Source organism: Bacteroidota bacterium (assembly GCA_016718825.1).
Taxonomy (GTDB): domain Bacteria; phylum Bacteroidota; class Bacteroidia; order J057; family JADKCL01; genus JADKCL01.
In genome coordinates, this window is the sequence record JADKCL010000009.1 from 1 (window position 1) to 115,343 (window position 115,343).

85 protein-coding genes are annotated in these 115,343 nt (G+C 50.3%); 54 read left to right on the plus strand and 31 right to left on the minus strand.

Annotated features, from left to right (window positions below; translation table 11 throughout):
• A partial coding sequence (locus tag IPN95_12090) for a PEGA domain-containing protein (GenBank protein MBK9450122.1) occupies positions 1-829 on the minus strand: 829 nt, incomplete at its 3' end.
• Positions 830-855: 26 nt separating this feature from the next.
• Positions 856-1,527: a hypothetical protein gene (locus IPN95_12095; protein ID MBK9450123.1), complete on the minus strand. Its 672-nt coding sequence runs from the start codon at positions 1,525-1,527 to the stop codon at positions 856-858.
• 127 nt (positions 1,528-1,654) lie between these two features.
• Between IPN95_12095 and IPN95_12100 the strand changes: the two genes are divergently transcribed.
• Positions 1,655-2,332, plus strand: a complete 678-nt coding sequence (locus IPN95_12100) for a DUF5011 domain-containing protein (GenBank protein ID MBK9450124.1) — start codon at positions 1,655-1,657, stop codon at positions 2,330-2,332.
• A gap of 32 nt (positions 2,333-2,364) precedes the next feature.
• On the opposite strand, the gene IPN95_12105 is transcribed toward IPN95_12100, so the two are convergent.
• Positions 2,365-3,078: a hypothetical protein gene (locus tag IPN95_12105; protein ID MBK9450125.1), complete on the minus strand. Its 714-nt coding sequence runs from the start codon at positions 3,076-3,078 to the stop codon at positions 2,365-2,367.
• 90 nt (positions 3,079-3,168) lie between these two features.
• Between IPN95_12105 and IPN95_12110 the strand changes: the two genes are divergently transcribed.
• Positions 3,169-3,819, plus strand: coding sequence for a DUF5011 domain-containing protein (locus IPN95_12110; GenBank protein ID MBK9450126.1), 651 nt, complete (start codon positions 3,169-3,171; stop codon positions 3,817-3,819).
• Positions 3,820-3,828: 9 nt separating this feature from the next.
• On the opposite strand, the gene IPN95_12115 is transcribed toward IPN95_12110, so the two are convergent.
• A complete protein-coding gene (locus IPN95_12115; protein ID MBK9450127.1) occupies positions 3,829-4,200 on the minus strand; it encodes a VOC family protein in 372 nt (123 codons plus the stop codon).
• Between the two features lie 304 nt (positions 4,201-4,504).
• The gene (locus IPN95_12120) at positions 4,505-4,741 is read right to left on the minus strand and encodes a hypothetical protein (GenBank protein ID MBK9450128.1); all 237 of its coding nucleotides are present in this window, start codon (positions 4,739-4,741) and stop codon (positions 4,505-4,507) included.
• A gap of 389 nt (positions 4,742-5,130) precedes the next feature.
• Between IPN95_12120 and IPN95_12125 the strand changes: the two genes are divergently transcribed.
• A complete protein-coding gene (locus IPN95_12125; GenBank protein ID MBK9450129.1) occupies positions 5,131-6,348 on the plus strand; it encodes an IS701 family transposase in 1,218 nt (405 codons plus the stop codon).
• Positions 6,349-6,415: 67 nt separating this feature from the next.
• Here the strand turns inward: IPN95_12125 and IPN95_12130 are convergent, their stop codons facing one another.
• Positions 6,416-7,099, minus strand: coding sequence for a hypothetical protein (locus IPN95_12130; GenBank protein MBK9450130.1), 684 nt, complete (start codon positions 7,097-7,099; stop codon positions 6,416-6,418).
• A 395-nt stretch (positions 7,100-7,494) separates the two neighbouring features.
• Between IPN95_12130 and IPN95_12135 the strand changes: the two genes are divergently transcribed.
• Positions 7,495-8,313: a hypothetical protein gene (locus tag IPN95_12135; protein ID MBK9450131.1), complete on the plus strand. Its 819-nt coding sequence runs from the start codon at positions 7,495-7,497 to the stop codon at positions 8,311-8,313.
• A gap of 209 nt (positions 8,314-8,522) precedes the next feature.
• Here the strand turns inward: IPN95_12135 and IPN95_12140 are convergent, their stop codons facing one another.
• From IPN95_12140 to IPN95_12155, 4 genes are all read right to left on the minus strand, one after another.
• Complete coding sequence (locus tag IPN95_12140) at positions 8,523-8,831, minus strand: hypothetical protein (GenBank protein MBK9450132.1); 309 nt, start codon at positions 8,829-8,831, stop codon at positions 8,523-8,525.
• On the minus strand, positions 8,828-10,036 hold the full coding sequence (locus tag IPN95_12145) for a CHAT domain-containing protein (GenBank protein MBK9450133.1): 1,209 nt from the start codon (positions 10,034-10,036) through the stop codon (positions 8,828-8,830). The genes IPN95_12140 and IPN95_12145 overlap by 4 nt, the downstream gene beginning before the upstream one ends.
• Positions 10,014-11,654 (minus strand): tetratricopeptide repeat protein, encoded by a 1,641-nt coding sequence (locus IPN95_12150; GenBank protein ID MBK9450134.1) that lies wholly within the window; start codon positions 11,652-11,654, stop codon positions 10,014-10,016. Before IPN95_12150 ends, IPN95_12145 begins: the two co-directional genes overlap by 23 nt.
• Positions 11,655-11,720: 66 nt before the next feature.
• A complete protein-coding gene (locus IPN95_12155) occupies positions 11,721-12,170 on the minus strand; it encodes a hypothetical protein (GenBank protein MBK9450135.1) in 450 nt (149 codons plus the stop codon).
• Between the two features lie 29 nt (positions 12,171-12,199).
• Between IPN95_12155 and IPN95_12160 the strand changes: the two genes are divergently transcribed.
• Positions 12,200-12,937, plus strand: a complete 738-nt coding sequence (locus tag IPN95_12160; GenBank protein ID MBK9450136.1) for a sigma-70 family RNA polymerase sigma factor — start codon at positions 12,200-12,202, stop codon at positions 12,935-12,937.
• The gene (locus IPN95_12165; protein MBK9450137.1) at positions 12,930-13,694 is read left to right on the plus strand and encodes a hypothetical protein; all 765 of its coding nucleotides are present in this window, start codon (positions 12,930-12,932) and stop codon (positions 13,692-13,694) included. The genes IPN95_12160 and IPN95_12165 overlap by 8 nt, the downstream gene beginning before the upstream one ends.
• Before the next feature lie 255 nt (positions 13,695-13,949).
• On the opposite strand, the gene IPN95_12170 is transcribed toward IPN95_12165, so the two are convergent.
• From IPN95_12170 to IPN95_12180, 3 genes are all read right to left on the minus strand, one after another.
• The gene (locus tag IPN95_12170) at positions 13,950-14,591 is read right to left on the minus strand and encodes a hypothetical protein (GenBank protein MBK9450138.1); all 642 of its coding nucleotides are present in this window, start codon (positions 14,589-14,591) and stop codon (positions 13,950-13,952) included.
• On the minus strand, positions 14,552-15,028 hold the full coding sequence (locus tag IPN95_12175; GenBank protein ID MBK9450139.1) for a hypothetical protein: 477 nt from the start codon (positions 15,026-15,028) through the stop codon (positions 14,552-14,554). Before IPN95_12175 ends, IPN95_12170 begins: the two co-directional genes overlap by 40 nt.
• A 190-nt stretch (positions 15,029-15,218) precedes the next feature.
• A complete protein-coding gene (locus IPN95_12180; protein ID MBK9450140.1) occupies positions 15,219-18,356 on the minus strand; it encodes a gliding motility-associated C-terminal domain-containing protein in 3,138 nt (1,045 codons plus the stop codon).
• A gap of 54 nt (positions 18,357-18,410) precedes the next feature.
• On the opposite strand from IPN95_12180, the gene IPN95_12185 reads away from it, so the two are divergent.
• The gene (locus IPN95_12185; protein ID MBK9450141.1) at positions 18,411-18,764 is read left to right on the plus strand and encodes a hypothetical protein; all 354 of its coding nucleotides are present in this window, start codon (positions 18,411-18,413) and stop codon (positions 18,762-18,764) included.
• Here IPN95_12185 and IPN95_12190 read toward each other — a convergent pair.
• Positions 18,758-20,062: an adenosylhomocysteinase gene (locus IPN95_12190; protein ID MBK9450142.1), complete on the minus strand. Its 1,305-nt coding sequence runs from the start codon at positions 20,060-20,062 to the stop codon at positions 18,758-18,760. The genes IPN95_12185 and IPN95_12190 overlap by 7 nt on opposite strands.
• Before the next feature lie 197 nt (positions 20,063-20,259).
• Positions 20,260-21,096, minus strand: a complete 837-nt coding sequence (gene panB / locus IPN95_12195) for a 3-methyl-2-oxobutanoate hydroxymethyltransferase (GenBank protein ID MBK9450143.1) — start codon at positions 21,094-21,096, stop codon at positions 20,260-20,262.
• A 265-nt stretch (positions 21,097-21,361) separates the two neighbouring features.
• On the opposite strand from panB, the gene IPN95_12200 reads away from it, so the two are divergent.
• From IPN95_12200 to IPN95_12230, 7 genes are all read left to right on the plus strand, one after another.
• Positions 21,362-22,420 carry a DUF4249 family protein gene (locus tag IPN95_12200; GenBank protein MBK9450144.1) on the plus strand — a complete coding sequence of 353 codons (1,059 nt, stop codon included), beginning with the start codon at positions 21,362-21,364 and terminating at the stop codon, positions 22,418-22,420.
• Positions 22,421-22,526: 106 nt separating this feature from the next.
• Positions 22,527-23,570, plus strand: a complete 1,044-nt coding sequence (locus IPN95_12205) for a DUF4249 family protein (protein MBK9450145.1) — start codon at positions 22,527-22,529, stop codon at positions 23,568-23,570.
• A gap of 133 nt (positions 23,571-23,703) precedes the next feature.
• The gene (locus IPN95_12210; GenBank protein MBK9450146.1) at positions 23,704-24,150 is read left to right on the plus strand and encodes an Hsp20/alpha crystallin family protein; all 447 of its coding nucleotides are present in this window, start codon (positions 23,704-23,706) and stop codon (positions 24,148-24,150) included.
• Between the two features lie 73 nt (positions 24,151-24,223).
• Positions 24,224-26,116 (plus strand): molecular chaperone DnaK, encoded by a 1,893-nt coding sequence (gene dnaK / locus IPN95_12215; protein ID MBK9450147.1) that lies wholly within the window; start codon positions 24,224-24,226, stop codon positions 26,114-26,116.
• A gap of 393 nt (positions 26,117-26,509) precedes the next feature.
• Positions 26,510-33,004: a gliding motility-associated C-terminal domain-containing protein gene (locus IPN95_12220; GenBank protein ID MBK9450148.1), complete on the plus strand. Its 6,495-nt coding sequence runs from the start codon at positions 26,510-26,512 to the stop codon at positions 33,002-33,004.
• Positions 33,005-33,097: 93 nt separating this feature from the next.
• Positions 33,098-33,319, plus strand: a complete 222-nt coding sequence (locus IPN95_12225) for a hypothetical protein (protein MBK9450149.1) — start codon at positions 33,098-33,100, stop codon at positions 33,317-33,319.
• On the plus strand, positions 33,267-34,022 hold the full coding sequence (locus IPN95_12230; GenBank protein ID MBK9450150.1) for an SDR family NAD(P)-dependent oxidoreductase: 756 nt from the start codon (positions 33,267-33,269) through the stop codon (positions 34,020-34,022). The genes IPN95_12225 and IPN95_12230 overlap by 53 nt, the downstream gene beginning before the upstream one ends.
• 4 nt (positions 34,023-34,026) lie before the next feature.
• Here the strand turns inward: IPN95_12230 and IPN95_12235 are convergent, their stop codons facing one another.
• The 5 genes from IPN95_12235 to IPN95_12255 all read right to left on the minus strand — a co-directional run bounded on the left by IPN95_12235 (position 34,027) and on the right by IPN95_12255 (position 43,457).
• Positions 34,027-35,475, minus strand: coding sequence for a choice-of-anchor L domain-containing protein (locus tag IPN95_12235; protein MBK9450151.1), 1,449 nt, complete (start codon positions 35,473-35,475; stop codon positions 34,027-34,029).
• Positions 35,472-37,106 carry an endonuclease gene (locus tag IPN95_12240; protein MBK9450152.1) on the minus strand — a complete coding sequence of 545 codons (1,635 nt, stop codon included), beginning with the start codon at positions 37,104-37,106 and terminating at the stop codon, positions 35,472-35,474. Before IPN95_12240 ends, IPN95_12235 begins: the two co-directional genes overlap by 4 nt.
• A 64-nt stretch (positions 37,107-37,170) precedes the next feature.
• Complete coding sequence (locus IPN95_12245; protein ID MBK9450153.1) at positions 37,171-41,490, minus strand: S8 family serine peptidase; 4,320 nt, start codon at positions 41,488-41,490, stop codon at positions 37,171-37,173.
• A 47-nt stretch (positions 41,491-41,537) separates the two neighbouring features.
• Positions 41,538-42,845 carry a tRNA (N(6)-L-threonylcarbamoyladenosine(37)-C(2))-methylthiotransferase MtaB gene (gene mtaB, locus IPN95_12250; protein MBK9450154.1) on the minus strand — a complete coding sequence of 436 codons (1,308 nt, stop codon included), beginning with the start codon at positions 42,843-42,845 and terminating at the stop codon, positions 41,538-41,540.
• Between the two features lie 81 nt (positions 42,846-42,926).
• The gene (locus IPN95_12255) at positions 42,927-43,457 is read right to left on the minus strand and encodes a hypothetical protein (protein ID MBK9450155.1); all 531 of its coding nucleotides are present in this window, start codon (positions 43,455-43,457) and stop codon (positions 42,927-42,929) included.
• Between the two features lie 107 nt (positions 43,458-43,564).
• Between IPN95_12255 and IPN95_12260 the strand changes: the two genes are divergently transcribed.
• Positions 43,565-45,496, plus strand: coding sequence for a DUF2723 domain-containing protein (locus IPN95_12260; GenBank protein ID MBK9450156.1), 1,932 nt, complete (start codon positions 43,565-43,567; stop codon positions 45,494-45,496).
• Positions 45,497-45,567: 71 nt separating this feature from the next.
• Here the strand turns inward: IPN95_12260 and IPN95_12265 are convergent, their stop codons facing one another.
• The gene (locus IPN95_12265; protein MBK9450157.1) at positions 45,568-46,233 is read right to left on the minus strand and encodes a hypothetical protein; all 666 of its coding nucleotides are present in this window, start codon (positions 46,231-46,233) and stop codon (positions 45,568-45,570) included.
• Positions 46,234-46,419: 186 nt separating this feature from the next.
• Between IPN95_12265 and IPN95_12270 the strand changes: the two genes are divergently transcribed.
• From IPN95_12270 to IPN95_12280, 3 genes are all read left to right on the plus strand, one after another.
• Positions 46,420-46,737 (plus strand): hypothetical protein, encoded by a 318-nt coding sequence (locus IPN95_12270; GenBank protein ID MBK9450158.1) that lies wholly within the window; start codon positions 46,420-46,422, stop codon positions 46,735-46,737.
• A 614-nt stretch (positions 46,738-47,351) separates the two neighbouring features.
• Positions 47,352-47,717 (plus strand): T9SS type A sorting domain-containing protein, encoded by a 366-nt coding sequence (locus IPN95_12275; protein MBK9450159.1) that lies wholly within the window; start codon positions 47,352-47,354, stop codon positions 47,715-47,717.
• A 281-nt stretch (positions 47,718-47,998) separates the two neighbouring features.
• On the plus strand, positions 47,999-49,009 hold the full coding sequence (locus IPN95_12280) for a T9SS type A sorting domain-containing protein (protein ID MBK9450160.1): 1,011 nt from the start codon (positions 47,999-48,001) through the stop codon (positions 49,007-49,009).
• Positions 49,010-49,093: 84 nt separating this feature from the next.
• On the opposite strand, the gene IPN95_12285 is transcribed toward IPN95_12280, so the two are convergent.
• Entirely contained in the window at positions 49,094-49,309 is a 216-nt protein-coding gene (locus tag IPN95_12285) for a hypothetical protein (protein MBK9450161.1), read from the minus strand.
• A 348-nt stretch (positions 49,310-49,657) separates the two neighbouring features.
• On the opposite strand from IPN95_12285, the gene IPN95_12290 reads away from it, so the two are divergent.
• Positions 49,658-51,532 carry a T9SS type A sorting domain-containing protein gene (locus IPN95_12290; GenBank protein ID MBK9450162.1) on the plus strand — a complete coding sequence of 625 codons (1,875 nt, stop codon included), beginning with the start codon at positions 49,658-49,660 and terminating at the stop codon, positions 51,530-51,532.
• A gap of 256 nt (positions 51,533-51,788) precedes the next feature.
• Here IPN95_12290 and IPN95_12295 read toward each other — a convergent pair whose 3' ends face one another.
• Both IPN95_12295 and IPN95_12300 read right to left on the minus strand, forming a co-directional pair.
• On the minus strand, positions 51,789-52,646 hold the full coding sequence (locus IPN95_12295) for an AAA family ATPase (GenBank protein MBK9450163.1): 858 nt from the start codon (positions 52,644-52,646) through the stop codon (positions 51,789-51,791).
• Positions 52,647-52,738: 92 nt separating this feature from the next.
• Complete coding sequence (locus tag IPN95_12300; GenBank protein MBK9450164.1) at positions 52,739-53,767, minus strand: 2'-5' RNA ligase; 1,029 nt, start codon at positions 53,765-53,767, stop codon at positions 52,739-52,741.
• Between the two features lie 325 nt (positions 53,768-54,092).
• Between IPN95_12300 and IPN95_12305 the strand changes: the two genes are divergently transcribed.
• Complete coding sequence (locus IPN95_12305; protein ID MBK9450165.1) at positions 54,093-55,433, plus strand: hypothetical protein; 1,341 nt, start codon at positions 54,093-54,095, stop codon at positions 55,431-55,433.
• Positions 55,434-55,501: 68 nt separating this feature from the next.
• Entirely contained in the window at positions 55,502-56,800 is a 1,299-nt protein-coding gene (locus tag IPN95_12310) for an OmpA family protein (GenBank protein ID MBK9450166.1), read from the plus strand.
• 66 nt (positions 56,801-56,866) lie between these two features.
• On the opposite strand, the gene IPN95_12315 is transcribed toward IPN95_12310, so the two are convergent.
• Positions 56,867-57,604: a hypothetical protein gene (locus IPN95_12315; protein MBK9450167.1), complete on the minus strand. Its 738-nt coding sequence runs from the start codon at positions 57,602-57,604 to the stop codon at positions 56,867-56,869.
• A gap of 264 nt (positions 57,605-57,868) precedes the next feature.
• On the opposite strand from IPN95_12315, the gene IPN95_12320 reads away from it, so the two are divergent.
• The 3 genes from IPN95_12320 to IPN95_12330 all read left to right on the plus strand — a co-directional run bounded on the left by IPN95_12320 (position 57,869) and on the right by IPN95_12330 (position 62,988).
• Entirely contained in the window at positions 57,869-59,314 is a 1,446-nt protein-coding gene (locus IPN95_12320) for a Do family serine endopeptidase (protein MBK9450168.1), read from the plus strand.
• A gap of 171 nt (positions 59,315-59,485) precedes the next feature.
• Positions 59,486-61,555, plus strand: a complete 2,070-nt coding sequence (locus tag IPN95_12325) for a M13 family metallopeptidase (protein MBK9450169.1) — start codon at positions 59,486-59,488, stop codon at positions 61,553-61,555.
• Positions 61,556-61,947: 392 nt separating this feature from the next.
• Positions 61,948-62,988, plus strand: a complete 1,041-nt coding sequence (locus IPN95_12330) for a hypothetical protein (GenBank protein ID MBK9450170.1) — start codon at positions 61,948-61,950, stop codon at positions 62,986-62,988.
• A gap of 163 nt (positions 62,989-63,151) precedes the next feature.
• Here the strand turns inward: IPN95_12330 and IPN95_12335 are convergent, their stop codons facing one another.
• Positions 63,152-63,397, minus strand: coding sequence for a hypothetical protein (locus IPN95_12335; GenBank protein ID MBK9450171.1), 246 nt, complete (start codon positions 63,395-63,397; stop codon positions 63,152-63,154).
• Positions 63,398-63,453: 56 nt separating this feature from the next.
• Here IPN95_12335 and IPN95_12340 point away from each other — a divergent pair, with 56 nt between their 5' ends.
• The 3 genes from IPN95_12340 (at position 63,454) to IPN95_12350 (ending at position 67,338) form a co-directional block, all read left to right on the plus strand.
• Positions 63,454-65,499 (plus strand): S9 family peptidase, encoded by a 2,046-nt coding sequence (locus IPN95_12340; GenBank protein ID MBK9450172.1) that lies wholly within the window; start codon positions 63,454-63,456, stop codon positions 65,497-65,499.
• 87 nt (positions 65,500-65,586) lie between these two features.
• Positions 65,587-66,150 carry a hypothetical protein gene (locus IPN95_12345; protein MBK9450173.1) on the plus strand — a complete coding sequence of 188 codons (564 nt, stop codon included), beginning with the start codon at positions 65,587-65,589 and terminating at the stop codon, positions 66,148-66,150.
• Positions 66,151-66,237: 87 nt separating this feature from the next.
• On the plus strand, positions 66,238-67,338 hold the full coding sequence (locus tag IPN95_12350) for a T9SS type A sorting domain-containing protein (GenBank protein MBK9450174.1): 1,101 nt from the start codon (positions 66,238-66,240) through the stop codon (positions 67,336-67,338).
• A gap of 102 nt (positions 67,339-67,440) precedes the next feature.
• Here the strand turns inward: IPN95_12350 and IPN95_12355 are convergent, their stop codons facing one another.
• A complete protein-coding gene (locus tag IPN95_12355; GenBank protein MBK9450175.1) occupies positions 67,441-68,694 on the minus strand; it encodes an aminotransferase class V-fold PLP-dependent enzyme in 1,254 nt (417 codons plus the stop codon).
• Between the two features lie 652 nt (positions 68,695-69,346).
• Positions 69,347-71,872, minus strand: coding sequence for a hypothetical protein (locus IPN95_12360; protein MBK9450176.1), 2,526 nt, complete (start codon positions 71,870-71,872; stop codon positions 69,347-69,349).
• Positions 71,873-72,081: 209 nt separating this feature from the next.
• Here IPN95_12360 and IPN95_12365 point away from each other — a divergent pair, with 209 nt between their 5' ends.
• The 3 genes from IPN95_12365 (at position 72,082) to IPN95_12375 (ending at position 76,782) form a co-directional block, all read left to right on the plus strand.
• Complete coding sequence (locus IPN95_12365) at positions 72,082-73,290, plus strand: acetyl-CoA C-acetyltransferase (protein MBK9450177.1); 1,209 nt, start codon at positions 72,082-72,084, stop codon at positions 73,288-73,290.
• Between the two features lie 204 nt (positions 73,291-73,494).
• Entirely contained in the window at positions 73,495-75,615 is a 2,121-nt protein-coding gene (locus IPN95_12370) for an enoyl-CoA hydratase/isomerase family protein (GenBank protein MBK9450178.1), read from the plus strand.
• Between the two features lie 15 nt (positions 75,616-75,630).
• Positions 75,631-76,782: an acyl-CoA dehydrogenase family protein gene (locus IPN95_12375; protein ID MBK9450179.1), complete on the plus strand. Its 1,152-nt coding sequence runs from the start codon at positions 75,631-75,633 to the stop codon at positions 76,780-76,782.
• Between the two features lie 224 nt (positions 76,783-77,006).
• Here the strand turns inward: IPN95_12375 and IPN95_12380 are convergent, their stop codons facing one another.
• Complete coding sequence (locus IPN95_12380) at positions 77,007-78,218, minus strand: CoA transferase (GenBank protein MBK9450180.1); 1,212 nt, start codon at positions 78,216-78,218, stop codon at positions 77,007-77,009.
• A gap of 260 nt (positions 78,219-78,478) precedes the next feature.
• Here IPN95_12380 and IPN95_12385 point away from each other — a divergent pair, with 260 nt between their 5' ends.
• The 24 genes from IPN95_12385 (at position 78,479) to IPN95_12500 (ending at position 112,379) form a co-directional block, all read left to right on the plus strand.
• Positions 78,479-79,279, plus strand: a complete 801-nt coding sequence (locus IPN95_12385; GenBank protein ID MBK9450181.1) for a hypothetical protein — start codon at positions 78,479-78,481, stop codon at positions 79,277-79,279.
• Positions 79,276-80,817 (plus strand): hypothetical protein, encoded by a 1,542-nt coding sequence (locus IPN95_12390; GenBank protein MBK9450182.1) that lies wholly within the window; start codon positions 79,276-79,278, stop codon positions 80,815-80,817. The genes IPN95_12385 and IPN95_12390 overlap by 4 nt, the downstream gene beginning before the upstream one ends.
• A complete protein-coding gene (locus IPN95_12395) occupies positions 80,814-82,340 on the plus strand; it encodes a hypothetical protein (protein MBK9450183.1) in 1,527 nt (508 codons plus the stop codon). Before IPN95_12390 ends, IPN95_12395 begins: the two co-directional genes overlap by 4 nt.
• A 31-nt stretch (positions 82,341-82,371) precedes the next feature.
• Entirely contained in the window at positions 82,372-82,620 is a 249-nt protein-coding gene (locus IPN95_12400; GenBank protein MBK9450184.1) for a hypothetical protein, read from the plus strand.
• 77 nt (positions 82,621-82,697) lie between these two features.
• Complete coding sequence (locus tag IPN95_12405; protein MBK9450185.1) at positions 82,698-83,276, plus strand: DUF4255 domain-containing protein; 579 nt, start codon at positions 82,698-82,700, stop codon at positions 83,274-83,276.
• Between the two features lie 81 nt (positions 83,277-83,357).
• Complete coding sequence (locus IPN95_12410; GenBank protein MBK9450186.1) at positions 83,358-84,599, plus strand: hypothetical protein; 1,242 nt, start codon at positions 83,358-83,360, stop codon at positions 84,597-84,599.
• Positions 84,600-84,849: 250 nt separating this feature from the next.
• Positions 84,850-86,343: a phage tail sheath family protein gene (locus IPN95_12415; GenBank protein MBK9450187.1), complete on the plus strand. Its 1,494-nt coding sequence runs from the start codon at positions 84,850-84,852 to the stop codon at positions 86,341-86,343.
• Positions 86,344-86,460: 117 nt separating this feature from the next.
• Positions 86,461-86,919, plus strand: a complete 459-nt coding sequence (locus tag IPN95_12420; GenBank protein ID MBK9450188.1) for a phage tail protein — start codon at positions 86,461-86,463, stop codon at positions 86,917-86,919.
• A 128-nt stretch (positions 86,920-87,047) separates the two neighbouring features.
• Complete coding sequence (locus tag IPN95_12425; protein MBK9450189.1) at positions 87,048-87,581, plus strand: phage tail protein; 534 nt, start codon at positions 87,048-87,050, stop codon at positions 87,579-87,581.
• Positions 87,582-87,588: 7 nt separating this feature from the next.
• On the plus strand, positions 87,589-87,762 hold the full coding sequence (locus tag IPN95_12430) for a hypothetical protein (GenBank protein ID MBK9450190.1): 174 nt from the start codon (positions 87,589-87,591) through the stop codon (positions 87,760-87,762).
• Between the two features lie 27 nt (positions 87,763-87,789).
• A complete protein-coding gene (locus IPN95_12435; protein MBK9450191.1) occupies positions 87,790-88,437 on the plus strand; it encodes a hypothetical protein in 648 nt (215 codons plus the stop codon).
• A gap of 12 nt (positions 88,438-88,449) precedes the next feature.
• Entirely contained in the window at positions 88,450-90,237 is a 1,788-nt protein-coding gene (gene vgrG, locus IPN95_12440; protein MBK9450192.1) for a type VI secretion system tip protein VgrG, read from the plus strand.
• Positions 90,238-90,264: 27 nt separating this feature from the next.
• The gene (locus IPN95_12445; GenBank protein ID MBK9450193.1) at positions 90,265-90,681 is read left to right on the plus strand and encodes a GPW/gp25 family protein; all 417 of its coding nucleotides are present in this window, start codon (positions 90,265-90,267) and stop codon (positions 90,679-90,681) included.
• Between the two features lie 43 nt (positions 90,682-90,724).
• Entirely contained in the window at positions 90,725-94,576 is a 3,852-nt protein-coding gene (locus IPN95_12450) for a hypothetical protein (protein MBK9450194.1), read from the plus strand.
• A gap of 8 nt (positions 94,577-94,584) precedes the next feature.
• A complete protein-coding gene (locus IPN95_12455; GenBank protein MBK9450195.1) occupies positions 94,585-95,457 on the plus strand; it encodes a hypothetical protein in 873 nt (290 codons plus the stop codon).
• Positions 95,458-95,495: 38 nt separating this feature from the next.
• Positions 95,496-98,465: a hypothetical protein gene (locus tag IPN95_12460; protein ID MBK9450196.1), complete on the plus strand. Its 2,970-nt coding sequence runs from the start codon at positions 95,496-95,498 to the stop codon at positions 98,463-98,465.
• Positions 98,452-102,339: a hypothetical protein gene (locus IPN95_12465; GenBank protein ID MBK9450197.1), complete on the plus strand. Its 3,888-nt coding sequence runs from the start codon at positions 98,452-98,454 to the stop codon at positions 102,337-102,339. The genes IPN95_12460 and IPN95_12465 overlap by 14 nt, the downstream gene beginning before the upstream one ends.
• A 196-nt stretch (positions 102,340-102,535) precedes the next feature.
• Positions 102,536-103,909 (plus strand): ATP-binding protein, encoded by a 1,374-nt coding sequence (locus IPN95_12470; protein ID MBK9450198.1) that lies wholly within the window; start codon positions 102,536-102,538, stop codon positions 103,907-103,909.
• A gap of 6 nt (positions 103,910-103,915) precedes the next feature.
• Positions 103,916-105,331: a peptidoglycan DD-metalloendopeptidase family protein gene (locus tag IPN95_12475; GenBank protein ID MBK9450199.1), complete on the plus strand. Its 1,416-nt coding sequence runs from the start codon at positions 103,916-103,918 to the stop codon at positions 105,329-105,331.
• The gene (locus tag IPN95_12480) at positions 105,328-106,569 is read left to right on the plus strand and encodes a ThiF family adenylyltransferase (GenBank protein MBK9450200.1); all 1,242 of its coding nucleotides are present in this window, start codon (positions 105,328-105,330) and stop codon (positions 106,567-106,569) included. Before IPN95_12475 ends, IPN95_12480 begins: the two co-directional genes overlap by 4 nt.
• A 128-nt stretch (positions 106,570-106,697) precedes the next feature.
• Positions 106,698-106,997 carry a hypothetical protein gene (locus IPN95_12485; protein ID MBK9450201.1) on the plus strand — a complete coding sequence of 100 codons (300 nt, stop codon included), beginning with the start codon at positions 106,698-106,700 and terminating at the stop codon, positions 106,995-106,997.
• Positions 106,998-107,093: 96 nt separating this feature from the next.
• Positions 107,094-107,744, plus strand: coding sequence for a hypothetical protein (locus tag IPN95_12490; protein ID MBK9450202.1), 651 nt, complete (start codon positions 107,094-107,096; stop codon positions 107,742-107,744).
• Positions 107,737-109,884 carry a hypothetical protein gene (locus IPN95_12495; protein MBK9450203.1) on the plus strand — a complete coding sequence of 716 codons (2,148 nt, stop codon included), beginning with the start codon at positions 107,737-107,739 and terminating at the stop codon, positions 109,882-109,884. Before IPN95_12490 ends, IPN95_12495 begins: the two co-directional genes overlap by 8 nt.
• 8 nt (positions 109,885-109,892) lie before the next feature.
• Entirely contained in the window at positions 109,893-112,379 is a 2,487-nt protein-coding gene (locus IPN95_12500; protein MBK9450204.1) for a VWA domain-containing protein, read from the plus strand.
• A gap of 551 nt (positions 112,380-112,930) precedes the next feature.
• Here IPN95_12500 and IPN95_12505 read toward each other — a convergent pair.
• Together IPN95_12505 and IPN95_12510 are read right to left on the minus strand one after the other, a co-directional pair.
• The gene (locus IPN95_12505) at positions 112,931-113,461 is read right to left on the minus strand and encodes a hypothetical protein (protein ID MBK9450205.1); all 531 of its coding nucleotides are present in this window, start codon (positions 113,459-113,461) and stop codon (positions 112,931-112,933) included.
• Positions 113,462-113,686: 225 nt separating this feature from the next.
• Positions 113,687-115,129, minus strand: a complete 1,443-nt coding sequence (locus IPN95_12510; GenBank protein ID MBK9450206.1) for a gliding motility-associated C-terminal domain-containing protein — start codon at positions 115,127-115,129, stop codon at positions 113,687-113,689.
• Positions 115,130-115,343 lie beyond the last annotated feature (214 nt).

The window sequence follows — 115,343 nt, forward strand, 5'->3', positions numbered from 1 at the left end:
CGTTTTTGATCAATTCGAAGAGCTTTCCTTGGGCAATGAAACTGTACAAGGCATCGCCGTAGGCATCCACGAGCACACCTTCGTCTTCGGAGGCATTGTATTTTTTCTTTTCAACGCCGTTGCTTGTGCCTTTCAGAACCACTTGATTGGTACTGCGGTCAAATACCTGCCATTCCAGTGTGATTTTTACATCCGACAAGACTTCCTGCGAATAATAGGATGTGGACTGCGACATGTCGATCCAAAGCTTGGTCACCTTGGCGCCCAGCAAGAACCGGGGAACCTTCTTGGTATGGTTTTCATTGGAAAACAACTGATGTGACTCCTTCATGGGCGTGTTAAAGCCACTTGTGCCCAACACATCGTAGGTTTTGACATCGATGGGATCGGAGCCCAAACGAGAAAATCCATCCCAGGTCAAAGGTTTGGAAATGCCGCCACGCTTGACGACACCCACTTCCTTGCCCGAAGGAAATTCGGCCAAGAGCTTGTCAAATTCGATCAGCGGGCTTTCGGGATCCAGGTCAAAATGCGGAAACACCTTGGTCAATGTGACCTTTTTGAATGACTTGATCACCCTCGGTTTTTCTTTGACAGCAAAAACCTGATCGCCGTAATTTTCCTTTTTCACACGGAAGACAAAACCGCTATCGGGAGCCTCTGCCCATTCAAATTTGACCTTGCAAGGGGTTGTACCGCGCAAAACGCCATTCACATACACCTTCGCGGAGTCTGGCGTGCTTTCAACTTCATAGACAAACTGCGCCTTTCCGACGAATGGAAGCAGGCAGATCATCAAGGCGAGCACGGTCAATATTCTGGATTTCATTCCGTTAATTTTTTGTGGTTACAATTTTACACCCATTCCCAAAACAATACCACCCATGACATCGGTTCCCTGATAAGGCTCAAATGTCTCCAAATCATCGTAGTCGATGTGAAAGGATCCAAACTGAGGAATTCTGGATTTGGCAACCTGAACGCCGATTCGACCTTGGAAGGTCCCAAAGAGGATTCACCCATGTTCCAGATAAATCCAGTCTCAAAACTTAGGCGAAAGTAGGGCGTCAACAAGGAATAGTCCATGTAGACCGGATCTATCGGGTAACCATACCGTTCGTAATTTGGCAGGCGGTCGGCAAAAAAGCGCTCTCTGATCCATCCAAACTGCAAATTGGAGCCAATAAAAAACGAATTCCCAATAAAGAGGCGGTATCTACCTGCAATAGATGGCAGTGGTCTGCGCGTCCAAATCAGATTGGCATCGTAGCTCCGATCATACTGCGGAAACTGAACATTCCCACCCGGATTGGCCACCAATAGTTTGGAAAACACCAAATCCACGCCAAAGCCATGGTGCGCACTCACTTGTTTGACCCATCCCAGAGCTGTTGCTACTTGCGGGCCGGCATCGGATCCCCCCATAATCTGACCGTCTAGCCCGAAGTATTGAAATTGACCAAAAAGCGTTGCCGAACAACCAAATGCGAGCCAAAGAACCAATGACAGAAAGATGGGTCGTTTCAAAGGATTGAAGGATTTTGTGTCAAGTTACCGATTTGAGATTCAATGCGCAACCCGTGAGTAGGATTTTCAAGCAGACAAAAATTTAGCTAGCTTTGTACTTAGACGTCCCAAATGCGTCCTTTGGATCATGCCAAAAATCCTACAATATTCATTTCCGACGATCGGATTGTTACTGTGCCTGCTGCTCTGCTTGGCGTCGTGCAAACCCGATACTGAGTCCCCGGTGATCCGACTCAAGGGTAGCGATACGATCATGGGCCTCGTCGGCATGCCGATTGAGGAACCGGGTTACATCGCATTTGACAAGGAGGATTTGGATCTTGTGGATGAGGTTGTCATCTCAGGAAATGTGAACATGAGCCGTGCCGGTACCTACCAACGTATTTACACCGTGACCGATGCCGCCGGAAATTCGGCGCAAGCGAACCGAACTGTGATACTGGACATCAGCATGCAATCCCTCGTCGGAACCTTCAGGTCCGACAACGCGTTTGGTGCATGTTCGGGTTATGGATCTTCGCAGATCACGATCCTTGACGAGGCCAACAAGATCCTGAAGATCTCGCCAGCAGTCGGCTATTTTGCGCAGACCAACAACTACATTCGAATGCATTACAATGGTTCAACGGCCCCGCAATTGACTTCCGTTGCGATTAATCTTCCCTGTTCCTACTACGCCTATGCTGGCACTGGCACAGGAAGGATCTTTAACAACGGCGATTCGATCCACGTTTTTATTCGGGTTACTTCTTCCCTTTATGGTACCTCGACTTACTTCACAGCGGATTATGTGCGGGTGGAGTAGGGAATCAGACAAGCGATCAAAGTTGGTGTTCCTTACAGTTTGATCCCCAATCCCAAGACGACTCCGCCCATGACATTCGTGCCGGTAATGGGGCGGAATTCTTCCCGTTCGTCATAGTCGAGGCTAAAAGAACCAAATGCGGGCACCCTCGCCATCGTTTTCTGTGCTCCGATGCGAGCATTGACAGTTCCGTAGAGCTTCCCGCCAATGTCAAAGACAAATCCAGTTTCAAAACTCAACCGGAAGTAAGGTGAGAAAAGGTTGAAGTCCATAAAAACGGGTTCGATGGGTGCCATCCCACCCGAATAGTTTCCCATACGATCCGCAAAAAAGCGTTCGTGGATCATTCCAAACTGAAGATTCGTCCCAATGAAAAATTCGTTGCCGATAAACAATCGGTACCGTGCCGCAACTGCAGGCAAGGTTTTGCGCGTCCAAATCAAGCCGCAGTCATAAGCAGGGTTATTCTCCGAGAAATCAACATACTTGCCTGGATTGGCGAATAGCAAGCGCGGAAGCACCAAATCCGCTCCAAATCCATGGTGTGTGCTAAACTGATGCAGCCAACCGATCCCGGTTGCGAACTGCGTGGTGCCATTGCGTCCACCAATGATTTGAAAGTCGGTCCCGAAATAGTGGAACTGGCCGTAAGCCGCTGATCCACAACCAAGCGTGAACCAAAATAAGAGCGTCAACAAAAAGGATCGTTTCAACACGGCAGCTGGATTTGGGAGCAAGTTATTCATTTGATTTTCGATCCGCAACACGATCCGGAATCCGAGTCTGTGTTTTTTTTATTCTATATTTGAATGCGCGATGAATCTAAACGCAAGTCAATGACATCAAAACTTCCCTTTCTCCGCTTTTATTGTTGGTCTTGCCTTGTCCTACTCGGCTTGGCGTCTTGCACGACTGATACCGAGGCGCCCGTCTTGCGGCTGTATGGATTGGATTCCGTGATGATTCCCCGCGGCACGTCTTTCAATGACCCGGGGGTGGTGGCATTTGACAGCAAGGACCTTGACCTCAGAGACGAAGTTGTGGTTTCTGGTGATTTCAACGAGGCAGTCGTCGGCACCTATGAAAGAATCTACACGGTGACCGATGAGGCAGGCAACTCCTCGCAGATCAAACGCAAAATTTCCGTTTACCACGGTATCCAAACTGCCGATGGCCGATGGTCCTCCCAAAATACCTGTTTTGATTGTGGAGGGTTAGGAAGTGGCACAGCAACGATGGTGGGTGATGTTAACTACGGATACATAAGAATATCCCCAGCCTTGGGAAGCGGGAACAGTAGTTATTTCCATCTGAGAATTTCGCCAACCGGCAATTTGACCTTATTTTCTGCCGATGGTTGCATCTACAATTATATCCTCGGGTCTGGCAGGATCTCAGAAGACGCAGACTCAATTTCACTCTCCTTGACGCGTAGTGGCACCAATGGCCAATATGGCTGCTCTGCACTCTATGTTCGGTTACCCTGATGGTAAGACCTACCTGTGCTGATCAATCAAAATCACATTCCCATCGGGGTCTGTGAGCATCACGCTGCCCGGACCTTTGGTCGTCGGATCGGCCTCAAGGTCTAATTTTTGGCCTTTGTCTTTGAGGTGCTTTTGAATGTCGCGAACATCAGTGAAGGAAGCCGTGTTTTTTGCGTTTTCGTCCCATCCGGGGTTGAAGGTCAGGATATTCCCCTCAAACATTCCCTGAAACAAACCGATCAGGGCATTCCCGTTTTTCATGATCAGGTAGTTCTGTTCCATTCCGCCTCCGAATGACGTGAAACCCAGATTTTCATAAAACAACTTCGAAGCCGCCAAATCCTTGACATTCAAACTCATCGAAAAGGCGCCCAAAGGCAAAGTCTGCGGCGTTTCCGTTGCCTTGGTTTGCACGGATTGATTGTCGTTAGCCTTGCGGGCGCACGATACGAAGGTCAGAGCCAACAAGGCGACGATTCCAAGGGTTTTGAGGGTGTTTTTGAGCTGGATCATATAAAGGACAAATCAATTGGGTGACGAAAGAAAACGAGTCAACGCTCGCAAAGCAATCAAGTGCGGCAAATCATAGCTCCCAACATCTTGATTGCAGGCCGAAATTACCAACTGGGACGGGATTGGACAAATTTGGTGTCAGCGGGGGAATAAGAGAATTCTGGAGACTTACTCAACGGGCAACGGCATCGAGATTCGGGTACGGCTTTTCCAAGGTGGCTTTGCGCCAGACGCTTTTGTCTGCACTTTGTAAGGCGGCTTGCAGGTCGAAGTCTGGCCCAAGCTCCTCGGCGAGGGATTCGAGCGTCTGCCTCTTACCATCGGGCAACAGAATCGGGGAATCGGTTTCTCTGGCTAGGAAGTAGGCGACGCGACGGGCAATGAAAACATCGGTGGAGGAAATTTCCATCCATTCCGGATTCAAATCCGACTGCGCTATATCAAATTTGACACACTTTGTTGGATACTCTCTTAGTTCTACTTTGTTAAGTTCCATAATGACCAATTTGTGTGCACTAAAGTATCTGAGAGTGAGCAGATTGTGAGTATCTATGTGCATAAGTGAACGCCTGATTTGCTTGCGAATGGTAGCCAATTTCACGAACTTGTTCCTCAGGATAGTACCCCGAAGCGAGAGTGTTGTAAAATTTTTAAAACACTCTCAGTCAAGGGGTTAAAAATGTCAAAAACGACTATGAGTACAGGGAGAAAACACTTTCGGCCCTCAAGGCCGGTTTGGATGGGCACCTGGAACCGTTCCGCGAGAGCCTTTGTACTCGTACGCATGACACGTCCGACTTGGCCGCCGATTATATCGAGGGCCTGATCAAGGCCGAACGCGGCAAGCGAAACATGGAGAGGATGGCCGAGGAATTACCCAACCCAAATTATCAGGCGACCCAGCAATTCGTCACCGACTCGCCATGGGATTCCTTTGCGGTGTTCAAGCTGATCGGCCAGCAGGCATCGCAAATCCTGAACAGAGATGGCTGGGAAGACACGATGCTGCTGATCGATGAGACGGGCTTCCTGAAGAAGGGTGACGCATCGGTGGGTGTTTCCCGCCAATATTCGGGTACTGCGGGCAAGGTGGACAACTGTCAGGTCGCTGTCTTTGCATCGCTTGTCAATGCCCTCGGCGAAGCCTGCCTGATCGACACGCGGCTTTATCTGCCCAAGGTTTGGGCAGACGACGAGAAGCGGTGCATCCAGGCAGGAATCCCCGGGTGGCACCGGATGTGCATGACCAAGCCGCAGTTGGCGCTGGAGATGATTTGCGAGGCCAAGGCAGCGGGCGTAGAGTTCGGGTGCATCGGCGGGGACGGCCTCTACGGGGACAATTCGGAGCTTTGCATGGCAATTGCAGAGATCGGGGAGACCTTCCTGTTCGACGTGCACTCCGACCAGCTCATTTGGCTTGCGCGCCCTGAGTCCCGCCAGGCAGGGGCCATGCGGGTTGACGCGTATGCGGCTTCGCTCGCCCAGGAGCAATGGATCGAGGTGTTCGTGCGTGACACCGCCAAGGGGCCGCTCAGGGCGTGGGCGCATGCCACGACCGCTTGGATATGGCCTCCAGACGCCGTGGAGCCATTCCAATGGACACTCATATTGCGCAATACGCCGGGCGAGGACGCCATCAAATATGCCCTCACAAATGCTCCGGAGGGCACGCTCACACTCCAGCGAATGGTCTTCATGCAAGCCCAGCGCTATTGGATCGAGCGGTGTTTCCAAGACGCCAAAAGCGAGATGGGGTTGGCCGATTACCAGGTCCGCAAGTGGCAGGCATGGTACCACCACATGGCCTTGGTCATGATGGGCATGCTCTTCTTGCTCAAGGAGCGCATCTTTTTCCAGCGCGAACACCCACTGCTGAGCATGCGCGACCTCAGGCTGCTGATGCAAGCATTGCTCGATGATAATCATGGATTATTCGAACGTCGGTACGAGCAGATGGAGCAAAGGCACAAACAAAGACAAAAGGATATCGACCGACGGCGAAGGCTGAGAACCTAATGTCACAAAGTAGAATTAGTGATCTGAAAACAATTCTCCTTCGGAGGAGCAGCACGAGAATCGTTCATTAGAATTCGTGATCAACTCGATCATCAACATCAACATTCCTCTTATCACCCGTTAGAAAATGATTTATGAAAGTTAATTTTTGCACTGCTTCTACGGTTGCTACTTTTTTCGAGGAGTCAAAGGTTAAAAGTTTCCAAAGGATACCATTACCGAAATCTATGTAAACAGGACAAGTTGCCTCAGACCAATTGTGAAGTAGTTTGCCTCTTCCGAACCATCTGACCATATAGGTCAGTGGGGCTTCACATATTGGGGGCAAAGTAAGGCCTAGCTCAAATATTGATGAATCTGAAAATCCTCTTGAGCCGTTAACCACCCAAATCATTTTCTTGTAGAAAATTTCGCGTGATTTTCTTTCTAAAGCATCAATTGGCGAATTCTGAAATTCAAGAACAAGATCATATTCCGTTTTAACGTCGGCAATATGAATTTCACCTGTCTCAGGGTCTTTGTGAATTTGTTCTTGCCAGTCTCGTGGAAAGTGGTCCTTCCACATACGATGCCATTCGGTTTCAGACTCTGACCAAGGATCGCATGGTGGGTTGCCCTTATGTGCCCAATGCCAAATTTTCATTCGACCACATTTCGCAACCATTTCAGACCGGCAAATTGGCGAGGGGCAAATCCCTTTCAATTTAGGTTCAGCCTCTCTTCTAATTCCATTCACAATCGCGAATCTCATACTGGTAGGTTTCTTAACAGGGTGGGAGGATTAACAGACTTAAGCCGATTACCGGCCTTTAATCTGCCGTTGTCGGCAATTTACTTGTTTTTTTAGATTCATCCATTTCGTTCGGAAATAGTTTTGGGTTTTTACCGTACCTAGAATGGGGGATTTGATAGGATTTGTTGTATGGTTTTCATTCGTATTGTCACAATAGGTTTTTTGTATCGAAGTGATAAAGGTTGTCCTCCACTTTTGCCAGACATTTTTGGACAAGTTTTGACTGGTTTCTTCTACATACTTTCCGGAAACTCCTTGTTAATCTCTCGACCTTCGACTACAGGAGTCAGGGGTAATTTTCCTTTGAAAATCTCTATCCAAATTACTATATTGCCTAATTCGAAAATACCTCAATGGAGAAAAAAATATTCAAAGGAAGGGCCTTGTTTTCGGAGACGAAACGAATGCGGACGGTAACTGAAAGTGCTGACTCGGTGGAGGAACTGCGAGAAATTTTGCTTTCAAAAGGGTTTGTTGAACCTTTTGAGGTTGAGGAATTGGAACCGGAGGCACCTACGGAGAAGCAATTGAGCTACGCAAAGGATCTTGGAATCCAAATACCAAATGGGGCGACAAAGCATGATCTTTCGACTTTGATTGATCGCTCCCTTTCCAATGACAGCGAGCCAAACCCAGACCTTTTGGTCTATGCCAAGGTAATGGGGATTGATTATCCAAAGTATGTTGGAAAGAAAGCACTTTACAAACTAATTTTCGAAAACCTTGGCCTCCGTGATAAAATGGCATTTTTTGTATTTTCAGTTTATCGGTATTTGTCCGAGGATCGAGGTGCTAATTTGGGAATACATCCACATAAGGGTAAGATTTATGACTTTGTTGATAGTTTACTTCTGGAGGATAGAATCGTGAAATCGATTACAAAGTACGAAGGTGAGGACCTAAGATTTTTTGGAACTATTCGGTTCCCAGATGGTAATGAAGCCACAGGAGGGAGTACAAAAACGATCGGTTATCAGATTGTGTCCGAGTTTGTAAGTGTTACATTCAACACACCTAAAAGCAGAACTTGGCAACCAAAAAACGAATTTACGATAGGCTCCGATAGTCGCAAGCAAGCCACTAGCAAACGGCCCCCATCTGGATGTGCAATCATTTTAATGGTTGTCTTTGCAGCATGTCTAATCGATTGGGTTTCGAACAATTTGTTTTGAACGCTTTATTTACACTGGAGAAGTTAACAAGTTAAGCGTGATTTGCTCCTCACCACAATCTCAGGCGGTACGGCTTTTTGATTCGTACTTAAAATTGAATTATATTCTTTCTACGTGAATCAAAAATTCCATCTCGCCAATCTCCGAAATCAAACATTATTAGAGACCAAACTTCCCGCTCGAACTTTTTCCACGAAATCAAGTTCCGCTTACCCCAGCGGCATTTCCACCTCCAAATTTCCTTTCCCGCGTGCAAACGTGACATTCATCAAAACCAAACAATCCTTGGTCGTATTCGTCGGGGCGACGTCCTCGCCTTCCAGCAACAACACTTCACGCAGTGCAAGTTGCAATTCAGAAACCTTGTTGGCTTCCAATTCGAGCACAAGGCTCAGCGAAACATCCGAAAAACGTTGAAAATTCAGGATCGTGGCGTATTGGTCAATGATACGCGTGAGGTCAGCCATGGCCTTGAGCCGTTCTTCCGTGCAAATCGCTGTCCAGTAGTGGCGTTTCATATTTCCCTCCCGTACTGCTTCCTCGAACTCAAACCCGAACTCAGCCGCCTCCGAAACCAAATCCAAACCCCAACCGCAAAAATCGGCCCGATCGCCCACCAAATCCAGTCCCATTTTCCATTGCCTGCTTCCTCAAACTCCATCACACCTGCATCGCCCATCAAGACAAATCCGGCCCAGAATGCGGGGTGGGCGGTGAAGTCGTCGGCTTGGGCGAGGTAATCGAGTTTGGCTTGTCGCAGGGCTGCGCCCCGGCCTTGGCCCTTTGCAAGCGCGGCGTAAAAGTTGTCCATGAGCTGGGCTGCGGCTTTGTCCTCGACTTTCCAGAGGGTCGTGACCACGCTGTTGGCGCCTTGGCTGATGAAGCTGCGCCCGAGGCTCAAAACCCCTTCGCCACGCGCAACCGCACCCGTGCCCGTCTCGCAAGCGCTCAAGACGACCATGTCTGCCGGCAATTGCAGCCGCTCGATTTCCCAGGCATACAGCGGAACCGCGCCCGAATCGCTGCCAAAACTCAGACTCGAAAACGCAGATTCCATCCCCGAAAGCTTTCCGTGCAAAGCCAAATGCAAAATGCTGTAAGATGGCGCTTCGCGCAGGAAAACCTCCTTCGTCGCCGAATTCCCCAGCAAATATTGCCCGGCACAATGGTTGGCCAAGGCGGTCAATTCCCGTTGCGATTCGGGAAGTTGGCGCATGTCGTTGGCTTTTCCAGCGAATGCTTCGCCTGCCATGGGCGCCATCGCGAGGACGGCTTTGTGTTGCGGGGAGGGCAAACTCGGTTTTGGTGCAAGCAACATCGCCGCGGACCAAGCATACCGCACTTCGGTCTGCCGAATCAAATACGGAAAGGCCCCCATACCGCCATTTTGTGGTTTTCCGGGAATGGGCAAGGCCTCCAAGGGCAACAATCCCAAAACGCCGTCGGGAATACACAAAAGCCTTTTCGGTGGATTTAAACCGAAGATCGGCTTGAGCAAGGAATCGGAGAGGAGGGAACCTGTTTCTTTGAATACCGCCTCTGCACCGGCGGGATCGGTCAAAATCCAGTCCCAATTCGCGAGCGTGGATGCCAAGGTGGATGCCGATCGGGACACGGATTCGCTGCTGCACAACCGTCGAAAAATGGCGCCTTCCCCGTTGACGACCAAGGCGTAAACGGATTTTCGGCCCCAGAAATATTCAATGACCAAGAGTCTGTTCACGCTGGGCGTAGGTGATTAAGTCTGTGAGTTTGGGCTTAAAAACATCGGTTTTGGCGGATTGTAAGGAGGGAAATTGGCGGTCGAGGGCACGACGCAATTCGTCGAGACGGGTATTTTTTTCGAAGCGCTGCTTTTCATTGGCTTCGATCGCGGCCTTGTCGTTTGCTTTTTGGGCTTCGAATACCTTCAAAGAATAAAAATCAACATCGGATTGCAATTGGCGTTCAGCTTCAAAAGCTTCGGGCGGAATCCCTGCACGGCGCATGGCATCAGCAGCTTGCTGTTCCTCCTGCAAAATCAGCGACTTGTTGCGTTCAAAAAAGCCGAAAATGCGGGCTATTTGCCTTTCTGCTTCGGCTAGGGAGGTGCTGAACGAGATGGATTGCAGGGCCCATTCATTTTCCAGTGCAGCTTCCAAAACGGGCATCACGTATGCGGAAAAGAACAATTTGGAACCCTGGGCGAGCAGGTTTTGGCGTATTTGATCGCTGACTTCGAATGCGGATTCGTAGTTGTCGGCCGCCGCCTGATAGTTTCCCTTCGCAGAATATGCCGCCGCACGTGCAGCCAACAATTGAAACAAAGTCCGCGCATCGCGGCTAGTCCCACGCATCGATTCGCGGGTCAATTTTTCTTCCGAATCGAGGCCCAAAAGCAAGCGAATGCCTTCTTCGGCGGAAAGCAGGGCGTCTTCCGTAGCCCCCAAGGCCAATTTTGCTTGGCACAAATGCAACAGAACTTTTGCACGTTTGGCAGGACTGAGTCCGCCTTCTGTGCGGCTGAGGGCTTTGAGCAACCATTTTTCGGCGAGTTCCGGGAGTTGGTCGCGCAAGTCGGCAAAGCCCATATTGGCCTCTGCAATGGCGACTTGTTGTATCGGCGCATCCGGAAGCTGCAATACCTTCTGCAACACGGCCCGGGCAGAGATGTTTTTTCCCGTTTGCACGAAGGCGAGCCCCCAATTGTTGTAAAGGCTGCTGATAAGATTGGGGTCACCTTCCTGCAAAACGCCCCGTTGCGCCTTGCGAAAGCATTCGATGGCCTTTGCAAATTCATCCTTGCGCAGCCAAGCGAGCCCGAGGTTGGTCAGTGGCAATGCCGCCTCGACCTCCATGCTGTCGGCTAGATAGGCGCGATGGCTTTGCGTATAGTATTCGATGGCCTTGTCCCAATCGGCTTTGTCAAAATAGATGGCGCCGATGTTGTTGTAGGCGTAGGCGAGGTCGCCTCGAGGAAGGTCGGGAATCGTTTGGTTGATCTCCAAAGAACGCCTGCAAAAAGCCAGAGCGATTTCCAATTCGTCCCAACTTTCGTAAAGTGATCCCCGCAGCGAATAGGCTTGTGCCAAATACGATTTTCCTGCTTCCCCTGCTTTCTTGGCATGGTGGCCTGCCCGACTCCAGAACTTATTCGCAGCGAGGTCGTCTCCCATTTCGTAGCGACACATTCCAGCACCCAAACTCGCCCTGCTTTTGCTGACTTCTGATGCCGTATCGCTTTGAAGAATCTTCAAAAATAGGGAGAGAGCCTCGTCGAAATCTCCGGAAATCAACGTGTTCTCCGCATATTCCAAGCTATTTGTAGCGGTCGGGAATTGGGCATACAAGCTTCCAACCATCCCCAAAAGGATCGCCAAACCAATATGAGCGAGGTGTGAGAAACTGCGCAGCTTTAGACGAATCGATTAAGTATTTTGCCAAAAGTAATACACAGGCACCGTTGGCAGGTCGGCGTAGTCTCCACTGTAATAAAGCGTTATCGTCTGCGAATTGTCACTTCCATTGCCCAGAATAATACTGCCATTGGAACAGGTGAAGGTGAGACGGAGGTAAATCGTTTGCTGCGAATCGTAATTGGAACCTGGATCAAACGGTAACCCGAAAAAATAGCGAGGAGCATTGTTGTCCGAATTGGACAGTTGCCAGCCTTTGATCGGTTGTTGCAAGACAACCGTGCCATAGTTGGGATAATTGTCGCTGTCGGTAGAGAATTCGACCTTGATTGAAAGGTCTTGAACAGGCTCCGACGCGGGGTCGGTAAAGCCACTTCCCGTGAGGAATTCAAATTCTCCCAACAAAAAGGGATCTCCGATTCCCGTCTTGATGATGCGGATTTTGTAGGTAGGACCTGCCATAAAACTAATTTTTTTGATCTTACTGAATAATGCTCCAAGATATTCCTTTCCCGCATTTGTTCCAAACGGTGTACGCGAGCAGGCAATTTCTGCTTGATACCGTCAATCCTTGGTTGTTACCACCGTCGGCAAAGATTTTTCTTAACTTCGTGGCTGAAATCAGGGGCGAAGCAACATTTTTGCGTAGCGTGGAGCAATTGGATCAGGAAATCTTGAGCGGAATTCGCAGTGGCGAAAGCAAGGCGCTTGGGCTGTTGTACAAGCAGCATTATCCTCGCATTGCGCAGATGGTGCGTACCAACAGCGGTACCGAAGACGATGCCCGCGACTTGTTTCAAGATGCCGTGATGGTGCTGTACGGCAAGGCAAAGCAGCCTGATTTTAAACTCAGTTCCTCGTTGTTTACCTTCCTGTTTGCCGTGTCCAGAAACCTCTGGCTGAAAAAGTTACGTTCGGCAGCGCGGCAAGGGGTAACAATCGCCATGGAAGTGGAATCAATGGATGAAACCGATAAAACCGAGCAGGCGGAATGGCTTCACGAAGCGAGGATGCAGCTCTACCGGCGGAAATTCAAGGAGCTCGGCCAAGGCTGCCAAGACCTCCTGAGCATGTCGGCGGCAGGAAAAAAGATCACGGAAATCGTGGAAAAGCTGGGTCTGAGCACGGAGCTCTTTGCAAGGCAGAAGAAATTCAAATGCAAGGAGCAACTCACGCGCCTGATTCAAGGCGATGTCGCCTACAAAAGATTGTTAGACGAAAATGTTTGATCAAACCACATACGAGCGCATCGAGCGCTACCTGACAGGAGAATCCACTCCTGAGGAGGTCGCTTTGGTCGAAAAACAAGCCGCCGATGATCCCGAATTTGCAGCCTTGTTGGCCTTGCACCGCGAATTGGATGCCACCTTGGGAGACGCGGAGACGATGGCATTTGCAGCCGCCTTGGCGGAGGCGGATGCCGAGGACCGGCGGAGCAAGGCGGGGAATGAACCCAAAGGGAAAATTCGGCAGTTGAATTGGCAGCGTTGGGTGGTGGCGGCGAGCATTGCCTTGATCGCGGTCGTTGGCGGCGTGTTTTTGCTCCGCGACCGCAGCTTGAGCGGCCCGCAGGCCTTCGACCAATACTTTGAGGCCTACGACGCCCCCGCGAATTTCCGCAGTGACAGTGCGGCGATTGCTGCAACCTACGCAACGGCATTCGCGGCGTACAATGCACAGGATTGGCCCAAAGCGATCGCGACATTCGAGGAGATTGTGATGAATGACAGCAATCCGGTCACGGCGCAGTTTTATCTGGGGATCAGCCGATTGAGTGCCGGGGATGTGGACGGTGCCATTCGTGATTTGCGTATGCTAGCCGCTAGTCAACATCCCTTCACGACTCAAAGCAAATGGTACCTTGCCTTGGCTTTGCTGGAAAAGGGAGCAGATTCGGAGGCGCAAGGTTTGTTAAAGGATTTGTCCAGCGGATCGGGGAAATATGCCTCCTTGGCGAAGGATTTGCTGGAAAAGCTAGGGGAGTAGGATTAGTCATGTCGACTGAAAGCATTTGTGAGCCTCGCGAACAAATGCTGGAACGGAGACATCTGCAAGGTTGTTGTTCCTGCGCTGGTATTTAAACGCAAAGGTCGCCAAGTCCGCAGAGGAGGAAAACCGCAAAGTCGCAAAGAGCCGCAAAGTCCGCTGAGGAGAAAATTGACCCGCTCGCGAAATAGGTTCCTAGCTTCAAAGATCAAGTTGCTCTCAATTCTCAATTCTCAATTCTCAACTCTCCACTTATCACTTATCACTGATCACGTTCGATTCCGCTTGGATACCATCCGCACTCATCTGTTTGCCATGCCGCGTATGCCATTCGACAGAGCCTTTGCGGAGATGATAGCTGACCTTGGCGTCTTCGAATTGCAGCATGGCCACATCCATTTCCCAGACCATGTTGCCCGCCTTTCGTTTCACAGTTTTGCGCGCCGGTGGACGGATTTTTCCTTCGAATCTGGTTTTGTAAGCTTCGTACATCGTCGGACGGTTTTGTACAAAATCCATCCGCAGGCCGAGGGTGAGCAATCCGTTTTTGTATTCGAAGGGTTGAATGCGGCTTTCCCAAGCGAGCATGTGGGCCTCGCGGTCGAGTTGCATGTGCAGGCCCGTGATGCCCGCGCTTGCGGTCGGGTAGCGCGCATCGCCCAGCATCGCAACCTTCGCCATCGGTGGTGGTGTTGCGGTATCGTTTTTCTCCCAATCCCGGCCGCTGCCAAAGCTGCTGCGAATCCGCTGAAAGCCTTGGCCTTGAATCGCAATCCAATGCAGGCGCAGCTGATAATCCACCACCTGGTTCAAAGCTTCGCATTCGGCAGAGGAACAGGAAAATCGAATGGCCGCCTTCAAACGGAATCGGATTTTCCCCGCGAATTGTCGCGCCAAACGCTGTCGATTTCCATGTCCAACGACTGAATTTTGTCTGCTTTTGCGCCTTCGCCCGTGCGCAGGTCAAATCCGTCGAGCAGCACCTCAAAATTGGCATCAGCATCCGCATTCGTTTCAAAATTGGCTTCGTCCTCTTCCACGACGGCAATGAATTCGCCTTCTTTTCCGCTCAGACTTAAGGTCGTGATACCTTCCTGAAAATGAAGGAGATCCGATTGAATCCAAGCATAGTATTGGGTGAATTCGGCGACATCGGCACCGCTTCCAGAAGCTGCTGCATGGCCGAGGGCAACCTTGCATTCATCGGCATTGCCGGTCGCCGCGACCCAGTCACCGAGGCGATGAATGCGGTGGTTGTAACCCCAATGCTGCGAAAATCCCTGCCAAATCGGGAAACAATTTTGCTTGGTTTGGGCCTGCAATTGCAACGACAAACAAATGAAAACGAAGCCAAAAAGGCTTTTGAGTTTCGATCGTCGCGAAAGTGCAGAAGATTGCCGGTAGCATGGGAATAAACGGGACATGCACAAAGTAAGTCGCTGCGGATGATGCCCGCAAACATTCGCAGTTGAAGTGCTGGAAATCAGCATCCTATACTTTCAACAGCTTTCAAAATTTGCGGAATCAACGTTTGAGCACCAGGTAGCGATTGACGGAATTGCCGGTTTCCAATTCGAGCAAATAATAATATGTATCCTCGACCAAGGGTTGCCCATTTGCATTTGAGCCGTTCCAGTCACTTTGATAGGGCGCAAATGTGAGCAATTCGATGCCCCAACGGTTGAAGATATGGAGTTTGTTGTTGGGATATGCGGAGAGCCCTTCAAAGACCAACACGTCATTGACTTGGTCGTCGTTGGGCGAAAATCCGGTGGGAAGGTTGAGCTCCGTGAGCGTGACGGTGATGTTCACGCTGTCCTTTGTGGCAGGGCAGGGGGCATTGGTGACCTGCCAAACCATGGTCCAACTTCCAGATTGCGAGACATGAAGGGTGGTAATCGGTGATTGTGGATTGGAGATGGAAAGTCCGTTGGGCGCGCAAATCCAAAGGCCTTGGCCTGGCTGAGGGTCTGATCCGCTGAGATTTATTGGCCCCAATGCGGTCAAGGATTGATCTTGCCCGGCATTTGCAGGAAGGGCGGGTAAAACGACCGTGATCAAGACCGAATCGGAATCCACGCATCCTGCAAGGGTATCGGCCAATGAAAGGTGGAACGTTGCAGTCTGCAAAGGGAAAGTGACCGGGTTGGGCAGATTGCTTTGAAAACCGCTATTGGACTGCCAATCGGTAAGATATCCCGGCGGAATCGTTCCGCCAAGGTGTACGCTATCGCCAAAGCAAATCGTCTGGTCAAAACCCGCATCCGCAGTTGGAAACGGAATGACGGAGACATTGACTGTGTCACCGTCGGTGCATCCGAAACCATTTCGCACGACAACGGTACAGGTCATACTGTTGTTGGGAAGGAGGGAAGGTTGCGCCGCAATCGATGACCAACCCGTACCCGATGCAGACCAAAGATAATCTACGCCGACCACTGCGGGCGAACCCAATACGACCGAATCCCCTTGGCAGATTTGTTGATCGGGTCCTGCATCGGCGACGACCGTGGAATAATAGGTCCATTGACTGTCAAGGGCACTGCAACCGTTGTTGTCGACGATCGCATAGACCACCCAAGTGGTGTCAAAAAGCGTGCAGAGTGCAGGGTAAAACAGGGCAGAGCCGTTGGCTTGATCGATCAAGCTGCCGTTGCTGCCGACAAAGGTTCCAAACGGTGCGACACTGCCTGAAAGCAAAATTGCGCTTGTATCGCCAACACAATAGCTTGGATTTAAACCGGAAAAGGTCACCGATGGCAATGTGTAGACCAGGATCGAATCCGTGGCTGCCAATCTGCATCGCAAGGAATCGGAATAATCATACCGCACATGGTGTAGTCCCGGGCCCGCAACGGCCGGGTCAAAAACGGCATTTCCGCCACCAAGGTCTGAAAATGCGGGCGTGCTGAAGGTCAATGTTCCGATCGGCATCGTCGGGGCATAGGTAAATTGGAGGACCGTTCCTGCAAAGCAGGCACTATCAGGCAAACCATTGATTTTGGCCGGGTTCAAGCCTCCTGCTGCAACCCACGTGGTGTCCATGCCATTGGCACATGGACCGGAAAAAGTGCTGCGGTAAAGTGTTGTCACAATCGGACTCACCCGAATCGAATCCACGTTGGCACCCACGATCGTTTGCCAAGTCAGACCATTGTCGGTAGAAGATTCCCAAATTGCCGAGGCGTTTAATCCGACAATTTGGATGGTGACGCTGTCTCCGGAGCAGACAATTGCGCTGTCGAGATTGTGGACAGGTGCTGCGTTGGCGAATTGCTCCAATTGTGCCACAAAGCCATTGGTGCCGCCGCTGCTCGCAATGGAAACCGAATCAAAATTGACAGTTTGGTCAAATCCGCCGGTGCCCAAAATGCTGCAGTTGGTTCCCAATGCGATATCATGGATCACCGATCCACCAGGACCCGTTGCGGTAAAGGCCGAATTGGGTGTTCCAGTGCTGGAATTGAGACTTTGAACAAAAATTTCATGTCCCGGCCCCATAAATGGCATTCCGGCAAGCGAGATGGCATTTTCAAAGGACCCTGCAACCGTTACGCTGTTGGGACTCGCAACAAGTATGGCGTTGGAGACATCGATTTCTGCGCCGCCTTGGGCAACGGCCCATTGGCAAAGTCCCGTAGAACAGGAAAATTTGGAGGTCCAGAAATCCGCTCCAAGCCCAGGAGGTTGAACCGCAATGACGGGTGTTGCCCTAAATTGGATCCTGTTTTGACCTGATGAATTGCCAGTTACATAGATATCGGTTCCATCACTCGCAATGGAAGTCGGTGTTTCATCCTGATTGGCACCACCAATGTAGGAAGACCAAATCGCAAGTCCGTTTCCATCCAACTTTGTCACAAATCCATCCAACTTTCCAACGCCTCCCAGGTTCGTTCCCCCAAATGTGAACACGGCACCATCATAGGATCCCGTTACAAATACATTTCCGCCAACGTTGCAAATTGCCGATGCTTCATCCGTTCCGGATGAACCTCCACCTAACGCCCATGTCCATAAATTTGTGACTTCGTCGAAGCAAGCTACAAAAGCATCACTGAGGCCGTAGCTTGAAATCACGTTTGCGCCGAAGTTTGCGGTACCATTGTACATGCCCGACACATACATTTTATTCCCGATCCGTGTCACAGAGGTACCCTCATCGGTACTCGGTCCGCCGCCGGAGGTGAGCCAAATCGCATCGCCCGTGTTAACATCGAGCTTCGCAAGAAAAACATCGCGTTCGCCTGCAGAATAAACGATCAACGAACCCATTCCCGAAGACAAGCGCAAGGAATCCGTAAATGCGCCTGTCACATAAACCCCGCCAAGACCATCGAGGATGATCTCCTGTCCAAAATCGGTTTGATCCATTCCTCCAGCTTTTGCCCAGACAGCAACGCCCATGGGATCATATTTGACCACGAAAATATCCCGTTGTCCCGCGCCTGAGAGGACAATCCCATTACCAAAATCAGCGGTTCCTTCAAAATACCCTGTTACGTAGCTGTTGCCAGAGGCATCGACGTCAATTCCGAAGCCTGCCATCGAATTTGCACTGCCAAGCGCAGTCGCCCAATTCCAATTTTGAGCCAACAAGTTGCCTCCAACGGCAAAAAAGCCGATGACCATGATGACCAGACATCCAATTTTTCGAAACATCCGCATTCTACCCTCAAAAAGCCAACCACGACCTGCCAATGCCGCATCCCATCCTTGAAAATCAACGGTCGTTGCATTCCCAAGGAAGTTCAAACACTCAAAACAACAGATCAAAACACCCAAACATCCAACTCAATAAAACTCCTGGCGCAACCTTACATCTGTCATGTAGCAGTTGCACTGAGCAAAACCCCAATAAAAATTTGCTTGGAACATTGTCCAAGTCGCAAAAAACATACTAAAAAGGCTGGTCTAACATCCAAAAATCCGAATGCAAATAAAACAATGTTTTTGGCATACACAAGAATATTCTGCAATGCCCCTGGAATTCTTACATCTGAAAAAGCAAAAGGGCCGATCTTGCGACCAGCCCTTTTGAATATCGTTCCGTTGCTGAATGCTCAGTAACGGTAGGTGTCGGTCTTGTAAGGACCTGCGACCGGCACGTCGATGTAAGCAGCCTGTTCGGTGCTCAAGACGTCCAATTCCACGTTGATCTTGGCAAGGTGCATACGTGCGACTTTTTCGTCGAGGTGCTTTGGAAGCACATACACCTTGTTTTCGTAGTTGGCGTGGTTGTTCCAGAGTTCGATTTGAGCGAGCGTCTGATTGCAGAAGCTGTTGCTCATCACGAAGCTTGGGTGACCGGTAGCGCAACCAAGGTTCACCAAACGGCCTTCGGCCAAGATGATGATGTCCTTTTCGTTGATGGTGTAAATGTCGACCTGTGGCTTCACCGTGTCTTTGGTGTGGCCGTAGTTTTCATTCAACCATGCCATGTTGATCTCGTTGTCAAAGTGACCGATGTTACAGACAATCGCTTTGTCTTTCATCATCGGGAAGTGACGGGCATCGATCACGTTCAAGTTGCCGGTTGCCGTCACAATGATGTCAGCTTCCAACACTGCCTTGTCCATCGACTTGACTTCGAAGCCTTCCATGGCTGCTTGCAGCGCACAGATCGGGTCGATTTCGGTGACGATCACGCGGGCGCCTGCGCCACGGAGCGAGTCAGCCGAACCTTTGCCGACGTCACCGTAACCTGCGACAACGGCGACTTTACCGGCCATCATCACGTCGGTTGCACGGCGGATGGCATCCACGAGGGATTCGCGGCAGCCGTATTTGTTGTCGAATTTGGACTTGGTGACGGAGTCATTGACGTTGATGGCAGGCATCACGAGCGTACCTTTTTTCTGACGCTCATAGAGGCGGTGCACACCGGTGGTGGTTTCTTCGGAGAGACCACGGATGCCATTGACCAACTGTGGATATTGATCAAACACCATGTTGGTCAAGTCACCACCGTCGTCAAGGATCATGTTGAGCGGACGGCGGTCTTCACCGAAGAACAAGGTTTGCTCGATGCACCAATCGGCTTCGGCGAGGGTTTCGCCTTTCCAAGCGAAAACAGGGGTACCTGCAGCAGCAACAGCAGCTGCGGCGTGGTCTTGGGTCGAGAAGATGTTGCAGGAAGACCAGCGAACTTCAGCGCCAAGGGCGGTCAAAGTTTCGATGAGCACTGCGGTTTGGATGGTCATGTGCAAGCATCCTGCGATGCGAGCGCCCTTCAAAGGCTGCGAAGGGCCATATTCTTGCCTGATGGCCATGAGACCTGGCATTTCTGCCTCAGCAAGGCGAATCTCTTTGCGGCCCCATTCGGCCAGCGAAATATCTTTGACTTTGTAATCCAGCGAATTTACCATATTGACTTTCAATCTTTTTGAAATTGCGGCGCAAAGGTACCCATAAAAATTAGAAATGGGAAATGAGAAATTGACGAGCGTCGCGCTGAAAGCATTCGCAGATTAGCACGACACAAATTTCTCATTTCTCATTTCTCATTTCTCATTTCTCATTCTCAATTCTGCATTGCTTGCGCGAACCCTTCGGGTTTCTCCATTCAATAGGATTCGTCCTCCGTCGGAAATGCGCCTGACTTTACATCGGCGGTATAGGCTTCGAAGGCTGACTTCATGATGCCGTAGAGCTCTGCGTAGCGGCGCAGGAATCGGGGAGAAAATTCATTGTTGATGCCGAGCATGTCATGGGTGACGAGCACTTGTCCATCGACGCCGGGGCCTGCACCGATGCCGATCACCGGGATCGTCAGGAGTTTTGCAACGCGTTCGGCGAGATGGGCAGGGATTTTTTCGAGGATCAAGGCAAAAATGCCCACTTCTTGCAGCTTGAGGGCGTCTTTGACCAATTGTTCGGCCTCTTCTTCCTCCTGCGCGCGCACCACGTACGATCCGAATTTATAGATCGACTGCGGCGTAAGACCGAGGTGGCCCATCACCGGAATTCCTGCAGAGAGGATACGTTTGACCGAATCAATGATGAATTCTCCGCCTTCCAACTTTACACTGTGTCCGCCGGATTCCTTCATGATGCGAATGGCGCTTTCCAGAGCCACTTTGCTGTTCCCTTGATATGTGCCAAAAGGCATGTCCACGACGACAAGGGCGCGCTCAACACCGCGCACAACGGCTGCTGCGTGGTCAATCATCTGATTGAGCGTGATCGGAACGGTAGTTTCGTGGCCGTGAATCACGTTGCTTGCAGAGTCGCCGACCAACAGGACATCTACGCCGGCCTCATCCAGAATGCGCGCAAATGAATAATCATAAGCCGTGAGCATGGAAATTTTCTCCCCGCGGGCCTTCATTTCAGTAAGACGTGCGGTGGTGACCTTCTTCCGCTTTTTTTCTTCCTTGGACGACGTTGTTTCTGTTGACATGCGATTTTCGCTTTTGAATTGGCAACAAATAAACGCAAATTTTAGGAAAGGGGGGATTTCAAAGGAATCTCTCCGAATGCAATCCAAGCCGTGGGCAACTCCAACGAAGGACGTGGCTTTGCAGCAGTTAAATCAAGGAATCGACGTTGCTATCGGCAAATTGCCGGGGAATGTCCTGTCCAGCCGACTAAGTCGCATTTTGGTGGAAATAATCTCTTCAAGCTTCTCAAATCTCCATTACCTTTGCTCCACCAAAGTTCGAAGAATGCAGAAGAAGTTTCAATTCGCCTTGCTTGCCTTGATTTTGGCCTCCGTTTGGGGCTGCTCGACCGATTTTGAGGTCTATGCGCCTGAAAAGGAGATTCGCTCGGTTTATTGCGTTTTGAACCCGCGCTCAGACTTTCAATACGTCAGGGTCGCAAAGGCGTATCAGGTGAAAGGGGATGCCATTTCCTATGCCGGAGCGAATGATTTCTCCATGAAAAATTTGACTGTCAAGCTCAAAGCAGGCAATAAGACATGGACAGCCATTGAAGTTCCCAACTTCCCCAAGGAATCCGGAATCTTTTTACCAACCCATACCGTCTATCAATTTACCACTGACGGGACTTCGGGGCACGATACGCTCGCCTACGATACCGAATACACCCTCGAAATTGGTACGCCTGATGCAGACGACTATATCACTGGCAAAACAGTGGTTCCGCCGTTGCCAAGAATCCGGGGAGATTTGAACATTATTTATGGTTCAGGCAATCAAAAGTGTTTGCCGCGCCTGTTTTTGGACCGAGAATATTCCTTTATATGGAAAACCTTGGCCGAACCCATCAACTACGAAGTACGCGTTGGCTTCAATTTTGAGGCAAACGGCGTTCGTGACAGCGTCCTTTGGGGTCCTTCTTCGATGTTTAACAGCTCGAGTCCCAAATGCAGTTCCCAAGAATGCTCCTACAAATTCGGTGAAAAGGAACTTTTGCAAGACTTTGCGAGGTCGATGCCCGAATTGCCCAACGTCAATTACACCTACGACACGCAAGACTCCTGTGCCCCGGAGAGTCAGCTTTATCTGATGCCAAAAAGTCTTTGGTTTGAAGTCACAGCGGTCGATCAATATCTGAGCAATTACTTGATTGTCAATGATCCCGCGGTGACGGATTTGAACACCACCAAACCTGAGTACACCAATCTTTCTGGAAACATGGAAGCCATTGGTATATTCGGATCCTATACCACCGACCGTCGGTATGCGATCATGCAGGCTTGCAGCGAGTATTTGCTCGGCCTCAACAACAGGGCACAGCCCGTTGGCTGCACCTGGGACTGATTCCGGCTTGCGTCGGGAATACACTTGGGAACTTGTTTCGCCTTTGCCATCTCTGGCGAAACACTTGCATAAAAGGGTTGAATTGCTGTAATTCAGGGAGAAAGCGATGAAACTCGGCGATTGGCTTTGCTTGCTCTTGCTGGTTTTGGGAGCCTCCTGCAATCCGGAGGTAGATATCTATGCGCCTGAACGTGAGCTTTATGCAGTGTATGGCGTGCTGAATCCCAAGTCTTCACAGCAGCTGGTATCCATCACCAAGGTTTTTCAAAGTGAAGGCGATCCAGGCCTGTATGCTGCAACCAATGACTTGAGTGCGCGTGGCTTAAATGTCGAGTTGCACAGCGATTCCACGGTGCTTCGAGCCAATTTGATCGAAATTCCCGATTCGATGTCAGGGCTATTCCCCTTGACCACAGGAGTTTACCAGTTCCAAACCACAGGTGCGGATGTCCTGAAACCGGGGGAGCGTTATGACTTGCTCATTACCAAGCCCGACGAACCAGAATTCCGTATTTCGGCGCATACTGAAATTCCGACGGCTCCGATCTTGATTTCGCCGGAGGGCCCTTACTATTCTGCAATGCATCAGACATTCACCTATCCCACCATTGACTTTTCGGAGGAAGTGGGCGTGACATTTCGCCGCGGAACCGGAATCGGCTTTGAAATCAGGGTCTATGTCAAATTTTGGGATGGATCCACTGAGCGGACCGCAATGTGGGGACCAACCCCCATTTTCTTGGAACCTAAACGTTGTCAGGCTGACTTGGCCAATGGCCAAATGTGCCGCATCATTCCGAAAAGATCGGTCACCAACGCCCTGCATTCGGTATTTGCAGACTTTCAGCCTGACACGGTTTATGTGCATGACACGATAAAAGTCGCTCATGTGTTGGATCAGCTGAGCAAGAAGTCTTGGTTGGAGGTCACATGTGTGGATTCGGCGCTCACGTACTACTTGTATGCCAACAATCCATTTGGTTTTGGAACCAATATGTTGATCGACAAGCAGGAATATTCCAACATCAGTGGCGACAATATCGGCATCTTCGGCTCCATCAATACAACATTTCGCTACTTCTTTTTGGGTTCCTGTTCGAGGTGGCTAGCTGGCTTGCGCGGTGCTCAGCCGACAGGATGTGACCGATAATCTGCATTCATTTCTGCCAAATCTGCCAACTTGTCACAACCCTGACGCATTTCAGCATTGATTTTCGGCCAATGCGACAGGCTGCCACAGATGGCACTATCCTTGTTTCAGTGATTCCAAATTCAAGAAGAGAATGGCAGAGCAGCAAAATCAACAGAAGGAGTTTTTTACCGAGATCAAGAATGAATTCAAGGAGATCGGTACCAAAGTCAACAAGATGTTTGACGAACTCGTGAGAGGTAAGGATGGAGGCAAATCATTTGTGCCTGCAACCGACATCTGGGAGACCAAGGAAGAGCTCATCTTCGAATTGGATTTGCCTGGTTGCGTCAAAAGTGACTTTTTGGTTCAAGTGCGCGACAGCAGCTTGGTCATCAAGGGGCAGCGTACCCGGGTAACGGAACCCACCATGAACTTTAGTCAGCGTGAACGCGGATTTGGTGAGTTTGAACGCATTTTCCCGATTCCCGGCAACATCGACCAAGGCCGTATCAAAGCCAAGTTCGAAGGTGGCGTATTGCGGTTGACCATGCCCAAGGAAGCTGTGGAAATCGAAGCGACCCAAGTCAACGTGGATTGAGCAACAACATCAAATAACGAAATACAACATACTAGTTTTCAATTATCAAGAACTTATTTAGCACAATAGATACATGGGAAAAATAATCGGAATTGACCTTGGCACGACAAACTCAGTCGTCTCAGTCATGGAAGGAAACGAGCCTGTCGTGATCATTAACTCCGAAGGCAAACGCACCACACCCTCCGTCATCGCTTTTACCAAAGAAGGGGAGCGCATCGTAGGGGAGCAAGCTAAGCGTCAGGCACTTGCCAATGCGCGTAACACCGTACGTTCGATCAAGCGTTTCATGGGCCGCCGGTATTCGGAGGTCATTGCAGACACGAAAGAAATCTCCTATGAGGTCGTGCGTGGCAACAATGACATGGCGGTTGTGAAAATTGACGACCGTAACTTCACCCCGCAGGAAATTTCGGCGATGGTGCTTCAGAAGCTCAAGAAGTCTGCTGAAGACTATCTTGGCCACGAGGTGACCGAGGCTGTGATCACGGTGCCTGCCTACTTCAATGATGCGCAGCGCAATGCAACCAAGGAAGCTGGCGAAATCGCTGGTCTCAAGGTGCAGCGTATCATCAACGAACCGACCGCTGCAGCCTTGGCCTACGGCTTGGACAAGCAGCACAAGAACATGAAAATCGCGGTCTTTGACCTCGGTGGTGGAACCTTTGACATTTCGATCCTCGAGTTGGGCGATGGTGTCTTTGAAGTGCTCAGCACCAACGGCGATACACGCCTCGGCGGTGACGACTTTGACCAAAAGATCATCGACTGGATGGCCGACGAATTCAAAAAGACCGATGGTGTGGACCTTCGCAAGGATCCAAAAACCCTTCAGCGTCTGAAAGAAGCCGCCGAGACTGCCAAGGTTGAACTCAGCAATGCAACACAGGCACAAATCAGCTTGCCCTACATCCACATGGATGCCAACGGTGCCAAGAACTTGGACCTGACACTGACACGCTCCAAATTCGAAATGATTTGTGACAGCCTCTTCACACGTGCCATCGAGCCATGTAAAAAGGCCGTTTCGGATGCGAAAGTGAGCCTCAGCGAAATCGACGAAGTGATTTTGGTGGGCGGATCTACCCGTATCCCCAAAGTGCAGCAGATCGTGAAGGACTTCTTTGGCAAAGAGCCCAACCGTAGTGTGAACCCCGACGAAGTCGTGGCAGTCGGTGCAGCCATCCAAGGTGGCGTGCTTTCCGGCGACGTGCAGGGCATCCTCTTGTTGGACGTGACCCCGCTTTCATTGGGCATCGAGATTCAAGGCGGCATCTGCCACAAGTTGATCGAATCCAATACCACGATTCCAGCACGCAAGTCAGAAGTTTTCTCGACCGCCGCTGACAATCAGCCAAGTGTGGAAATTCACATCTTGCAGGGAGAGCGCCCGATGGCAGCCGACAACAGGACGCTGGGCAAGTTTCACTTGGACAGCATTCCACCGGCACCACGTGGGATCCCGCAGATCGAAGTCACATTTGACATCGACGCCAACGGTATCTTGAACGTGACGGCACGTGACAAAGGCACCGGCAAAGAGCAACGCATCCGTATCGAGGCAAGCACCGGGTTGAACGATGCAGAAATCGAAAAGATGCGCCAGGAGGCCAAGCTGAACGAGGCTGCCGACAATGCCCGCAAAGAGCAGGCTGAAAAACTGAACCACGCCGATTCGTTGATTTTCCAAACGGAAAAGACGATGAAGGAGCACGGCGACAAGTTGCCTGAAGACAAGAAAAGGCCGATCGAAGATGCTTTGGCCGATCTGAAGCGTGTATTTGAGGCCAAAGACCTTGCAGGCATTGAAAGTGCAACGCAGGCGCTCAACGCAGCGATGGGCAGCATTTACCAAGACCTGCAAAATGCGCAAGCTGCGCAGGGCGGTGGCGAAGGTGCGCAAGGCAATGACGGCGCCGACACGACGATCAAGGACGTGGACTTCGAAGAAGTCAAAGGAAACTAATTCCAAAAGAATTAGACGATTGAGCAAGAGCATCCACTTCACGGTGGATGCTCTTGCATTTGGTGGCTTTCGTAGCAGCACGCGTGGATTTGTCCCGCCGTGAAATCGTTTTGATTCCTGGTTTGAGCCAAGAATTTGTCGAATTGAGCGGCAGTTGAGCAACCGCCTAGACCCTAAAATCGACCGTTCGCGCTGCCAACCTGACTGTTCGGGAAGCGGGGCGTGCGATTGGTCGAATTCCCCGCCCAAACGTGCCCAAAAACGCTTGAAACGTAGGGAAAAGACATTGATCAGGGGCCGAAACATGCGTACCTTTCTGCCTTTGATTCCGCTTTGGAATGATGGACGAAAAATAGATTCATGCGATTTTCTCGAATTCTTTTTTCAGCATTCTTGATCTTGTTGTTGAGCTTGGTTGCCAAGCCAGTGAAGGCGACCCACTTGATGGGTAATGACATCACCTATACTTGCATCAATGCCTGTACGATTGAGGTACACCAGCGTGTGTACCGGGATTGTTGCAGCAGTTGTTCGCAGTGGGTGGGCCTTCAGGATTTTCAGATTGTCGGCGCAAACGGCTGCCTCGGAGCACCTACACAAATCGGCGGATGGCTACCGGGTAATAACCCAGCCCAATCCACGGGTTGGGTGGTGAGCGAGGTGACGCCGGTTTGTCCTAACACGGTGACGCAGTGCCAAGACCCGAACGGCTCGACGATCAGGGGGGTGCAAGAATACCACCGTTGGTCCCAATGGGACATTTGCGGCACAGGTTGCGCAGCTTTCACCATCGAGTGGTGGGGCCAAAACCGGAATGGTGGCATTACATCAGGCGCAGCCAATCAAGGATTGGGTTCCTTCCTCACGACGATCAACACCAACCTTGGGTCATGCAACAACTCCCCACAATTCAACAATCCTCCTGTGCCTTATATGTGTGCAGGTCAGCCATTTACCTTTAACCAAGGTGCGACGGACCCTGACGGTGACTCGCTGTCCTATTCACTTGGCCTGTGCTACACTGACCAAAACGTCCCGATTACCTACGATCCGGGCTTTTCCTTCAACAATCCGCTTGGTCCAAGCTGGAATGTGGTCATGAATCCAACTTCGGGTGACGTTTCGTTTACCCCTAATCCCGGTAACATTGAAGTTGGTGTGATGTGCGTGTATGTACAGGAATGGCGCAATGGCGTGCTGATCAATACCATTGTGCGCGACATGCAAATCAACGTCATTCCTTGTCCCAACAACGCAACTCCGATTGCGAATACGGTCACCAACGTTGTCAATGGCCAAGGTTCGGGCAATGGGCAGACGGGTATCACCGTAGGAACTTGCATCAACAACAACCTTTGTTTTGATATTCCTTTGGTGGATACCGACTTGGGGGATACTGTTACGGCTTGGTGGAACAACGCGATTCCCACAGGTCAGTTTTTCCTCCAAAACAACATCGGAATTCAAGATACCATTTCTGGCGTGAATCCCGTGGCAACGTTTTGCTGGACACCTACCTCGGCAGGTACGTTTTCCTTTCTTGTCGAAATGCGGGACAACAATTGTCCTTCTTATGGATTTTCGCAGTTCACGGTTACGATCATTGTGAGTAATCCGACGTCGTTGGCGGCGGTGCAGTCGGTGGATTGTGATACGGCAACGATTTGCGCTTTTGGTTTTAACGGAATAGCACCCTTCACTTACAATTGGAGTGGACAAGGCGGCCTTTCGGGAAACACGGCTTGCGTCACGAACATCTATCCGGGGGCTGGCACATATACCTATTCGGTAACTGTAACGGATGCCTACGGCTGTCCCTCGATCTCGACGGGAAATGTGGTGATTCCTACAGTTCCTGTCGCCAATGCTGGCCCGGATATCCTCGCATGTCAAATTTTCAGCGATTCCATTGGTGGACCCTCCACCGCGAACAACACATATATATGGACACCCACTTTTGGGTTGTCGAGTTCGACGGTGGCCAATCCATTGCTCACGCTCATCAACCCCGGTCCTACAGTGATTTCGGGGCAATATATCGTAACACAGACGAGTACAGCTACAGGCTGCTTCGACAAGGATACGATGAACATCACGATCTCCTATCCGGCACAACTCACATTCCTTCCTGACAATATCGAGTGTTACGGAACCCCGACCGGAGGTATCGACATGACGGTTACCAACGGCCTTGCGCCATTTATCTACAGTTGGACCGGGCCGAATGGGTTTACTGCCAATTCGCAGGATTTGAACAATATCTACGCGGGAACTTATGTCGTCAGCGTCACAGACTCTGCGGGATGCGTTTCCATCGACTCTGTGACGATCACGCAGCCCTTGTCACCTCTTTGGGTAGCCTTAATTGGAACCGATATTTGCTGCAACGGCGCGACAGATGGGCTGGTGGATGCTACGATCACGGGAGATTCGCCACCTTACATCTATCAATGGAGTGGGCCGCTTGGTTTTACCGCCAATACCCAAGATATCAGTGGATTGGCTGCTGGTATGTATTCCGTCACCGTTTCGGACCAGATTGGATGTGTGATATCTGATAGCATTGAAATTCATGAACCAACCCCGGTTGTCTTCAATTTCAATGTCTATGATGCCGCATGCAACGGTGATGCGTTAGGGATTATTGCAGCTGAGATCACCGGCGGCTACGGCAATTATGGCTATTCTTGGTCTCCAGGCGGGCAAACGGTAGATTCGATCACCGGATTGGTGGCCGGCGACTACATTCTCTCGGTTAGCGACACCTGTTTTGGGGATTCGCTGGTAAATATCTACTACGAAGACTTTGAAGGTCATTCTCCTTGGACACTCAACACATTTACCGGAGCCAACGGAGCGGATCGCAACCTTTGGGCCATCAACGATGGCGAAGGTGGCGAACAGCCTGGCAATTGCGGCGTGACGCTGAATGGTGACACGACCCTGCACATTGTCAAATTGTCCAATCCAAACGGTCGTGCAGAGTATGAAACGGGTGGCAACTGCGGGACAGGACCTTGTCCACAAACCAACGTCAGGGCCGAATCTCCTTTCATTTCGACGGTTGGCTATTCCGCTTTGACGCTCGAATTTGACTTCATTTCATTGGGCGATCTGCTGAATGACAACTGTTCAGTCTTGTACAATGACGGCGGCGGATGGACTGTGCTGAATCCGAGCATTAAAAGTTTGAACTGTTCTCCGGGTGTCGGACAATGGCTGCGAAGCACGGTGGTTTTGCCGGGTGCCGCAAACAATATCCCCAACCTGCAGATCGGGTTCAATTGGACCAACAACGACGACGGGGTAGGAGCGAATCCATCTGTTGCCATCAACAACGTGCGCATTTTTGCTCCAAGGATTTTCTCTCCGACTGCCTGCGTCGTCAGCGACACGGCAACGGTAGGAGAACCAACTCCGATCACCTCCAATATTGTCTCTACGAATGTCCTTTGTTTCGGCGAGAACAGCGGAGTTGCGACGGTAACTGCAAGTGGCGGCAATGGCAATTTCCACTATGCATGGTCCAATGGAGCCTTTGGCGCAACGATCAACAACTTGTTGGCTGGTCAATACGTGGTGACGGTGACCGACACGGCTTATACCCCGGCTGGTGGACCTTTGGGTTACCTGACCTGTACGCACTTTGATACCGTGGTGATTACGCAACCACCTTTGTTGGTGGCATTTGCCACCGCAACGCCAACCTCCTGCTTCCTTGGAAGCGACGGATCGGTAACCGTGAACGCCTCTGGCGGCACACCCAATTACCAATACGTTTGGAATACCACGCCGATTCAGTTCACGCAGACAGTCAACGGATTGGCGACCAATGCCTATGCAGTGACCGTCACCGACTTGAACGGCTGTGTTGCCAATGCTGCGACGGTGGTGTCGCAACCCAGTCCAGTTGCCGTCGGCATGTCCATGACCAATTCGACTTGCGGCAGCCCCAATGGTACCGCGACGGCAACGCCTTCTGGCGGAACTCCCGGCTATACCTACCAATGGGGTACCAACCCCGTGCAGACGGGCCAAACGGCCACCGGCTTGATGGCAGGTTTGGTGCAAGTCACCGTAACCGACGCCAATGGTTGCTCGAGCTTCGGCCAGATTATCGTTGGCAACGAACCACGACCAACTTTGAGCCTCGTTTCCCAACAAAATATCTTCTGCTTTGGCGGATCCAACGGTCAGGCGACAGTAGCAGCTTCCGGCGGTCGCCCACCGTATTCCTATTCTTGGAGCAACGGTCAAACTGGCGCAACGGGAACTGGCTTCCCAGCAGGAACTGCCTATGCATTCGTCACGGACTTCTACGGATGTCGTGATACGCTCGCGATTCTTTTCACCGAACCGACCGCAGTTGGCGGAACGGTGGTGGTACAGGACATGGGTTGTAACTCGACCGTGCCCGATGGTACCATCGGCATCCTGCCAACCGGTGGTACACCAGGCTATTTCTATCTCTGGTCGACTGCGCCTGCGCAAACGACACAAATGGCAACAGGCGTCGCGCCAGGCATTTATTTCGTAACCGTGACCGATGCCAACGGATGTACCTTCGTCACAAGCGATACGGTTCGTCAGACGCCAAGTCCACAGATTTCGATGGGACCCACCGCGCAATTCTGTGAAGGAGATGGCGGGGCGATCATTTTCGCCAATGCTTCCGGAACCGGTGCACCTTATTACTACAACTGGTGGTGCGATTCGACCAATACCTTCTGCGGCATTGACTCGATTTACGACAATGATCCGCTCGTCAATCCTGATACAAGTACTTGGTACTATTGTTATGTGACCGATTTGAATGGCTGCTTGAGCAACATTGACTCGATATTTGTCACAGTACTGCCCAAGCCGATTGTCGATGCCGGGATAGATCAGGTGATTTGCGGAGACAGCGCACCTTGTGTGGTGCTTTCGCCGACCATCACAGGTGCAGGTGGCCCCTATACATTCAATTGGTCACCCGGAAACAGCCTGAACGACTCCACGATCATGAATCCTTGTGCCCGACCGGACACGACCACGATCTATACGTTGCAAGTCACCGCCGGCAATGGCTGTACGAGTGAAGTCACGACGACCGATACGCTGAGTTCGGTGATTGTCGTGGTGGCGCCGATTCCGATTGCGGAGGCGGGGCCTGACCGAGACATTTGTTTTGGCGATACGACACAATTGCAGGGCTTTGGCACAGGCGCGGGTCCAGCCTATGAGTTCCAATGGACGCCTTCGCAGGGACTGAGCGACACGACGATAGCGGCGCCTTGGGCGTTCCCGCCACTCACGACGGACTTCACTTTGGTGGTTTGGAGCAATGGTTGTCCAAGTTATGCCGATACGGTTCAGGTGCGTGTGCATACGATTCCGACCGTAGAAGCTGGCTGGGACCGTGAGATTTGCCTTGGCGATACCGCGATCATGGATGCCATGGCAGCTGGCGATTCGACGGCAACTTACACTTTCCAATGGTCACCTCCGACCGGAATCGTAGGACCAACCGGGGTGGAAGACGCTTGGGCAAGCCCGGATTCTTCGACGACCTACTACGTCGTCGCTACGACCAATTGGGGTTGTGAAAGTGTTCCTGACTCCATGACAGTCTATGTCAAACCCACGCCGATTGCTGATGCTGGGCCCAACATTACCATTTGCGAATCCGATAGCGTGCTATTGCAGGGTAGTTATTTCTACACGACAACGGATTCGGCTCCAAGTCCCTCGCAGGTCTATTTCTCATGGATCCCTGCTGATTCGATGAATGACTCGACGTTGATTCAGCCATTGGTTTGGCCGACGACTTCTACCGTCTATCATTTGCAAGTGCGTTACAATACCTGCGCCACGGAGGATTCGATGATCGTGACCGTGATTCCGGACATTTCCTTGACCTACGAGGCAGATACCACTATCATTTGCGACCGCGATTCAATCCAATTGCATGCAGCCGGTGGATTGGGTGGCGCGGTTTTCCAATGGACGCCGCCGCATGGATTGAGCGATCCAAGCAGCCCAAATCCGATGGCTTCGCCGGATACCACCACGACCTATCATTTGGTTGCGACGGAAGGTGGATGCTCGGATGAAGGTGAAATCACGATCCAAGTGATTCCAAGTCCGACAGCGGCTTACCTGAGCTCTCTGCCGGAAGGTTGTCCTCCCTTTGAGGTGCATTTCACGCAGACGGCTGAAAACACGATCAATTTCATCTGGAACTTTGGGGATGGCAGCACAAGTGTGTCGAATGAGGATTTCCCGATTCACACTTATACCACTCCGGGAACTTATGTCGTGACGATGATCGCCGAAAACTACGGTGCTTGCGCGGACACTGCCCAAACGGTGACCGTGACCGTATTCGACACAGCATTGGTGGATTTTAGCTCCAATCCGACCTATCCTGTGGAATTGTTCTTGCCCAATACGACGGTGGAATTCACCAATTTGACCATTGGCGCGACGGAATACACGTGGGACTTCGGAGATGGATTCGTCAATACCGAATTGAATCCGGCGCACTTGTACAATCAGCCAGGTGAATATTTCGTAACGCTTTATGCTACGAATGCATTGGGTTGCCACAGTCAGATTACGAAAGGCCCTTATGTTGTGGTGCCGACAGATTTGTTCATCCCCAATGTATTCAGCCCGAATGCCGACGGTATCAACGATTTGTTCTTGGTGAATTACACTGGTTCGCAGCCGTTTACGATGCAGATCATGGACCGTTGGGGCGTCAAGCTCTATGCGGGCAACAACAAGGTGATCGGCTGGGACGGAACGAATGACAAAGGCGAAGACGTCGTCGACGGCGTGTATTTTTACTACGTCAAAATTGGCGGAAAGGAATACACCGGTCCCGTGACCTTGGTGCGCTAAGGTTATTTCCTGAATGCTGCGTCGCCTCCGATCTTGATGATGGGAGGCGACGCCGTTTTTGGGGAGCTATTCTGAACCCAATGCGGCGATCGAATGGTTTTATCAACGCCCCAGCAGCCATTTGCCGAACAAATTCCCTCGAATGCTGTTGATAGAAGCGAAACATCAAGAAAAATGGCTTCAGGAAAAACAGTTGTGATCACCGGTGCAAACTCCGGAATTGGCTTGGCATCCGCGCAAATTTTGGCTGGCAAGGGCTGGAATGTTGATTACGATCTGCCGCAATCCGCAAAGCGGAAAGGCATTGGAAGATGATCTTTGCAGACAATTTCCCAATATCACGGCCAAAAATTTCGTTGCTGATCTTTCTGATTTCCAGTCGATCCAGTCTGTCGCCCAATTGATTCTGGAGCAATTTCCCGCCATTGATGTGCTGCTCAACAATGCCGGTTTCTATCCCGACAAGATCGAATACGTTAATGGCATCGAGAAAACCCTTTATGCTTCGCATTTGGGGCATTTTCTATTGACCAAACTGTTGCTCCCAGCGTTGGGAAAGGTCGCCGAGGCGAGGATCATCAACGTTTCTTCAGCGGTGCATCCGATGGGTAGGGTGGAACGGTTTTTCAAGCAGAATGAAGGCATGACCTCGATCAAAGCCTATGCCGATGCGAAACTGGCCAATATTCTTTTTTCCATGGGTCTCAGCAAACGATTGCCCGCAGGAATTACCACATATTCGCTTCACCCAGGCGTGGTGCATACCGGTTTTGCACGTACCACCAGCGGTTTTATGGGAACAATGGTCAGGTTGTTTGGCAGGTTTTTGATGACGCCCGAAAAAGGTGCAGCCACCAGCGTTTTCTTGACGACGGCCAACATTGCCTTGATCAAATCCGATTCGGGGAAATACTTTGACAAGAAAAAAGTAGCGGCGACGCGCAACAAAGACATCACGCAAGAAAATGCAGAATGGCTTTGGACCAAAACCGAGGAACTCATGTCCAAGCTCGTGTGAGCTTTTATTGCTCGCTCAACCAAATTTCAACGCGGTGCACATCCTTGCTGGAGGAATGCCCGACCGGTGTCATAAAAATTTGGCTGGGTCGCGCACCTGCTTGCACGAGCGCGAGGTGGATCGCGTCGAATCGCTGATTGCGAACGTCTTGTGGATCACCTTCGGGAAAATACAGCGCCAATTTCCTGGATCGGTTTTCAGCCAGCTTTTTTCCGTATTCCTGCACCTTGACTTTATCCGAAGGTGAAAGTTCGAATTCCAAGCCTTCAAATAGGATCAAGTCCAAATCTAAAAACCGGGGACCTTCCTCTTCTGGATCACGAGGCTGATAGTTGTCGGATAGCTCCAAGATCTCAGGCTCATTTTCTGATTTGTCGATTTTCGCAGAATCTGCTTGTTGGATCTCGGGCTGCTCCTCCTTGGGCAATTCCGCTGGCGGATTGGCGCGTGCGATGCTGTCTCGGATATGCTCTTTGACGCGGGAAATGCTGTCCTGCACCAATTTGTCGCGCAACATTTTGATTTCTGCGACCATCCGGAGGCTGTCTTCCACGACTTTGACGCGGGCCAAACTGTCTTCACGCCGCTGCGCGGCAATCAGCTGACGACGTAGCTCATGCTTGGATTGCTCCAGACTTTTCAGCGAATTGCCTTCCAGCAAAACCGCCGAGTCAACCGTGCCGTCACCCGCATCGGCAATGGACATCTGAAAGTGATAAATCTGCTTGGGTTGGATGCGGCAGCCAACTGAAAAGACCTTGGACATGCCGTCAAACGAAAAATTGTTCAGTACATCCTGATTCAGCCCGGCTTTGACCTGCTCGTTGATTTTTCCAACCAAGTTAAAGGGATTGTTGTCAACGTAAAATTGGCGATTTTGATTGGGATTGATTGAATTGACCGTGATCGGTTGCGTCGTTCCGGGCAAAACCGCGAAGTTTTTTCCTGCGGGCATGCCGGGACCAGTAATCACAATGGCAAAAGCATCGTTGAAGGTGGAGCCGACGTAGTCGTGGTATTCTTCGCTGGCAAAGAGGAAGTTGAAGGCAAGACTGTCTTTGTCGGCCATAAAATCAAAGTCCAGAACGGCAGCATCAAAGGTGCGGCCCCCTGCAAGCGCGTAAAGATTCTTGTCGCCGGTGGATCCGTTGACGGTTGACGTTTTGGGGTTGGTATTGGCAGCAGCCATATCGCTTGCCTTTCCCGTGCTCATCACAATTCCTGAGGCAAAAATCTTCTTGGCATCGGGGTAGGCAAATTCACCCAAAGCGGCCGGCATTCCTGCGTAGCGTACATTTTTGATCACGACCCCTTTTCCGGGCACGATTTCCTTGATCATCTCTTCGGGTGTGCGGTCTTGGCGCACCGTCAATTGGGCAACAATGCCAGACTGAACGGCAACATTCGCCAAGACGAACAAAACGAAGCTTTTCAGGAAACCGGTTGGGGTCATTCCACGATCAATTTTTGAGTAAAGTTGCCCTTTTCATTCTCGAAGCGGAGCAAGTACGCACCCGCGGACAGACCATTCAGCGACATTTCGGTGAGCAGGCTGCCTTTGGGCATGGTCGTTGTACGCAACAATTGGCCTTGAAGGTTCCAAATTCCTACCGTGGTGGTTTTGCGCATGGAATTTGGCAGTTGAATCCAGACACTTTCATTGGCGGGTTGTGGCCAAACCTTGATGCCGCCTACCGTTGCAGCTTCATCGACAGCGGTGATGAAACTCGAACCTTTGAGGTACACGGTGCGCGTGGGTGCATTGGGATCGTCCGTCGAAAATGTCAACGTCGCGAGGTAATTTTGATTGGCGACGGTAGGAGCGAAGCGGAGTTGAATTTCTGCCAAACTGTCGGCTGCGATGGCAAATGTCGTTGCGCCAGTGAAGGTAAATGCAGGATCGCTCAAGGTCAAGCTGCTCAGATTCAGTGTGCTCAGACCTTGATTGGCTACCGCATAAAACCCGTCCAACGTATTACCCGTGGGAATGGTACCGAAGTCCAGCGTGTCGCCGATCCAATCTGCAACGGGATCCTGGTTGCCGTTGTCCACGGTACAGAGGCTGGCGATGCGGTCCAAAAACTCGGGGTGATCCACAAACGGGTTACGATTGTGCTGAAATGCGAAAACGTCATCGTTCCGTTTTTTGTCAACACTGTCGGGTAGATACGTCGCATTCCAAGCCCTCAAAACGGGTTCCATGTTGCAGATAAAGCTCTGGTAGTCTTGATATCGGAAGTAGAAATAGAGCAAAGCACGAATCGAGGCACCCTTTTGGGTATCCCGGGGCTCAAATGTTGTCGAATTCGATTTTGATCCGCCCTGGGTCCAGCTTGGATTTGCTACGACGCCAAAGGGTTTGTTGGCACGCTCCGAATTGGATGTTGCCGTCGTCACAAACAAGTGATGTAAATCACTCAATTCGGGGAGATTTGAGCTGAATAGCGATTGCGGCATTGTATGCTCGGTGTTCAAATCAAAGGTTGTTTGAGCATCTGTGCGGCTCGTATAGCCCGCTGCGATGAAACCGGTATACACGCATTCCAAGGTGTTTGCAGTGGTTCCTTGTCCATTAACGCGCTGATTATCAATCACCATGTACATTTGGTCGCGAGATTGGTTGTATGTGTGACTGACGAAACCGGTTGTCACCGTTGTCTTAAGAGCGACTTTCAGATCTTCATTCCAGAGGTTTTGGGTGGCGTCGTAATAGGTATTGGTATATTTCCCAATCGCGAATACCCTCACATTGGGCACCTCAGGATGGCTCGAACTTTTTACCAGCATCCAGTCGGCATAGTTGATGTTGTGGTGCGGGTCGCAGCTGATGGTCAGCGTTCTGCTCCCGTTGGGCGCGATCACAAAGGACGTGTCCAGAAGCGAAAATGCATCTGTATGAAAGAAATCAATGTCTTCGACGACCAAATCCGTCGCTGAATTGTTGTTCAAGGTCACCGTCGTCGTGCTCGGCACGCCTTGGAAGACCGTTGAAAAATTGGCAACAGCAGGAGAAAAGGAAATTTGTCCGGCAACAAAACCAGCCCAGCAGCAAAAGCAGGTGATAAAAAGAGTCCTTAGCTTCATCGTGCGAAGGTAGGGAAAAAACAGAAGGAATTCGGCTTTGCAAGGTCAAGGAGGCAATTTGGAATCATTCCAAAACCTCAAACTTGCCCACGAAGTCCTCTTTGTCGAGCGATTCTACCCGGAAAAGGTACACGCCCGGGACAATCCGGTCACCCCACAGGTCAATCATGTTCCATTCCAAGCCGCCATCGCCATCGGTTTCTTCCAGGGTGATGATTTTCTTGCCACTCGCTGCATACACATGCACGGTCGCCGCCTGTGTCAAATTTGCAAACCGGATTCCATCAAATTGTTCGTGGCGGCGGTAAGGATTGGGATAGACATAAGCCGTTTGCAAGTCCGCCTGAAATTCGGAAAAGGTAGCTACGTTTCCGGATTTTTGCTTCATCGGCGAACCGTTTTGCGCCTCACCTCCGAGCAAGGTCACGGATACCGGATACCCCAAAGCCCCGAAAGCAGCACCCGATACGGTTACCAAGATCGTCATCACGTCTCCGTCCTTGAATTCAACGGCTTCCACCTTGCCCTGCGGCGCCATTCGGTACAATCCGGGGTCCAAAACCGAGGTTGTCATCGGAAAATTGAAGTGGATCTCTACCTGATTTTCGGATGAAATGGACCAATGGGTGAAGAATGCGAAGTCAGAAGTATCGGGAAAGTATTGGAATTGGGCAGTGTCAAACATGGAATCCAGCGGCGCGCGATCGGCATCCAAAAATTCGGATGCGATGGTCAAGGTGTTGGTTCCTTCTGCGAAGGGCTGTGCAAATCCGAGCAAAACTTGATGGTTGCGGTCGCCCGAAGAAGTCAGCGTGGCGCAGACAATGCTGTCATTGACGCGGAAATACTGGGCAGCCTCGGGGGCACTGAGAATCGGAACCGAAAAATAGGCCATGGCCTGTTGCGGTCCGGTGGCGACCACCGAGTCCAAGCGCCCTGGCGCATGGGGCTGCAGCACAATCGGATAGGAAAACGGACTGTATACCGGATTCAATCCACCATTTTTGCTTTCCAACACATATAAATAAGGTGTGCCGGCGATCAATCCGACCGAATCCAAGTATTCTGTGGCATTTGTGCTGTCGATCAAGTTGATCAAGATGCTACCGTTTCCAAGGATCGGCCCGCGCCAAATCCGGTAGGCCGTGGCATTTGCCGAACCCGACCATTGCAGAAAATCCTTGGAGGCATTGACAACTTGGCCATCAAAGTAAGCCGGCGGTTGCGGCCCTTGATAATTCACGTCCTTTTCCCAAAAAATCGCCTTGTCACCCCGTCCAATGGCCACTTCGTTCACGCCATTCGCATTAAAATCGCCGATCACGTGGTGGGTGGCAATGTCCCCGTAGTGGAACCATTGCATGCCGTAATTCCCGCCATCGAAATCGAGCACATAAGTCCTTGGAAATGTGGTGAAAACCAATTCGTCAGCTGCATCTTGGTCCAAGTTGCCAGCCGTCGCGGCATTGTATTCCTCGGTGTCAATGTCAAACAGAAAATCCTCCCAAACGACGGCAAATTGATTGTTGCCGGAGGATTTCAGGATGCGCAACCACCAATACAGCGGCTCATATTCGAAGTCTTCTTCATTCCGATTCAACGAAGTATGCACCGCCACAAAAATCTCTTTCACGCCATCCCCGTCGAAGTCGCCTGCTGTCAGGTAAGTGCCTGATTTTGTAAGGTCTGTCGTGTCGAGAAACACCCGGGAATACCCACTGCCATTGTATTCGTAGTCGAGCAAATCCCCGTCAAAATCCCCGAATACGATTTCTTTTTGCCCGTCGCCGTCAAAATCTTCCACCAAAACGCGGGGCGAAACCGATCCGGTATAGTCGGGACTGTCATCGGGCAAGGAGGCACCGACGCTAAAGCTCGCTCCATTCGGCACAAGAACCCTGTAGTTGCGGAAGTCCTTGGCAAGAACTTCGGTTGCGCCATCCGCATCGGCGTCGGCAAATCTCGCGGCATAAAGTCCTTGATTCAAAAAGCTGTTTTTAATGATGCTCGGGTAGGCGTTGAGTGTCGGCTGCTCCACAATGTAAAGCGAGTCGTTCACCGAGCAGAGCAATTCCTGAAGTCCATCGTTGTCGGCGTCAGCTACGTCCTTGGGAATCAGTACACTTTTGAAATTGAGCGAATCGGCAGCCGTAAATTGCACGGCATTGTATTCGTAGAATTTCGCCTTTCCAAATCCCAAATTGTCGTTGTATTCGCTGAGGGCCACCTCTTTGAGTCCGTCGCCGTCAAAATCGTAGGTCGCGTTCACATAATAACCCATCGGCAACGAATAGGTCAGCGTGTCATAACCTGTCATTGGAATGAATTCGGGTTGGAAGATAAACGTATCCACCGCCGTCTGCGCAACGAGTCCCGCTTCATTTTCAGCGCGCAAATAATATTGGTAGGTGCCCTGTTGCAGCACGTCGATGCCCAAAAGGAAGCTCCCGTGACGTGTCACGCGGTCATTCACCTGCGCCCGGAAATTCGATTCGCCCAAAGCCCTGAAATACAAAGTCGTTTTGCTGCGGTCATCTGCACGGTAAATCCATAGCATTTTCCGTTGCTCATTGTCCCAAGCGTGCACCACTTTGCGCAGGTCGATGGTCGGCGGCGTGCGGTCAATCACAAATCGAATGCGGTCTTCGGCCGTGGTGCCATTCGTTTTTGCCATTCGAAGGCGCAAAGTGTATTCGCCCGAGGCCAATCCCGCGATGTTCCAGTTTACAACCGTATCCCGAAACACCTGTTGCGTCTGATTGCCAAGGATTTCGACCCAGTCGTTGTTGCCTTCGATGCCAGATTCATAGTCGATCGTAAACCCGCTGAACTGCGGGTCCAAGGCGGTGATGACAATTGGAACGTTGTTGCTAGCCGATCCTTGGTCATTTTCTGGCGAAAGAATCTGCACTTCGGATGCCCCCACGACCCGCATTGCCTTGGCAATGTTCAGGCGTCCAGCTCCTGTAAAATGGTCCCATCCAATGTCGCTGATGTCATCGGTGCTGCTCGTGAGGATTCCTCTGATTTGCTGTGGACTGCATTCACCACGTTGCGAAAACAACAAGGCCACGGCAGCAGAAACCATCGGAGCCGATGTGCTTGTGCCACTGAAAAAGTCGAAATCTTCTTCGTTGGTGGTATCGCGAATCATCGGCGCAAGAATGCCGCTTCCTGGTGCACAGAGACTTACGGCATGTCCGTAGCTGCTCAGCGGCCACATGATTTCCGTGTTTCCGCCAAACGCAACAGCGGAGGCACTTACGGAAATGACTTCGTCAAAATTGCTCGGATAATGCAAATTGTCGCCTGTTCCATTGCCCGCACTTGCGATCATCACGACGCCTTTTTCCTCTGCGTAGCGAATTGCATCATGCATCATCTGCGACGGATAAATGTCCCCGAAGCTGAAATTGAGGATTTTGATGCCGTTGTCTGCCGCATACACGATGGCGCGCGCAATGTCGTCGTCTTCGCCGGAACCGGAGGCGCTAAATGCTCGCAAGACCTTGAGTCTGCAACCTGGCGCAATTCCTGCCCCTCCATAGTTGTTGTCTGCCCGGGCACCCACAATTCCTGCAACCAAGGTTCCGTGGTTGTTGTCGTCCTGCGGATTGGCGTCCTCAAACAGGTAATCCCCGCCAAAAGGGCTCCTCGGCTGATCGGTAAAATCCCAGCCGACCACATCGTCGGTGTAGCCGTTGTTGTCTTGGTCGATGCCGTCAAAATCGCCGCTGATGCCACTGACGAACACTGAATCCGGCCACGGATCGAATTTTCCGTTGCCGTTGGTGTCTTCGCTTGCCTTGACCGCGACCTGCCCTTCAAATTCGGGATGGCCAAAATCGAGGCCGGTGTCGAGAATGCCAACCACCACGGTGGCATCACCACGGGTGCTGTCCCAAGCTGCAAAGGTCTGGATATAAGAGTGATACCACTGATCAGCGACTTTGGGATCATTGGGGGCGTCGACGGGACGGTAGCTGTGAACGGCGGTGCTGCGGTTTTCTTCGACCCATTCAAATTGGCCGGTTGCGCGCAGGTCGGCGATCTTCGATTGAAGATCTGAATTTGGAAAACGGACGGTGTAAATTTGGTCGGCAGGGGTGGAGCGGCCGTTGGGTGCAGGTTGATGGAGTCTTTGGATATCGGAATAATTGGCGAAATGGTCCATTCCCGGCATTTGGAGGCGTTTGGCAGGGGCAATGTCGCCGGCGTTCCATTCCAGAAAAGCTTCGGAGTTGGTTCTGGGTTTGACTTTGAGGTTGATTTCGATTTGTGTGTAGGCGTGGGTGGTGAAGATGAGCCACGAAGACACAAAGACACAAAGGTACATCGGCCAACAAGTCACCAAGGCACCATGTTTGATGACACAAGCCTTCACCAAGCTTTCTTTGTGTCTTGGTGCCTTGGTGGCCAAAAAAAAGCGGTCTAGTGAGCGAGTACCACTTCATCGGCTTCGATCATCATTTCTCCATTGGCATCGAGCTCGGCAAGGCGGAAAGTGCGTATTTCATTGACCAACAGCGGGTCATAAGGCGTTATCACCTTGATATAGTTGTCGGTGAAGCCATGGAGATGACCCTCGCTGACTTCCTCTTCAAACAAAATGGGGCGGTTTTGCCCTTCGAATTGACTGTAAAAGTGGCGGCGTTTTTTTTCGCTGAGGCTACGCAGTTGCGTCGTGCGCTCGTTGCGGATGTGCTGCTGCACGGGATCGGGCAAGGTCAGCGCATGCGTGTTGGGGCGTTCGCTGTAGGTGAAAACGTGCAGGTAACTCACGTCGAGCGCATTCAGGAAATTGTAGGTGTCCAAAAAGTGCGCGTCGCTTTCGCCGGGATGGCCTGTGATCACATCGACCCCGATACAAGCATGCGGCATCAGCTGTTTGATCAGCGCCACACGGTCTGAATAGACTTCGCGCTTGTAGCGGCGGCGCATGTTTTTGAGCATTTCATCGTTGCCGCTTTGCAAAGGCACGTGGAAATGCGGCATAAATCGTTTGCTTTTTGCGACGAATTCAATGATCTCGTTGGTGAGCAGGTTGGGTTCAATGCTGCTGATGCGGAAGCGGTCGATGCCGTCCACTTCGTCGAGTGCGCGCACAACATCAATGAATTTCTCTGGTTGGTCGGTGCCGTAGTCGCCGATGTTCACGCCGGTAAGCACCACTTCGCGTACGCCTTCGCGGGCAAGCGCCTCGGCGTTGGCGATAATATTTCGCAATTCGTCACTGCGACTCTTGCCGCGGGCAAGCGGAATCGTGCAAAAGCTGCATTTGTAATCGCAACCGTCCTGAATTTTGAGGAAGCTGCGCGTTCTTTCGCCCTGCGAATAGGCCGAAACGAAGGAGGTTGCCTCCTTGATTTCGCTGGCGATGGCCTTCCCGCAAGCAGATTTGACAAAGTCATCCACAACCTCAAACAGCCGGAACTTCTCAGCAGCACCCAAAACGAGATCGACTCCGGGAATGCTTGCGATTTCCTGCGGCTTGAGCTGCGCATAGCAGCCCACGATCACGATATAGGCATCCGGATTGGACTTCAGGGCCTGCCGTACCACCTTGCGACATTTTTTGTCGGCGTTATCGGTGACCGAGCAGGTGTTGATGACATAAACGTCGGCGGGATCATGAAACGGCACACGGGCATAGCCGTGATCGTCAAATTGCCGACCGATCGCCGAAGTTTCGGAGAAATTGAGCTTGCAGCCCAGCGTGTAGAGGCCTACCTTTTTCATTGAAGGAACAAAGATAGGAGTTTTTGGGCAGTGGAGCCTTCGAAGGATGTCTCAAATCCAAGGTAGCACAACGGGGGGCTGTCAGCGCCTTGCGAAAGCGTGATCAAAGGTGAATTGGGGCACAATTGCAACCAAGGAGCCGTCTTCGCGGTAAAGTTCAAATGTGACCATGGCAGGATCATTGTTGTATTCAATGCTGGAATGGACCTGCAATTGGTCGCGCTCGAGGGCGCCATTCGGTAGAAACAGCGATTTGATGGCGTTGGCACGTGCAATTTGGAGCAATTGGCGATCTTCCTTGCCGACGAATTCAGCTTTTTGTGTGCGGATTCTCACGAGCAATACCGTGATGGTCGTGTCTTCAAAGCGTGAAATCAATTCGCTGGCAATCATCGTCGCCCATTCTGGACTGTCAAAATCAGCTTTTCCGGCTTCAAATTTCAGTTGCATAGCAGAAACGGGCACGTCGGAAAGTTGTCCGTAGCTGAAATTTCGCGTTCCTAGGACAAAAAAGGCGACGAGGAAAAGGAGGTGGACTGTTTTAGTCAACAGGCTTTGGGGCGGGGCAATATTCGCGGTGCCCACGCGCTGGCGTTGGAGGTGCTTTTTCATAAAATATCGGTGTTAGAAGTTCTTTGCTGCAAGGACAAGGGGGCATTTGAAGGGTTGCATCGTGTGTCATTTATTTTTTTATCGGCTGCTCGCTGTATATTCGCCCCATGACAGGGACTGAAAGATGGGCGCGCCCCATGGCCTTGATCGAGAAATGGGAACCCTTTGCCCCGGGCTTGATGGCCCTGATCGTCGGGATTTTCTATTTTCTCACGATGTCACCGACCATCGGGCATACCGATTCCGGTGAACTTGACGCTGTCGCCTACACGTTTGGTGTCGCGCATCCGACTGGATATCCGTTGTTTACCTTGTTGGGTTGGCTTTTTACCCGCCTTCCACTCGGCACCGTCGCTTGGCGGATGAACCTGATGTGTTTGCTTTTCGTCGTGGGAAGCGCTTGGGTTTGGGCCAAATTTCTGCGCGAATTTTTCATTTTGATGCGGACGAGCGTCAAAAAAGGGGACAGCAGTTATGCCTTGCGCATCAAAGTCGCCAATCTCGCTGGTACGATCGTGGGTACCCTGATGCTTTGCTTTGGACGCACTTGGTGGATGCAAAGCACGAGTTCGGAGGTGTATTCTTTACAATGTCTCCTTTTGGCGTTGATGCTGTGGACCTTGTTAAAGGCTTGGCATTCGAAGGAAAAGGTCTTCAAAGCGTGGGCAATTTTTGCGGTTGTCTTGGCACTTTGTTTTACCAATCACTTGACCTCCATTGTCTTGCTTCCCGGAACGCTGTATTTGTTTTTTGCGCGATTCGGGTTCAAGGGCGCCGCTTTCAAACAAGGATTTGGCCTCGTCGGCATTGGGCTTGGTGTATTGGTCGTCTTTTATGGTATGCTGATGTTCGTTGCATCTTCGCATCCAGCCTACAACTGGGGAAATCCGGAAGATTGGCCGAGGCTTTGGCACCACATCAGGGGAAAACAGTTTAGTGTGTTCATGTTCAATGGCCCCAAGGCCTTTGGCGAAAATTTTGTTGCCTACCTCAACCGCCTGCCCAATGAGTTTGGATGGGATTTGATTTGGCCCAAAATTCCGATTTGGATCGGTTTGGGCGCCATGGTTTTCCAAGGAATGACCTACGCCTTGCAACGCCGCCGCGAATGGGCGATTTTTTTTGGTGTGGGCTTCCTCTCGAATGTCTTTTGGGCAGCCAATTATTCCATCAAAGACCCCGAACCTTATTTTCTGTTCAGTTTCATGACGATTGCCTTTTTGGGTGCGATGCTCCTGCGTTGGTCCTGGATCGGAATGAAAAAAGTGGCTCCATTTCTTTCAGGAGCCTTTTTGATTGTCATCGGATTTCAAGTATTCTGGAATTTCGGGGTGACGAATCAGCGGGGGGCCTATCAGTATGAGGACTATGCGCGGGCGACTTTGTCAAGCGTTCCCAAGGATGCCATCATCATCAGCAAGGCTTGGGATGTTTTGGTTGGGCCTGCGAGTTATTTGCAAGGCTGCGAAGGATTCCGCACAGATGTTACAGTCGTCGATTATTCCTTGTTGCACGACCGCCATTGGTACGCAGCTCAGTTGAAGGCGCAAGATCCAGCATTGGCGAATGCCCTCGGTTCGCGGTTAACCGATTGGGAAAAAGCTGTTTACGATTTTGACATCAAGGGCAAGGTGAACCCCGCGGTGCTTTCTCCCCGTTTTGATGCGGTTTATTCCGGAATTCTTGCCCAAGTCCAAACGCGACCTGTTTTTCTTGCCCCTGACATTTTGAATGCGATTAGTTCGGGTGAAATAGCCCCTCCGCCTGCTGGATTGGCCCCATTGCCCGATCGCTATTTGGTGCGGTTGATGCCTGCCGAGGCGCTCACGACTTATGTTCCGATCGCAGCCGCCAGCAATCCGATTCGCTTTGCAGGCGATGAAGACGAGTACGAACACAGCTTGCTCAAGAATTTGTTGGCTCAGTCGCTGAGTTTCCGGGCAAAGTACGAGCAGCAGCAAGGACACCAACAAGAGGCCGATGCCTTGAACGCAGAAGTGAAAGCTTTGAATGTGAAGCCTATCAAGCCTAGGAAATAAGTGCAAAAAAGAAATTGGGGAACACAAAAAGCTGCATTCCCCAATTCCACCACTTTGGCCCGAAGACCCAATTACATCAAAACAATACGCACGACTTTTGCCTCATCCGGAATGTCGGTCAGCGCGTAGTTGTGTTTGGCAGGATCGTAGATGCCTTCTTGCGGGAAATGGAAAATCATTTTGCCAGTCTGATAGGGCACGATGACTTCAAAAATACCGCGTTCGGTGAAGGGAATCACGTAGGCGTCCTTGATGGCTGCTTTGAGTTCCTTGCCCGAACTGCCGACACGCAAACCTGAAACGTGGTGGTAACGACCCGATTCGATCCGAATTCGGCCTAAAAGGTGCTCGTTGTTAAAATCGGCTTCCAGATAAACGATGCCGTCAGGAAGGCGCAACATTTTGACAAACCAAGAAACGGTGTCTTGGCTTTGACCCGTCATTGCGACTTCGGAGAAGATCGTGTCTTTCAAGGTCCCGTCGGGTAAGCTGCTTTTGATGTTGTTGTTCCAGACGAGGGAATCGCCCAATCGCAAGATGTCCAAGCCATTCGAGCAAAATTGCCCCGGTTGAAGGTTGCCACATTCGGCTTCCGTGGTGAGCGTTGCGACCGAGTCGATGATTTCTGGAATCGTGTCGTTGGTGCCATCGGCAGTGCCGGTCTTGTTTTTGTTGCCACAGCTGTAGATGAACAATAGCGACAAAAGCGCAAATGCGATCAATGGATGCTTTTTCATGACGTTTTTCTTTTCAGGCATAATGCCCGAGCCGCTCAAAGATACAGGAAAGATCGCGGAAAGTTTTTTTGGGGGGGGATGAATAGGACCAGTCGGAGGGATCGCTTGAAGAAGTTCCGGCCAGAATTCTGCATCCTTCGGAAGGTAAAACGACCACTTCGTCCTTCCAACGGTACCATTTGGACAATGGCGCAAAATCTTGTTTGCAGGCACCCTAAAGTTGTCTCGGTTTACAAATTTTCAAAACACAAATTTTATCAAATCGATTATGAAACAGATTACAAACCTTTGCTTTGCCTGGGTTGTTTGCTGACGGATGAGGCACAGGGGGGGCTGGTGTGGGCTTGGGCGGCGGCCCCGGTTAGCTTTTCTGGTGGCGTTACCTTGCGCGGTTGCGCTGTGTTGAGGGTTCGCCGGATTCTTCTCGCACGTTGGGGCCAGGCCAACCAACGGAAATTCCGTGAATATACCTCCCGCGTAGGCTTCGCTGCCGTTTGTTTGTAAGGCTCAAATCATTGCGGGGTAGGTAAGAAGGTTAGCGTGCGAGCTTTAACTGCCAGGTAAAAACCATGCTCGTTACCGCAATTGCCGTAACGAAACCGGGCGTCCCGTTCGTCCAGAAAATGTACTGTTCGTCCAAATTGGGCAGACTCCGAATGCGCAACATTGCCATCGAAATGCCAATCGAATCACCACGACGATTGTAACATTATTCCCGATTTCTTAAGCTATGGGTATCAAATGACCGTTCCACGAATCCGTCATCTTTCGTCCAGTTTTGACCTCGGAAGACAAAGCCCTCGTCCTTCCGTACACTCGGACAATGGCCCAATTTCGGCGACAAACGCGCCTTATTGTTGCAATGGGTTACAAATTTTACAAAAATTTTATCAAAACACCTATGAAACAGGTAACAAGAACTTTTTCAGCTCTTTTCATTTTGGGACGTGGCACAGCTATGTTTGTGTGATTCGCACTGCAACAGACATGGACATCTACGTGGATTGTGTCAATGACAATGGAACCTATTCGGGCAATGGAGGTACGATTTTTTACGATACGAATGTTGGCCAAATGGGTGTGGCATCCATCGCAGATCCACCAATGGAGCAAGCTACATGAGCGGCGCAATTGACCGGGTTGCATTTTGGTCAAGGGATTTGACGCCTGGAGATGTGGCGAAATGGTGTAATGGCAATATGGATCAATTGATCACATCCGTTGAGCCGAAAGCACCCGCGGTTGACTTTAACCTTTTTCCGAATCCAACCGAAGATCGCCTCACGATCAGCATTGGAAATGGGGACCAATTGGAGACAAAGGTCAAAATTCTCGACCTTCAGGGTCGAGTCTTGCAGGAGTTGGTGACCAACGGCCAATCGCAATTGACCTTGGATGTGAAAGGTTTTGCCAAGGGATTCTACTTTGTGAGAGTTGAATCGAATGGACAAACGCCGATTGCAAAGAAGTTTCAACTAATTTGATCTAGGTCATTTGACATTCGGCTGCGGGCGTTTGGTGCGCTTGCAGCCGATTTTTATTCGGCCCATTTGTCCAAAGAACGTCCCATTCGCCCAAGGAGCGTCCCATTCGTCCAAAGAACGTCCCGTTCGTCCAAGGAACGTCCCGTTCGTCCAGAATATGTACCACTTGGAAAGAAAAACGACCACTTCGTCCTGCCAAATGTACTGCTGGGAAAATGGTGCAGCATGGCACATTTGCGAATTGCAGTTTTGAGAAATTTTTTTTCGAAAACATCGATTATATGAAATCTCCAATCATCCCTCCGTTTGTGCTTTTTGCTCTGCTGTTACTGTGCAACTTGTCAAGTCAGGCACAATTGGTAACCACAAATTTGCTGTATTACTTGCCCATCATCGGCAATGCCAACGATGTCAGTGGCAACGGTTACCACGCCACATCGACTGCAACATTGACCACAGACCGTTTTGGTACTGCCAACAGTGCCTACGCATTTAATGGTAGTGCCCAGTCTATCGTGCTTCCCAATCTGCCACAACTGCGACCTCAATTGCCGATGAGTGTTTCATTTTATGCAATGTTCAACCAATTGGGAAGCACTGCCTTCGCAAATGACTTGACCGCCTATACTTACTCTGGGATGTGGATCGGAACAGCGGGAGATGGCTCGGTGCACTTGAACTATGGTGATGGTGGAACGACAAATTCCTCCTACCGTAGGTCCAAAAGTTCCAATCTAACCGTGGGTACAGGCACTTGGCACCATTTTGTCGGCGTGATTCGCGCTTGGAACGACATGGACATTTATATTGATTGCGTGGATGCAGGTGGATTCTACAATGGATCGGGTGGAAACCTCTTTTATTCTGGAAATCCTGCGCAAGTAGGCGTTGCGGCGGCAGCAAACCAACCTGGTGGGGTAGGCTACATGTCGGGAAAGATCGACGAAATCGCCTTTTGGGACCGCGCCTTGGATGCGTTGGATGTTTTCAAGATCTGTAAAGGCGCATTAAACTCCTTGATAGTAGGTGCGGAGGCACCCATCGAGGACTTTCGTTTGGACGTCACCCCCAATCCCGCCAGTGACAAAATCAAGGTTTCAATCGTAGGTGATGGTAATGGAATTTCAGGCTTGCAAATTGTTGACATTCAGGGCCGTGTCTTGCGCGAGATTCAATGGAATGGAAGTTCTTCGATCGAAGTTTCCCTAAGTGGATTTTCCACCGGAATGTATTTTTTGAAAGGTAAATCACCTGCAGGCGTTCCATTTTGCAAAAAGATCAGCGTGATCTGATTGCAATTTGATTCAAAGGAAAGCGCATTGTTCGGAATCAGATGAAGCCTCCCCGCCTTTGCCGTATGGATTCAATTCACGGGATTAGACCGGTTCATTGGCCAAATCCCTGATTTGATCTTGCGTTTCCTCGACATAAATCGTCTTCCCATTGGAAAGCAAAATCTTGGAATGGCCGGGTTCACGCTGAACGCAGTTCTCAATGAAGACGATATGGCGCACGCTAATGGTGATTTCTGAGCCGGAGTCGGTTTCTCCGTTGGGGCCCGCCGCGCGGTTGAGGTGTAACAATTGTATCATGAGATTTTTTACTTGATCGGATCAAGTTAAGAAATTGTCATGGATTTCGGCTCATCAACTTTGCTGCTCTTGTGGCGGCGCTACATCCGTAGTCATGTAATGCCGATCATCCTGAAAAGGGGCCGGAAAAGCTCCTTTCGAATTGCATTTGCATCACTTGAGATGTCAATCTGGCATTCCATTTTCGAAGCAAAAGTTAAATTCGTCGAAGGAAAAGTGCAGTTCGCTGGTTGACGACAGGACAATTCGGAAAAAAAGAGATAGCTTTCCCTTCGGATTGGAGTGGTATTTCGCGTGAACGAAATGCCCTTTGATTTGAAAACGGAATAGGTGAAAGAAAAATCTGAAATGAGAAATCTTTACAAAGTGATGCTGGCAACACCGTTGCTAGCCATGCAATTGCTCGTAACGCCGGTTTTTGGTCAACAGGCTAACCCCATCCCTTCCACGGTTGTTCGGTCGCAACTCGCACCGATACAGCGCCTTGGAGTGGTGAATATGCGGCAGGCCTCAGAAATGTGGGATCCCGTTTTCAAAACCGTGGAAAAAATCCATACCCCTGGTATCGATGCCCGCAAGGACCAGGTCAGGGCTCTAAAAGAAGAAGCCAACCGGATTCATGAAAAGCTTGTGAATGAAGGCAATGCTTCCGAAGATGCTGCTAAAGTTACGGCACTTTGGCCCCCGACCTTGGGAACCACCTTCTTTGGCAACAGCTACGGAGGTGGTGACCCCGCTGACAATGCCTTGGCTGTCTCCGCAGCAGGCAATATGATCAGCGGTAGCAATACAAGATTCCATTCCTATACAGAAACCGGCACACAGTTGAACGCAAATTCTTTTGTGCAGTTTGCTTCTGCCGGTGGAGTGAGCACGAGCTTCACTTTTGACCCCAAATGCACCTATGACCCCATTGAAGACCGGTTTGTGGTTGTTTTCCTTAACGGGGGTTCCGCCAATACTTCCAAGGTGATCATTGCTTTTTCCCAAACCAACGATCCCTCAGGCTCTTGGAACGTTTACGCCATCAATGGAAACGTGAACAATTTGGGAGTTTGGACCGACTTTGTTCAAGTAGGACTGAATACCAATGAGTTGTTTGTGACGGGCAATCCTTTTACGAATGGCGGCAGCTCACAGGGAGCTGTTATCTGGCAGATTAACAAGACCGAAGGTTTTACAGGTGCAACCCTGAACCCTGTGCAACATTATGTGCCAGGGTCATTTTCGTTGCATCCTGTGCAAGGTGGGGCCACGCTTTATGGTCCCAATATGTTTTTCCTGGAAAGCGGATTGGGCACGAGCAACAGCATCACGCTGCATCAAATCACCAACAGTATCGCCAACAATGGCGTCTTGAATGCTGGACTCGGCTTTACCTTGGACAATTCCTATACGATCCCGCCGGATGCCGATCAAAAGGGAACGACGATTAATTTGAAAACCAATGACACTCGTGTGCAGTCCTCCTATTACGAAAACAGCCGCATCGAATTTGTCTTGAATTCCTCGGTCAATGGCCGCGCGGGCGTATTTCACGGTTCAGGGCAGATTGTTTCCTTTGCGTTGTCCTTTTCCTCCTTCACTGGACGTAACATAGGGTATCCCGACTTGGACATTGCCTATCCGAGTATCGCCTATGCAGGTCAGATGGATCTGAGTGGTGTCAATCACAGCTATATCTCCTACAACGTCTCGGGTGCAAACTTTTTCCCCGGAATGGCGGCGGTCTACTCCGACGAAATTGGCTACAGCGCACAAACGGTGATCAAGGAGGGTGTCAACTATATCAATTCAGCGGATAACCGTTGGGGCGATTACGGCGCCCTTGAGGAACGTGCCGGTCATCCCGGCGAGGTTTGGGCAGCAGGTACCATGGGCAATAGCAGCCGTCAGCAACGCACATATATCGGACAATTGTTGCCGCCTCAACCGGTTGCCAACGAGCCGGTAATGGTCGAACCAGTGAAAATGGAAGTTTTCCCGAATCCAACTACAGAACTCGTGAAATTCACCTTCCCCGTGGAGGTTGCCGGCGAATACAAAGTCGAAATCCACGATATGCAAGGCAAATTGGTCAAGTTGTTGATCCAAGATTGGCTCGCCGCAGGCAAAGCCTTGCTCAGCTTCAATGCTGAATACCTGCCTGCAGGTACCTACAATGTCACCGTTCGCAATGAGGAGGTCAAGCTTTTCAGCGAAAAGCTCGTCGTCACGCATTAAGTGAAAAGTGATCAGTGAAAAGTGAAAAGCTGCATGGAAACGCTGTGCAACTTTTCACTTTTCGTTTTTACCTTTTCACTTTCCGAGGGTGATCAGTGAAAAGTTGCACGGCAGCCCCCAGCAACTTTTCACTTTTCGTTTTTACCTTTTCACTTTCCGAGGGTGATCATTGAAAAGTTGCATGGCATCCCCAGCAACTTTTCACGCTGTGCAAACGCTGTGCAACTTTTCACTTTTCACTTTTACCTTTTCACTTTCAGAAGTCTCCGTAATCGACTTGCAAGCAGGTGAGCCCGAGGCTGCGCCACATGTCGACCACTTGGTTGCGGTCATCGAGCACAAAATCCACGTAGGAATTGGGCACAATTTCGCGTTCCAGCAATTCCTGCTTGATGATCGAATCCTTGCGCATGTCACCCGTGGTGCGCATGATCAGCCGATAAGGAAAAGCCTCGCCCAAATGTTGCTGCAGGAAGCGCACCGTTGGTTCGCGGAACTTGTCTTCCCTTCCTGAAAGAAAGATAATCTGGTGCCCACTCGCCTGAAACTTCAGGACGATGTCGGCCACAGGCTGGTTGAGCAAGTCCTTGTCGCAATGCGTCGCATCGTAAGGGCTGCGGCCATTCAGCAGGGCCAAAGTTCCATCCAAATCGCAAACCAAGGCTTTGGGCAAGGAAGCATCTTGAACCAATTTTGGCTTTTCCCAACCAAGGTATTCCTTCCACATCCTGCGGATGACGCGCTCGCCCACGGAATTGGTGCGCTTCAAATCGCGCGCAATGCAGGTTTCGACATCGACATGCATGAAGTCGATCACTTCCACCTCCGCGATGCCTTTGACCAGGTCGGCGACCCGTTGGGTATGTTTGGGGTGAATGTTGGTGTCGTCAATGATGACGTGTTTGCCTTCTTCCAAAGCTTGTAAAATGAGCAAGTCACGCATTTTCAGGACAAATTTTTCGTTGCCTTTGGAGAAATGCGAGTTGTCGAGCATCGCCCGAAGGTCGTCTTTGTTGATACGCTTGTAGCGGCCCGGATTTTCATCCAGCATCTTGCGCGCTGCAGTGGATTTTCCCGATGCAGGCAAACCGCGGTAGATCAGTACTTTTTTCATAGTTATGCCTATTAGAATGAGAAATTAGAAATTAGAAATGATCATGGTTGATCATTTTCATTTTCAATTTCTCATTTCTCATTTCTCATTCTTCATTCATCACTCACCGAAAACGCCTTTTGGTATTCCGGTCGTAACATTTTCCAGATAATTTCATCGTAGGGGCGTCCATCGAGCATCTTGAACATGATCGGCGGGTAGGTACATTGATTCATGTAGTAGTCTGCTGCTTCCTTCCGGTTTTCAAATGCCTTGAATTCAGCCTTGCAGACCTTTTCGATCTCCTCAAATTGGCTTCGAAGGTCTTTTTCGACGCCGCGGAACCATTTGTAGAATTCGTCGGGAACTTTTTCCAGGAACGCCTCCATGGAGGTTCCTGACATCAGTGCCTCCCAAACAGTGCGGGTGCTCACGCCCGTCACGATACGGTGCAAACGCACATATTCATCGAACTTCAACTTGACACGCAGGCCACTTTTGAAGCGAACCACGAAGCCTTCCTTGTTGTCGTCTTGAATTTCCTTGAGCGCTTCAAGGTCGTTGATGCCGTCGTACCGCTTCACCAACGGCAAGCCGATTTCTGGCAAAGGCAACTCTTCACCGCTTGCGGTATGCATTACCGCCAATAACACCAAGTCTTCCATCCCTTGGTAGTCCACCACAATCCGGTTTTCGGGATAAATGATCTCCAAAAGATAGGTCAATTCAGGGTCTAGCCGCACATGTGCATACTTTTTCCGAAAGATCTCGGTCGCTTTGATCGCCTGATCACTTTCAAACGATCCGCGCGTTGCAATGGCAGGATTCCCGTCCCAATGAAAAAGAATTCCCAAGCTGCCATCCATCTTTTCGAATACCTCAAACGGCTCGTCGGGAACTGACCCGATCAGGCCAACATGCTCATCGAGGTTGAAAAATTTACCAAATGGCCGCGCAACAACACGACCTTCGAGATCGGTGATCAATCCTCGACTCATCAAGGTGATGGGTGTCCAAAATCGCTCGTATTGGGTCGATTGCGAATAGTTGTGGATCAACAACGGGGCCGAAGGGTGACGTCCGATTTGGAGATAACCTTGGGACTCAAGTTCAAAATGTGCGTCAATGTCGATGTGTGACATGGCTGTTTTTTCTTTAGGTTTTGGCTGCGAATCTAGGAATTTATCTCCTGGAACGTAAAAATTCTGGGCCAATGGACAATTCAACCGTCCCAATCTTGGAATTATAAGGTTGGCCGGACAATCTTGCAGCATGAGTGTTGGCGACTTGTCCACAACGCAGGCTAAATTTCGTCATTTTTCTTCTTTTTTTTCTTACTTTGTAAAAGCGTCGGTAGGTAGATCATGGTTCGGGCCAAATTGGAGGGCATTGTGATGATTCTTCAATCTTCGAATGGGTTATTACGTTCCGGCATGCTTTAGTTTTTGGTTTTAAACGCGATTCGCCATGAAAACTATTCTCAAAATAACATTGTCGTTCCTCTTGATATGGGGAATTGGCAAAGCGCAAAAGACCGATCCCAATTCGACGCCCCCTGGTGCGCCTATTTTTGAGTTTCATGGGTCTGATCTGGGCAATCGAATGGTTCCGGATCACCCGGGCAATGCTGGCAATCGCGTCGCGGTCTCTAATTTCACCATCATCGAAAGTCAATCTTCCAATGTTGGGCACAACATGGATCAGAATTGGCGCACCGTACTGCTTGGAATGGGGCACAATGCGACCATTGTACCACAAACGACACTGGACAACAACGCCTTCTTTGGTGCTACCGATGTTTTGATCGTATCCTCTGGAATCATTGCACTTTCTGGACCGCGAAGTGCTATGGTCCAGCAATTTATGCAAACAGGCAAGTCGGTCTACATCCAAGGAGAGTATCTCACGACGTATTCGTCCAACCAAACTTTTTCCGCGATCGTGAACAATACAGGCGGCACTTTGACGCTTGGGGCCACCGTCGCGGGAGACTTGGTGCCCAATTCCGTTTTGAACCTCTATTCCAATACGCCGAATGCAGTTTCCGGTATCGGCTATCATTGGTATGGCGCCACAGCCACGGGCTGCAACAGATTTGAGTATTTTATGCGGTACGGCGTCAACAATATCGGCTACGTTTACTGCCCGACGAACGGTGCATTTGGAGACGTGATTCAAAACACCGACCAAGATTGGATTCGGTCGATGACAAGCGTGCCACTCATGCAAAACATCATCTTTGCCTTGCTCAGTGGCAATGCCTGCTCGGTGGTTTGTGGCATTTTGGACGATCGCAGCATCGACTTGCAGGCCGACCGGCGTGCTGACGGAAGCGTGAACCTTCAGTGGTTGGTCCAAGGCGCAATCGAGGCGGGAACATTCGAGGTTTTTTGCAATGACCGTCCAATTGGTTCCGTTCCAGTCCAGAATGCAGCGGGCATGACGTTTCAATTTGTCGATCAACGCATTCCAAGTGGAATACAGCAATATCAAGTCAAGTTTCGCGATCTCAATGGCAATGAAACCATGCAGGCAACAGCGACCATTGACTTGGGATCCGTTGCTGCACATCTGCGCGTGGCTACAGAATCGCAGGGTTTTAGAGTATGGCTGACAGAGGGGACGGAACTTCAATCGTTGGCGCTCATCGATGCGGCCGGGAAAAGCTATGCACTTCCCACCGAAAGCCTGGAAGACAGCGAAGGAATGTTTGTTTCCATGGAGTTGTTTCCTCCAGGTGTTTACTTTTTTCAAGGCAATACGGCAAGCGGCGCCGCCATCGGAAAAAGAATGGTCTGGCTTCAGTAGACCTTCATTGTAACCATTGGCATGGAATCGCGTTATGCCAATGGCTTCTATCCGCAAGGCCGCCCGATATGCAAAAGTGCTTGATCTTGCCTTGGTTGTTTATTTTGCTGGCATTTCCTTTTGCTGGATCGGCCCAAATACAAATTGATACAAGCTATTCGCATTCAGAATTGGTCAATGACGTGCTTCTGGGCAAACGTGTCAAGGTACGGAATGTGCGGTATGTCGGGAGCAAATTGGCGGTTTCGGCATTCAGGGATACCTCACTTACCCCATTGATGGCTGAGGGAATCTTGCTAAGTACGGGCAAGGTTTTTGATGCAAAAGGTCCCAATCGCCGTGCAAATACCACTTACAACATCGGGACGCGGGGCGAACATGGCCTTGAATCCATCGCAAAAGGCATGACATTCGATGCGGCCTACATCGAGTTTGACTTTCAGCCAGAGATGGAGACCGTGATATTCAACTTCGTTTTTGGTTCGGAGGAATACACCGAGTACGTCAATTCCCAATTCAACGATGTTTTTGCATTCTGGATCAGCGGACCGGGCTACAAGGGCGTGAAAAATCTCGCGGTGGTGCCGCAAAACAGTGCGCCGATTACAGTGAATACGATTAACCACATCAGTAACCGCTATAACTATGTAGACAACAATCCTTTTGACCGTTTGGGCAATCTGAAAAAGGAAAACATCAGCCACCTTTATCCGGATCTTCTGCGGAACTATGAATATGATGGGTTTACAAGTCTGCTCACAGCTGAGGCGCGCGTGCGGCCGGGAGAGGTGTACCATATCAAAATTGCTATTGCTGACGTTAGCGACGGCCGGTACGACAGTGCCGTATTTCTGGAAGGAAATTCGTTTTCGAGTTTGCCGTTGGATCCTGTGGCGCGTGCGGAGTTGCTGAATGAGGATTTCGGCGAAATCAAGCGGAAATTCAGACCGGTCAAAGTAGGGGAGAACCCCAAAGAGGAATTGGTCGTGCGGGATTCGAAGGCGAAAACCGAGAGCAACGGGGATGCCAATTCATGGAGCTTGATGGTCAACTTCGATTTTGACAATGCCACCCTTTCGTCGGAGGAAAAAGCAAAGCTGGATTCTGCCTGGACGTATGTCTTGGCCAAATCAAAGCTGAAAGTGAGTGTGCAAGGGCATACCGACAATGTCGGCGCCGACAATTACAACAATCGTTTATCCGTACGCCGCGCCACGGCTGTATTAAACTATCTGAAATCCAAAGGATTAGCCACGGATCGAATTTCAACCCAAGGTTTCGGCTTTCATCAGCCTGCCACCACCAACGACACAGACGAAGGCCGCGCCATCAATCGCCGCGTAGAAGTGAGATTAAGTGAAAAGTGAAAAGTGAAAAGTGAAAAGTGCTCAATGGAATTTTTCACTTTTCACTTTTAGTTTTTCACTTTTCACTTACTGTCTGTTCCACCCACCAAATCCGATATGGAGATTGGCGTAGAGGCCGGTTGGTTTCAAAACAGGGCCGCCGGAAAGTGGAGCTTCGTAGGCCTTCCAATCGTTTTCGGTAATCGCAAGATTGTAGCCCAGGTCAAGGCCGATGACAATCCCGGAGCCGGATGTTTCATCAAAACCCGGCATCCATTCAAAACCTGCCCCGAAGCTCATAAGCACCCCTTGCTTGACCAAGTTTGTGCCTGTGTAAACGCCCGTAAAAACCGTGTCCATCGCGACATTTGCAGCTTTGTTGTTGAGGGTCAGAGACTCCTTGTAGCCACCTACACCAACTTTGGGATAAAGCAACAGGCCTTTTTTGCCCACCAATACATAGCCAAAGTAAAATTTACCCCAGCCTGATTCGTAGGTCAAATCCTGACTGCCAAATGTTTCTTTTTGCTTGAGGCTGCTGTAGCCCTCGCCACCCAACAAAACGCTGCGTACCATCAGCATCCCGCCGCCACCAAAACCGATTGCGCCGTCGCTGAACGAGGTGCCGTTTCCCACGAAATTCGTCAAGCCTGCGACATCTTTCATGCTGTAGCCACCGATGGCATAGCCATAGCCGCCTGAAACGCGCTTAGGGCCGCCATCGTCCATCGGATCAGGAATGGTATCCTGTGCAGAGGCCAAGGAAAAGGAAAATGCAAGACCGATTGCAATCGTCAAGCCTTTAAGTAGTCGCGAAGTATTCATAGGAAATTCAAACGAGTTAACATCCCAAAGTTATCAAAAACCAAGCCAAGTCCGCAATTCTGCCCTGAAGGTGACCCTGGCTTTTCTGCAAATGCAGCCCATTGTTAAAATTATTTAAAGGCAAACCAAGCTGTATCCAACTTCGTTTTCTTCGCGTATTGGTTTCAAAAACAGATAATGCACCTTTTAAAAATGTTCAATTAGATCGTGTAAAGGAATATGAAAAACCAAAATTCATCATCAACAACAGGATCAATCATGCGGATGTTTGCCGTCGCCTTGCTCGGCGGAGTTGTTACACTTGGTGGCTACAAATTGTTGGAATCCACGATGGATCCTTCACGGGGCCATGCTTTCCAATCATCCGAGCTCTCCAGTCAATTTGCGAGTCTTCCTGTCGGGGCAAATGGCATGAACGATTTTACCGCCGCTGCCGAATTGAGCACGCCTGCGGTCGTTCACGTGAAGAGCAACATGATGGTGCAGACGCGCAACATGTGGAACATGGACCCTTTTGGTGGCTTTTTTGATGACGGATGGGGATTTGGCCGACCACAACAGCACAATGCCCAAAGTACAGGCTCCGGCGTGATCACCACCCCTGATGGATATATCGTCACCAACAATCACGTGGTCAACGATGCCCAAAGTGTCGAAGTTGTTTTGGAGGACGGACGCACATACACTGCGCAAGTGGTGGGCACGGACCCAAGCACGGATTTGGCCTTGTTGAAAATTGACGAGACCAACCTACCCATTCTCACATTTGGCAACAGCGACAATCTCCGCGTAGGCGAATGGGTGCTTGCCGTCGGGAATCCATTTAACCTGACCTCCACCGTGACGGCAGGCATCGTGAGCGCCAAGGCGCGCAACATCAACATTCTCAAAGACAAAATGGCCATTGAAAGCTTCATCCAGACAGATGCCGCCGTAAATCCAGGCAATTCCGGCGGCGCGCTTGTCAATGCACGTGGCGAACTCGTCGGAATCAATACTGCGATTGCCTCCAATACAGGCTCCTATTCAGGCTATTCCTTTGCCGTGCCCGTCGAAATCGTGAAGAAAGTCATCGATGATTTGATGAATCACGGCATCGTGCAGCGCGCATTTCTTGGCGCCAACTTGATCGAGCTCAATGGAGATGTCGCCAAAAAGGTCGGCGTGCAACAAACGCATGGCGTGTACATCGACGGGGTGATGGAGGGCGGCTCGGCCCAATATGCAGGTTTGCGGAAAGGGGATATCATCACCGCGATTGACGGCAAGGAATTGCGCAACAGCGCCGAATTGACCGAATATGTCGGCCGGCACCGTCCGGGTGACCGCGTGCAACTCACCATCATCCGTGAGGGTGACAAAACTGAAGTCCCTGTAGAGTTGCGTAACTCCAAAGGTACGACCGATATCGTGGAGCGCAACGACAGCGAAGCCTTGGAGGCCTTGGGGGCGGAATTGGAGGAACTTTCCGCCAATGAATTGAACAAGCTCGGGCTCAAAGGCGGCGTGAAGATTACCAAACTCAAAGAGGGCAAATTGCAGCAATACACGAGCATTCGCCCTGGGTTCATCATCACAACGATTGACAATCAGGTCGTAACGAGCATTGAGCACCTGCAAAAGATTCTCAACAACAAAAGTGGGGGTGTGATGATGGAGGGGCTCTATCCTGGATGGCCCGGCCGCTACTACTATGCTTTTGGGATGTAAGCAGGGTAGCCTTCCCGCATAAAATACCTTGAAATCCGAATGCCAAGGACACCGTTTTCCTTGGCATTCGGGTTTTTGAATTGTCGTATGGCCTTAAAACGCAACATTTCCCCCTAGGTCAATGGAGAATCTCGCTAAATTGCAGGCCTTTTAATCGATCTCGGATAATTTATGATACAGAAATTTAGAAAGCTGGGTATATTTTTCGTAGCCGCGGGTACGATCGTGGCTGGTTGTAACAAACCCGCCGAAGGCGGCCCAACAACTGGAACGACCCCAACGGAATACCATGGTCTCCTGCTTGAAAACATGGATACGACGGTAAATCCCAAAGACGATTTCTATCGTTATGCAAACGGTGCCTACCTGAAAAGAACAGAAATTCCTGCCGAGGAAAGTCGCTGGGGAGTTTTTGCCGAATTGACGGAGCGCAACACTGGGCGGATCAAAGGCATTTTTGAGGAGTGCAGCAAGGCTGGCGCCGCAAAAGGAACCATTGACCAGAAGATCGGCGACTATTACAAAACAGCGATGGATTCGGCAGCGATCGAAAAGCTGGGCGTCAAAGCTGTGCAATCCGACTTGGATAAAATTGCTGCAATCACCACTGTGGCTGACGTTGTGCCGCTCGTAGCGTCGATGCATCGCCGTGGGATGGGTCCGTTTTTTGGAACCTACGTGGATCAGGATGCCAAAAACAGTGAGCGCTACATTTTGAGCTTGAATCAAGGTGGAACTGGGTTGCCAGAAAAGGACTATTACTTTTCCAAAAGCCCAGACAAAGAAAACATCCGCAAGCAATACGTCGGATTCCTTTCCAAGCTGCTTCAACTTTCTGGCGAAGATTCCACCCAAGCCAATGCACATGCGGCAAAGTGCTTGGAAATTGAAACCAAATTGGCTGCGAAATCCCTCGCAAATGTCGAGCTCCGCGATCCGGATGCGAACTATCACCTGATGCAACTGGATGGTTTGACCAAGTTGGCCCCACAGTTTGGCTGGAAGGAATACTTTACAGCCCTCGGCATGGCCGAGCCGGGTGATATCAACGTCGGTCAGCCCGCATTCTTCACTGAATTCGGAAAATTGCTCACCGCTTACAGCATTGACGATTGGAAGAACTACCTCAAAATCAATTTGTTGAATGGTGCAGCTTCCGACCTCAGCAATGATTTTGTGATGGCCAACTTCGAATTCTACGACAAGACTTTGACAGGTGCCGAGAAGATGAAGGTGCGTTGGAAGCGCGTCGTCGAAGGTGGCAGTTGGGGCCTTGGCTTTGCCCTTGGCCAGAAATACACAGAGAAGTATTTCAGCGCCAATGCCAAGAAAATCGCTTTGGAAATGGTCGACAACATTTTGGCTGTCATGAAAGACCGTCTTTCCAAACTCGAATGGATGAGCGACGAAACCAAGAAGCAAGCCATTCACAAAGTGGAAACGATCCTTCCAAAAATCGGCTATCCTGATACTTGGCGCGACTATTCCAAGCTGGAAATTGTCGGTGATGACTACATGAAAAACATTTTCGCAATCCGCGAATTTGGGTTTCAGTTCAGACTGGACAAAATCGGCAAGCCGGTCGACAAGACCGAATGGGGCATGCCGCCTCAGGTTGTAAATGCCTATTACAACCCGAGCAAAAACGAAATCGTCTTCCCGGCTGGTATTTTGCAAGCACCGTTTTTTGATGAGCACGTTGATGCAGCACTGAATTACGGTGGATTTGGCGCAGTCATTGGCCACGAGCTGATCCATGCATTTGACGATGAAGGCAGCAAGTTTGATGCAGAAGGCAACCTGAAAAGCTGGTGGACCGAAGACGACCGGAAAAACTTCGAGGAACGCGCCCAAGTGGTCAAGCGTCAATACGATGCCTACGAAGTCGCCGACAGCCTCTTCATCAATGGGCAGTTGACACTTGGCGAGAATATCGCCGACATTCACGGCTTGCAAATGTCTTATTGGGCTTGGAAGCGCTCCTTGGAAGGCAAAGAGGCCCCCAAGTCGCAAGACGGATTTACGCCCGACCAGCGTTTCTTTGTTTCCTACGGGCAGATTTGGAGCTCGTTGATGCGCCCTGAATCATTGCGCCTCATGGTTGCCACCAATCCGCACAGCCCCGCAGAGTTCCGTGTCAAAGGTACTTTGTCAAATTTCCCCGCATTCTATGAAGCATTTGGCGTCAAAGAGGGCGATGGAATGTACCGTGCCGATGCTGAAAGGTCTGCCATCTGGTAATTTTGCAAAAATAATTCGGCAACAAAATCGGCCCTCAGGACATCTGAGGGCCGATTTTGTTTATTTGATGGGCCATTTTATGCAACCTTGAAAAAAACTTTGTTTGGCGAATGTGGAATTTATGCAATGTCTGCATCTCATTGTCGTAAAGCACCGAAAAGCACCAATTTTTAGTTCATCCCAATCGTTGGCCTGGAATAGGAAACCCTCCCCAGGTTTTGCACAGAGCCAACTCTACCAACTCGAAGCAGAGGATCACCCCCCTCTGCTTTTTTTTGTTACCCAAGCGGTATGGCTGCCTCGTGGACCATTGAGAGAATTCTCCTGAAAATTTCATTGCGCGGCAACGCTTGGGCATTATCTTAGTGGAGCAACCGCTAAAAAAGATCAAAATGAAAGCATCCTTGAATTGGACCATGGTTTTGGTGCTGCTGCTATTGGCGGCATGCGGCAATGAGGTCGAAGAAAAGAACACGACCTTGGGCGGCTACCTTGACAGCGCCTACGTCTCAAAAGGATATCGTGCTGCCATGGATTCCATCCACGTCAGTTCGGGCGTTTCCGAAGGCGATTTCAAGGAGCTTCAGAGCTATATGCGGGAATTTCGAGACAGCATTCAGGGGCATCCCACCTACCGCGAACTGCTCGACCGTGCCAAAGGACTCAACGAAATGCGCGATGGGGCCATTTCAATGAAGCTGAAAAGCATGAGCCTCCGGCATGTTCAGAAACTCATTGAAGTTAGGCTTGTCATGTCCTTCACCAATGACATGACCGTACCCTTGGCCGGCTTTAGAGGGCAGATCCACTGGCAAGATAGCAGTGGAAAAAAGGTCGCTTCAGCACCGGGTTTTAGCGTAATCGGCCCCTTGATGCCTGCAGATAGTGTCACGGATCTTCGTTTGGAGTATGTGATCTATAAACCTACGGGCAATGAACTCAACGACCCACGCAATCAGGCCGCGCGCGATACGTTGGAGGCCATTGAGGCGATCGCTAAACGGCGCGATCTTACCGCATTTGGGTTCAAGGTAATTGACATCCGGCTGGGGAATGGTCTTACGCCAGGTCAATATTGGCTGCTTGATCGGCCTGCACGTGAAGCGGCTGACAAACGGCCGGTTGCTGCACAAGTCAGCAAAACGCCGCTCCTCAAATGGGTGGATCAACATGAGGTGATGGTCAAACAGTTGGAGTCACATAGCGGAGATTTTTCGTTGATGATCAGCCCCGTCATTACTACGAGGGTCGAAGCTGGAAATGGAGCCAAACTGATTCAGGACAGAACCCAAAAGGTGTTTGATTTTTTCAACATTCAGAAGCGAATCCCACGTTCCAATATCAATCAGGGCACGGTCGGCAGGAAGCTTGTGTTGGCTGAATATGTTGATTATTGGAATTGGCCGATGGAAATCAGGATTTACCGTCAGTAAATCATCTACCACCAAGGTATTGTAAAACGGGAACGCCCCTCCTGGCAGAGCGGGCGTTCCGAATACATTTTGAAATTGAGGAGAACGCGGTCCGACAAGCAGGAGTCAAGATCAGAGAGGAGGTTGCTTGACGAACCAGATCAACTAATAAATATGAACAATATTACACGATTAAATCTGTATTAAAAAGAGAATTGTTCATTTTGATCGATTCTTGGAAGAAAAAAATATTGGTCTTGCTTTTTTTCGGGTTTGCAAAGATTTGAATGCGATTCGAACGGATAATTCCCCATCGAGGGAGGCTGCTGTCATCTGTGAGAGCATCGAATGTCTTGTCGGTGGCCCCGTAGCCGGTGTTTTGGGGCAGATCTTTCATGATTTCTGAAGTACGACCGTGATTCGATTCCATCAGCAACCTGAATCGGGATTCATTTTGTACTTTTGGCTTTTCCCTGAAAAATGAAAATGGAAGCACCGGATCTCAAAAAAATACCCACCACAACCACCCGCTTTGGCATTGCCCTCCACGACGACTATGCTTGGCTCCGTGACAAGAAAAGCAAGGAGGTGATGGCTTATTTGGAGGCTGAAAATGCCTATACGAAGCAGGAGATGGCCCATACCGAGGCATTTCAAAAGGAATTGTACAAGGAAATGTTGGCCCGGGTGAAGGAAGATGACAGTACGGTTCCCGCTCCTTTGGATGGCTACTGGTACTATTCAAGGACCGAGACCGGAAAGGCGTACCCGATTCATTGCCGGAAAAAAGGAACCCTTGAGGCCGCGGAAGAGGTGTTGCTCGACGAAAACGTACTCGCCGAAGGCCATGAATTTTTTGATTTGGGAGATGCCGAGGTAAGTCCCAACGACCTCTTGCTCGCCTATACCGCCGATTTCGATGGTTCTGAAAATTACACGCTTTATATCAAGGATTTGGCGACAGGAAATCTTCTTGAGGACCGTGTAGAAAAGATCAGTGACGAAATCGAATGGGGCAACGACAACGCCACGATCTTCTACGTAAGGCTCGACGAGGAAACCCATCGTCCTTGGCAAATGTATCGGCATCGCCTTGGTGTATCGGCTGACACAGATGTCCTCGTTTTTGAGGAAGAAGATGAAGCATTCTTCCTTTCGATGGGCAAAAGCAAGGACGAAAAGTACATGTTCATTGACCTGAGCAGCCATACAAGTACGGAAATTCATTATTTCCCTGCAGACACCCCTGAAGCAACGCCTATTTTGTTTGCACCCAGAAGACCGCTCATCGAGTTGGGAATGGAGCACCACGAAGGTTGGTGGTACATCGTCACGAACGAGGATGCAGTCAATTTTCGCTTGATGCGCACCAAAGTCACGCAACCCGATCGCAGCGAATGGGAAGAAGTCATCGCGCATGATCCATTGGTCAAGATCGATGACATTGAAACTTTCAAAGACTTCATCGTCATCTACGGCCGCCGGGGAGGCTACAAAAACATGGTGGTTCGCGACATGCGCTCCGGCGAAATGCACGAAATCCAGCATCCAGAGCCCGTTTTTACCCTCTCAGGCAGCGCCAACCTCGAATACGAAACCGATCTGCTCCGGTATGGCTACAGTTCGTTGGTGACACCCTCCACGACCTTTGAATATGACATGCGCGACCGTTCCCGCAAGTTGCTGAAGCAGGCCGAGGTGCTCGGCGGATACGATCCCTCACTTTACCAATGCGAACGCATTTACGCCACCGCCCCTGATGGCGCGCAGGTACCCATGTCCGTCGTTTACAAAAAGGAATTTCGCGGAAAAGGCCCGCAACCGCTGTTTTTGTATGGCTATGGAGCTTATGGCCATACGGTGGATCCATCGTTTTCTTCGGCAAGGCTTAGTCTCCTTGACCGCGGCATGGTTTATGCCATTGCACACATCCGCGGTGGGGGGGCCATGGGCCGTCCTTGGTACGAAGCCGGACGTTTGCTTCAAAAGCGGAATTCATTCACCGATTTCATTGCCTGCGCAGAGCACCTGATCGCATTGGGAATCACCGAACCCCGGAAATTGGCGATCTCCGGCGGTAGTGCTGGCGGTTTGCTCATGGGCGCCGTCGTAAACATGCGGCCAGATTTGTTCCAAGCTGTCGATGCAAGTGTGCCCTTTGTCGATTTGATGAATACCATGTTGGATGCCAGCATTCCGCTTACCGTGATCGAATACGACGAGTGGGGAAATCCAAATGAGGAGGAGTTCTTCAAATACATGCTCTCCTATAGCCCCTACGACAACGTCAAGGCCCAGGATTACCCGGCAATGCTTATCACCGCCGGCCTCAATGACCCGCGTGTCCATTATTGGGAGCCTGCAAAATGGTGTGCAAAATTGCGCGACGTCAAAACGGATTCGAATACCATTCTCCTGAAAACCAACATGGGAGCCGGACACCAAGGTGCATCCGGTAGATATGGTTATCTCGAGGAGCTGGCTTTTGATTACACATTTGTGCTGGACCGCTTGGGCGTGATTGCCCAATAGCGCATCTGAATCGCTCCAAATTATTTTGATCGATTCCGCCTGAAATTCGTAGAAGAGACCATGCAATTTTGGAAGAACTATGCGCGGATGTTAAAGGCGCACGCTCAGGGCGGCGGCGGTGACATTTTTCGCAGGTTTACTTGGGAAGGGCTTCAAACGATGGTGGGTGGCGCTGCAGGAACGTATGCTTTGCTGGCGATGCATGTGGAATCTGTGGAAGTGTATGATGGGGTCACCGTCATCCAATGTTGGAAAAGCAGGCGTTGCTGGGGCGGTATTTGCTTTGGAAGCGTGATCTTGGGCGACGAACGTATCAAAGCCGAAGTCAACAATCCGCTTTTTATGCACGAATTTGGGCATACGCTGCAAAGCAGAGCTTCCGGTCCAATCTATCTTTTCAAATACGGCGTTCCCAGCGTATTGAGCGTTCGCGGAAAAGGGCGGCACAATCAACATCCTGTCGAGCAAGATGCCAATCTGCGGGCATTCGAATATTTCAATCAGCATCCGGGGTTTTCACCTTGGCCTGCGGCCAACAATCCTTTGCCGCCTTCAGGCGTCACAATGGGCATCCATTGGTGGGAATTTCTGCCACCTTTGTTTCCTGTAGCCCATTTTTATGTGGCTTACCGTGATAGAAACGGCGTTTGACCGGTTTTCTGATTTTTTTGTTTCGGCTTTATGGAATTTCTCGGCAGGCATCACCTTCCTTGCAAATCCCTCGAAAAAGAAACAGTTATGGAAAATCCGAGCACCTTCAAAATCGCCGAACCCTGCCACGAGAACTGGAATCAAATGACCCCTGAATCACAGGGCAGGTTTTGTGCTTCCTGTCAGCGTTGCGTGATTGACTTCAGCAACAAATCTACCGCTGAAATGAAGTCCATCTACGACCGCGAAGGCGGGGATGTCTGTGGACGCGTGAAAGTCAGTCAATTGGCGGGTCCCCGTCCAGCAGTAAGGGTACGTTGGAGTCTGCGCGGTCATGGCTTAAAATCGGTTCAGTTGTTTGCATTGGCCTTGATGGCGGCTTTTACGATGTTGCTCCATACGCCCGCCAAGGCGCAAAAGGACATTGTCATGGGCAAAATCGCCTACGTTCCACCTGCAATCGGAAGGCTTGAGGGCAAGGTCACCTGGGATGGCGGGCAGCCCGTGGTCGGCGTGACGGTGCAGCTTCAACGCAATGGCGTTTTGGTGGCCTCAACTGTTACGGATGCACGTGGACGGTATGTTTTTGCCCAAGCCCGCCAAGGAGAATTTACCGTTTCTGCCAATGGAGGCCATGGAATCGCGGCCTTTCAAACTGTAGAGGTCAAAGAACACAAAACCCAAGAAGTGAATTTGATCCTGATGGACGAAATCATCATGGGTGGTCTCAGATACGAAGAAAGCAAGGAGCTCAAACCGATACAGGTGATCCCCAAAAAGGAGTTTCCTCAGCCAGAAGAATTGATACAACCGCTGGAGTTGATTCAGCCCGACGAAACCATTGCCCCATTGATCCCCAAGGAAATCGTCGAAATTGCACCATTACATCCTGAGATGGAGCAGACGACGACCAATTCCTCTGCGCCGATGACCGTTGGCAGCTTTGAAGTCAGCGTTTTTCCGAATCCGACAAGAGATGTTGTTACAATGTTGGTAACGAAAGGAGGAGGGGAGGATCTCACGGCAACATTGGTGGATCTCGATGGCCGACTGCTCAAAAGGATCCATTTGAATGACGCCACCCAACAAACGATGCGAATGGATTTGTCTGCGTTGCCGGCAGGAATCTACCTGCTTCAGTTACAATCCGGTGAGCACCAATCTTCCCAGCGAATTTTGAAGTTGTAATTTTTCAGTAGTTGGAGCGATTGCGATGGCTTCGCAAAAGATTCAAAGTCAAGTCCGAATGTTTTTTCATACCGATCATGGAGGCAACTGCGCCTCCATTTTTTACGCCTTCATCCAACGGTCAATCGCTGCTACGAAATTATCTAAATCGTTGTGATTGTTGAAGATATGCGTAGAAATGCGAATCGAATTCAGGCCAGATTCAGGAACGAGACGTACGCGGAAATTCTTCGGAATTTCAGAACCTTCAAAGTCTTTCATGGTCTTGCCCCTGAGTCGGAAGCCGATCATTCCCCCGCGTGACTGAGCCTCCGTCGGCGTGAGCATTTCCACATAATCGTATTCCAATAGTTTGGATTGAAGGTAGTTACCCAGTGAAAGGACACGGTCGCGTACCTTTTCAAATCCGATTCCATCCATAAACTCGATGGCGGCCTTCATTCCTGCCTGTGTGGTGGCATTTTGCGTTCCGTAATCAAACCTGTGGGCGGTAGGCACAAGGGGACCTATGGTTTGGGCACTGGTAGAAAGTTCCCATCCGGTATCGGAATAGGCGCCTACCATCCTTGCCTGTACGCTTTCCAGCATACTTTCCCGGAGGTAAAGCATGCCGGTGCCTGCCGGTGAACAGAGCCATTTATGTCCACAGGCTGCATAGAAATCGCAGCCAATCGCTTGCATATCAGGGAAGAGCATTCCTGGCCCATGTGCACCGTCAAAGAAACTCAAAATGCCCTTGGACCGCGCCAAATCAGCAATTTCTTTGGCAGGCAAAACGTTGCCGTCGGTGCAGGTAATATGTGGTAAGGCGAAAACTCTGGTTTTGCGGGTGATCAGGTCGTTGAGTCGGTTCAAGGTTTCATTGGCGGTTTTTCCAGGTTGCAAAACGCGAATCCTGGCACCAACAGCCTTTGCCCGATGCAGCCACGGCAAGGCATTGCCGACATGTTCCTGATCTGTCAAGACCAATTCATCGCCCTTGCGCAGTTTCAAGCCTGCGGCGATGATGTTGATGCCTTCCGTTGTGTTGTGGGTAAGAGAAATTTCAGATGCCTTGGCATTCAGCATTTTGGCCACGGCATTTCTGACCTCGTCGTCAAGCGCATAGTTTCCCCGGCTCAGGGTTTCGAGGCGCTCCGTCACCGCAACCATGACCGCTTTGGGCATCAACCCAAGCGTACCGGTGTTGAGATAAACCTGTTTTCCTAAGAAAAATTCATTCCGGACACTGTCCCAAACATCGTCGTCATTATTCCCGAACGACTTTTTGGAGATGGAAGGATTCAGCGGGACGTCACCCGACGAGAATAGCGCTTTGCCGAAGCCCAAGGCTGTCAAAGCTGTTCCTGCAGCCAATTGCTGCAAAAATTTTTTTCTGTTTGAAGTTGTGCTCAAGCGCTTCTGGAATAAAAATCTGAAGTTATAAGGAGCGTTCAAGGATCAAGTTACCAAAGAAAACCAAGAATCCAAGCGGTCAAACGCAAAGTAAAGGGGGCAAAATTTGCGCAATCAGCTTGTCTTACTAAGAATCTTACCCGTTCTAAAGCGATTGATAATCACAGCGCCTTCGATGATGGAGCCATCATGTCCTACCAGTCAAGAATTTGCAGATATTTTTCCGAAAAGCCTTGGACAAATCCCAACTTGACGAGAGCAATGGAAGCGGCCTTTTCCGGCTGAATATTCGCTTCCAGGTTGCCAAGCCGAAAGGCAAGACGCAAGGCCTCCGTCATGAAGCCCCGACCTGAAAAACTTTGGTGAGCCCAATAACTCAAGAAAGCGGCCCCAAAATCAGTTGGCTGAGATGCACCATTCCTACAATCTCAAAAGTCTGGATTTCAGTAGAAATTGGGCTAGTTTTTCCAGCAATACCAAATGAGCTTTGTCAACGGTGTCATGCAATTCCACCTGCGTGGCAGCAAGAAGGCCTCCGATCCTGGTGCGAATTGTTGCGGGAACGAAAAGTGCTTTGGAGGAAAATCGACGATACGTTCCGCGCCCATGGCGGTTATTTGCGGGCCTTCAAATAGGCCTTCGACAACGTCGCCAATTTGGAATTCCCTCTTGTATAGGTCAAAACCTTTGATTTGGGATCCGTTCCAGGCTCATTTGCCTTGTCACGCAAGCCCAATTCGGTGCCTAGCCTTACCATTAAATCCTTGATCAAGGATTTCGAAACTCCCATCTGAACCACTTTGTGCAACAATTCGACGGCATGGTCAAATTCCTTTTTTTCCGTGAGGTAAATGGCCCCGAAGCGTGTGAATTCAAGTCTGCCGCTCCCCAAGATATAGTCAAACAGGCTGGCATGCTCCAATCCGAATCGGTTGAGCAGGTTTTCACTTGCTGCCAAGCTGCCGGCCTTGTTGTAGGTCTCGATTGCAGTTTTGCTGTCGTTGCCATCGATTGCGGCTTGAGCAGTGAGCAAATATTGCTGGTATTGGACGGCTGAGGCGATTTCAAGTTTCCCATCGGTTGCGCGGCGCGTGTCAATCCCACAGCTCGCTTGCTTGGAAACGACGGCAAGCCCTCTGTCATACGTGGCCGAAGCCTCGATGAATTTCTTGACCTTTTTCTGGGTTTCGGCTTCCTTCATCAAATTATCAAATTCAGCTTGGGCGTTGGCGCACTCTTGGCTGAAAATCGCGCCGCCAGCAGCTTCATTGGCCTTGATGACGTCTGCATCTGCCTGCAAGCGGTATTTCTCCGAATTGGCTTTAGCGGTCTGCGCCAAGGCCCTTGCCTCAGCCAATTTGTTGGCTTTGGCGGCCACTTGGCCCTTGGTATAGTCATCGAGAATCACCGGCTTTGCGGCTCCTTGCACTGCCACCCAAAGCGTCGGGTCCTTCACAACGGCAAATTCGGTCTCAATCAACACGGCCTCGTCGAGCAACGGCAAGGCCTCGCGGTGCTGATTTTGGGTGCTGAAGATTTTTGCCTTCATGATATTGTCCTTGTAAATCAGTCCTTTAGCACGTAGAAGTGCCGCGTTTGCAGCACTTGGTTCGGCAATGGCAGCCGTATGTGCAGCTTGGTAGGCAATCGCTTTGCGTGCTTCAGCCTCGGCATCCCGCGGTTTTCCTTGGTCAGCAAGCGCATTCGCATTGGTCAGGATTCTCTGGTAAATGCGTGTTTGGGCATCACTTTGAACCCTGACTGCGGGCAATGCATCCTTTATATAGGTCGAATTGGCTTTTTGGTAGGCGAGCGCTTCGCTTGCCTTGGTTTCCGATCCTTCAAGCTCATTCCTGGAAAGCAAAAGCCTCGCGGAATCCACCTTGGAAGTGAAGATGCCGATGTGTGCTTGGCTACTTAAGTCCTCCAACTGCGGGGTGCAGCCCAATTGCAAGTCAGTGCAAAGGCTACGGGCCTCGTTCAGGGATTGCAATCCGGATGTGTATTTCTTCTGCTTGATCGCATAGTCCGCGTTGCCAAGGAAGTTGAGATAGATCGTCTTCCCCAGCAAATTGGCTGAAGTTTTTGTCATGTCATCGGGCTGACAATCCCTGAAAATCGTCAGCAACCGGGATTTTGCGCCGGCAACATCGCCTTCGCTGTACCGCAAGCGTGCAAGTTCCAAGTGCGCAGGCGCATACGTTGGCTTCAAACGCACGGATTCCAAAAAGTCCTTGTTGGCATCAGCGGGTTTGTTTTGTTGCAAATAGGTCAACCCACGCTTGTGCAAACGTTCAGGGATTTCATTTTTGGTCGCGGCCAAACGGTTGTTGAGGTCCTGTGCCAAAGCGTTCACCTCTTGGTATTTGGGCAGAAAATTTGCCGGATCGCCCGTTGAAAGACCTAAAAGCGTAGGATAATTGGCGCTGCTGATGTCATTGAGACGCTTGATATACAGATTCAAAGTGTTTTGTTGTTCTTCGACATGTTCAAAATCATCCGGATTCACCTTCTTGAAATCCAGGCTGAGCGATTCCAATTTTGGGACAGCCGCGTAGTAGTCGTCGATAAGGATGGTGCGCTGATCGAATACCCCCTTGGATTCGCGGGCGTAAATGATTTGTTTGTCAGCGACTTTGACAGTTCCTTCTGTGAATTGCAAAGTGCTGTCGGTGTCACGGAAATTGGCAACCAAAACCGGATCTCCGACGAGCGCGACCTCGCCAAAAGGAAAACTCTCCTGTACGATACCAGCTTTATTGAGGCGCTGCAGGGTAAATTGGACCCCTGTCGGCTTAAGTTGCTCCGCCATCGAAAATCCTTTGTACATGATGTCTCCTGTGAGACGCGTGTTCCCCAAGGTCACATACACTTCATATTCCATAGGACCAACTTTGGTCAAACGCACATATTCGTCTTGTGCCACGATAAACTCGGTGCGGAATGGGGGTTTATTGGTGGATGTACTCAAGCGGTTGATAAAATGGTCGGTGATTGCCTGGGATGGGCCACCGCCGTTCAACTTCACCAAAAAGGCATCCGTGCGTGTGTTTTGGTAGAAAATCAGGCTTTGGGCAGCCAAGGTTTGGGCTGCAAAAACCAATAGGAAAAGAAAGGGAATGCGTAAAACAGACTTCATAACAAACAAGTTTAGCGGCAACTGGCAAATACCAAGCCAATTCTGCTGCAAGATACGGCGGAATGGAAAACGCGCCACCGATCATCGTAGCTTTCTTTGTCCAGCGATATCCAAGGCTTCGATTCCCCGAATTTCTTACAGCGAGTGCTCATTCTACGTTTCTCATTTCTGTTTTGTAGCTACTTTCGCTGTGTCAATTGAAAACAACAATGCACGAAGCATATATCTACGACGCCGTTCGCACCCCGCGTGGGCGGGGACGCAAGGACGGCGCTCTTTACGGCATCAAATCCGTGAGTTTGCTCAGTACCGTTTTGGAGGCTCTCCGCGAACGCAACCACCTCGATACCAGCTTGGTGGAGGACTTGATCATCGGCTGCGTGACACAGGTCGGCGAGCAAAGCGGGGACGTTGCAAAATCCGCCGCCATCAAAGCAGGTTATTCCGATGCTGTCGCAGGCGTCACGTTGAACCGCTTTTGTGGCTCCGGCCTCGAATCCATCAACCAAAGTGCGGCCTACATCATGTCGGGCCAAATGGACCTCCTCATCGCCGGCGGCGTGGAGTCGATGTCGCGCAACCCGATGGGAAGCGACGGATTCGGATTGCTTGGCGACCCCGAAATGACTTCGACCCACCGCATTGTGCCCCAAGGCATCTCGGCAGACCTCATCGCCACGCTTGATGGCAAAACACGGCGGGACGTGGATGCATTCGCTGCTGAATCCCACCGTCGGGCAGGCATCGCGCAAGCAGAAAACCGCTTTGCCAAGTCGTTGATTCCCGTTCGTGACGTTGCCGGCATCGTTGCCTTGGACCGCGACGAAACCGTCAGGCCTGAGACCAGCGTGGAAATCCTCGCCAACCTCAAACCCAGCTTCGCGATCATGGGCGAAAAAGGCGGTTATGATACCGTGGCGATTCAGCGTTATCCCGAGGTCGAAAGCATTGACCACGTGCATCATGGGGGCAATAGTTCGGGGATTGTCGACGGCGCGGCAGTGGTTCTGATTGGCAGCAAGGAAGCGGGCATCAAAATGGGCATCAAGCCGCGGGCAAGAATTCGTTCCTTCGGAATTGTCGGGACCGAACCCACAATCATGTTGATTGGTCCGGCGCCGGCTACACGAAAAGCTTTGCAAAAAGCAGGCATGAACATCGGCGACATTGACCTGTTTGAGGTCAACGAAGCCTTTGCGATCGTGCCGATGCACTTCATGCAAGACCTCGGCGTCGGGCATGACCGCGTCAATGTCAACGGCGGTGCTATCGCCATGGGCCACCCACTCGGCGCCACCGGCGCCATGCTCATCGGTACCGTCCTCGACGAACTCGAGCGCACCAACAAATCCACCGGCCTCGTCACCCTTTGCATCGGCGGTGGAATGGGAATCGCTACCATTATAGAAAGGATGTGATGGCACATTCAAATAAGTTGGCACTTGTGGAGAGTGGAGAGTTAAAAGTTGAGAGTTACGATACGCGATTCGTAACTCTCAACGCTCCACTTTCAACTCTCCACCCTACGTTTTCTATTTTGATATCGAAAACTAGTGGAATCCAACTCTCAACTCTCCACTTTCAACTCTCCACCTCGGTATTTACACTCAATTGATTCGTTAATGATCAACTTCAGTATTTCCCCCGACGGCATCGCCCAAATCGAATGGAATCTTCCCGGCGGCGCGAATATTTTGAATGCGGCCTCTGTCACGGCATTTTCCGAGGCACTGGAAAAAGCGCTAGCCAATGAATCCGTGAAGGGAATCATTGTGACTTCCGCCAAAGACAGTTTTATCGTCGGCGGAGATCTCAAAGCGCTGTATGCCTTGTCTTCAACTGAGGAGGTGCTGCAACTTGGTCGCGCGATTCACAAGGTTTTTCGCCGGATGGAATTGGGAGGAAAGCCTGTCGTGGCTGCGATCAACGGCATGACTTTGGGCGGCGGAATGGAACTTTGTTTGGCTTGCCATCACCGGATCGCCGTCAATTCGCCTGCTGTTCAACTCGGATTTCCTGAGGTGACCCTCGGCCTTTTTCCAGGGGCAGGTGGGACGCAACGTTTGCCGCGCTTGATTGGCCTGCAGCCCGCTGTGCAGCCGTTGCTGCTCGGCCGGAACATGGATGTCAAAGAGGCCAAGGCTTTGGGCATCGTCGGAACCTTGGTAAATTCGCAGGAAGAATTGATCCCCGCAGCGAAGGAATGGATTCTGAAAGGTGGCAAAGCGCTGCAACCTTGGGATGTCAAAGGCTTCAAAACCCCGGGTGCGGATCTGGCCTCGGTAGACGTGACCTTTTTCTATGCAGGTGCGGCGGGCATGGTGCGTCAGCAAGGTTTTGGCAATTATCCGGCTCCGAATGCCATTTTGAGTTGTCTCTACGAAGGCTTGCTGATGAACATCGACGAGGCCCTCGAATTGGAACTTCGTTACTTCGCCAAAGTCGCCCTTTCCAAGCAGGCCAAACACATGATTCGCACTTTGTGGTTTAGCATGAACAAGGCCAAGGCTGGAATTGCGAGACCTGGCGGCTTTGAATACAATCCGGTGAAAAAGCTCGGAATCCTCGGCGCCGGCATGATGGGCGCGGGAATTGCGTATGCGAGTGCCAAGGTGGGCATTTCTTCGGTACTGAAAGACACTTCGATGGAGTCCGCCGATAAAGGGAAGGACTATTCGCGGAAATTGTTGGCCGGGCTTGTGGAAAAGGGGCGATCGACGCCGGAGAAATCCGATAAAATACTTTCGAAAATCCATCCAACAGGCGATGCTTCTGACTTGAAAGACTGCGATTTGATCGTCGAAGCCGTGTTTGAGGACCGTGCACTCAAGGCGCGCGTGACACAGGAAGCTGAAGCGCAAATGGCGGTCGGCGGAGTTTTTGCTTCGAATACCTCCACACTTCCGATTACCGGATTGGCCGAGGCTTCGAAGGCTCCTGAAAATTTCATCGGCCTGCATTTCTTTTCCCCGGTGGACAAAATGCAGCTTGTGGAGGTCATCGTCGGCAAACAAACCGGTGACTACGCACTCGCCAAAAGCATCGATTATGTCTTGCAAATCAAGAAGGTGCCGATCGTGGTGAATGACAGCCGTGGATTTTTTACGAGCCGGATTTTCAAAATCTACGTCACCGAAGGTTTTGAATTGCTTGCCCAAGGCGTCAAACCTGCCCTCATCGAAAATGCGGCAAAAGCGGCAGGAATGCCCGTCGGACCCTTGGCCGTCGCCGACGAGGTCTCCATCGAATTGCTCTACAAAATCTTCAAGCAGACCGAAGCGGATGGCATTTCGCAAGAAGGCCCTGCCAAGGATGTGATTTTCAAGATGGTCGAAACGCTCGACCGCAAGGGCAAAAAAGAGGGAAAAGGCTTTTACGATTATCCTGAAGGTGGCAAAAAGACCCTCTGGAAAGGATTGTCGGAGATTTTTCCACCCGCGGCAGTTCAACCGGACGTCGAAGATGTCAAAAAACGTCTGCTTCACCTTCAAGCCTTGGAATCCATGCGATGCCTCGAGGAAGGCGTCTTGCGTTCTGTCGAAGATGCCGATATCGGTTCCATCCTGGGCTGGGGATTTCCGCCTTACACCGGCGGTGTCTTGAGCTACATTGATTTTGTTGGCGTGCCAGAGTTTGTGAGCGACTGCGAGGGCTTCGTCCACTCAGCCGGAAAGCGCTTTACACCAACGGAAAAGTTGAAACAATTGGCCCAAACGGGCGGTTCTGTATATCCAAAAGCATAAAAATCAGGTTTCGGTATGATCCCAAGGACGATTTACAACGAGGAGCATCTGATGTTCAAGCAGGCGCTCGAAGAATATGTCACCGCCCACATCGTGCCCAACAATCCGGCATGGGAAAAAGCGAAAATGATGCCCCGCGAGGCTTGGACCGGCGCAGGTGCGATGGGATTCCTCGCGATCAACGTTCCCGAGGAATATGGCGGCATGGGAATCAATGACTTCCGTTACAATGCCATCCTTGCCGAGGTGTATGGACAAGCCGGAATGGTCGGTCCTGCGATTGGTTTTCAGGTGCATTCGGATATCGTACTGCCTTATTTTTTGCATTACGGCTCCGAAGAAATCAAGCGCCGTTGGTTGCCTGGATTTGCATCGGGCGAAGTAATCGGGGCGATTTGTATGTCGGAGCCAGGTGCCGGCAGCGACCTGAAAGGTCTGCGCACCGTCGCGATCGACAAGGGGGATCATTACCGCATTACGGGTTCCAAAACCTTCATTTCCAACGGTTATACCTGCGATGTTGCCGTCGTTGCTGCCAAAACCAATCCCGAATTGGGCGCCAAAGGCATCAGTTTGTTTGTGGTCGACATGCACAGCAAGGGCGTGACGAAGAACAAACCCTTCGAAAAGGTCGGCATGCATGCCCAAGATACCTGCGAGATTTTCTTTGAGGACGTCGAAGTGCCCAAAGGCAACTTGCTCGGTCAAGAAAATCAAGGCTTTATCTACATGATGGAGCTCTTGCCGCAGGAACGGATTTCTGTCGGATTGCTCGGAATCGCTGCCGCCGAAGGCTGTCTTACGGAAACGATCAAGTACACCCGCGAGCGTCAGGCATTCGGTAAATCCATCTCTGAATTGCAAAACACGCGTTTCAAACTCGCCGAGCTCGCCACCGAAATCGACATGGGCCGCGTCTTCATGGATCGCCTTGTCGAATTGCACAACGAAGGCAAGCTTGATGCGAGCATGGCCTCGATGGCCAAGTATTCCATGACCGAATTGCAGGGCCGCGCTGCTGATATTTGTGTGCAGTTGCACGGTGGCAACGGCTATATGTGGGAATACTACGTCGCCCGCGCCTACGCCGATGCTCGCGCGCAACGCATTTACGCAGGTAGCAATGAAATCATGAAAGAGTTGATCGCCAGGAAGTTGTTTTCCTAAGAACCGGCCCCGAACTCGGGACACGGTGATCGACCACTCGTCGATGCCCGCTCAAAGGGAAGCGTAGAGGCGGAATTTGCAAACGGTGAAGTTCAGTCCAATAGGGTGGATAGGGGACTGATTTCGTGCTTCGCAACCTCCTAGATTCTGACTCGAGGAGGAAAGCCAGTTCTATGCCTTCCGTGCGATTTCAGTTCAAAATTCCGAATACTTAGGCCCTTGTTTCATCCGAACGAGATGATTCCCTTCTGCGCCAATTCCAGAATCCGATCCGCTTGATAGCCAAGCACAGAGGCCAAAACCTCCCGTGTATGCTCACCAAGGCGGGGCGCAGCCTCCGGAAGTTGCAGTGGTAAACTTCCTTCGCCAAAACCCATTGGGAATGAGGGGATTTCGAGTTGGCCAAGTTCAGGATCCTCCACCGTTTGCATCAGCCCCAGCGCTTTTACCTGAGGTTCAGCAATGGCGTCCTCCAAATCATTCACGGACGTGATGCAAGCATCGTGCTTTACGCCGAGTTCGAGCCATTCCGATCGGTCCTTTTCCAAAAACATGGCTTTGAGCCCGTTACCAAAGGCGGTGACATCACTTTGAATGGTGAGCAAATCTTCCCGGCCTAAAGCCGTCAGAAAACGTTTCAACAGCCATGCTTCCAACAATCCGAAGAAAATGACTTTTCCGTCCTTGCACCGATAGGAGCGGTAATCGGGGCGGCCGCCATTCATCCATGATTTTCCAGGCTGAGGAGCGGAAAAACCATTCGCGTTTTTGCTTGCAAGTTCGAGTAGGTTCAGAAAAAATCCTGAATGAAGCATGGATGCATCCATTTTTTGAATATCGCCAAGGCCCCGACCACGTCCGATCAAGGCTGCCAATGCCCCGAATGCCGCCATTTGTCCGGCAAACAAATCGGCCACGGGAGCCGAAAACACGGTGGGTAGCCCTTCCGAATCGGTCTGTGTATAGCTCAGATTTCCAGCGAGTGCCAAAATATTGTTGTCATGTCCTGCCAAATTTGCCATCGGGCCGACCTGCCCGTAGGCGGTGATGGGAATATAAATGAGCTTCTCCGAAACTTGCTCCGGCCGCATTCCCAGTGCTTTTTCAAGTGCACCAAGCCGTCCGCCGTCGATGACCACGTCTGCCTGCAACAGTAAATCCTTCAAAATGTTGGCACCTTCCGCTTGTCGCCATTGCACTGCTACACTTTTGAATCCGCCGTTGATCATTCGAAACATTGGTGAAATTGGTTGATTGTCAGCCATGTCTGTCGCGCCAACTTGCCTAAGGTAATCCCCTTTGTCTTGCTCCACCTTGATGACCTCTGCACCGAGCATCCCCAGCAAATAGGCTGCAATTGGGCCCGGCACATAATGCCCGATGAGCACCACCCGTATGCCTTTCAGCCAATCCACCTTCACATTTGAAGTATCCATCCCCCAAAATACCATCCTTTCTGAAGCCCCCCAACATAAATCCGCCCGTGAATCAAAGAATTGAGGATAAATTGAGTTTTCGTTTTGGCTTATTTCAAGTCTTTTTCTTTAATTAGAGTCGGTGAGGTAATGACCTGCAAATGGAGGATTGAACGGCGTGTTTTGACCCATGACAAGGATGAAATGCTAGTTCGGCCGAAAAAATGCAAGTCTAGCCGGAACGCAAGGCATAGATGAGACCAAGGATAGAATCGAAAATCTTGACCCTTTCGCTGGGGCTGTTCATTTTTTGGATGGGGACGGAGAATCCATGCTTTGGAACGCTCACGGACAACCGTGTCTATATCGAGCGGATTTTGCAGGCAACCAACCTCAAATTCGGGAAGGAATCACGCCCTGCAGCATTTGTTTTTCAGTTTTCTGAAGGGGATTCCCTAAGGATAGAATGCGCTGATTGCCAGACACGAATGCGGAATGTGGATGGGAAAGGTGCTGTAAGTCTCACCTTGGCCTCATCCTTGGAAAAGCGGTTGCTCACGGCTGAAATGCTCGGCAAATGGTTACCCGTTGTGAGTGAAAATGGCAAATTGGGCCTGTTGTTTGAAAGAAACGGCAGTGGCGAACGTTTGCTGACAATCGGAGCGATCACGCTTACACGCAAATCGCGTGTGGCTTCCGTTGATGTTCCGGGGAAATCGACCGGGTTGCTTGAAGTCAACAATTTCTACCTCGCAGGGCATGACATGGCGTTGGAGGAGAAAGCTTCGACATTTTTTTTCAAACTTCGGTCCGATGACCAAGTCAAGCTGGACTTGGTAGGAATTGACCGTTCTGCGATCGATGGTGTGGGATGCTATTTGTTTCGAATGGGGGAAGAGTACGCCAAAAAGCCCATCAAGGTCGGATCGGCGATGACAACCTCCGGTGGCAACAGCAACCATGATCTTTACGGTATCGAAATCACACATAATAAGGATGTGAAACAGGGGCAGCATTATCACCTCAGCGTAGCAAAAATCTCCGCTTCCAATCCCAGCACATCAAGCACCAAAGGCAAATGAAAAGAGCGGTATACATCTTCTTTGCGGTATTTGTCTCAGGTCTGCTGTTGGCATTCATGATGGATGACGACGATCAGAAACCCAAAATGGGCAAGGACAACCGTATTTCCGTCGAAAGAGTGTTGGAGGTGGTGAATCTGAACTTTCACAAGGATGTCGGTCAAACCTCCATTATTTTTCAGTTTGCACCTGAGGATTCGATCAAACTCGAGTGTGAGGAGTGTATCGTCAGGATTGCAAGTACCGACGAGAAGGGCGGCATGAAAATGAAGCTCCAAAGCATCGACAAAACCGAGGAACTGAAAGTGACATCCTTTAACCGTTGGTTACGCATCAACAGTAGCAATGGCAAGGTCGGTATTGTTTTTGAAAGGGACGGCGTTGGCGAAAAGGTGCTGAGCATCAAGTCGCTGAAGGTTTTGCGCAAGACACGCTCCCCCTATCTGGACGAAGGTGGTGTTGCAATGGGGCTTTTGGATATCAACAACCTTTACGTCGACAAGCTCACGAAGGACAATACTGCCATTCAGACAACTTTTTTCTTCAAGCTGAAGTCAGACGACAAACTCAAAGTAGACATCATCGGCGCAAATGGAGCTGTTCCGGCCAATCTGATTTGTTCGTTTTACAAAATCGGTGAGGAATATGATAAGAAGCCGCTCGCAACAGGAGCCGAGTTGCCTGTTCCGACGATCGATGGCGGCCAAGATTTGTTTGGATTTGAATTTGCACATATAAAGGATGTGAAAGGGGTCAATGCCTACCATTTGGACATTGCAAGGATACCGCTTCACACTGCAGGTTATCTTACCATTGAGGATTCGATCATTAAAAAGGACTCGGTGAGGCCGGTCGATACGATTATGATTGCCGAAGATGGTTTCTACGAAGGCCCCATTTTCCATTATACCGGTCCGGAAGGTACAGTGCGTAGCAGCATTCCCGGGAGGTACAACCTTCGAAGCGATCGAAATTTCCGTGCCTGTTACGATCTGACACTTTCGGATGAGGGCCTTCCTTCTGAGGCATGCATGGGTTGCGATACTTTTTGGGCGTTTTGGCTCGGCGCGGGGAATGCCAACATTAACCGGTACCTGTTGCAAGACAGCCTTCGCAAGCAGGCCTTGAAAGGAGGATTGATTGAAGGTTATGCCAAGTCAATGAAATCACGTGGCAACAGTCGCGGGGTTTTTCCGCCTGCAATGGCCGGGGAAAAGGTTTTTTATGCGATTATTCAACAAGGAGACAAGGAGCGGTTTCTCACATCAGAGTTCAGCGAATTGGATTGGGACGGAAGTGACAGCCTCCACACTTGGTCTTCAGAGGATTTTGTACCCTTGAAGGAGGGCAAACTCCATTACGTACCTGGAAGCACGCTTTCGCTTTGTGTTTGCAATAGCAGCAGCGTGTCCACAGTACCCTTTATGTTCAAATTTCAGCAGTTTTTGACAATCCCAAGGGCCAAAGACTCCATTGAAAAGGTCATTCCGAAGCCAACCGGAAGTCTTTTTGAAGTTTCCCCGAGCGAAGTGCAATGAGAAAGGTAAGTTCAGCAAAGCAATTTACGATCATCCGAATCCTGTTTGGATTGGTGCTGCTTGCGAGCTTCTTGCAAGGTTGCGGGGATCCGGTAACCAAGCAGGCCACAAGCCGCGGACGCTTCAAAGTGCGGAATTGGTTGCGCTATGAATTCCAGCAAATCAAAACGTTTTCCTATGGCAACAGCCAAATCAAGGAAAACAAACATGTGATTGGCTACGAGCCGTCATGGCTCGTGTACGACTCCTCCTATCTCAATTATCCGTTCCAACTGTTAAGCGACTTGGTCGTGGGCGAGTATGACCTCAACCCCAATACCGGCTTTCCGAGAAACGACTCCTCGATCAATGCATTTCGCAACAAGGATATCGTGGAGGTCGGATCGGGAATCAACAGTCAGCTTAACGTCTTGTTGGCTTTGACAGACTACAGTGATGCCGGATACAGGGCCTCCTTCCTGCCCGAGATACCCAAAAAGAATCTTTTCAACTCGCTGGATTTGATTCTTGACGAATTGAATGAAAAACGGGGTGGGGGAGATGAACGGGAAAAGGTGGGCATCCTGGTGGATTTTCCCAACGTTTCTTGGAACCATCGTTATGATTTCGCAGAATTTCTGGCGCGGATTAAAAAGGATCTGAACAACAAGGAAATCGGGAAAAGCTGCTTGCTCTATCTCGTTTTGCCTCCTGGCGAAGACCAATATGTACTGTACAAGGATTCGCTTTTTTCAGCCAAGGTGCGCCAAAGCGTCGATCTTTTTGTCGTACGCGCCCATGGCTTTGATGCCAATGTCTTTGAAGATGCCAACGGCTCGATGATCCCATTGGATCGTCCCGGAGAGTTGATGGATTTGGACAGCATCATCAGCTATTACAACCTCAAAGGAAAAATCCCGCTGAACCGCATGACGATCGAGGTACCTTACTATGCGGTTTTGCGCACTGATTCTGGCATGATGGGCCATCGACCGCTCATGCCTTTGAATGAAATGTTCAATACCGTTGCGGCACCGAGATTGCTGGACACCATGTCATTGTCCTTCAAATACAAAGTCGATACCCTTTCGTATTTTTTCCAGGATACCCTTTCCTTGAATCTTGCCTATGATTGGGCTGTGAGGCGGAAATTGGCAGGAATCGGGATTTATGGGCTGGGATATGGTCACGGGATCGACAATCCTCAGATTGCCGAAGGGCTCTGGCAAATTGTCGCCGACAATTTTGGCGAACCCGCTCCAAGACTGTTTTTCCCGGGAATTGGATTTTTGCTTTGTTTCTTTGGTGTGGGAGTCGTCGGCTCCGTGATTGTCAATTGGGAAGTGCGTTATGCGCTGCGTGAAAAAAGAACAAAGCTGTGGTACTATGGGGCATTGCTATTTTTTATCATATTCGCTGTGATAATGTGTGCATTGCCAGTTTCTGTGATTCCAATTTTTTGGAAGTTGGTTTCTTTGGTGATTTTGCTGATCTTCCCACTCGGTAGAAAAGCGTTTAAGTTTTTCTTTAAGGTAGCCAAATAGGTTCCCGACGGTCTAATTAATTGAGGAGAAATTGAAAAAATTCTGGACATGGTTCAAAGAAAAGGCTTGGCCTTGGGTAAAACTCCTGCCACGGGCAATTTTGTTAGGAATTGTCACCGCCTTTGGTTACGATCTTCTTGTGTCGGGAAGTTTTAAGTTATATATTTACGTAATCGGGATACTGTTAGCCATTCCTGGGTTCTATGTCATCATCATCCTCTCCCGCTCCATCAAGCGTTGGGAATATAAGCCTGAAGGTGGTGAGGGTGCTGCCAAGTAGCCAAGTTTGTCGCAGTCGTTCGTTTTAAATTCGCAATTGCAGTTCACTATTCTGAAACTATCTCAATCTATAAAGCAATGATTCATCAGGTATTGCCAGCCATCGTCAGAGAATTGACCGAGTATCTAGAATCCCGATTTGGCATCAGTGATGACCAAGTCACATTGGGAAACGTTGTGAACCAAGACGGCAGCTTGGCCGTTGACGGAAACAAATTGGTCGTTTCTTTGATCAACATTGCCCGTGACGGATCCAAGGGATCGATGTCGGGACTTGGTGGAAATGACCACCCGCCGGTGTTTGTGAACCTCTACGTCATTTTTGCAGGGGTTTACAACCAGAGCAACATCAGCAGCCAAGACTATTTGGAGTCGCTCAAGATGATTTCGGGTGTCATTTCGTTTTTCCAGGCACGATGCATGTTTGATGCGCATACCACTCCCGATTTCCCAGCTGATGCAGGCCGTATCGTTTGCGAAATTGAAAACGTTGAGTTCCGCGAATTGGTGAATCTTTGGTCACTTTCAGGAGCCAAATATGTTCCGTCGATCATCTATCGTTTCCGCTCCCTCAATATGGAGGAAGGCCTTGTTACCGATGAGATGCCACATGTTGGACATTTTTCCGGTCTCGGTGGTGGTAAAACCCGCTTCTAAGCCAGCGCTAATCAGGAGATCGCATTCATGATCAATTTACAAGTTGAAAGTAGGCACAAAGAGTTCTTTGGAGTCTTGTGCATGCACAACTATTATAGTGACAAAATCTGCAGGGACTTGGAGTTCGTGCCCACTTTGGAGACAGCCATGCTGCTCCGAAATTACAAGCTCGTGTTCAAGTCCGCAGCTTTTGGATTCGTGGTGCTTTATACTCCAGGAGACAGCGAGGATCGGTTGCGCAAAATGCCACCCAAGTCCAGGTTGAGTTTCGTGGTGAAGAACAAGAATCAAAGGTTCATGAACTTCACACAGATACCGTTTTGGCCTGAAGGAGTGACATTTCACTACAGCAATCTGTACGGCGGGCAGGAGGATTTGAAGATGGAATATCCGCCCGATGTATACTATTATTTTAAGGGACTTAAAGTTGGAGATGTCAAGAAAAAGTTGTTACATTTACCTGAGCACGTACTATTGACCAAGCGAGCATCAAAGTTTAACCTCGCGTTGGACAATGGTGGTCGTCAGGAAAATGGAGTCAGCTACGACAGTATTGTGCTCAAGGATGAATTTGGTGATGAGGCCTTGACCGCAGGGGTTCCTTTCAAGAAGAAATTCCGGGATGCCCAAAAGGACTTGTTGAAAAGGTATGTAGATCACCACGCACGGAACCTTTCCAAAGAGGGATTGTCACCGTCTGAGAAGGAAAAACGTTTCATTGAAATCTTCAACCAGCAGGAAAAGGAACTGTCAGCGATGCCGATGAGCGATCATTCCATCGATTTGAGGCATGCTCCTTCCGGCAAATATTCAGTTGGATTGGGTAACCACGGTACTTCGACGGTTTATGTGACCGAGAATCCGGAAGCACAGTCCTTTGGAATGCTCGACATCCATTTGGATGCTCCGACCGACGCTCTTTTAAATCGTGCAGCCGATTCACCCGAGGAGGTGATTAATCCGCAGCTCTTTAATTTTCATTTTGAGGCTAGATCCACCTATTGGCGCTACATCTTTATGAATTACGAAGGCAGCAAAATCACCCCCAAACTCGTGCGTGACGAAAACAGTGTGATTGAATTCACCGAGCCCGTGGAAAGCAGGCTTGAGCAAATGGGAACGCCAATGCATTATTGTCAGTCAGAAATGCCTGTTCAATTGCAAGACAGACCTGTTCAAATGCTGTTCTTGGCACGGATGAATGGAAAACGCAGCATGAAGGAGATTCGTCTCCCGACCCCGGCGGCCGACAGGGTAAAACCGGAACGCCAACCAAATGGTGATGGGGAAAAGGTTTTTTCAGAGGTCTACGTTTATTTGTAGATTTCCAAAAGGTTAGTAAATACACTTTCTACAAAATACAGAAGTTCAATCAATTCAAAGACAACTGATTATGAGCTATTTTAAGACACCCGGTGTATATATCAAGGAGCAGGATGCCTTCGGCAGCTCCGTGGTGGCTGTTCCAACCGCGGTCCCTGTTTTCATTGGTCACACCCAAAAAGCTGATCGGGATGGCAACTCCCTGTTGTTCAAACCAACAAAAGTCAAGTCCTTGGCTGAGTACCGTGAAATGTTTGGTCAAGGTCCGACCACAACTTTCAAGATCAGCAAAGGCGAAGCAGGCGGTCCAAACTTGGAGTTTGACACCAAAACCCGTTTCCTTTTGTTCGCAGGCCTTCGCTTGTTTTATTCCAACGGCGGTGGTGAGTGCTACATCCTTTCTGTAGGTACCTACAATGACGAGCTTGACCCAGAGAAATTTGGCGAAGCCCTCGGTATCCTCACAAAGGAGCAGGAGCCAACCATCGTTTGCGCACCTGATGCGGTGTTGTTTGGAAAAGACGATTGCTATTCCCTCTACAAAGACATGTTGCAGCATGCTGGCGCAAAAATGCGTAGCCGTGTCGCCCTCGTCGACGTATGGGGTGGCTATGATGTCAAAAACAAAGACAAAGCTGTTCAGGACTTCCGCGAGAACATTGGTCAAAACCAATTGGCATTCGGTGCTGTGTACTATCCATGGATCCACACGACCGTAGTACCTGCCAGCGAAGTTGACTTCCGCAACATCAGCAACCGCAAGGATTTTGCTGCCATGTTGTATTCGGATATCAAGAGCTCGATGGGAATTTCCGGTGGTGGCGATGAAGGTGCCAAGAACTTGGCTGCCGCTAACAAAGTCATCGACGGTATCAAGGAAGAAAAGGACATCGAAGGTGCCAACAAGAAACTCGCTGGAATGAGCGACAAAATTGCCGGTTCCAAAGAAAAAGATCCTGCCAAGGCACAAGCCGAACTGAAGAAGCAAGCTGCTGCTGCATTTGCAGGTAGCGGTGATCCAGCTGACGCAGGCAAATTGGCTCAGATCGAGGCTGCCGTGAACCAAGTGCTCAACGACGACGCCGATCCAAAAGTAATCGCTTCAACTGTCGGTGCATTGTCTCCTTTGTATAAGGTGGTAATGAAAAACATCCGCGAGGAGTTGAACCTGTTGCCACCTAGCCCAGCGATGTGCGGTGTCTACGCCTTGGTCGATTCACAAGAAGGTGTGCACAAAGCCCCTGCCAACGTGAGCTTGAACAGCGTGGTTCGTCCAGCATTCCCTGTGAACAGTGACGATCAAGAAGACTTGAACTCACCTTTGAGCGGCAAAGCGATCAACGCGATCCGTTCCTTCGTGGGCAAAGGTGTCTTGGTTTGGGGCGCTCGTTCGATGGATGCCAACAGCCAAGACTGGCGCTACATCTCTGTCCGCCGTACCTTGATCATGATTGAGCAGTCGATCAAAAACTCTGTGGAAGCCTACGTGTTTGAGCCAAATACAGCCCGCACCTGGTTGAAACTGAAGACGTCGATTGACAACTTCCTTACCGAAGTGTGGAAAAATGGCTCATTGGCCGGCTCGACACCTTCACAGGCATTTGAAGTTAATGTCGGCTTGGGTTCGACAATGACGCCAAATGACATTTTGGAGGGAATCATGCGTGTCAGCATCAAAGTGGCGATCACACGCCCTGCAGAATTTATCGAAATCACGTTCGAGCAGAAAATGCAGGAATCTTGATAACTTTTTTTAGTAGTTTTTTTGAAAATTGTTTGGAAAGTTTCAGAAAGCTGCTAAATTTGAAATATTATTATTTGAACGGTTTATTCACTATTAATCACTTTAATTCTTAAAGCTATGGCAGTTCATATTACAGATTTGAAAGTCTCTGCTTCGTTTCACTATGAAGTAATTATTGATGGTGCCACCATCAGCTTCCAGGAGTGCAGCGGTTTGACGCTGGAAAATGAGAAGATCGAGTATCGTCACTCGAACTCCCCAGTATTCAGCAAAGAAGTTCGTATCGGTTTGACCAAGATGCCTGACATCACCTTCAAAAAAGGCGTGTTCGAAGGCGACAGCAACCTGATCGACCTCTTCAACAAGACATTTGACAAAGCTTACATGTCACATGTTGACGAGCGTTTCGACGTTTCGATCAACTTGCTCGACGAAGTTGGCAGCGTTGTGATGTCATGGAACGCTACAAGCTGCGTAGTCATCAAACTTGAAGGTCCAACCCTCAAGTCGGATGCAAGCGAGGCTGCGATTGAGTCTTTGACCATCGCAATCGAAGGCTTGGCCGTTTCTTTGTAATCCTGAAAGTTGACGTGCCCTAGGCTTTCAAAGTCTAAGGAATGTCCTAAAAGTTAGGTTTTACCCGGTGGCTTATGCCACCGGGGGAAACCTTTTGTTTTTAAAGGACTTTAACTATCACTAAGATTATGGCGACTTTAGAAGAGCAGCTCAAAAGAGCCGTTACAAATGTGAAGCATCATACTTTTCATCTCACTGAAAAGGATCATTCGATATATCCTCGGTCAGCGCCCCCAGCATTTTATTATTCCGTTGAGATTGGCGGCTTTGCAGCAATTCAAGCCGCATTTCAGGAAGCATCAGGGTTGGAGGTTTCAATGGAAACAGAGCCAATCGCCGAAGCTGGTTTGAATGCCTACAGCCATAGAGTGCCGAAGCGTACTTCCTACAACAATCTTGTTTTGAAGCGGGGTTTGGTTACTGATGATTCTGCCATGGTGGATTGGGTACGCGACTCGATTCAAAGCGGCTTGAATATGCGTATTAAGCCAAAGAATATTACAGTTAATCTACTTGATCCCGAGACCGGAAGCCCCCTTAAGTCTTGGTGTTTTATCGATGCATATCCTGTCAAATGGTCCGTGGGACCATTGAATTCTACCGAGAGTGCTTTAACGATCGAAAACATAGAATTCGCCTACGCGTTCTGGACATTGACATAGTTGCACTATGGCAATTGAGATCAGAGAACTTGTTGTGAAAGCTACTGTGAATAAATCCTCCAGCGGTAGCAACTCTGATTTTGTGACCAAAAATGATCTTGTAAAGTTTCAAGATAAATTGGTTTCTAAAATCTTAGGGAAGGTCAAAGATTTGATACAAGAAGAGAGGTCATTTCGTTGATTAAGTTCATCTAACTGAGAGAATCTTATGGTAAAGTTTAAAATACATGGTCTGACTTCAATTGATGCAGCTCCAGGTGCAGGTGGTTTTGTGCTACAGTTGAATCCCGAATCTATTAAAAGAAACCGTGCCATTGTCATAGAAGCAAGTAATGCTGGCAATACGGGAACCCAGGTGAATCAATACAAAACCTATGGTGATGAAACCATGGATTTGGATTTTTATCTGGATGGTACAGGCGCGATTGCGGGGAGCCCAGATTCTGTTGATGATGTGATTACGGCTCTGACAGCTGAAATATATGAGGTCGATGGAAGCATACATAAGCCAAAGTACCTTTTCGTTGAGTACGGTTCCTTTTCTTTCCGCTGCATGATGACCGCCTTTAATACGGAGTATCATCTATTTGATCTTGACGGGAAGGCGTTGCGTGCTAAAATCCATTTGTCACTCAAAAGTTTGCGTGCCGAAACTGCGGATGTTGATGCTCAGATGTCATCTCCTGATATGTCACATGCATTTACAATCAGAGAGGGTGATACACTCCCTTTGCTTTGTAAGGAGGTCTATGGCAAAATGGACTATTATCTTCAAGTAGCAGAGCATAATGGACTTACAAACTTCCGTGAATTGGAAGTTGGCTCAGTCATTGAATTACCACCGCTTCAACGCTAATCATCGAAAGTCATGGCCACTTCTCCTCTCAGTCAAGAAACTGATCTCGTATCCTTTAGTATAATGGTTGATGGCCAAGAGATACCTGGTTATCTGGTTGCTATTGGCGTGGAGGTCAAAAAGGAAATCAATAAGATTCCAACCGCAAGTGTGGTCTTGTTGGATGGAAACCGTGCAGAGAGAGATTTCAAGCACTCTGCAGAAGATCTTTTTAAGCCTGGCAAGAAACTCAAGATTTCAGCTGGCTACCACCAAAAGGAAGAGACCATTTTTGAAGGTCTCATCGTTGGACATGGAATTCGTATTCCAGAAGACGGAAATCCTGAACTTTGTATCAAAGCCGTTGACGCAGCAGCCTCAATGACGGTACAAAAGAAGAACAGGTATTTCGTTGATGCGAAGGACAGTGACGCCATCTCCAAGGTTTTTGGTGATCACGGAGGCATTACGGGTTCATGCGAGGCCACGCCATTCCTGCATGAGCGTGTGATTCAAATTGATAGCACTGATTGGGATTTTGTCTTGTTACGTGCGGATCAAAACGGCCTGCTTGTTGTCGTAGATGACGGTAAGGTCGCTGTAAAGAAACCAGAATCTAGTAAGGATTCTCTTTCACTCACCTTTGGAAAGGATATCGGAAGTCTGGAATTGGATATTGATGCCCGATTTCAGGTTGAAAAAGTGACCGTTGAAAGTTGGAATCTATCGACGAATGAAATCACCAAGAGTGAATCTTCTGAACCGACAGTTCCAGCAATTGGTAACCTAAAAGGTAAAGAGTTAGCATCTATCTTGAGTGCAAGTGACTATCACATGCATTCAGCCGGCCCCATTGATGCCAGCGACTTAAAAGCATGGGCAGACTCCAAGATGATGCGTTCGCGGTATTCAATGCTGCGCGGCAAAATTAAATTCTACGGTACTGCTGCCCCTAAACCTGACACAACGGTCAATTTGTCTGGTCTTGGTACCAGATTTACTGGCTCTGCTTATATCTCTGGAGTGCATCACCGGATCAAGGATATGCACTGGGAGACGGAAGTGACAATCGGCCTTCCGCCCCAAATGTTTGCTGAGTCCCAAAGGGATATTCAATCCCCTTCGGCATCTGGTATGCTTCCAGGTGTGAATGGCGTACAGATCGGGGTGGTTCAGAAAATCCATGAAGATCCGCAAGGGGAAAGCAGGATTTTGGTGGATATCCCAGTGATTTCCCCATCTGGAGATGCCGTATGGGCACGTCAGGCCACATACTATGCCACGAAAGAGGCTGGAAACTTCTTTTATCCGGAAATCGGAGATGAGGTATTGCTTGCCTTCATCAACGATGACCCTCGCTACCCGATCATCATCGGTTCGGTGCATAGCAAGAAGCATATGCCCGCCTATACGCCCGATGGCCCCAACACCTACAAGGCGATCACCACCAACTCGAAAATGAAAATCGAGTTTGAGGATGTCAAAAAGATCATCACGATTTGGACGCCAGCCGGGAATCAGATTGTCATCAGCGATGAAGACAAGTCGATTACCATCTTGGATGAGACCGCCAATAAAATGGTGATGGATCCCAAAGGCATTACCTGGCATACCCCCAAAGACTTTAAGTTGACTGCCGATGGCTTGATCGATATCAAGGCCACAAAGACGATCTCAATCCAAGCAACGCAGGATTTGACGATCAAAGGCATGAACGTGACGAGTCAGGCACAAGTTGCGATCACGATGAAAGGGGCCACAGCCGAAGTGAATGGATCTGGTATGACTACCATCAAAGGTGGTATGGTGATGATCAACTAATCACCTGATTTACATAGGAGATACATAATGTCTGAAAATACTTCCTTTTTAGGACGTGGATGGAGCTTCCCGCCAAGATTTGACGGGAAGCTCGGTCAATTAGAGATGGTCGAGTTGGATGAAGATGTCCGCGAAAGTCTTTGGATTTTATTTTCCACAAGGCCCGGCGAACGTCCGACGAATCCCGAGTTTGGATGCAAGGTCCATGAACTTGTGTGGAGGCCTCTGAATCAAGCAACAATATTCTTGATCAAAGAAGCCATCGAGGCCGCCGTTGCCAGGTACGAACCGCGTATTAACATCGAGGAAATCCACGTGGACACCGACGAACGTGCAGGAACTATCTTCATCCATTTGGATTATACGGTAACAAAGGTTAATGTTAGGACAAATATCGTGTACCCTTACTACAAGATAGAAGGTACCGACATTGTAGCTGTTTAAGTCAGTCAATCATCCTTGCTTTAACATTTTTGTTTTCGGATTTATGGGCGTCTCTAGACAAAAAATAACCCCCAAGCGCAAAGGCACTTCGCAACACTCGCGGCTGTCTGAAAAGTTGCTGCCAGAATATTTTGGCGTGGATGAGCGGACCCCCGCTGATTTCATGGCATTCACAGCTGCTTACGCCAACGAAGTGGGATTCTTTGATCCCGAAGCAGAAGCGAAAGGCATCAGCCGCACGTGGGAAGGCTTTTTCACAAAAGACATTTCAGTTGTACTCGCCGCGATTGTAGGGCAGGATGTCGATCGTCTTGATGCCACTTACGAACACCTTGTACAGAAAGTCAGTTCGGTACACGAGCCGCTTCCCAAGCAAGATGCCTTTGAAGAGTTGTTTTCCTTCATGGTTGAGATTGCCCGCAAATTGCCGGCTTGGCTCAAGTATGTCGTGAAAATGCAAGGGATGGAAGACTCCCTTGAATACGAAGTCGAAAAGGAACTTTGGAAGGTTATCGAACAGAACCTTCACGAAGCGCTTTTGCACCTCAACGAAACCGTAACCCAAGCCGGGGCAAAAGGCCTTTTGCCTACTTTTCGCGAAGTGCCTTTTGTCGATTATTTGCCACTCCAAGGTGAAGCTGAACTCGAAGAGGTACAACTCGAAATCTTCAAAGGGCCAAGTTTGGTGCACCAAATCGATTTTGCTTTGGTGGAGCTGCGGTCGATTTATCAGGTGATCATCAATTGCCTTTCCTATTCGAAGGTGCATTTTGAGAAGTACTATCAGCGGTCGTTGAAGGAAAAAAGCACGCACCATCCTGATACTGCCTTGTTTATGGCCTTCTTGGACCTGTACAAGTATGCCCAGAATGACCTCAACGCGATCACGTTGAGGCATTTGGAGTATTATTATGTGCGGATTTTGGATCAAAAATACCGCCCTGCAATCAGTGACGCAGTGCACGTTTGCTTCGAATTGGTCAACAATGCCCAGGTTTGCCGTCTGCCAACAGGTTCGTTGTTGTTTGCCGGCCGACTCGACGATGGGAGTGAGATTCACTACCGCACCACTGAAGAGGCCGAAATCAATCAGACACAGATTGCTTCCCTCAAATCGATTTTCGTTTCCCGTGTTTTGGAAGGCCAAACATGGACCTACAAACTTGTGACCGGGATGTATGGCGCGCCCGTGGCCAATTCTTTGGATGGTCGCGGTATGCCATTTGACGGAAATATCCGCGATTGGGCGTTGTTTGGAGAGGAGCAATACAAGGCAGGGCGAAGCACCATGCAGCCTGCCGACATCGGATTTGCCATTTCCTCGCCCATGTTCATGTTGGCGGAAGGCACGCGCAAGGTCAAAGTTCATCTGACGTTTTCAGAGTCGCAGGATACCGAAGGTACCTACCGCAAGCTCATCGAGGATTTGAGTCAGGGTACAGACGAAGAAAGCTTGAAGTTTGCCTTGTTGGAGGTGTTTGGCCGAGGTAAAAACTGTGCATTCAACATCCTTGCAAGTGGTGCCAATGGCTGGATCGATGTCGCGGATGAGGCTTCCAATGAGCTTTTTATCGAAAGCCGTCCTTGGAGCTGGAACCGGATCACAGTCGCTTTTACCATCCCCGCTTCTTGCCCGCCGATCGTCCCGATCGATCCGACGAGGATGAATCCTGAAGGATTCACGACGAAATTTCCAGTTGTGAAATTCGGTCTCAATCCAAGGAAGACACCATTTGCCTACACTTTCCTTGAAACCTTGAGGTTTGATCAAATCGACATAGAAGTGGAAGTCGACAAGGTCAAATCAGTCCTCGCGTTTAATGATTTGGGCCGTTTGGATTCCACGCAACCGTTTCAGGCATTTGGACCGGTACCCAGCAAGGGATCTTATATGTTGCTCGGCTCTGCGGAGATTTTCCGCAAGAAATTGACCAACCTCAAAATTTACATTGACTGGCAAAATCTGCCACAACGGGGTTTTCAGCATTATTTCAACGAGTATTTTGATGGCGAGGTACTTCTCACGGAAGACAAGTACAAGGTCAACTTGACCGCCCTTTCAGGCTATGAGTTCAAGCCGGGCGAAAAGGATGATCCGCTTCCATTCAAGCTTTTCCCTGCTGAGGTAGGCAAGACATTGACAGTCATTAGTGTCGAGGATCCAAGCCGCCTGCAAATCAGGCCAAACCCCGATATGCGGGAAGTGGATTTCTTTGACAATAAAACTCCGATTGGATTCCTCAAACTCGAACTCAAGGAGCCACGTGAAGCATTTGGCCATGCCTTGTATCAAGAGCGTTTGTCCCATATCGGGATTCACAATGCCAACCCGGAGCAAGTAGAGAAGCTGCAATACCCCAATGCGCCGTTCAGCCCGTTGGTCAAAAATGTCTATTTGAGCTATCGCGCTGTCGACAAAATTTTGCCAGAGCAATTTGAGCCAACAAGTCGTAACTCTATTTACCATATTCACCCATTTGGTTCAGCACCGGTCTTTTCGATGGGGCAAATGGTGATGAAACATGCGGCGCTCATCCCGGAATATCGGGAAGATGGATACTTGTATATCGGTCTCAAAGGCCTCCGGCCACCGCAAGAGCTTTCTTTGTTGTTTCAATTGGCAGCGGGCAAAACGACCTTCACTGCGCAATTGCCCGAAATGGAATGGTGTTATCTCTCCAACAACGATTGGGAGCCGTTGCGTACCATTGACATTCTGTCAGACACAACAGAACGTTTCACCCGCACAGGGGTGATTCGGATGCGTTTACCTTCGGCGATGACCGACCAAAATGGCATCCTTCCCGGCGAAAATTTCTGGTTGAGGGTAGCAATCAAGGGCGATACGGAAAACTTGTCCAGAGCGCTGGAAATCAGGTCGCAGGCTGTGCGGGCCGAATGGGTTGACAACGGACGCAGCGAGCGGCTCAGAGAGCCTCTCAAAGCGGGCTCCATCCGCTCATTGGTGCACAAACGTCCAGAAATCAGAGGAGTGGTACAACCTTATCCTTCCTTTCACGCGCGTGCAGCTGAGGTGCGCGACGAATTTTTCCAAAGAGTAAGTGAGCGCCTTCGCCACAAAAATCGCGCGATTTCCCATTGGGACTTTGAGCGAATCATATTGGATCGTTTCCATACGATCAATCAAGTCAAGTGTCTAAGCCATATTTCTGATCCCGACTACATTGAGGCGGGGGGACTGCGTGTCGTGGTGATTCCGGCAAGCAATCAAGCAACCGATGAGTTGACACCAAAAGTCAACCACGGTACCTTGCTCAATATCCAGAATTATTTGATGGACAATGCCAGTCCATTCATCAGTCTGCGGGTCAGTAACCCCTCCTATGAATATGTCAGGGTCAATTGCCGCGTAAAATTTGCCAACAACAAAAACAACGGGGATTCGCTGGAGAAATTGCGAAAAGACATTCGCAGTTTTATATGTCCTTGGCTGTCAACACCAGACGGGGACGTTGAAATTGGTGGAAGTCTGAAAGTCGAAGACCTTTACAGGTATATCAAGTCGCTGAGTTACGTGGACTACGTCACCAAGTTTGCTGTCTTGCACTTCTTTGTGGAAGACGAAACGACGGGAATCTATCAGCTGTTGAGTACCGCGGATCCAAGACTCAGCGAAACGGAAAGAAGCTACATCCGCGCACGGAAGCCTTGGTCGGTTCTGATTCCAGACAGCGACCATGAGATCGAGTTTACCGAGCGCGAACTTGAGGTTTCTCCCGACTTTTCACTGGAACCCGTTGACTTTCAAGGCAGATTCCAAATTTCTCCGCACCTGATCAAGATTCTTCCAAAAGTGGTTTTGCCGCAGGATAATCCCAATATTCGCTATGAACAGGAAGATCAGATGCGTATATTTGTTGACCTACCTGACTAAAAGATAATATGGAAGGGAGAGCCCAGCTCAAGAAAAAATTCGAAGCAGCCAACATTGGCTATGAGTCCTATAGAGCACTCATCGATTCGACCATCAACAAAAAGGATGATGGTATTGATATTGATGAACGTGACGGACTTCGTCTCGCCCCGGGCAGCGATTCCGGCAGGTTGCTGAGCCTCTTTGGCGACCGCGCGGGCACTTCTGCCGAATGGTTCATCCGACTGAATCCTGAAAACACCAAAGGTCTTGACATTTCCAGCGAACTTACCCAAGGTCGCACTTTGTTTTTGACGGTGGAAGAGGAGTTTGTGGACGATGAATTGATCCATGAGGTACGAGTCGGCATTGGGACGATTAAACCGCAGTTTACCCTTGATGTCGAGGGGACTGTGGCGATGCGTGCGCGGGTAGGCACCTTCAAAGCCGACAGCGTACCGGCTGATAAGCAATGGCATACGATTTTGGCAGAAAACGATGGGCTGAACGATTGTCAGGCCTACGAGATTTTTGCACATATCTATGACGGCAAAACTGAGCGTTATTCGCTCACCCATGCGGTCATCTTGATCTCCAAAGGTCGCCGCGGAGAAAGGATCAAGATCACAAGGGCAAGTAGCCGTTATCTTTGGGGACGATTCCTCAATCGCATCAAGTTCAGGATCAAGCGCGAATACGGCAAGGAAGTCGTGCAGATGCGTGCGCGCGACCATTACGGTTTTACCGTCGATGGGAAGCCTAAAATGATTTTCTACCGCGTCACCAAAATTTGGGACAAAGCGTTTGAAAACGAAGGTTACCGCGAACGTCGCAACGTCAAGCAGACGATGCCCAAGCGTATCAAGATCAAAAATGCCAATCAACTGCGGCAAAACGATTGATCTTCAAAAGTTTACTCACAGCGTAAAGCATAGGAGATATGGCTAAGGAACCCGCCAGCATTCCCAAGGAACCCAAGGTTCCCGACAGTCAAAACTACGCCCTTCTCAAAGCGGCGGGTGTTGACCGTGTTCAGGAACTTGCAGGTGATATTTGGACGGATTACAATCAGCATGATCCAGGCATCACCATTCTGGAGCAGCTTTGTTACGCCATTACCGAAATGGCCTATAAAAGCGGGATGTCCATGGACGACCTGCTCTACGCAAAACGCGAAGTTGCATTTGACCCCAAAGACAACGCTTTCTACCAGGCTGACAAAGTGTACCCTTGTAGTCCGCTTACGCAGATGGACTACCGCCGATTGCTCATCGATCACCTTTACCCTGAGGTGAAGAATGCATGGTTGACACCCATGGAAAGTGGTTCCTTTGGCGTGAACATGTCCGGTTTGTTTGAAGTGAGCCTCATTCTCAACGACAATGCCCCGGAAGGCCGCCAAAAGGCAAGGGAAAATGCATTCCGACTGCTCAACAAGCATCGCAATCTTTGCGAGGATTTTGACAAGGTGCGCGTGTTACAGCCGTTGCAGCTTGTGGTGAAGGCAGACATTTCCTTGGATCCCAAGGCGCATGCCGAGCAAGTCATCGGGCATATTTACTATGAATTGGCCAATCTTTTCGCGCCACTTGTACGGTTCCGTACGATGGATGAAATGTTGGAAAGTGGCATGAGCCTCGAAGAAATCTTCAATGGCCCGTCGCCAAAGCATGGTTTTGTCGATGTCGATAGCCTCAAAAGTTCTGGAACCACACCCGAATGGACAATTTTGCATCCGGCAAGGCTCGTGAATTTGGTGCGGGAAATCAAAGGTGTAGAGCGCGTTTCGCAATTGGAAGTAGGTGTTTTTGTTTCCACCGAATTGCCAGAAGGATTTCGCTTGGTCGAAAAAATGAAGGGTGATGAGGAATTTGACGGTTATTACCTTACAAGCAGCGACAAGAAGCTGCCACGTGGGCATAAAATCAAAACCATCAAAAATGCGAAAAAGGACATTCCAGCGGGATTGTATGTCGTCCGGGAGCAAGATCAAGTTCCGGATGGCTATTATCCGCAGTTGAACGTCGAAGGCATGATTGCCAATCGCACCGTTTCCTGCAGCATCGAAGGCCTTCCCTACGAATATGATCCGGAAAGCGTGCGCAAAGCGTATGAGAGGCTTGTTTCTGAGCAGCTTACGCAATATCAGCACGAATTGGAGTTCCCTGAACGCAAAGGCTCGTCCAAGCGTTCCGTGGAGGAACTTGCCCATTATACCAGTATTCAAAACAGCTTCCCTGAAATCTACGGGATCGGAGACTACGGTGTAGCCAAAAGCCGCCCGCTTGAATGGCGCAAACACGCCCGGCATCTGAAGGCCTATCTCTTCTTTTTTGAGCAGGTCATGGCAGACTATTTGGCACAGTTGACCAATTTCTACCAGCTGTTTTCCCTGAAAGAAGAGGTGCCGGCAACGTATTTCCACCAAGTTCCGACCGTGCCCAACCAAGATTGGATCCTGAAGCCGGGACAAACGGTTGAAGAACTGAAAGCGGCCTTGGATCGCATTGGAGGTTCCTTTGATCCGATGGCCGATCGCCGAAATCGTGCGTTAGACCATCTTTTGGCCCGTTTTGGAGAGGAATTTCTCTCGGATGCCTACAATGCGATCACCCGCAATGCCATCGAGGAAAATCAACAGAAGTTTGAGAACGAATTGATCAAAGCCAAATTACGTTTTCTGGGTAACGTCGTAGAACTCGGACGTGACCGTGGACGTGGTTTGGATTACCTTTCTTACGCAGGGGGAAATGAGGTCACCGATTTTGTGACCCACAATACGGCCTTGCAAAAGCGCTTGGCGCTGCTGTTTAACATGAAAGACCATCAGCATGTCTCCTTGGCCGATGCCATCAGGGATGCCGAAGGTGTGGGTTTTGGAAAGAAGCCCAAGGTCAAGGCGGAACCAAAATCCGGAGCGGCCTTTGTTTTTTCGGCCAAAAACAAGGATGTGCTTTCCACCGTCATGAAAGATGGGCTTACCCGTGATGCTTTTGTGATTGAAGAAAACGCGAAAAAGAAGGGCGAATTCCAGATTTTCTTCTCGGCCATCGGTGGAAAATCTGCCAAGGAGCCGGTGTTTACAGCTGCTTCACCCGAAAAATGCGAAGCTGCCATCACTGCGCTGATGCGCCGTGTACGTGAATTGAATGCGATTTCAGAGGGTTTTCACCTCGTCGAGCACGTATTGCTGCGCCCGGTCGGGCAGGTGATGCATACATGGTACCTCGTGCGTGAGGGCCGCATTTTCTTGGAAACGCCGGTCATGGAACGCGTTGCATTCGAGGATGAATTTAAACAGTTGCTGAAGGACAGAGCCACTGATCCTGAAAACTATGTGACCACAGGCACACCCGACGAAGGTTTTACCTTGGTATTGACCGGCGAAGACGGTTCGGTGGTGGCTTACAAAGAAGGTTATATCGACGAAACTTCCGCTGAGCGTGAGCGCGATCGGATCGTTTTGTTGATTTCGCAAATCGATGATCCTGATTCAGGATTGATCATTCGCAAGGAGCAACACATTCCAAAGGGTGCATTGCTTGCCGACGACTTTTACTCCTTGCAGCTCAGCGTCGTATTGCCCGCATGGCCCGTGCGCTTCCGCAATGAGAAGTTCCGCGCCTTGTTTGAACAAGTTGTCAAACTCAATGTGGCCGCACATACCCATGTCGAATGTTATTGGGTCGATCTCGCCGAAATGGCCGATTTTGAAAAAATCTACCTTGAATGGCGGACCGAAAAGGCCAAGATGCAGCCCAAACAACCTTGGCTCGATGAGCTTTCATGGTGTATGGTGATTCTGCTCAAGTTTTTTGCGGATCCCAATGATTCCCTCGTCATGAAAGAACTTCCCGGTTTGCGCGACAAACACGGGCTCAGCATGAGGTTTGGAGATGAAAGCGCCTGATCAGCCGCATTTTATCCAGAGATTCAAATTTGACTTTGAGATCGAAAGCAAGGAGGATGCCCATCGCTTGCATACCGATCTGAGCCGTATTTTCAATTCGAGTATCAAGGGTATGCTCGATGAGATCATGACCGATTTGGATGATCCCGGACACGTGATCCGCATTCCACAATTGGTGATTGATCTCGGTGAAATCTACGAGGGTTCGCTCGAAAAAGAAGTCTTGATGCGTTTTGAAACCGCATTCCGCAGGGAATTGGCCATGCGCGTCGGCGAATTACGCCATGGTCGCGCGGCCATTTCAGCCGACAAAGGAGAGCGCATTCCAGTGGTGCCCGCCCGCATGGAAATTGTCACTTTTTTCCTCGTCAATGGGCGGCTACCTGCAGGTGCCGAACAAATGGCCGGAAAGCTTGAATCCTTGATGCTCGAATTGTTGGAGGCCAATCCTGCAAACATTTTGCGGATGCTGAAAATGATTGCTCGGAAGGCAGGGGCAATCAAGCGCCTTTCGATGTCATTTTCGGAAAAGTTGATCGGCAAAATTTATGCGGCCATTGTGTCTGAAAATGCGCTCAGTGTCGCTGCAATTGAAAAAAAGTTGATTGCCGATACATCCAAAGTGGTCAAGGCGCCCAATTCCGTCGTGACCATGGAGGTGAGGCAGGCGATTTTCAGGTTTCTATTGATTGAGCCACCGGCAATTTTTGACAGGAAAAAGTTTCAAGCCGCTGTTTCCCAGGAGATTCGCACTGTATTTGGCGTAGATGCCTCGGAGAAACTCGGCGACGTGGAAGCGCAGCAAGAGGCATTTTCCTCCCAAAACGAACAACGTGAAAGGCGCCAAGCCGCGCTTGAGGTCGTCGAGCGCTTTATGAAGGGCAGTATGCCGGTTGACAGTCCATTGGCACTTGCCGAAGCTTGGGAATTTTTGTTGCAGTATGATGCGCAGGCGCTCAGGAAGTTCCTTGCGAAAAAGAGGGTCAGCACTGCTGCAATTGCCAATTTGGTCAAAGCGCTTTCGCCAGCCGCCATGCGCGACTTTGTACAGAAGGTCGTGCCGGCATCGCCGATGCAACTGATTCATGTGGCCGCATCGATTGCCTCAGCATTTGCCCTTCAGCGGAAAGGTTCCTCAGCCGAAAAACAGCTTGCCGCGGAGGTTTATGCCGTTCTGATTCAGCAACTTGCCTTGAACCCAAGCGTTACGCCTTCTGCAACGCAGATTGCCGAAGCAATCAAGGCCCATTTGGCGAAATTGCCCGATGCACCGAAACAACTGCTCAAGGATTGGAACAAATTGGATTTGCCGGGTGTCACAACGCCCGAAAGCCGGAAACGCGAAAAAGCTGCAAAAGAGGCTACAGATGCAGCAGCACAAAAGGAATTTGAGGAGCAAGTCGCAGCGCTCAAGGCAAGAACAAAATCGACTTCGCAAGACGATTCGGAGCCTGGACAGGATGCAGAAGATGTGGATTCGTCCATCCAAAAAGGAAAATCAGGCAAATCCAGCAAAAAGGGCAAAGTCGATGCGGGCGATGCATCGGCCGAAGCAGGTGAGGAGTTTGGATCGACGGAGGACGACGAAGCGTTTTTCAAACGCTACCGTCAGCAATTGTCAGAAAGAGCCGCTGGTTTTGAATTTGAGGACTTGCCGGGTGTAGAGGAGGCAGAGCTGATTCCGTCCTTGAATACCCCCGAGGGCCGAGTAGAGCTGTTTTTGCATGTCTTGGTCCATGGGACCAGGCCTTGGTGGGCAGAACCGGTGAGTGCCGTGCAGTTGGAACTGTACCTGAAGACGGCGATCACCAATTCGCCGCAAGCCGTCAAGACTGCTTTTGCTCGGTTGGTTCGCTCGATGCCGGCTTCGGGCTATGAGCAAGTGATCACACGCTTGATTTCCAGCGTCAATGAGACCACGCTCAACAATTTGTTGATGGTCTTGGCGCCGGAAATCGGAGGCTTTGTCACGACGATTTCCATGGCTTTGGGGACTTTTTGGGAGAGTGCACAGGAGACTTATGCGCTTCCGGGTCATCTCGCCAACCGCTTTCAATTTGTCTGGCATCCTCCGCTGAAATATGTCTTCCAATACATGACCAGCGGATTCAGTCCCGGGCAAATGTTGCGGTTTGTGATGAAGGATTTGGCCGATGCCCTGGACATTTCCTCCCGCGTCATGATCGCACAAATGACCACCATCGGCGAAGAAGCCGTGGCCAAAGGGGAAAAGCGCTTCAATGCTTTCAAGGCGATGGTTCCCAAATCCTTTGAGGGATTGCAGGTTGCACCGCCTACGCCGCATGAACCGATTGCCGAACCTTGGGCCCTGTTGGAAATTTTGGAGCAGGCTGCCCTCAACCGCGGTATCGCTCCTGAACCCAAAACGGAAGAAAAAACTGCGGTTGCGGATACATTGTCCCCCGAGGAGCGTTTCCTCCTCGACCGCCTGAAGCAAGCCCAAAAGCGGCCTGCCGAGGATGAACAACAACCTTTGGTCGAGGAAGTTGTCGAAGGTGTTGCCGCAGATTCCAAAATCGAAATTCCAATCTTGGAGGAAACCGAAACCGGGAAGGTGGAGGTGCAACCACCGCTGACAACTGAGGAAATTCAGCGGCAGGAATTGGAAGCCGCCAAAGAAAGGGAGCTTTCAAAAGACAAAGAGCAGGTCTCGGGATTACCATTGGAAGCACCGGTCGCAAAGCAGGAACCGGTTCGCCGCAAAACCAATTTGACCCCGGAGGAGGAAGAAGCAGAGGCAACGGTAGTCTTGGAGGTGATCAAGCAATACCTCGAACACGGAACGATGAGTGCCGCTGCGACGGAATATTTTACGCCTGCAACCTTCCGAAGCCTTGTTTTGGGTACGCTAAGTTTCGGCACAAAACCGTTGACGCAATTGTTGCGGGGAAGCATGGCCAAAAGTGGTGCCCGGTTACGCGTCATAGCCATGGGCGATGAGGTCGCTTTGCGTGTCATTGGCCTGTTGCAAAGTCTGATTGCCAGCAAAATGCAGCCTTTTGTCAAGGAATTGGTGCAATTGTTTGCTTCGTCGAGCGCGCCGGTGTCGCGTGTGCATGTGTTTGACCACGCCATGCGCTATGCCATTCAATCTTCTGGCAGCACATTTGTCCCGCTCCATTATGTGCGCGATTTCGTGGAATATGTGACCACTTTGCCCGGAAGAAATGTGCGCGAAGTGCTGCTGTATGCCAATAAACGCCTGGAATCCAGTAGCTCACCGCTTAAGGAGACTTTGGCCGAATTGCTTGACGTGGTAGAAAGGATCGAACAAACACAAAGCCAAGGATCGCGCAAACAAGTGTCCACTGCTTCGGCACCTGTCTTGATCAAAGCTCCCGACGGGGATATCTACGTTACCAATGCCGGTGCGGGAATCATTCACATCATCTTCGCCCAGCTTTTCCAGGCTTTTCACCTGTTGACCGCCGACAAGATGGCGTTTGTTTCCAGAGCGGCCGCAAGTCGGGCAGCACATTATATACAGTATCTCACCGACAAGGAACTAGACGCGCCCGAGGAAAAAATGGTGTTCAACAAACTCTTGGTAGGTTTGCCCCTGGAGCAACCCTTGGAGCCATTGGAGGAGCCGTTGAACCAAGACGAAATCGATACCTGTGAATATGTCATGCAAACGCTTTGCGAAAAGTGGACTGTCATGAAAACTGCGGGTCCCGATTATTTGCGCAAAACCTTCTTGATGCGCGAGGGACGATTGCGGAGCAATGGTGACGGATGGATCATCCGTGTGGAGCAGACCGGTTTGGACATTCTGAAAAACAAGATTCCATGGGCTACAAATCCCATTCGATTGCCTTGGTTGACGTACCTGATCGATGTCGACTGGCCATGATACAGGGTGGGAGTGAGAGGGAGTGTGAGAGGGAGGATGAAAATGAATGGATGTACATCGATCTCCCCAAGTCTTCCTTGGCCTCGCCGACACTTGGTGGGTTTGGAATATTCATCTAAATTAGGATGCTGAACTTGTCGAATGGCCGATGGTGGCCGAGGCGGGTGAAATTGCGGAATGCGAAACACGACAAAAAATGGCGAAGGCAGTTGCAGAGTCTAATTCATTAACGGCCCTGGAGGCCAATGCGCGCACACTGCGTGCAGAAATGGAATGGTTGAAATTGTCGCTTGACACGCGCATCAACCTGTATTTTGGGCAACCTTCGCCCTATCAGTCCATCTGGGACATCGTGCCGCCCGACTTGGATGAATACCCCTCGGTCTATTCCAAGTTTGTCAGGAAATTTAATATGTCGCTCAACGACCGTTTGGTCGTCTTGCTGTCCCTCGCGCCGCATATCGCCCCGCAACTTCTGGATTGCCTTTTTGTGCGCAACGAAGTCAACGGACAGATTTTTACCGAATTCGGGGGACTCAAGGGCAACGTTCACCGGGGATTCCTGCCTACCTGCGAAACGGCAGTTTTCTTGCTCGCCGCCAATGACTTGACGCGACGCTTTCAGATCATGGAGTTGTTTGACGAGGACTATTACCTGCTCAAACAGAAAATTCTCATTCTGGACAACGACCGCAACAAGGAGCCTGACATGAGTGCGCCCCTTCAAATGGGCAAGGAATTCTTGAGCTACCTGACCACCGGCGCACCCTTCAAACCTGTATTCGGCAGCGAATTTCCCGCTCAACGTATCAATACGCGCCTGGATTGGGAAGACCTTGTGCTCGAAAAGGAAAGTTATGACCGCATCCAGGAAATCCTGAACTGGATCCATTACCAAAAATTGATCCTCGATGACTGGGGCCTCGGCAAAGTGCTCAAGCGCGGCTACCGTAGCCTTTTTTACGGTCCTCCAGGAACGGGTAAGACCTTGACAGCGAGCTTGCTCGGAAAAACTGCCGGACTCGACGTGTACCGCGTCGACATTTCCAAAGTCGTGAGCAAGTACATCGGTGAAACCGAAAAAAACCTCGGCAACATCTTTGACTACGCCGAAAACAAAAACTGGATCCTGTTTTTTGACGAGGCGGATGCCTTGTTTGGAAAACGTACGGCAACAAGCGATTCCAAAGACCGCTACGCCAACCAGGAAGTGGCCTATTTGCTGCAACGCATCGAGGATTTCCCTGGAACGGTGCTTTTGAGCACGAACTTGCGCTCCAACATTGACCCGGCGTTTATGCGGCGTTTTCAATCGTTGGTGCATTTTCCTGTGCCAAGTGCACCGCAGCGCCTTCGCTTGTGGCGGCAAGCCTTTGAAAAGGCACCCGTCGAGGAATCCATCGACTTCAAGATGCTCGCCAAGGAATACAAGATTTCGGGTGGTATGATCATCAACGTGTTGCGGTTTTGCGCACTTGCAGCCGTGGCGCGTGAAGTTCCCATGATTTACGAAGAGGATGTCGTCGAAGGCATTCGCGCTGAATACCGCAAAGAAGGCAAGACTGTTTAAGCGGCCATGGCCCCAAGAAAAAAGCCGAAGATTGTTTACATCGACGATACCCCGGAAGAGGAGATTGTCGAGCGGACGCCTGCGGTTATCGTTCCCGTAGAACCGGAGGTGGCACCTTCGCAGCGGGTGGCCAAGGCAAAAAGCAGTCTGCAACGGCCTAGCCTGATTTTGTCGATTGCTTTTGGATTGTTGGTGCTTTCTGTTTCTGCGGCCTTCATTTTCATTCCGGTGAAAAAGCCGAAACAGCTTCAGGAAAATGCCGAGGCCAAACCGGTTCCTGTCATGCCCATCGAATGTTTGGGCATCGCCCCAAGGATCGATTGGGGACATTCGCAGGAAAAATTGGAATGCCAAAAGGGCGTTTTTGAAGAGGGACAATCCATCGGGGATTTGCTCACCGCCCAAAATGTCGACTACCGGCAGGTTTTGCAGGTGATGGAAGCAGCAAAATCCAAGCAAATTCCAGACATTCGGTTGGGTTCAAGGTATTATCTGATCTTTTCCCCGAAGATTCCGCAGCAGCCGGTCATGTTTGTCTATGAGCCTGATCCTGCCACATTTGTGTTTATGAATTTGCATGGCACGCCCGAAGTGTATGTCCATGGCAGGGCAGTGCTGAGCCACAAAAACGCCCAGAAAACCGTGGTGATCAAGACCAGTCTCGCTGACGAAATGTTCAACATGGATTCCGGATTGTTGCTCACGCGCAAGCTTGAAGCAGCCGTGAAATGGAAGGTGGACTTGTTTCACCTGGCACCCGGAGACCGGTTCCAACTTTTGTATGAAGAAACCCAATTTGAGGGAAACCTTGCGGAAGTCGGCGAACTGCTCGCAGTCAGCTACCGGCAAAATGGCGAGGAAGGATTTGCTTTTTCCTTCGGAGATGAACTGGGTGAAGGATTTTATGACTTTGAAGGCCGCCCGATGAAGTCTGGATTTTTGATGGCCCCCTTGGAATACGGCCGCATTTCGTCGGGATATGACCTCAACCGCGTGGACCCGATCAAACGCAACGGCGAAATTCGGGCACACCTGGGAACCGATTATGCAGCGCCCGAAGGCACCCCGATTTTGGCGGTCGGCGACGGCACCGTTCTCAATGCCGAAAACAAGGGCGGAAATGGCAATTATGTGAAGTTGTTTCATACCGATTCGATCCAAACACAATACCTGCACATGTCGGCCTTTGCCGAGGGCATTGTTCCCGGGGCTGAGGTGCGGCAGGGGCAAGTGATTGGTTATGTGGGAAGTACGGGCAGGTCCACGGGTCCGCACGTCTGCTTTAGGTATTGGAAAAACGGCGTGCAGGTCGACCATCGCAAAGAACGGACGTTTGGGGCCGCCATCGGATTGCACGATGAAAACTTGACCCGATTTGTCGCACGCCGTGACTCGCTGTTGGCCATGATGACGGCCCTATGAGCCTTTCAGACCAAATTTTTGAGCAGGTCCCGCAGTGGGATCAGGACAAAGTTCGCAACGCCAGGGTTTTGGTGGTGGGCGCCGGAGCTTTGGGCAACGAAGTCCTCAAAAATCTGGCCTTGCTCAATGTCAGACAAATTGCGATCATGGATTTTGACCATGTGGAGTCTGGAAATCTCTCCCGCAGCGTGTTGTACCGCGCTTCGGATGCCATGCAGGGCCGTCCAAAGGCGATTGCTGCAGCAGAACGCCTGCTCGAAATCAATCCTGACCTTGAAATTTTGGTCCAATTGGGCGACGTAGCCATTGACCTTTCCTTGGGTTTGCTGGCGCATGTCGATGTGATCATTGGTTGCGTGGACAACCGGTTGGCGCGGCTATACCTCAATCGCTTGGCTTGGCGGGCGGGGAAACCCTGGGTCGACGGAGGCATTTTGAACCTCTCGGGGCAGGTTGCGGCTTACGTGCCGGGGCAGTCTTGCTACGAATGCGGATTGTCGTCGATGGCCTGGGCTGACATTCGGCAGCGGCTGGGTTGCACGGATATGGCGCGACGGTATGCCATGAGCGGTCGCGCGACCACAACGCCCATCGCGGCGTCGATCATTGGCGCCATTCAAGTGCAGGAAGCCTTGAAATTCGTGATGCAACAGGAAAACCATTCGCTTGCAGGCAGAATGTTTTCCTACGAAGGCAGTCAAAACCATGCAGCCTACTATGAACAGCGCCCTTTAAAATCCGAATGCGAAAGCCACTATCCTGCCTTGGAAACCCATTCGACGCCGTTGTCTGCCAACACTACGGTCGATGAAGCGCTGACTTGGTTCAAATCTGAACTCCGCATGACAAAACCCTGCATTTTGTTGGATCATAGCGTGGCGACGCGCCTGACTTCGATGCAATCGGGGAGGGGAATGGATGTGATTTTGCCGCTGCCACATTTCTCTGACCGGCTCGCCAAGGAATTTGAGGCCGAATTGGGACTGCAAATTGCGGTTCCTAAAGGCGCGCTGATCGAGGAATTGCGCGAAGGTGACGGATTTGGCGACCGAAGGCTCAGTGATTTTGGCATTCCCGTTGGGCATGTTTTGCGGGTCGGGCGGGGCGAGGAACGCAAATGGATTGCTTTGGATGGAGACGCGCCATTGTTTGCCTTTGGCAAGGGAATCAAGCATTTACCCCATCGGTGGTGGGAGTTTGGTCCGGCAGAGATTCAACAAAAGCGCGGCAACGATTGAACAAAAGGCTAAAAATTCGCAGCGAATTATTGATTTGTTTAAAAAATTTCTATTTTTAGCCTATTCCCGCCCCTACCAACTTCGGTCAAAAAGGGGCAATCAACGGGGGCTTGATTTTAGATTGCGTTATGGATGATATCGTCATTGTCAATGTGTTGATTCCTTCAATTGGTACGGATGTGGACGTGGAATTGCCCCTGTCAGCTTCCCCCATCGACATTATCAATACATTGCTCGAAAAGGAGGAGCTCAACATCCCCAAAGAAGACCCCAATTCGCTGAGCGGTGATTCGCAGGCGATTGAGTACAAAATTTTCAAGCGGGAGAAAAACAAGCGGATTGAGATTGACCAAGACAAGCCGCTGGAAGAGCAGAATATTTTGAATGAAGCCAAGCTCGAAATGGTGCGCATTTACGTGCCCGGTTGAGCAATATCTTGAGGAAAGCCCAATTGTTTCAATATTTGTTGGAAGCATAAGCACCGGCAGGCCATACGACCTGTTTGGACGGACTGAAGAAAGAAGATGTCGCGACAGGAGCAGCAGGGTTTTGCGGCCTACTACGAGAAAGTAGGCAAGCAACTTGATCCATTGGAGCAACGGCTTGCGCGTGAGCACATGCTGGTGGAAAACCTCTGCCAAAACCACGACGGGATTGCCTACAAACTTCCTTTTCCCGATGCGCTTCCGCCAAGGGACTACCGCATTACCTTTACCGGCCTCAGTACCATCGTGCGGATTGATTCAGACATGCTTCCTGTCTTTGCCGATACGCATGTGCTTGAGATTCATCTCCCTTCCGGCTTTCCCGCAGAAGCACCTGTTTGTTATATGGCCAGCGAAATTTGGCATCCCAACATTCAGGCAGACGAGGGACCCTACCAAGGCCGTATCTGCGGAAATACCGAGGGATTTGGTTCCCATTATTCCCTGGACGATCTGATTTTGCGCATCGAGGCCATGCTCAAATACGAAATTTACCATGCCGAATTGCGCTTTCCTTACCCCGAAGACGAGAACATCGCCCGTTGGGTCAGGGAATATGCCGAACCCTTGGGCATCGTGAAGCCGGGAATCGGCCTGATTGCCAACGGAGCCATGCCAGAAAACTGGCGCAACCATGTAAAACAAGAACAAAAGAAATTGATCCGAATGAAAGGAGGCGACCATGAATGAGCAAAATGCAAAACGTTGGCTGCTAATGTTGGCCCTGATTGGGCTGTTGACATGGCCGGCCGTCGTGTCAGCCCAAAACTGGACACGGGAAATCGAGCTCAAGGACCGCCAAGCGAATGGCGCACAGCCGACGGTTGCCAAAGTCACTTTCGCGGCTTATACGATGGACGCGCCGACGAGCCCCGGTAAGCCGATTGCAGCCGGTACCGATGCCATCATGTTCCAACCGATGGAGGCAGGCTTCATCAAATTCAAAATCATCAAAATTGACTGGTCACCGCTCGGAACAACCTTCGACGGTTCGGCCGACTTTAAGATCATCGTGCGTAACCTCTGGGTGGACATGTCGCCGCAAATCTACCTGGAAGGCAAAAAGGGAGGCAATCCTGCCGCGATGCGCAAACGCTACATTACCGCACAGAACTTTGAATATGTCAAAGGTGACTCCTTGCCGCCGCCCCAAATTTTCAAGGTGGACAAGAATGGAAGTTATGCGTTTACGGTTGGGGTCAAGGCCGTAACGCCCAAAACAACCGAGGAAAAGCCCTTTGATTTTGTGTTCAATTTTAAGGTGGAGGGGTTGCTGAAAAGCATTGACGTTCCGGTTGTGGTCGATGTACCGGAGCCACCCATTGAAACTACCAAAGTAGCGCCTCCGAAACAGACCGAGTTTCCGGACATCGATGCAGCGGTCAAAATCGCCAAGGAAAATGAAGATGCCGAGGCACTGATTGACTTGATCCAAGATAATCCGGAGGTGCCAAGCTGCCGAGAAGCGCGCGCTTATCTTGCGATCAAAATGACCAAGGAATTGATCGATAGCGTGACCTACCGCGTTGATATTTCTTATGCCAAATTCACGCGGGCATTGCCTAATCGGGATCAAATCAACCTGAGTTTTTCGCGATTCGGTAGTCCTATTAGTGAAACTGCCGTCAACGCCCAATGGCGCGACGGTAAACTTTATGTGCGTCCTCCCAAGGACTCCCTTGACTATGTCGTCGGTGCGACCCACAAAGTTGCTCCCGAAAACAAGGCGTCGATTACCCTCAACAGTGTCAAGGACAACATCAAGTTTGCCTACCGCGACACGATGGAAGGCGCACGCGTCGAAATCAAAGTCAAAGGTGGCAAGGCACCCTATACGGTTTTCTTGCAGCGTCTGACCGAAGGCGTGTTTTTTGAGGTGGAAGGCAGCATGGCCATTTCCGGTGACACCGTCATCGACAAGGAAAAGATTGCCCGCATTTTCAAATTGGCAGAGGAAGGCGATTACCGTTTGTCCTTGGTCGATGCCGAGCAACTCAAGAAAACCGGTTCGGGTACGGTTCACATCGTTCCGCCACCGCCGATTCCGCCGATTGTATGGTACATCGCCCTTGGCTTGCTTGTGGCATTTTTCATCGGCTTCCTTCTCTACCGCCGCGAACAGCGCCGCAAAGACGAAGAGCTCGAGAAACTCCTCGAATCCCGCGGTGGATCCGACCCGCGTGTCAAGCGCAAGCCCAAACCCGAATTGCAGCGTTTTTGGAAGGAAACCGCCATCAGCGAACTGTCCTTGCACAAAAATTTCATTCGCGAAGTGGCCACCTACCTCAAGGAAAGGCCGCATTTCAAGTCAGACAAGCCCCTCGTCGAAGGCGTTTTGCTGGGGACGGTGCTCAAATTCGACTTTGAAAATGAGCAATACGAAGTGCGTTTGGACCGTTTCCGCGCCATCGCTCCGCATCCCGTCGATTTCTACGAAGATGCCGGCGACGTGGAAAAATGGCCTGAAATCAAGGAAGTCGCCGCCGACCACCGCGACCTCGTGAAAATCGGGTGGTTGCAAGTCGTCGAAGGCCGCCCCATGCGCTTGTCACAAATCGAGCAGGAATTTCAGGATGAGCAATTCAGCGAATTGTTTCAATTGCTCCTCAAAATTGACTTTGTCGATGGCAAAAAGCTTTGCGGATTCTTTACCAGGACGACATCCGGCAAGATCAACGACGTCAATGACCGCCTCGATGGCATCGACTATTGGCTCAATTGGGACGAACTCGAAGATGCAGGCTACTACGAAGCCGGCTCAAAACCGGTCCGTGACGAAAGTGGCGCGGGCAAAATCAAGGTCAAAATCAAAGGTCAGGAAACTGCATAGGTGATCGAATGGGAAAATTGCTCCGCAAGCTTTTGATGTTGTGTTGCCTGCTGCTGCCACTGACAGCCGCAGCGCAAAAATTGACATCGTTTAATATCAGCGTCCCCAATGCCATTGCGGATTCGACCTTCAGGATTCAATATGTCGTCTCCAATACCCGCATTCCAGGCTATTTGGATGTCCATGTCAAGTTCATGACAGGCGATTCCGTACCGGGAACCAAGTACTTGGAAGACAGCCTCCACCTGATGGAATTCCTGCCCGGCGCGACTGCACCGAGCGAAATGGAAATCCAAAAAGTCGTGGCCAAACGTTTTGACGTGGTCACGGTGCTCATGGACATCAGCTCGTCGATGTGGAAGCAGGAGAATGGCAAATATGTGTACATGGATTCGGCCAAAGCCATTGTCGATTCCATTGTGCGCGGATTGGATGCCCCTTATGCAGCCAAAATCTACACCTACGACGAAATTTGGTACGAGCGCACGCTTGCCGGCGAAAATTCGTTTTTGAATTCGCAGAAGCCTGCCGTCGCCCGCTACACCTATTTATATGAGAACGTCGCCAAGGCGATCGACCGCATGGCCGATGCCCGCGGCCGCAAGCTCCTCATCGTCGTCGGGGACGGCGAAGACGACCAAAGCAACCGCAAACCCGAGGAACGCTTCACCCGCAAGCAGCTGATCGACAAGATCCGCGGACTCGACGAGACCTTTGTCATCTACCCGATCCTCTTCGGCGAAAAGACCTATATCGAGAATACCCAACCCCTCGTCTCCGCCACCCGCAACCGCGAAGACAGCGTCTCCTACGGCATTGCCTGCGCCGGATTGTGCACGGAGGTGAAAGGCTTTTCCAAATGGCCCGCCACGCATACGATCCTGGTCAAGTCCACCGCCTACCCCCACGTCGGCCGCGTGAACTATGTCGAGGCCCGTCTCGGCGCCCTCCGCGATACCTCCGAATACCGCCTGGGTGGCCTTTACAACCCTTGGAATGAGCAAAGCACCTGGCAAATCGACTCCTTGGTCGGCGGCGCGGTGATCATTTTGCTGTTTGTGATCTTCGCGGTGTTTATTCCCCGGCGCCAATGGAAAGATTTCCGCAACAAATACGTCAAACAATATTGGCAGGTCAAGCAGGAGGGGGTGCGTCGCTATGATCCACTCACCAAGTTTCCGTTTCGAGACGAAGACGAAGTCGTGGTGCGCTGCGAACACATGACGTCCATGGAAACCTGGCAATTCGAAGGGCGAAAAGGAGGGAAGGACGGCGGAAACCGCAAGCGCAAAAACCGTTGCATTTATTATCCCAACAAATGCGAAGGAGGCCACGGCCCCGGCGGGAGCAGCGACTTTTTTGCCCAAGTCGGCGTCTTCAAGCAACTATTCTGGGTCTTCATGGCCGCAGTGGGCGCTTTTGTCGGATGGGGATTATGGGCCCTGTTTGAGAATAATAAGAAGGTTTATTGGAATCTGAACATGGACCGGCTTGCGAGCAGGCCATGGGTGCAACAACGGTGGGGCCTGAAAGGTGTCACCGAGGCGCCCCTCGAAGACAGCATCCGCATTGCCCGCGAAGGTTTCCTCAATTCGTTTTTTGAGCAGCTTGTACTCGGGGGCATCATGGGCGCCCTGATTGTCTTCCTGATTGCCATCGCCTCCGAAATTTCACAGTCGCGTGGCGGCCTCGGCGGATGGAACCTGATCAAAGCGCTTTTGCGCTCCGTTTTGCGGGGCCTCATCGGTGGCATCCTGTCCCTGATGGTATTTGCCGGATTTGGTTATCTCCAAGGATTTGTCTTCTCGACGCATTTGTATTTCCCGGGATTGCTCGCCTTTTTGCTCTTGGGCCTATTGCTTGCTTTTGTGCTCACCGTGCGCTCCGGCATTCGTGGCGGACGTGGTTTGATGGCGGGTTTGGCGGCAGGATTTGTGGCTTTCCATGTCTATTACCTCCCGATGGTTTTGGTGCATGCCCGCGGCTACGAAGCTCCCAAATTGTTTGCATTTCTGGTCTTTGGCAGCGTGTTGGCCTTGATTCTCTCCGAAGGTTCGCCTGCCTTGGAAGCCTCTGAAATGGAAGTATGGACCATGCGCAAGAAGTATGGCATGGTGCATATCACCGACCTGCTCCGCAAAAACGAAGAAGTGACCATCGGCCGCGGCCCAACTGCGACGATCCGCATGAAAGTGCGCCATACCCATACGCACAACGCCCCGGGCAATGCCACGCAGACCTTTGCCAAGCTCGTCTTGCGCAACGAAGTCGTGTACATCGTCCCCGAAATCTTCACGGAAGTCAACGGCGACCCCGTGGCCCCCAACGAACGCGTGGCGCTCTTCGACGGCGACAAGGTCAGCTTTGACCACCGGAGTCCGTCCCACCTCATGTACCGCGAGCACCGCGGCGGCCTCCACCCCAAATGGCGCTTCCGCAACCGCCGGAATCGCAGACTCAAGCGTCAACAAGCAAGGGACGCGCAGGGAGTTTAAGTGAAAAGTGAAAAGTGATCAGTGATAAGTTGGTTGTGGAGAGTTGAGAGTTATGAAGCGTTGGCCTCCGGCCAAAACGCTGATCGACCGCACGCCGGAGCCCGCTCAGAGCGAAGCGTGGAGGCGTAATTTCTTGAGTGAAAAGTGATCAGTGAAAAGTGAAAAGTTGATTGTGAAGAGTTGGTTGATTTGTGAACCTGAATTGAAATATTTGCGGATGATCGATGTTTGATTGGGCGGTTGTTTTTGGTTTGGAACCAATTCTGTTTTCGTTTTTTTCCTGTTTCCCTGTTTTCACGTTTGTTGTGAACGTAGATAGGCGATAAATCGCGCATCTACGAATAAATACCAATCATTTCATGGGATTTCAATCGCATTGGGCGGAGCCCCAATGTTATTATCCTTGTTTTAACGTTTGTTGTGATCGTAGATACGCGATTGATCGCGTATCTACGATCACGAGGCACGAATACGCCCCAATCCCCACCATTGCAATGAAACCCATCTGATGCCGCCCATCTTCCGAACGGCGCGATGGGGTGCGTAATCCCTCACGAAGCCGCCGCCACCAAGACCAACAAATCCAAATCACTGCTTTCTTGCACGAATCCCTTGAATACAAAACAGCCCAAGACCATCAGCAGCAACAGGTCTTCGGCCGGAACGGCATTCGGAAACACCATCATCTTGGGTTGGACCGAATTGGGGTTTGTACAGCCTTCGAGTTGGTAGCGCAGTACTTCCTGTTGGTCTGCGGCGAGGAAGGTCAGCGTCACCAACGGCGCATTGCGCAGCTTCATCCCATACTGCCTTCCCCCGGCAAATTGGACGGTGCCGTTGCTCCCGAAAATAGCGTGCTTGAACGTCAACAAGGTTTGCCCGTCCCGCTCCACAAGGGTCTTCGGATTCCAAAAGCCCTCCTTCCGGATGCGGTAATCCTTCCCCGCGAATGTGAAACTTGCCTGCGTCGCCGAGGCGGTGCTGAGTTCGAGGACCCTGTCGCCCTTGCTGTGGAGGACCGCCTTGTCCTTGAGAAATGTCCAAACAAGCGGCGGGCGAAGTACTGTCGTGAGATTTTCCATCTTCTTTCCTGTTTTTCTTTCCCTATTGGTAGCCGAAGGGGCGGGATTCTTACAGGGGGGGGAGAGTTTTTTTGTGACCGGATTTTGATTACTTGCAATGTGGACCGAATCGCTTTCGTGGTAGCGAAGGCCTGCACCCTTCGCTAGGGGATTGCGCCCCATCGGGGATTTTGGGGGAGCGTACCCTTCAATAAAAATGAAGCGGTTAGGTCGGGGGTGACGACGCTAGTGTTGAATAACAACCTTCGCGGTAACCGTAGCCGCTTTGTGTCGGAATTGCACAAAATACAATCCATCGGGAAGCGAAATTGATGAGACTGAAATTGTGTGGTCACCTGCCGTGAATGCTTTGCCCTCCAGGATGCGACGGAGATCGATTCCCGCGGGATTGAGCAATGTTGCTGTGAGAATGTCTTCGTTCGCAAGGTGAATGTCTATGTAGATCACATCATCAGCAGGGTTTGGAAAAACAGCTATTTGAAATGCATCTTGTTGATTCCCAGGATCAATCAATGGAGGTGTTTCGCTTTCGTCAGGATCCATCTCAATACTTTCTTCGGAAAGCGCTTCAAGGTTACCTACTTGTGTGGTAGGCAAATCAGGATTCGCAAGTCTAAACTGCGGACAGCAAGCCACAGGTTCTGGAAGAATGTCCACATCAGCTCCGGGATCGATCCGGAAATCAGTTGTTGGTCGGGTGTCAAACCCGTTTGTGAAATGAAAGCCCAAGTTGCTCGTGCTCGCAGCCCAGAAATAAGGTACTCTGAGGGCTTCATCACTACCAATTATGATCGAGTCGCAGGCATACCAATCATGGGTGCCGTAGTAGGGGCCGCCATAGAGGTGAAGTATTTGATAATGCGTCGGTGATGGCTCAAGCCCAAAAAGTGGTGGGACGTAGTTTGGGGCAACGGAAAAAGCATCATGTGCGAGGTCATTGGAGGCATACACTTGGGTCAACTTTGAAATTTGAGAACCGCAATTTTCAAGCTTCACAACAATTGTATAGGTGTCGCCAGTCGGTAATGGTTGCCCGCTATTGTTTCTTCCATCCCAACAAAGGCTGAAGGTTTCATAACCATTGGCATTGTGACCTGTTTCATGGTAAACGGGTGTCATTCGCGAATAAACGTCCAATTCGTATGAACTCACGTTGTTGATATTGGTCATACACCAATTGTCAAAAACGTTGTCGCCATTGGGGGTCATGTAGTTCCGAATGCTGTTGTTGTTCCATGAGATTAGTCCATTAGGATCACAATCGGTGCAGGGTGATTTTGTAAGGTGAAAGTCGTCGATATAGATATACGCGGCATAAGACCCAACTCCGTAATAATCTCCCTGTCCATTGTTGAGGACGATAAACCAATCTAACTGATTGTGGAAAGAGTTGGGAACCATGATTTGTGTGCTTATGTTTTGCCAAACTCCGATGTTTGCCGTCGGAAGACTCATTGAGGCTGCCAAATAACTGCAATGATTCATTCCAGCACCGAGATATATTTCAATGGCGTATGTTTGCGTATCGCAGGCCAAAAGGTAGTCAAAATCAAGGTTGTAGTAGCCGGCTTCCAATTTGTTTTGCAGTCGCTGTTGAACGCCTTCGCCTTCACGATAGTTTGGATATTTGACAAGTCCTGCATAGTGGTTGCCATCGTTGGTAGGCACGAATGGCCAAATATTGAATGAATTTTGAAAGGAAAGTCGGCATGAGACCGTTCCTTGGAACCCATTGGGCGTTCCTTTGAACCAATCTGATGTACCATAAGCTCCTACCCCAAGTGTTGTATAATTCTTCCATCGAAAGACATTGGGATCAAAATCGGCAAGATTATTCGGTTGTGGTGCCCCGCTTTCAAAACTGTGATTTCGTATCAGGTTT

Excerpts from the sequence above, each read along its gene's own strand:
- IPN95_12105 (MBK9450125.1), bottom strand. The coding sequence starts at position 3,078 with ATGAATAACTTGCTCCCAAATCCAGCTGCCGTGTTGAAACGATCCTTT.
- IPN95_12445 (MBK9450193.1), top strand. The coding sequence starts at position 90,265 with ATGTCTGAAAATACTTCCTTTTTAGGACGTGGATGGAGCTTCCCGCCA.
- IPN95_12470 (MBK9450198.1), top strand. The coding sequence starts at position 102,536 with ATGGCGAAGGCAGTTGCAGAGTCTAATTCATTAACGGCCCTGGAGGCC.
- IPN95_12450 (MBK9450194.1), top strand. The coding sequence starts at position 90,725 with ATGGGCGTCTCTAGACAAAAAATAACCCCCAAGCGCAAAGGCACTTCG.
- IPN95_12210 (MBK9450146.1), top strand. The coding sequence starts at position 23,704 with ATGGCAGAGCAGCAAAATCAACAGAAGGAGTTTTTTACCGAGATCAAG.
- IPN95_12475 (MBK9450199.1), top strand. The coding sequence starts at position 103,916 with ATGGCCCCAAGAAAAAAGCCGAAGATTGTTTACATCGACGATACCCCG.
- IPN95_12160 (MBK9450136.1), top strand. The coding sequence starts at position 12,200 with ATGCTCCAAGATATTCCTTTCCCGCATTTGTTCCAAACGGTGTACGCG.
- IPN95_12180 (MBK9450140.1), bottom strand. The coding sequence starts at position 18,356 with ATGTTTCGAAAAATTGGATGTCTGGTCATCATGGTCATCGGCTTTTTT.
- IPN95_12390 (MBK9450182.1), top strand. The coding sequence starts at position 79,276 with ATGAAAAGAGCGGTATACATCTTCTTTGCGGTATTTGTCTCAGGTCTG.
- IPN95_12295 (MBK9450163.1), bottom strand. The coding sequence starts at position 52,646 with ATGAAAAAAGTACTGATCTACCGCGGTTTGCCTGCATCGGGAAAATCC.
- IPN95_12110 (MBK9450126.1), top strand. The coding sequence starts at position 3,169 with ATGACATCAAAACTTCCCTTTCTCCGCTTTTATTGTTGGTCTTGCCTT.
- IPN95_12155 (MBK9450135.1), bottom strand. The coding sequence starts at position 12,170 with ATGGCAGGTCCTACCTACAAAATCCGCATCATCAAGACGGGAATCGGA.
- IPN95_12485 (MBK9450201.1), top strand. The coding sequence starts at position 106,698 with ATGGATGATATCGTCATTGTCAATGTGTTGATTCCTTCAATTGGTACG.
- IPN95_12200 (MBK9450144.1), top strand. The coding sequence starts at position 21,362 with ATGCAGAAGAAGTTTCAATTCGCCTTGCTTGCCTTGATTTTGGCCTCC.
- IPN95_12460 (MBK9450196.1), top strand. The coding sequence starts at position 95,496 with ATGGCTAAGGAACCCGCCAGCATTCCCAAGGAACCCAAGGTTCCCGAC.
- IPN95_12490 (MBK9450202.1), top strand. The coding sequence starts at position 107,094 with ATGTCGCGACAGGAGCAGCAGGGTTTTGCGGCCTACTACGAGAAAGTA.
- IPN95_12370 (MBK9450178.1), top strand. The coding sequence starts at position 73,495 with ATGATCAACTTCAGTATTTCCCCCGACGGCATCGCCCAAATCGAATGG.
- IPN95_12150 (MBK9450134.1), bottom strand. The coding sequence starts at position 11,654 with ATGGTTGGAAGCTTGTATGCCCAATTCCCGACCGCTACAAATAGCTTG.
- IPN95_12330 (MBK9450170.1), top strand. The coding sequence starts at position 61,948 with ATGAAAGCATCCTTGAATTGGACCATGGTTTTGGTGCTGCTGCTATTG.
- IPN95_12240 (MBK9450152.1), bottom strand. The coding sequence starts at position 37,106 with ATGAAGCTAAGGACTCTTTTTATCACCTGCTTTTGCTGCTGGGCTGGT.
- IPN95_12270 (MBK9450158.1), top strand. The coding sequence starts at position 46,420 with ATGGCGCAAAATCTTGTTTGCAGGCACCCTAAAGTTGTCTCGGTTTAC.
- IPN95_12190 (MBK9450142.1), bottom strand. The coding sequence starts at position 20,062 with ATGGTAAATTCGCTGGATTACAAAGTCAAAGATATTTCGCTGGCCGAA.
- IPN95_12290 (MBK9450162.1), top strand. The coding sequence starts at position 49,658 with ATGAGAAATCTTTACAAAGTGATGCTGGCAACACCGTTGCTAGCCATG.
- IPN95_12120 (MBK9450128.1), bottom strand. The coding sequence starts at position 4,741 with ATGGAAATTTCCTCCACCGATGTTTTCATTGCCCGTCGCGTCGCCTAC.
- IPN95_12315 (MBK9450167.1), bottom strand. The coding sequence starts at position 57,604 with ATGAATACTTCGCGACTACTTAAAGGCTTGACGATTGCAATCGGTCTT.
- IPN95_12325 (MBK9450169.1), top strand. The coding sequence starts at position 59,486 with ATGATACAGAAATTTAGAAAGCTGGGTATATTTTTCGTAGCCGCGGGT.
- IPN95_12135 (MBK9450131.1), top strand. The coding sequence starts at position 7,495 with ATGGAGAAAAAAATATTCAAAGGAAGGGCCTTGTTTTCGGAGACGAAA.
- IPN95_12455 (MBK9450195.1), top strand. The coding sequence starts at position 94,585 with ATGGAAGGGAGAGCCCAGCTCAAGAAAAAATTCGAAGCAGCCAACATT.
- IPN95_12165 (MBK9450137.1), top strand. The coding sequence starts at position 12,930 with ATGTTTGATCAAACCACATACGAGCGCATCGAGCGCTACCTGACAGGA.
- IPN95_12300 (MBK9450164.1), bottom strand. The coding sequence starts at position 53,767 with ATGTCACACATCGACATTGACGCACATTTTGAACTTGAGTCCCAAGGT.
- IPN95_12365 (MBK9450177.1), top strand. The coding sequence starts at position 72,082 with ATGCACGAAGCATATATCTACGACGCCGTTCGCACCCCGCGTGGGCGG.
- IPN95_12350 (MBK9450174.1), top strand. The coding sequence starts at position 66,238 with ATGGAAAATCCGAGCACCTTCAAAATCGCCGAACCCTGCCACGAGAAC.
- IPN95_12340 (MBK9450172.1), top strand. The coding sequence starts at position 63,454 with ATGGAAGCACCGGATCTCAAAAAAATACCCACCACAACCACCCGCTTT.
- IPN95_12130 (MBK9450130.1), bottom strand. The coding sequence starts at position 7,099 with ATGAGATTCGCGATTGTGAATGGAATTAGAAGAGAGGCTGAACCTAAA.
- IPN95_12415 (MBK9450187.1), top strand. The coding sequence starts at position 84,850 with ATGTTTGGTCAAGGTCCGACCACAACTTTCAAGATCAGCAAAGGCGAA.
- IPN95_12375 (MBK9450179.1), top strand. The coding sequence starts at position 75,631 with ATGATCCCAAGGACGATTTACAACGAGGAGCATCTGATGTTCAAGCAG.
- IPN95_12395 (MBK9450183.1), top strand. The coding sequence starts at position 80,814 with ATGAGAAAGGTAAGTTCAGCAAAGCAATTTACGATCATCCGAATCCTG.
- IPN95_12310 (MBK9450166.1), top strand. The coding sequence starts at position 55,502 with ATGCAAAAGTGCTTGATCTTGCCTTGGTTGTTTATTTTGCTGGCATTT.
- IPN95_12285 (MBK9450161.1), bottom strand. The coding sequence starts at position 49,309 with ATGATACAATTGTTACACCTCAACCGCGCGGCGGGCCCCAACGGAGAA.
- panB (MBK9450143.1), bottom strand. The coding sequence starts at position 21,096 with ATGTCAACAGAAACAACGTCGTCCAAGGAAGAAAAAAAGCGGAAGAAG.
- IPN95_12320 (MBK9450168.1), top strand. The coding sequence starts at position 57,869 with ATGTTTGCCGTCGCCTTGCTCGGCGGAGTTGTTACACTTGGTGGCTAC.
- IPN95_12345 (MBK9450173.1), top strand. The coding sequence starts at position 65,587 with ATGTTAAAGGCGCACGCTCAGGGCGGCGGCGGTGACATTTTTCGCAGG.
- mtaB (MBK9450154.1), bottom strand. The coding sequence starts at position 42,845 with ATGAAAAAGGTAGGCCTCTACACGCTGGGCTGCAAGCTCAATTTCTCC.
- IPN95_12410 (MBK9450186.1), top strand. The coding sequence starts at position 83,358 with ATGCACAACTATTATAGTGACAAAATCTGCAGGGACTTGGAGTTCGTG.
- IPN95_12420 (MBK9450188.1), top strand. The coding sequence starts at position 86,461 with ATGGCAGTTCATATTACAGATTTGAAAGTCTCTGCTTCGTTTCACTAT.
- IPN95_12280 (MBK9450160.1), top strand. The coding sequence starts at position 47,999 with ATGAAATCTCCAATCATCCCTCCGTTTGTGCTTTTTGCTCTGCTGTTA.
- IPN95_12275 (MBK9450159.1), top strand. The coding sequence starts at position 47,352 with ATGAGCGGCGCAATTGACCGGGTTGCATTTTGGTCAAGGGATTTGACG.
- IPN95_12430 (MBK9450190.1), top strand. The coding sequence starts at position 87,589 with ATGGCAATTGAGATCAGAGAACTTGTTGTGAAAGCTACTGTGAATAAA.
- IPN95_12405 (MBK9450185.1), top strand. The coding sequence starts at position 82,698 with ATGATTCATCAGGTATTGCCAGCCATCGTCAGAGAATTGACCGAGTAT.
- IPN95_12380 (MBK9450180.1), bottom strand. The coding sequence starts at position 78,218 with ATGGATACTTCAAATGTGAAGGTGGATTGGCTGAAAGGCATACGGGTG.
- IPN95_12225 (MBK9450149.1), top strand. The coding sequence starts at position 33,098 with ATGGTTTTATCAACGCCCCAGCAGCCATTTGCCGAACAAATTCCCTCG.
- IPN95_12255 (MBK9450155.1), bottom strand. The coding sequence starts at position 43,457 with ATGAAAAAGCACCTCCAACGCCAGCGCGTGGGCACCGCGAATATTGCC.
- IPN95_12335 (MBK9450171.1), bottom strand. The coding sequence starts at position 63,397 with ATGGAATCGAATCACGGTCGTACTTCAGAAATCATGAAAGATCTGCCC.
- IPN95_12230 (MBK9450150.1), top strand. The coding sequence starts at position 33,267 with ATGTTGATTACGATCTGCCGCAATCCGCAAAGCGGAAAGGCATTGGAA.
- IPN95_12235 (MBK9450151.1), bottom strand. The coding sequence starts at position 35,475 with ATGACCCCAACCGGTTTCCTGAAAAGCTTCGTTTTGTTCGTCTTGGCG.
- IPN95_12100 (MBK9450124.1), top strand. The coding sequence starts at position 1,655 with ATGCCAAAAATCCTACAATATTCATTTCCGACGATCGGATTGTTACTG.
- IPN95_12305 (MBK9450165.1), top strand. The coding sequence starts at position 54,093 with ATGAAAACTATTCTCAAAATAACATTGTCGTTCCTCTTGATATGGGGA.
- IPN95_12140 (MBK9450132.1), bottom strand. The coding sequence starts at position 8,831 with ATGAAACGCCACTACTGGACAGCGATTTGCACGGAAGAACGGCTCAAG.
- IPN95_12205 (MBK9450145.1), top strand. The coding sequence starts at position 22,527 with ATGAAACTCGGCGATTGGCTTTGCTTGCTCTTGCTGGTTTTGGGAGCC.
- IPN95_12480 (MBK9450200.1), top strand. The coding sequence starts at position 105,328 with ATGAGCCTTTCAGACCAAATTTTTGAGCAGGTCCCGCAGTGGGATCAG.
- IPN95_12260 (MBK9450156.1), top strand. The coding sequence starts at position 43,565 with ATGACAGGGACTGAAAGATGGGCGCGCCCCATGGCCTTGATCGAGAAA.
- vgrG (MBK9450192.1), top strand. The coding sequence starts at position 88,450 with ATGGCCACTTCTCCTCTCAGTCAAGAAACTGATCTCGTATCCTTTAGT.
- IPN95_12500 (MBK9450204.1), top strand. The coding sequence starts at position 109,893 with ATGGGAAAATTGCTCCGCAAGCTTTTGATGTTGTGTTGCCTGCTGCTG.
- IPN95_12495 (MBK9450203.1), top strand. The coding sequence starts at position 107,737 with ATGAATGAGCAAAATGCAAAACGTTGGCTGCTAATGTTGGCCCTGATT.
- IPN95_12425 (MBK9450189.1), top strand. The coding sequence starts at position 87,048 with ATGGCGACTTTAGAAGAGCAGCTCAAAAGAGCCGTTACAAATGTGAAG.
- IPN95_12505 (MBK9450205.1), bottom strand. The coding sequence starts at position 113,461 with ATGGAAAATCTCACGACAGTACTTCGCCCGCCGCTTGTTTGGACATTT.
- IPN95_12465 (MBK9450197.1), top strand. The coding sequence starts at position 98,452 with ATGAAAGCGCCTGATCAGCCGCATTTTATCCAGAGATTCAAATTTGAC.
- dnaK (MBK9450147.1), top strand. The coding sequence starts at position 24,224 with ATGGGAAAAATAATCGGAATTGACCTTGGCACGACAAACTCAGTCGTC.
- IPN95_12435 (MBK9450191.1), top strand. The coding sequence starts at position 87,790 with ATGGTAAAGTTTAAAATACATGGTCTGACTTCAATTGATGCAGCTCCA.
- IPN95_12265 (MBK9450157.1), bottom strand. The coding sequence starts at position 46,233 with ATGAAAAAGCATCCATTGATCGCATTTGCGCTTTTGTCGCTATTGTTC.
- IPN95_12360 (MBK9450176.1), bottom strand. The coding sequence starts at position 71,872 with ATGAAGTCTGTTTTACGCATTCCCTTTCTTTTCCTATTGGTTTTTGCA.